The 114,576-nt window shown below is 60.4% G+C and carries 110 protein-coding genes (2 of these 110 cut by a window edge); 62 read left to right on the top strand and 48 right to left on the bottom strand.

The window, feature by feature from the left end; translation table 11 throughout:
- On the top strand, positions 1-358 hold the 3' end of the coding sequence (locus tag LVY75_27965; GenBank protein ID XAZ22615.1) for a GMC family oxidoreductase N-terminal domain-containing protein. The gene continues 1,256 nt to the left of window position 1, outside the view; 358 of the gene's 1,614 nt are visible here — the last part of the coding sequence; its start codon lies off the left edge, out of view; it ends in the stop codon at positions 356-358.
- A gap of 9 nt (positions 359-367) precedes the next feature.
- Here the strand turns inward: LVY75_27965 and LVY75_27960 are convergent, their stop codons facing one another.
- Both LVY75_27960 and LVY75_27955 read right to left on the bottom strand, forming a co-directional pair.
- Positions 368-844 carry a cupin domain-containing protein gene (locus tag LVY75_27960; protein ID XAZ22614.1) on the bottom strand — a complete coding sequence of 159 codons (477 nt, stop codon included), beginning with the start codon at positions 842-844 and terminating at the stop codon, positions 368-370.
- Between the two features lie 74 nt (positions 845-918).
- Positions 919-2,277 (bottom strand): Xaa-Pro aminopeptidase, encoded by a 1,359-nt coding sequence (locus LVY75_27955; protein ID XAZ22613.1) that lies wholly within the window; start codon positions 2,275-2,277, stop codon positions 919-921.
- A gap of 148 nt (positions 2,278-2,425) precedes the next feature.
- Between LVY75_27955 and LVY75_27950 the strand changes: the two genes are divergently transcribed.
- Positions 2,426-3,427, top strand: coding sequence for a LacI family transcriptional regulator (locus tag LVY75_27950; GenBank protein XAZ22612.1), 1,002 nt, complete (start codon positions 2,426-2,428; stop codon positions 3,425-3,427).
- 57 nt (positions 3,428-3,484) lie between these two features.
- Here the strand turns inward: LVY75_27950 and LVY75_27945 are convergent, their stop codons facing one another.
- The 5 genes from LVY75_27945 to LVY75_27925 are packed head-to-tail and all read right to left on the bottom strand — an operon-like array spanning position 3,485 to position 7,303.
- Positions 3,485-4,276, bottom strand: coding sequence for a transporter substrate-binding domain-containing protein (locus LVY75_27945; GenBank protein XAZ22611.1), 792 nt, complete (start codon positions 4,274-4,276; stop codon positions 3,485-3,487).
- A 22-nt stretch (positions 4,277-4,298) separates the two neighbouring features.
- On the bottom strand, positions 4,299-5,216 hold the full coding sequence (locus tag LVY75_27940) for an isoaspartyl peptidase/L-asparaginase (GenBank protein ID XAZ22610.1): 918 nt from the start codon (positions 5,214-5,216) through the stop codon (positions 4,299-4,301).
- A gap of 8 nt (positions 5,217-5,224) precedes the next feature.
- Entirely contained in the window at positions 5,225-5,959 is a 735-nt protein-coding gene (locus LVY75_27935) for an amino acid ABC transporter ATP-binding protein (GenBank protein ID XAZ22609.1), read from the bottom strand.
- Between the two features lies 1 nt (position 5,960).
- The gene (locus tag LVY75_27930; GenBank protein ID XAZ22608.1) at positions 5,961-6,632 is read right to left on the bottom strand and encodes an amino acid ABC transporter permease; all 672 of its coding nucleotides are present in this window, start codon (positions 6,630-6,632) and stop codon (positions 5,961-5,963) included.
- Complete coding sequence (locus tag LVY75_27925; protein XAZ22607.1) at positions 6,632-7,303, bottom strand: amino acid ABC transporter permease; 672 nt, start codon at positions 7,301-7,303, stop codon at positions 6,632-6,634. Before LVY75_27925 ends, LVY75_27930 begins: the two co-directional genes overlap by 1 nt.
- 230 nt (positions 7,304-7,533) lie before the next feature.
- Between LVY75_27925 and LVY75_27920 the strand changes: the two genes are divergently transcribed.
- From LVY75_27920 to LVY75_27895, 6 genes are read left to right on the top strand one after another with little or no spacing between them, the layout of a single operon-like run.
- Complete coding sequence (locus LVY75_27920) at positions 7,534-8,064, top strand: hypothetical protein (protein XAZ22606.1); 531 nt, start codon at positions 7,534-7,536, stop codon at positions 8,062-8,064.
- Between the two features lie 28 nt (positions 8,065-8,092).
- The gene (locus LVY75_27915) at positions 8,093-9,679 is read left to right on the top strand and encodes an ABC transporter substrate-binding protein (GenBank protein XAZ22605.1); all 1,587 of its coding nucleotides are present in this window, start codon (positions 8,093-8,095) and stop codon (positions 9,677-9,679) included.
- Positions 9,680-10,762: an ABC transporter permease gene (locus LVY75_27910; GenBank protein ID XAZ22604.1), complete on the top strand. Its 1,083-nt coding sequence runs from the start codon at positions 9,680-9,682 to the stop codon at positions 10,760-10,762.
- A complete protein-coding gene (locus tag LVY75_27905; protein ID XAZ22603.1) occupies positions 10,759-11,616 on the top strand; it encodes an ABC transporter permease in 858 nt (285 codons plus the stop codon). Before LVY75_27910 ends, LVY75_27905 begins: the two co-directional genes overlap by 4 nt.
- A complete protein-coding gene (locus tag LVY75_27900) occupies positions 11,609-12,433 on the top strand; it encodes an ABC transporter ATP-binding protein (protein ID XAZ22602.1) in 825 nt (274 codons plus the stop codon). Before LVY75_27905 ends, LVY75_27900 begins: the two co-directional genes overlap by 8 nt.
- Positions 12,430-13,158: an ABC transporter ATP-binding protein gene (locus tag LVY75_27895; protein XAZ22601.1), complete on the top strand. Its 729-nt coding sequence runs from the start codon at positions 12,430-12,432 to the stop codon at positions 13,156-13,158. Before LVY75_27900 ends, LVY75_27895 begins: the two co-directional genes overlap by 4 nt.
- Before the next feature lie 91 nt (positions 13,159-13,249).
- On the opposite strand, the gene LVY75_27890 is transcribed toward LVY75_27895, so the two are convergent.
- The 8 genes from LVY75_27890 to LVY75_27855 form a co-directional block, all read right to left on the bottom strand.
- A complete protein-coding gene (locus tag LVY75_27890) occupies positions 13,250-15,352 on the bottom strand; it encodes a beta-galactosidase (GenBank protein ID XAZ22600.1) in 2,103 nt (700 codons plus the stop codon).
- Between the two features lie 108 nt (positions 15,353-15,460).
- A complete protein-coding gene (locus LVY75_27885; GenBank protein XAZ22599.1) occupies positions 15,461-16,336 on the bottom strand; it encodes a 2-hydroxy-3-oxopropionate reductase in 876 nt (291 codons plus the stop codon).
- Between the two features lie 9 nt (positions 16,337-16,345).
- Positions 16,346-17,125, bottom strand: coding sequence for a hydroxypyruvate isomerase (gene hyi, locus LVY75_27880; protein ID XAZ22598.1), 780 nt, complete (start codon positions 17,123-17,125; stop codon positions 16,346-16,348).
- 10 nt (positions 17,126-17,135) lie between these two features.
- A complete protein-coding gene (locus tag LVY75_27875; protein ID XAZ22597.1) occupies positions 17,136-18,845 on the bottom strand; it encodes an ABC transporter ATP-binding protein in 1,710 nt (569 codons plus the stop codon).
- A 10-nt stretch (positions 18,846-18,855) separates the two neighbouring features.
- Complete coding sequence (locus LVY75_27870) at positions 18,856-20,043, bottom strand: ABC transporter permease (GenBank protein XAZ22596.1); 1,188 nt, start codon at positions 20,041-20,043, stop codon at positions 18,856-18,858.
- A gap of 10 nt (positions 20,044-20,053) precedes the next feature.
- On the bottom strand, positions 20,054-21,040 hold the full coding sequence (locus tag LVY75_27865) for an ABC transporter permease (GenBank protein XAZ22595.1): 987 nt from the start codon (positions 21,038-21,040) through the stop codon (positions 20,054-20,056).
- Positions 21,041-21,147: 107 nt separating this feature from the next.
- Entirely contained in the window at positions 21,148-23,256 is a 2,109-nt protein-coding gene (locus LVY75_27860; GenBank protein ID XAZ22594.1) for a family 10 glycosylhydrolase, read from the bottom strand.
- An 88-nt stretch (positions 23,257-23,344) separates the two neighbouring features.
- Positions 23,345-25,270, bottom strand: coding sequence for an ABC transporter substrate-binding protein (locus tag LVY75_27855; GenBank protein XAZ22593.1), 1,926 nt, complete (start codon positions 25,268-25,270; stop codon positions 23,345-23,347).
- Positions 25,271-25,454: 184 nt separating this feature from the next.
- On the opposite strand from LVY75_27855, the gene LVY75_27850 reads away from it, so the two are divergent.
- Positions 25,455-26,510, top strand: coding sequence for a LacI family transcriptional regulator (locus LVY75_27850; protein ID XAZ22592.1), 1,056 nt, complete (start codon positions 25,455-25,457; stop codon positions 26,508-26,510).
- A gap of 37 nt (positions 26,511-26,547) precedes the next feature.
- On the opposite strand, the gene LVY75_27845 is transcribed toward LVY75_27850, so the two are convergent.
- The gene (locus LVY75_27845) at positions 26,548-27,315 is read right to left on the bottom strand and encodes a TIM barrel protein (protein ID XAZ22591.1); all 768 of its coding nucleotides are present in this window, start codon (positions 27,313-27,315) and stop codon (positions 26,548-26,550) included.
- 163 nt (positions 27,316-27,478) lie between these two features.
- Between LVY75_27845 and LVY75_27840 the strand changes: the two genes are divergently transcribed.
- Positions 27,479-28,267 (top strand): SDR family oxidoreductase, encoded by a 789-nt coding sequence (locus LVY75_27840; protein ID XAZ22590.1) that lies wholly within the window; start codon positions 27,479-27,481, stop codon positions 28,265-28,267.
- A 211-nt stretch (positions 28,268-28,478) separates the two neighbouring features.
- Positions 28,479-28,940, top strand: coding sequence for an Rrf2 family transcriptional regulator (locus tag LVY75_27835; protein ID XAZ22589.1), 462 nt, complete (start codon positions 28,479-28,481; stop codon positions 28,938-28,940).
- Between the two features lie 66 nt (positions 28,941-29,006).
- On the opposite strand, the gene LVY75_27830 is transcribed toward LVY75_27835, so the two are convergent.
- Positions 29,007-30,131, bottom strand: a complete 1,125-nt coding sequence (locus LVY75_27830; GenBank protein ID XAZ22588.1) for an acyl-CoA dehydrogenase family protein — start codon at positions 30,129-30,131, stop codon at positions 29,007-29,009.
- 162 nt (positions 30,132-30,293) lie between these two features.
- Here LVY75_27830 and LVY75_27825 point away from each other — a divergent pair, with 162 nt between their 5' ends.
- The gene (locus LVY75_27825; protein ID XAZ22587.1) at positions 30,294-31,070 is read left to right on the top strand and encodes a metallophosphoesterase; all 777 of its coding nucleotides are present in this window, start codon (positions 30,294-30,296) and stop codon (positions 31,068-31,070) included.
- 7 nt (positions 31,071-31,077) lie between these two features.
- Here LVY75_27825 and LVY75_27820 read toward each other — a convergent pair whose 3' ends face one another.
- Together LVY75_27820 and LVY75_27815 are read right to left on the bottom strand one after the other, a co-directional pair.
- Positions 31,078-34,257, bottom strand: coding sequence for an efflux RND transporter permease subunit (locus LVY75_27820; GenBank protein XAZ22586.1), 3,180 nt, complete (start codon positions 34,255-34,257; stop codon positions 31,078-31,080).
- A complete protein-coding gene (locus LVY75_27815) occupies positions 34,254-35,429 on the bottom strand; it encodes an efflux RND transporter periplasmic adaptor subunit (protein ID XAZ22585.1) in 1,176 nt (391 codons plus the stop codon). Before LVY75_27815 ends, LVY75_27820 begins: the two co-directional genes overlap by 4 nt.
- A 495-nt stretch (positions 35,430-35,924) precedes the next feature.
- Here LVY75_27815 and LVY75_27810 point away from each other — a divergent pair, with 495 nt between their 5' ends.
- The 3 genes from LVY75_27810 to LVY75_27800 are packed head-to-tail and all read left to right on the top strand — an operon-like array spanning position 35,925 to position 39,146.
- Positions 35,925-36,389, top strand: a complete 465-nt coding sequence (locus LVY75_27810; GenBank protein ID XAZ22584.1) for a MarR family transcriptional regulator — start codon at positions 35,925-35,927, stop codon at positions 36,387-36,389.
- Complete coding sequence (locus LVY75_27805; GenBank protein ID XAZ22583.1) at positions 36,382-37,599, top strand: HlyD family secretion protein; 1,218 nt, start codon at positions 36,382-36,384, stop codon at positions 37,597-37,599. Before LVY75_27810 ends, LVY75_27805 begins: the two co-directional genes overlap by 8 nt.
- Before the next feature lie 5 nt (positions 37,600-37,604).
- Positions 37,605-39,146 (top strand): DHA2 family efflux MFS transporter permease subunit, encoded by a 1,542-nt coding sequence (locus LVY75_27800; GenBank protein ID XAZ22582.1) that lies wholly within the window; start codon positions 37,605-37,607, stop codon positions 39,144-39,146.
- A 16-nt stretch (positions 39,147-39,162) separates the two neighbouring features.
- Here LVY75_27800 and LVY75_27795 read toward each other — a convergent pair whose 3' ends face one another.
- From LVY75_27795 to LVY75_27785, 3 genes are all read right to left on the bottom strand, one after another.
- Entirely contained in the window at positions 39,163-39,777 is a 615-nt protein-coding gene (locus tag LVY75_27795; protein XAZ22581.1) for a DNA-3-methyladenine glycosylase, read from the bottom strand.
- A 69-nt stretch (positions 39,778-39,846) separates the two neighbouring features.
- Positions 39,847-40,161 (bottom strand): hypothetical protein, encoded by a 315-nt coding sequence (locus LVY75_27790; GenBank protein XAZ22580.1) that lies wholly within the window; start codon positions 40,159-40,161, stop codon positions 39,847-39,849.
- Between the two features lie 19 nt (positions 40,162-40,180).
- Positions 40,181-41,095, bottom strand: a complete 915-nt coding sequence (locus tag LVY75_27785; GenBank protein ID XAZ22579.1) for a LysR family transcriptional regulator — start codon at positions 41,093-41,095, stop codon at positions 40,181-40,183.
- Between the two features lie 120 nt (positions 41,096-41,215).
- Between LVY75_27785 and LVY75_27780 the strand changes: the two genes are divergently transcribed.
- Both LVY75_27780 and LVY75_27775 read left to right on the top strand, forming a co-directional pair.
- The gene (locus LVY75_27780; protein XAZ22578.1) at positions 41,216-41,956 is read left to right on the top strand and encodes an SDR family oxidoreductase; all 741 of its coding nucleotides are present in this window, start codon (positions 41,216-41,218) and stop codon (positions 41,954-41,956) included.
- A gap of 120 nt (positions 41,957-42,076) precedes the next feature.
- Complete coding sequence (locus LVY75_27775; GenBank protein ID XAZ22577.1) at positions 42,077-42,979, top strand: SDR family oxidoreductase; 903 nt, start codon at positions 42,077-42,079, stop codon at positions 42,977-42,979.
- A gap of 239 nt (positions 42,980-43,218) precedes the next feature.
- Here LVY75_27775 and LVY75_27770 read toward each other — a convergent pair whose 3' ends face one another.
- Positions 43,219-44,130: a LysR substrate-binding domain-containing protein gene (locus tag LVY75_27770; GenBank protein ID XAZ22576.1), complete on the bottom strand. Its 912-nt coding sequence runs from the start codon at positions 44,128-44,130 to the stop codon at positions 43,219-43,221.
- Between the two features lie 166 nt (positions 44,131-44,296).
- Here LVY75_27770 and LVY75_27765 point away from each other — a divergent pair, with 166 nt between their 5' ends.
- From LVY75_27765 to LVY75_27740, 6 genes are all read left to right on the top strand, one after another.
- Positions 44,297-45,109, top strand: coding sequence for an alpha/beta hydrolase (locus tag LVY75_27765; GenBank protein ID XAZ22575.1), 813 nt, complete (start codon positions 44,297-44,299; stop codon positions 45,107-45,109).
- 45 nt (positions 45,110-45,154) lie between these two features.
- Positions 45,155-46,345 (top strand): efflux RND transporter periplasmic adaptor subunit, encoded by a 1,191-nt coding sequence (locus LVY75_27760; protein XAZ22574.1) that lies wholly within the window; start codon positions 45,155-45,157, stop codon positions 46,343-46,345.
- A 121-nt stretch (positions 46,346-46,466) separates the two neighbouring features.
- Positions 46,467-49,664, top strand: coding sequence for an efflux RND transporter permease subunit (locus LVY75_27755; GenBank protein XAZ22573.1), 3,198 nt, complete (start codon positions 46,467-46,469; stop codon positions 49,662-49,664).
- A 150-nt stretch (positions 49,665-49,814) separates the two neighbouring features.
- A complete protein-coding gene (locus LVY75_27750) occupies positions 49,815-50,726 on the top strand; it encodes an NAD(P)-dependent oxidoreductase (GenBank protein XAZ22572.1) in 912 nt (303 codons plus the stop codon).
- Positions 50,723-52,507: a dihydroxy-acid dehydratase family protein gene (locus LVY75_27745; protein ID XAZ22571.1), complete on the top strand. Its 1,785-nt coding sequence runs from the start codon at positions 50,723-50,725 to the stop codon at positions 52,505-52,507. The genes LVY75_27750 and LVY75_27745 overlap by 4 nt, the downstream gene beginning before the upstream one ends.
- A 296-nt stretch (positions 52,508-52,803) precedes the next feature.
- Positions 52,804-54,450 (top strand): EAL domain-containing protein, encoded by a 1,647-nt coding sequence (locus LVY75_27740; protein XAZ22570.1) that lies wholly within the window; start codon positions 52,804-52,806, stop codon positions 54,448-54,450.
- A gap of 130 nt (positions 54,451-54,580) precedes the next feature.
- Here LVY75_27740 and LVY75_27735 read toward each other — a convergent pair whose 3' ends face one another.
- Complete coding sequence (locus tag LVY75_27735) at positions 54,581-54,781, bottom strand: KTSC domain-containing protein (GenBank protein ID XAZ22569.1); 201 nt, start codon at positions 54,779-54,781, stop codon at positions 54,581-54,583.
- 268 nt (positions 54,782-55,049) lie between these two features.
- On the opposite strand from LVY75_27735, the gene LVY75_27730 reads away from it, so the two are divergent.
- Positions 55,050-55,583: a hypothetical protein gene (locus LVY75_27730; protein XAZ22568.1), complete on the top strand. Its 534-nt coding sequence runs from the start codon at positions 55,050-55,052 to the stop codon at positions 55,581-55,583.
- On the opposite strand, the gene LVY75_27725 is transcribed toward LVY75_27730, so the two are convergent.
- Complete coding sequence (locus LVY75_27725) at positions 55,584-56,423, bottom strand: DUF6030 family protein (protein XAZ22567.1); 840 nt, start codon at positions 56,421-56,423, stop codon at positions 55,584-55,586.
- Positions 56,424-56,551: 128 nt separating this feature from the next.
- Complete coding sequence (locus LVY75_27720) at positions 56,552-56,761, bottom strand: KTSC domain-containing protein (protein ID XAZ22566.1); 210 nt, start codon at positions 56,759-56,761, stop codon at positions 56,552-56,554.
- 262 nt (positions 56,762-57,023) lie between these two features.
- On the opposite strand from LVY75_27720, the gene LVY75_27715 reads away from it, so the two are divergent.
- Positions 57,024-57,362: a hypothetical protein gene (locus tag LVY75_27715; protein ID XAZ22565.1), complete on the top strand. Its 339-nt coding sequence runs from the start codon at positions 57,024-57,026 to the stop codon at positions 57,360-57,362.
- Positions 57,363-57,630: 268 nt separating this feature from the next.
- Complete coding sequence (locus LVY75_27710; protein XAZ22564.1) at positions 57,631-58,479, top strand: GNAT family N-acetyltransferase; 849 nt, start codon at positions 57,631-57,633, stop codon at positions 58,477-58,479.
- Here LVY75_27710 and LVY75_27705 read toward each other — a convergent pair.
- Positions 58,476-59,393 (bottom strand): DMT family transporter, encoded by a 918-nt coding sequence (locus LVY75_27705; protein ID XAZ22563.1) that lies wholly within the window; start codon positions 59,391-59,393, stop codon positions 58,476-58,478. The genes LVY75_27710 and LVY75_27705 overlap by 4 nt on opposite strands.
- Before the next feature lie 188 nt (positions 59,394-59,581).
- On the opposite strand from LVY75_27705, the gene LVY75_27700 reads away from it, so the two are divergent.
- Both LVY75_27700 and LVY75_27695 read left to right on the top strand, forming a co-directional pair.
- Entirely contained in the window at positions 59,582-60,880 is a 1,299-nt protein-coding gene (locus LVY75_27700) for an adenylosuccinate synthase (GenBank protein XAZ22562.1), read from the top strand.
- Between the two features lie 60 nt (positions 60,881-60,940).
- The gene (locus LVY75_27695; protein XAZ22561.1) at positions 60,941-63,322 is read left to right on the top strand and encodes a hypothetical protein; all 2,382 of its coding nucleotides are present in this window, start codon (positions 60,941-60,943) and stop codon (positions 63,320-63,322) included.
- Between the two features lie 87 nt (positions 63,323-63,409).
- Here LVY75_27695 and rpoH read toward each other — a convergent pair whose 3' ends face one another.
- Positions 63,410-64,318, bottom strand: a complete 909-nt coding sequence (rpoH, locus tag LVY75_27690; protein XAZ22560.1) for an RNA polymerase sigma factor RpoH — start codon at positions 64,316-64,318, stop codon at positions 63,410-63,412.
- Positions 64,319-64,588: 270 nt separating this feature from the next.
- Here rpoH and LVY75_27685 point away from each other — a divergent pair, with 270 nt between their 5' ends.
- Positions 64,589-64,750: an entericidin gene (locus LVY75_27685; GenBank protein ID XAZ22559.1), complete on the top strand. Its 162-nt coding sequence runs from the start codon at positions 64,589-64,591 to the stop codon at positions 64,748-64,750.
- Positions 64,751-64,763: 13 nt separating this feature from the next.
- Here LVY75_27685 and LVY75_27680 read toward each other — a convergent pair whose 3' ends face one another.
- Positions 64,764-65,789 carry an RluA family pseudouridine synthase gene (locus tag LVY75_27680; protein ID XAZ22558.1) on the bottom strand — a complete coding sequence of 342 codons (1,026 nt, stop codon included), beginning with the start codon at positions 65,787-65,789 and terminating at the stop codon, positions 64,764-64,766.
- Between the two features lie 42 nt (positions 65,790-65,831).
- On the opposite strand from LVY75_27680, the gene LVY75_27675 reads away from it, so the two are divergent.
- Both LVY75_27675 and LVY75_27670 read left to right on the top strand, forming a co-directional pair.
- Positions 65,832-66,224: a hypothetical protein gene (locus tag LVY75_27675; protein ID XAZ22557.1), complete on the top strand. Its 393-nt coding sequence runs from the start codon at positions 65,832-65,834 to the stop codon at positions 66,222-66,224.
- Between the two features lie 7 nt (positions 66,225-66,231).
- Entirely contained in the window at positions 66,232-67,056 is an 825-nt protein-coding gene (locus LVY75_27670; GenBank protein XAZ22556.1) for an RNA methyltransferase, read from the top strand.
- A gap of 6 nt (positions 67,057-67,062) precedes the next feature.
- On the opposite strand, the gene LVY75_27665 is transcribed toward LVY75_27670, so the two are convergent.
- Entirely contained in the window at positions 67,063-68,223 is a 1,161-nt protein-coding gene (locus tag LVY75_27665) for a hypothetical protein (GenBank protein ID XAZ22555.1), read from the bottom strand.
- A 123-nt stretch (positions 68,224-68,346) separates the two neighbouring features.
- Positions 68,347-68,937 (bottom strand): EipA family protein, encoded by a 591-nt coding sequence (locus tag LVY75_27660; protein XAZ22554.1) that lies wholly within the window; start codon positions 68,935-68,937, stop codon positions 68,347-68,349.
- Between the two features lie 178 nt (positions 68,938-69,115).
- On the opposite strand from LVY75_27660, the gene LVY75_27655 reads away from it, so the two are divergent.
- Together LVY75_27655 and LVY75_27650 are read left to right on the top strand one after the other, a co-directional pair.
- The gene (locus LVY75_27655; GenBank protein XAZ22553.1) at positions 69,116-69,766 is read left to right on the top strand and encodes a histidine phosphotransferase family protein; all 651 of its coding nucleotides are present in this window, start codon (positions 69,116-69,118) and stop codon (positions 69,764-69,766) included.
- Between the two features lie 113 nt (positions 69,767-69,879).
- Entirely contained in the window at positions 69,880-70,242 is a 363-nt protein-coding gene (locus LVY75_27650; protein XAZ22552.1) for a response regulator, read from the top strand.
- Between the two features lie 124 nt (positions 70,243-70,366).
- Here LVY75_27650 and ctrA read toward each other — a convergent pair whose 3' ends face one another.
- Positions 70,367-71,068: a cell cycle two-component system response regulator CtrA gene (ctrA, locus tag LVY75_27645; GenBank protein ID XAZ22551.1), complete on the bottom strand. Its 702-nt coding sequence runs from the start codon at positions 71,066-71,068 to the stop codon at positions 70,367-70,369.
- Positions 71,069-71,504: 436 nt separating this feature from the next.
- On the opposite strand from ctrA, the gene LVY75_27640 reads away from it, so the two are divergent.
- On the top strand, positions 71,505-71,855 hold the full coding sequence (locus LVY75_27640; protein ID XAZ22550.1) for a flagellar export protein FliJ: 351 nt from the start codon (positions 71,505-71,507) through the stop codon (positions 71,853-71,855).
- Positions 71,856-71,972: 117 nt separating this feature from the next.
- Here LVY75_27640 and LVY75_27635 read toward each other — a convergent pair whose 3' ends face one another.
- Positions 71,973-72,251 (bottom strand): GNAT family N-acetyltransferase, encoded by a 279-nt coding sequence (locus tag LVY75_27635; GenBank protein XAZ22549.1) that lies wholly within the window; start codon positions 72,249-72,251, stop codon positions 71,973-71,975.
- A 105-nt stretch (positions 72,252-72,356) separates the two neighbouring features.
- Here LVY75_27635 and LVY75_27630 point away from each other — a divergent pair, with 105 nt between their 5' ends.
- Positions 72,357-72,821, top strand: a complete 465-nt coding sequence (locus LVY75_27630) for a paraquat-inducible protein A (GenBank protein ID XAZ22548.1) — start codon at positions 72,357-72,359, stop codon at positions 72,819-72,821.
- Positions 72,822-72,841: 20 nt separating this feature from the next.
- Here LVY75_27630 and LVY75_27625 read toward each other — a convergent pair whose 3' ends face one another.
- Positions 72,842-73,117 carry a DUF1153 domain-containing protein gene (locus tag LVY75_27625; protein XAZ22547.1) on the bottom strand — a complete coding sequence of 92 codons (276 nt, stop codon included), beginning with the start codon at positions 73,115-73,117 and terminating at the stop codon, positions 72,842-72,844.
- Positions 73,118-73,514: 397 nt separating this feature from the next.
- On the opposite strand from LVY75_27625, the gene LVY75_27620 reads away from it, so the two are divergent.
- The gene (locus tag LVY75_27620; protein ID XAZ22546.1) at positions 73,515-74,261 is read left to right on the top strand and encodes a LuxR C-terminal-related transcriptional regulator; all 747 of its coding nucleotides are present in this window, start codon (positions 73,515-73,517) and stop codon (positions 74,259-74,261) included.
- 23 nt (positions 74,262-74,284) lie between these two features.
- Here the strand turns inward: LVY75_27620 and LVY75_27615 are convergent, their stop codons facing one another.
- Together LVY75_27615 and cysQ are read right to left on the bottom strand one after the other, a co-directional pair.
- Positions 74,285-75,010 (bottom strand): sugar transferase, encoded by a 726-nt coding sequence (locus LVY75_27615; protein ID XAZ22545.1) that lies wholly within the window; start codon positions 75,008-75,010, stop codon positions 74,285-74,287.
- Positions 75,011-75,683: 673 nt separating this feature from the next.
- Entirely contained in the window at positions 75,684-76,481 is a 798-nt protein-coding gene (gene cysQ / locus LVY75_27610) for a 3'(2'),5'-bisphosphate nucleotidase CysQ (GenBank protein XAZ22544.1), read from the bottom strand.
- Between the two features lie 506 nt (positions 76,482-76,987).
- Here cysQ and LVY75_27605 point away from each other — a divergent pair.
- The 7 genes from LVY75_27605 (at position 76,988) to LVY75_27575 (ending at position 83,641) form a co-directional block, all read left to right on the top strand.
- Positions 76,988-77,890 (top strand): branched-chain amino acid ABC transporter permease, encoded by a 903-nt coding sequence (locus LVY75_27605; GenBank protein ID XAZ22543.1) that lies wholly within the window; start codon positions 76,988-76,990, stop codon positions 77,888-77,890.
- Between the two features lie 3 nt (positions 77,891-77,893).
- Positions 77,894-79,291, top strand: a complete 1,398-nt coding sequence (livM, locus tag LVY75_27600) for a high-affinity branched-chain amino acid ABC transporter permease LivM (GenBank protein ID XAZ22542.1) — start codon at positions 77,894-77,896, stop codon at positions 79,289-79,291.
- A complete protein-coding gene (locus LVY75_27595; GenBank protein XAZ22541.1) occupies positions 79,291-80,157 on the top strand; it encodes an ABC transporter ATP-binding protein in 867 nt (288 codons plus the stop codon). The genes livM and LVY75_27595 overlap by 1 nt, the downstream gene beginning before the upstream one ends.
- Complete coding sequence (locus LVY75_27590; GenBank protein ID XAZ22540.1) at positions 80,157-80,888, top strand: ABC transporter ATP-binding protein; 732 nt, start codon at positions 80,157-80,159, stop codon at positions 80,886-80,888. The genes LVY75_27595 and LVY75_27590 overlap by 1 nt, the downstream gene beginning before the upstream one ends.
- Before the next feature lie 25 nt (positions 80,889-80,913).
- On the top strand, positions 80,914-81,267 hold the full coding sequence (locus LVY75_27585) for a hypothetical protein (GenBank protein XAZ22539.1): 354 nt from the start codon (positions 80,914-80,916) through the stop codon (positions 81,265-81,267).
- 118 nt (positions 81,268-81,385) lie between these two features.
- The gene (locus tag LVY75_27580) at positions 81,386-82,507 is read left to right on the top strand and encodes a branched-chain amino acid ABC transporter substrate-binding protein (protein XAZ22538.1); all 1,122 of its coding nucleotides are present in this window, start codon (positions 81,386-81,388) and stop codon (positions 82,505-82,507) included.
- Positions 82,508-82,672: 165 nt separating this feature from the next.
- Entirely contained in the window at positions 82,673-83,641 is a 969-nt protein-coding gene (locus LVY75_27575; protein XAZ22537.1) for a D-glycerate dehydrogenase, read from the top strand.
- 19 nt (positions 83,642-83,660) lie between these two features.
- Here LVY75_27575 and LVY75_27570 read toward each other — a convergent pair whose 3' ends face one another.
- Positions 83,661-84,572 (bottom strand): response regulator transcription factor, encoded by a 912-nt coding sequence (locus tag LVY75_27570; GenBank protein ID XAZ22536.1) that lies wholly within the window; start codon positions 84,570-84,572, stop codon positions 83,661-83,663.
- Positions 84,565-87,948: an ATP-binding protein gene (locus LVY75_27565; GenBank protein XAZ22535.1), complete on the bottom strand. Its 3,384-nt coding sequence runs from the start codon at positions 87,946-87,948 to the stop codon at positions 84,565-84,567. Before LVY75_27565 ends, LVY75_27570 begins: the two co-directional genes overlap by 8 nt.
- A 218-nt stretch (positions 87,949-88,166) precedes the next feature.
- On the opposite strand from LVY75_27565, the gene urtA reads away from it, so the two are divergent.
- From urtA to ureG, 17 genes are all read left to right on the top strand, one after another.
- Positions 88,167-89,459 (top strand): urea ABC transporter substrate-binding protein, encoded by a 1,293-nt coding sequence (gene urtA / locus LVY75_27560; GenBank protein XAZ22534.1) that lies wholly within the window; start codon positions 88,167-88,169, stop codon positions 89,457-89,459.
- Positions 89,460-89,562: 103 nt separating this feature from the next.
- Positions 89,563-91,182, top strand: a complete 1,620-nt coding sequence (urtB, locus tag LVY75_27555) for an urea ABC transporter permease subunit UrtB (GenBank protein XAZ22533.1) — start codon at positions 89,563-89,565, stop codon at positions 91,180-91,182.
- The gene (gene urtC, locus LVY75_27550) at positions 91,179-92,342 is read left to right on the top strand and encodes an urea ABC transporter permease subunit UrtC (protein XAZ22532.1); all 1,164 of its coding nucleotides are present in this window, start codon (positions 91,179-91,181) and stop codon (positions 92,340-92,342) included. Before urtB ends, urtC begins: the two co-directional genes overlap by 4 nt.
- Before the next feature lie 4 nt (positions 92,343-92,346).
- Positions 92,347-93,102 carry an urea ABC transporter ATP-binding protein UrtD gene (gene urtD, locus LVY75_27545; GenBank protein XAZ22531.1) on the top strand — a complete coding sequence of 252 codons (756 nt, stop codon included), beginning with the start codon at positions 92,347-92,349 and terminating at the stop codon, positions 93,100-93,102.
- A gap of 1 nt (position 93,103) precedes the next feature.
- Positions 93,104-93,799 (top strand): urea ABC transporter ATP-binding subunit UrtE, encoded by a 696-nt coding sequence (gene urtE / locus LVY75_27540; protein ID XAZ22530.1) that lies wholly within the window; start codon positions 93,104-93,106, stop codon positions 93,797-93,799.
- A 176-nt stretch (positions 93,800-93,975) separates the two neighbouring features.
- Positions 93,976-94,800, top strand: a complete 825-nt coding sequence (locus LVY75_27535) for an urease accessory protein UreD (protein ID XAZ22529.1) — start codon at positions 93,976-93,978, stop codon at positions 94,798-94,800.
- Between the two features lie 20 nt (positions 94,801-94,820).
- A complete protein-coding gene (locus tag LVY75_27530; protein ID XAZ22528.1) occupies positions 94,821-95,123 on the top strand; it encodes an urease subunit gamma in 303 nt (100 codons plus the stop codon).
- 10 nt (positions 95,124-95,133) lie between these two features.
- A complete protein-coding gene (locus LVY75_27525) occupies positions 95,134-95,385 on the top strand; it encodes a DUF1272 domain-containing protein (protein XAZ22527.1) in 252 nt (83 codons plus the stop codon).
- Between the two features lie 10 nt (positions 95,386-95,395).
- Entirely contained in the window at positions 95,396-95,701 is a 306-nt protein-coding gene (locus LVY75_27520; GenBank protein XAZ22526.1) for an urease subunit beta, read from the top strand.
- A gap of 28 nt (positions 95,702-95,729) precedes the next feature.
- Positions 95,730-96,140, top strand: coding sequence for a lysozyme inhibitor LprI family protein (locus tag LVY75_27515; GenBank protein XAZ22525.1), 411 nt, complete (start codon positions 95,730-95,732; stop codon positions 96,138-96,140).
- Positions 96,141-96,156: 16 nt separating this feature from the next.
- Positions 96,157-96,780 (top strand): Urease operon accessory protein, encoded by a 624-nt coding sequence (locus LVY75_27510; protein XAZ22524.1) that lies wholly within the window; start codon positions 96,157-96,159, stop codon positions 96,778-96,780.
- 3 nt (positions 96,781-96,783) lie between these two features.
- Entirely contained in the window at positions 96,784-98,496 is a 1,713-nt protein-coding gene (gene ureC, locus LVY75_27505) for an urease subunit alpha (protein XAZ22523.1), read from the top strand.
- A gap of 9 nt (positions 98,497-98,505) precedes the next feature.
- Positions 98,506-99,189 carry a TIGR02117 family protein gene (locus tag LVY75_27500; GenBank protein XAZ22522.1) on the top strand — a complete coding sequence of 228 codons (684 nt, stop codon included), beginning with the start codon at positions 98,506-98,508 and terminating at the stop codon, positions 99,187-99,189.
- A 407-nt stretch (positions 99,190-99,596) separates the two neighbouring features.
- On the top strand, positions 99,597-100,460 hold the full coding sequence (locus tag LVY75_27495; GenBank protein XAZ22521.1) for a GGDEF domain-containing protein: 864 nt from the start codon (positions 99,597-99,599) through the stop codon (positions 100,458-100,460).
- Positions 100,461-100,545: 85 nt separating this feature from the next.
- Complete coding sequence (ureE, locus tag LVY75_27490; protein ID XAZ22520.1) at positions 100,546-101,142, top strand: urease accessory protein UreE; 597 nt, start codon at positions 100,546-100,548, stop codon at positions 101,140-101,142.
- Between the two features lie 6 nt (positions 101,143-101,148).
- Entirely contained in the window at positions 101,149-101,820 is a 672-nt protein-coding gene (locus tag LVY75_27485; GenBank protein XAZ22519.1) for an urease accessory protein UreF, read from the top strand.
- Positions 101,821-101,909: 89 nt separating this feature from the next.
- Positions 101,910-102,521 (top strand): urease accessory protein UreG, encoded by a 612-nt coding sequence (gene ureG, locus LVY75_27480; GenBank protein ID XAZ22518.1) that lies wholly within the window; start codon positions 101,910-101,912, stop codon positions 102,519-102,521.
- Positions 102,522-102,524: 3 nt separating this feature from the next.
- Here the strand turns inward: ureG and LVY75_27475 are convergent, their stop codons facing one another.
- Both LVY75_27475 and LVY75_27470 read right to left on the bottom strand, forming a co-directional pair.
- On the bottom strand, positions 102,525-103,211 hold the full coding sequence (locus tag LVY75_27475; GenBank protein ID XAZ22517.1) for a Crp/Fnr family transcriptional regulator: 687 nt from the start codon (positions 103,209-103,211) through the stop codon (positions 102,525-102,527).
- A gap of 112 nt (positions 103,212-103,323) precedes the next feature.
- Positions 103,324-103,521 (bottom strand): hypothetical protein, encoded by a 198-nt coding sequence (locus LVY75_27470; GenBank protein XAZ22516.1) that lies wholly within the window; start codon positions 103,519-103,521, stop codon positions 103,324-103,326.
- Between the two features lie 158 nt (positions 103,522-103,679).
- Between LVY75_27470 and LVY75_27465 the strand changes: the two genes are divergently transcribed.
- Entirely contained in the window at positions 103,680-104,741 is a 1,062-nt protein-coding gene (locus tag LVY75_27465) for a LacI family DNA-binding transcriptional regulator (protein XAZ22515.1), read from the top strand.
- Positions 104,742-104,797: 56 nt separating this feature from the next.
- On the opposite strand, the gene LVY75_27460 is transcribed toward LVY75_27465, so the two are convergent.
- The 6 genes from LVY75_27460 to LVY75_27435 all read right to left on the bottom strand — a co-directional run bounded on the left by LVY75_27460 (position 104,798) and on the right by LVY75_27435 (position 113,659).
- Complete coding sequence (locus tag LVY75_27460) at positions 104,798-108,118, bottom strand: efflux RND transporter permease subunit (protein ID XAZ22514.1); 3,321 nt, start codon at positions 108,116-108,118, stop codon at positions 104,798-104,800.
- A gap of 12 nt (positions 108,119-108,130) precedes the next feature.
- Positions 108,131-109,357, bottom strand: coding sequence for an efflux RND transporter periplasmic adaptor subunit (locus LVY75_27455; protein ID XAZ22513.1), 1,227 nt, complete (start codon positions 109,355-109,357; stop codon positions 108,131-108,133).
- Between the two features lie 411 nt (positions 109,358-109,768).
- Positions 109,769-110,740, bottom strand: coding sequence for an ABC transporter substrate-binding protein (locus LVY75_27450; protein ID XAZ22512.1), 972 nt, complete (start codon positions 110,738-110,740; stop codon positions 109,769-109,771).
- A 55-nt stretch (positions 110,741-110,795) separates the two neighbouring features.
- A complete protein-coding gene (locus LVY75_27445; protein ID XAZ22511.1) occupies positions 110,796-111,923 on the bottom strand; it encodes an ABC transporter permease in 1,128 nt (375 codons plus the stop codon).
- A complete protein-coding gene (locus LVY75_27440; protein XAZ22510.1) occupies positions 111,920-112,804 on the bottom strand; it encodes an ABC transporter permease in 885 nt (294 codons plus the stop codon). The genes LVY75_27445 and LVY75_27440 overlap by 4 nt, the downstream gene beginning before the upstream one ends.
- Before the next feature lie 69 nt (positions 112,805-112,873).
- The gene (locus LVY75_27435; GenBank protein XAZ22509.1) at positions 112,874-113,659 is read right to left on the bottom strand and encodes an ABC transporter ATP-binding protein; all 786 of its coding nucleotides are present in this window, start codon (positions 113,657-113,659) and stop codon (positions 112,874-112,876) included.
- A gap of 94 nt (positions 113,660-113,753) precedes the next feature.
- Between LVY75_27435 and LVY75_27430 the strand changes: the two genes are divergently transcribed.
- Positions 113,754-114,167, top strand: coding sequence for a cupin domain-containing protein (locus LVY75_27430; protein ID XAZ22508.1), 414 nt, complete (start codon positions 113,754-113,756; stop codon positions 114,165-114,167).
- A 2-nt stretch (positions 114,168-114,169) separates the two neighbouring features.
- Here the strand turns inward: LVY75_27430 and LVY75_27425 are convergent, their stop codons facing one another.
- Both LVY75_27425 and hydA read right to left on the bottom strand, forming a co-directional pair.
- Complete coding sequence (locus tag LVY75_27425; protein ID XAZ22507.1) at positions 114,170-114,547, bottom strand: hypothetical protein; 378 nt, start codon at positions 114,545-114,547, stop codon at positions 114,170-114,172.
- A 5-nt stretch (positions 114,548-114,552) separates the two neighbouring features.
- On the bottom strand, positions 114,553-114,576 hold the 3' portion of the coding sequence (hydA, locus tag LVY75_27420) for a dihydropyrimidinase (GenBank protein ID XAZ22506.1). It continues 1,431 nt past the right edge of the window; only the last 24 of its 1,455 coding nucleotides appear in the window; its start codon lies off the right edge, out of view; it ends in the stop codon at positions 114,553-114,555.

Raw genomic sequence — 114,576 nt, 5'->3', positions numbered from 1 at the left:
CCATGACGAGGAAGAGGTGATCCAGGGCAGCCGGCTCGTGCGGCGGATCATGGAAGCGCCGGCGCTGCGGGCGATTACCGAAATGGAGATGCCGCCTTCGGTAGAGGCGCGCACGGACGAGGAATTGCTCACCTATTTCCGCGGCAATTCCGGCTCGATCTATCACCTCTGCGGATCGGCAGCGATGGGGCCGGACGCCTCGTCGTCCGTGGTCGATGCATCGCTCAAGGTGCACGGCATTAACGGGCTCAGGATCGTCGATGCTTCGGTCTTCCCGAATATCACGGCTGGCAATATCAATGCGCCGACGATGATGGTGGCGGAGAGGGGCGCAGCGATGATCCTCGCCGCTGCCTGAAAACGGATCTCAGTGTCTGTGGATCGGATCGATCCACGGCACATTCTCCGGCTTCTCCACCGGCTCGATATCGAGATTGACCACGACGGGTTCCTGGCCTGAGCGGACGAGCACGCATTCCAGCGTCTCGTCGCGGCTGGCATTGATTTCCTGATGCGGCACGAAGGGCGGCACATAGATGAAATCGCCGGGGCCGGCTTCCGCGGTGAATTCGAGGTTCTCGCCCCAGCGCATGCGGGCCTTGCCCTTCACCACATAGATGATGCTTTCGAGATCGCCGTGATGATGGGCGCCGGTCTTGGCATTGGCATGGATCGTCACCGTGCCGGCCCAGATCTTCTCGGCGCCGGCGCGTGCATTGTTGATGGCGGTTGCGCGGTTCATGCCGGGCGTCTGGGCGGTGTTCGGATCGAGCGCATTGCCGGGAATGACCTTCACGCCATGTTCGCGCCAGTCGATATGCTTGTGGTCGTGATCGTCGCTCATGCCGCTCCTCCTGCTTTCAGGGTCAATCTAGGCAAGGCGGGACCGGCGGCCAAGGGCTGCCGGTCCTTTATCCATCATTCGCGGATCAGCACGTGATTGGCTTTCAACCAGAAGGGCGGCAGATAAAGCGGCGTATCCGAAAGCGGCAGGATGGTTTCTTTAAGGGCAACGCCCAGCTTGTCGGCGATGAAGGCGCGGCGCGCGGTGATGCGGGCATGCATTTCCGGATAGCGGCTGCGGATGGCGTCACGCAGATCCGCATCGGCAAAGGCAATCGCATCTTCCGAGTTCAGCGCCCACCCGGCCGGCATGGGCACGGGGATGACATCGACCTGGAAGGGCATGCCGGAGCGCAGGCGCTCGGTGGAGCCGGGGCGAACCGGCGAATGCAGCCACTCCTCGTGGCTGCCGAGGTGGCCAGGATTGAGAGCGGAGTTCAGGCCGGCGGATTTCAGCTTTTCGGTGACGGCAGTGAAGAGTTCGCCGCCGGTCGTGGCGATATCGGCGGTTTCGTACCAGGTGATCAGCGCCTCGAAATAGGCCTTGGCGGGCTTGAGGAAGGCCTCGTCATGATCGGTCAGCAGGCCGGCGCGCGAGGAGAGGGCGCCCCAGTAGCCGAGCGCAGTTGTGACGCCATCGCCCTGCTTCATGCGCCGCGCCGTCGGGCTGCGCAGGCCGACGATGTTTTCGCCCTTGCTGACGGAGGCGAACATGGTGTGGACGTTCAGCGGATCGCCTTCATAACCAAGCCGTCCGAGCGCTTCGAACTCGCTGTCGCCTTCACGAACCCCCGAGACGACGCGCCAGAGCGCGCGTGAGCAACGGGCCGAGGCCCATTCAAAAGCGGCGAGCTGATCGACATCGACGACAGAGCGCAGGCCGTTTTCCGGATGCATCAGGACGGTGGTCGCGTCGGTGACGCTGCCGGCGAGACGGCGCAGCACTGAGACGATGAAGTCGGGAACGAAAAAGCAGTTTGCGTGGTCTTCGTCCTCTTCCACCGAAAGGTATTTCCAGCCGACGAGCCCGATACTCTGGCCCTTGCCAATACCGGCGTCTTTCAGGCGATCGACAAGGCGCGGGTTTTGCGTGCGGTCCTGGCCCATCAGACTGAAGCTTTGCGCCCGCAGTACTTCGATACCGGGCAGCCCGGCAAGAACCGTATAGCTCTCGGATTCATTGCCGGTGATGATGACACGCTTGCCCTTGGGGCCGAGCAGCAGAAGCGCTTCCTCGAAGCGTGGTTCGAAACCGGAGAGGAACATGATGTTGCCGAAGTGCTCGCGGTCAGCATAGACGACGAGCCAGTCGGTGCCGGCGGCTTTTAGCGCGGCATCGGCACGGGCGGCATAGGTCCCGGCCGGGATCTGTGGCTGATCGGCGGTTACAGGTCCGAAATCCGGCAGGGTGACGGGTGCGAGGTTGATTGCCATGCGGTTCCTCCATTCAGGCTGGCATCGAGACGAAAAAGGGCTGTGGCACCGGTTTCAGTGCCATGAAAGTGGATGATTGCAAGTTTCCGATAGCGAAGATGCACGACTGTGCGCTATCACGCCATGACAGGTTGGAAAGTGCTCGAATATGACACAGAACAATGGCCGCGATGCCGCTCCGACGATTGCCGATGTTGCAAAGCTGGCCGGGGTGTCGCGAGCGGTCGCCAGCCGGGCGCTCTCCAACGAGCCGCGACCGGTTTCGGCGGACAAGCGTGAGAGAGTGGTCGAGGCGGCCGCCCGGCTCGGTTACAAACCGAACCTCTTGGCGCAGAGCCTGACGACCAAGACGGTCAACCTCATCGCGGTCGTCGTCAATCACATCCACGATCTTTCGGACCTCGATCTCTTCGACCGGCTGCTCGACCAGATCCAGTCGATCGGCAAGCAGGTCATCATGATCCGCATCGGCTCGGTCGCCCGCGTCGAGGAGTTCCTGCGCAACGGCGTTGCCTATCATGTCGATGCGGCACTGGTCTTTTCGGATTTTGCAGACGCGCCGACTGTCAGGCGCATGTTCCGCTCCGATCTCGTCGTCATGCTGAACGGTCTGCATGACGATCTCTCGCCCGTCGTCATGCCCGACGAGGGCAGCGGCATTGCCGAAGCCGTCGCTAATGCGGCGAAGAAGGGCGTGAAGCGGGCGGGTCTCGTCACCGGCCGTTCGTCCTCGCCGATGGAACAGGCGCGTATCGGCTTTTACAGACAGGCCTTCACGAAGAATGGCATAGAGCTGGTGCACACCGTGCAAGGCGACTATTCCTATGAGAGCGGACATGCGGCGGCAAAGGAACTGGCTGGCGCCGATTGTCCGGATGCGATCTTCTGCACGTCAGATGCGATGGCCATGGGCATTCTCGATGTCTGCCGCGCCGATTTTCCCGGCAACCGGCCGACACGTTTCCGGCTCTATGGTTTCGATAATCTCTCGCTCACCGATTTCGACGCCTATCCGATTTCCTCGATCGGTTACGACAAGAGTGTCTATGTCGAGCACATCGTGGATTTCATCGCAAATCCTGGCGATTTTCACCCCGGCCAGCCACCGGTCATCGTGCCGACGACCTATTTTCCGCGCCTGACCGCCTGATAGAAATGACCTCCTGACAGCAAACAGGCCGCCCGAAGGCGGCCTGTGAGGATCATCCTACCACTGCGGGTTCAGAGCCGGCGGGTTGGCTTCTGCGCCCCACCACTTCTTGTAATTGGCTTCATAAGCGCCCGACTGGATGTAGTCGGAAACGAACATGTCGAGCCAGCGGACGAATTCCGGATCGCCCTTGGCGACAGCCATGCCGATCGGGTCGTTGGAATAGAGGCCGGCGAGCGTAACCAGCGTCGGGTTCTTGGTGGCGAGATAGTCCAGCAGCGAGGAATCTTCGATCGCAGCATCGACGCGCTTCTGCTGGAGCTGCAACACGCCATCGGGAGCGAACTGGTCGACATAGACGAGCTGCGCATCCGGGACGGCGGACTTGAGGAATGTCTCGCCCGTCGTACCACGGCCGACGACAACCTTCTTGCCCGAGAGATCCTTCAGTTCCTTGATGCCGGCGTCCTTCTGGACGATAACGCGCAGGCCGGCGCGGTTATAGGGGATCGAGAAGTCGACGACCTTGGCGCGCTCGAGCGTGGCAGAGGTATTGGCGATCGCCACGTCGATCTGGCCGGAAACCAGCATAGAGATGCGCGCATCGCCCGAGACGTCGGTGAATTCGACCGGTACGCCGAGCTTTTCGGCCAGACGGTTGGCGACATCGACGTCGTAACCGACGGGGTTGTTCTGCGCGTCGCGGAAACCGATCGGCTCGCCGCCAAGCGATACGCCGATGCGCACGACGCCGCGTGAGCGGATGTCGTCGAGCATGCCGGCAAAGGACGGAAGCGCAGAGCCGGCAACGACGGCCAGCGCGGCAATGGCTGTGAGAATGCGTTTCATGGTTCCATTTCCCTCTTCTTGATTATGCCTGTTTCGCGGCCCGAAGTTCCGGTTCGGGCATCGAGTCCTCCCAGAGCCAGTAGCGGATTTCGCCCTCGCATCTGAAATTCACGACCTCATGGTTGCCCTTGGCATCGACAGCATGGATGACCACGCCGGCCAGGAAACCGGAGGACAGTTCATTGAGCTCCTCGACCGCCAGCTTGACGGCGTCGGAAAGCGAATAGCCGAATTTGAGCGCCAGCACGACAGTGCGCGCGGTCGAGCAGCGCATGGTCATTTCACCGGTATGGGTGCAGGCGGCCGCGCCGTAACGGCTGTCGGCATAGAAGCCGGCGCCGGGAATGGGGCTGTCGCCCAGACGGCCCGGATATTTCCAAGCCCAGCCGGATGTCGATGTCGCAGCATGGATGCCGCGCGCCGGGTCGGCAGACAGGAAGACGGTCGTGTCTCGCACACGTTCGGGGTCAGTGATGGCGCGGCTCAGCGGCGCCAGAGGGATATCGGGAAATTTCGCCAGCTCTTCCGGCGACAGTTCCTTTTCCAGCCGCTCCCACCACACGCGCTTGCTGTCTTCGAAGAGCACGTCGTCTTCGGAGAAACCGATTTCACTGGCAAAGCGGCGAGCGCCATCGCCGGTCAGCATCACATGCGGCAGGCGCTTCATTACTTCGTGGGCGAGGCGAGCGACCGGCAGCGTATTCGGCACGGCGCCGACAGTGCCGACATCGCGGGTGTTGCCATCCATGACGGCGCCGTCGAGTTCCATATTGCCGAGCATGTTCGGCCAGCCGCCGTAACCGACGCTGCGGACCTGGACTTCGCTTTCCACCTTGCTGATGCCGGCGACCATGGCGTCGAGGCTGATGGCGCCTTCGCGCAGCATCTGCACCGTCGTCGGGAAACCGGGCCAGGCTTCTTTATTGGCCAAGAGCAGCATGAATACCTCTAATCTTTACGCATTTTGGACAGGAACTGGGCGATACGCGGGTTGGTCATGCCGCCCTCGGCGGCGAAGAAATCCGCAGTCGGCAGATCGACGAGCAGCTTGCCCTTGTCGAGGAAGACTATGCGGTTGGAAATCTGCCGCGCGAATTCGATCTCGTGGGTGACGAAGAGCATGGTTGTGCCTTCGGCTGCGAGCTTGGCGAGGATAGCCAGCACTTCGGCCGTCATTTCCGGGTCGAGCGCGCTGGTGACTTCATCAAGCAGCAGGTAACGCGGCTGCATGGCAAGCGCCCGGCAAATGCCGACGCGCTGGCGCTGGCCGCCGGAAAGCTGGGCTGGATAGGCATCGGCGCGATCTCCGAGGCCGACGGATTGCAGCAGCGCACGGGCGGTGGCTTCGGCTTCGGCACGCGGCTTTTTCAGCACTTCGACTGGAGCCAGCGTCACGTTTCCGAGCACGGTCATATGCGGATAGAGATTGAAGAGCTGGAAAACGGTGGCCGAGCGCTTGCGGGCTTCGGCCAATTCCTTCGGCTTGCCGACGTCGAAATTATCGACCGTGATGCTGCCGCCGTTCAACTTTTCCAGGCCGTTGATGCAACGGATCAGCGTCGATTTGCCGGAGCCGGAGGAGCCGAGAATGGATACGACCTCGCCGGGATTGATGGTGAGGTTGACGCCATCGAGAACGGTTGTAGGACCAAAGGCCTTTTTGACGTTTTCTACTTTGAGCATATTAGAGCCCTCTCCAGGCGGCATGCGCCCTGAGGCGGTTTTCGAAGCGGGCGCCGAGCCATGCGAGCAGCTTGGCGCAGAGGTAATAGAGCAGGCCGACCACTGTCCAGACGATGAAGGGTTTCAGCGTGCGCAGGTTCAGGATGTTGCCGATCTTGGTGAGGTCGACGACGCCGATGACCGAGATCAGCGAGGTGACCTGCAGCTGGTTGACGAGAAGGGCGGTCAGCGGGCCGATGGCGAAGGCCATGGCCTGGGGAGCCACGACATGGCGCAGCACCTGCCAGCGGGTGAGGCCGAAGACGCGAGCAGCCTCGATCTGGTCGCGGCCGATGGATTCGATTGCCGAGACCGCGATGACGTAGACGAAGGCTGCGGAATTGGCCGAAAGCGTGATGGTGGCCGCAGTCGTCGGCGTGATCCGGATGTGTAGGAGGCCAGGCAGGCCGAAGAAGACGAGGAAGAGCTGCACCAGAACGGGCGAGTTCTTCAGGAGTTCTGCAATGAAGGTGATGACCGGGGTCAGCACCGGCACGCGGTAGAAGCGGCAGACCGCCCATGATGTGCCGATCAGGAGACCGATGAGGGACGTCGAGAGAAACAGACCGAGGCTGACGCCGAGGCCTTGTAAAAGCAGCCAGATATCGAAGGGGGTGAAATCGGAAAAACGCATCAGGCTACAGCCTCCATCATGTCGCGGTTCAGGCGGCGGTGGAGGAGGGCGATTCCGAGCGAGACGAGATAGGTCAGCAAGGCATAGACCACGAGCAGCACGACATACACCTCGAAGGGCCTGTAAGTCTGCGAGACGACGATCTGCGCCGAGCCGGTCAGCTCGTTCAGCGTGATCGTCGAGAGGATCGACGATGTCAGGATCATGTTGATCAGCACGGAGCCGAGCGGGCGAACGGAGGTTCTGAGCGCGATCGGCAGCACGATCTTGGTGAAGGTTACCCGGCGCGAAAGGCCGCTGACTTCAGCGGCTTCGATAATGCCGGGATCGATTGCCAGGATGCCGGCGCGGATCACGTCGGACGCATAGGCGCCGCCGGCAATCGACAGTGCCACGACACCCGTGGTGAAGGCATCGATATAGATGCCGATCTCGGGCAGGCCGTAATAGAAGAAGAACAGCTGCACGATGAAGGGCACGTTGCGGAAGATATCGACGTAGACGAAGGAGATCCTGCGCAGAAGAGCGGAGGAAGACGTGCGCGCAATGGCGACGAAAGCGCCCATGATGACGCTGCCAATCAGCGCCAGAGCACAGGCTTCCGCCGTCAGCAGTGCGCCTTGCGCCAGAAAGCCCAGATGGGGCAAGAGGATCGAAAGGTCGAACCGCACGATCACTCCCTTATGTACGATTGAAACCGGTTTCATCGTGTCGTTTGTGCGCGTTGATGTCAAGAACGCTTAATGTGAAATGCTGATATATCTGTGACGAAAAGTTCGTTTTTGCCGGTAACGTTCCGCGGAATAATTTTCGTCAAAAGGCGAAAAAGCTGGATGAATATGGACTGCACAATATCGCGCCACCTCGTTAGCCTTTATCGCACAAAGAAAGAGCAATCCGCATGAGCCAGCTTCCTCACATCGATTACGACACCGCTTCCGAAGAGATTCGCGCAGCGCATGACGAGGAGGTGCGGGTTCGCGGCAACATGACCAACATGAAGCGAACGCTGCTGCATTCGCCGGAAGCGCACCGCATCTATGCCGAATGGTTCACGCTCCGGGCTGAGCTCGACCCCGCCATCAGCGATCGCGAGATCTGGATCTTCTCGCATTCGATTTCCAAGGCGCTGAAGTCGGATATCGCCGTCACCTTCTTTCGCCGTGCGCTGATCAGGAATGGGTTCAACCCGGATGCTCTGGAACTCAGCGACATCGAATTTCTGCTTAAACGTTTTGGCACCGCAATTGTCGCCGATTCCAAGGCTATTCCTGCCGATATCTGGGTGGAGCTGAAGGCACGCTACGACACCAAGGTTCTCGTCGATCTCGTCGCCTTTGCCGGGATCATGATCGCCACTGCCGTCTACATCAACGTTGTCGAGGTCGATTTCGATCCCGAGCTTGAGGCCTTTGCCGAAGGCGCTAACTGATTTTTTCATCACCCAAGGGGAGTTTTCCATGTCCATCATTTCCAGCCGCGCCAAGCTGCTCGGCACCGTCTTCAGCCTGGCGCTCGCTTTCAGCGCCCCCGTTGTTCACGCCGAGACGCCGCCTGATGTGCTCGTCGTCGCTCAGTCGATCGACGATGCTGTCAGTTTCGACCCGGCTGAAGGTTTCGAGCTCACGACCGTCCAGTCCTTCAACAACATCTATCAGCGTCTCGTGCAGTCCAATCGCGATGACGGCACGAAGATCGAGGCGGGACTTGCCGCTTCCTGGGAAGCAGGTAGCGATGGCAAGAGCCTGACCTTTGCGCTCGCCGGCGCCAAGTTCGCCTCCGGCAATCCGGTTCGCCCCGAAGACGTGATCTTCTCGCTGACGCGCGCCGTGAAGCTCAACAAGTCGCCGGCCTTCATCCTCAACGAACTCGGCTGGAAGGCCGACAATGTCGATGCCGCGATCACCAAGGTTGACGACAAGCATGTCAAGCTCACCTGGACGGCGGATGTCGGCTCCGGCTTCGCGCTCTCGATCCTGACGGCGCCGATCGCCTCTATCGTCGACGAGCAGACAGTTTCGCCGCAGGCCAAGGACAATGATTTCGGCAATGGCTGGCTGAAGACCAATTCGGCCGGCAGCGGCGCTTATACGATCGCCACCTACACGCCGCATGAGGCGCTGGTGCTGCAGGCCAATGCCAATTCCTCCGACAAGCCGACGCTCGAAAGCGTCATTATCCGCAACGTGCCTGATGTTGGCGCCCGCCGCCTGCTCGTGGAGCAGGGCGATGCCGATATCGCACGCGGCCTGTCTGCCGACCAGATCGAGGCGCTGAAGGACAAGAGCGGCATCAAGGTGCTTTCCGTTCCCTCGGCCCGCCAGGACTATATCCTGCTGAACAGCAAGGCGAACCCGACGCTCGGCAACCCGGCTTTCTGGGAAGCGGCGCGTTATCTCGTCGATTATGACGGCATTACCAAGAACCTGCTGCGCGGCCAGAGCAGCGTTCACCAGGCCTTCCTGCCGAACGGCTTCCCAGGCGCACTCAGTGACACGCCCTTCAAGCTCGATGTCGAGAAGGCCAAGAAGATCCTTGCCGATGGCGGCATCAAGACGCCATTCAAGATCGAATTCATCGTCTTTAACGACCAGCCGTTCCTGTCGATTGCCCAGTCGCTGCAGTCCACCTTCGCCCAGGCTGGCATCACGCTTGATATCCAGCCGGGTGTTGCGAGCGACATCTATGCCCGCGGCCGCGCCGGCAAGTTCGAGATGACGCTGCGCTACTGGATCCCGGATTATTTCGACGCCCATTCCAACGCCAGCGCCTTTGCAATCAACAAGGACAACTCGGCCAATACCGTTGCCAAGCAGGCCGGCTGGGTGATCCCGGAACTGACCGACGAGACGCTTGCAGCCGTCAAGGAGCAGGATGCCGCCAAGCGCGCCGCGCTCTATCAGGATCTGCAGAAGAAGATCCAGGCAAGCTCGCCCTTCGTTTTCATGCTTCAAGGCAATGACCAGGTCGTGCTAAGCGACAAGGTGAAGAACTATGCCCAGGGTCTCAACGCAGACCAGGTCTATTACGACAAGGTAGCGAAATAAGTGCCGCAGACGGCAGTGCCTGATAATGCCGACATGACCAACTCCCGCCAGCGCAACAGCTGGCGGGAGTTGTCGTTCGTCTGGCCGCTTTCGAAGTGGCTGTGGTCATTTGCGCTGACACTCTTCGGGCTGGCGCTGGTAACCTTTGCGATGACGCGGTTGTCGCCGATCGATCCGGCGCTGCAGCTTGTCGGCGACCATGCCAGCCAGTCCACCTATGAGCAGGCGCGGCTGGAGCTTGGCCTGGATCAGCCGCTGCCGGTGCAATTTTTCCGCTATGTCGAGACGGCACTATCCGGCAATTTCGGGCAGTCGATCTCGACCGGCCAGCCGGTGGCGAAGGACATTGCCCGGACTTTTCCGGCGACGATAGAGCTTGCGACGGCGGCGATCATCCTTGGTGCCGGCGTAGGATTGGCGCTCGGCATAACCGCCGCCATGCGGCAGGGGACGTGGGTGGACGGGCTTGCTCGTTTCGTCTCGCTTTTCGGATACTCCGTGCCGATCTTCTGGCTCGGCCTGCTGATGCTGCTCCTGTTTTACGCGCGGCTGCACTGGGCGCCGGGGCCGGGCAGAGCCGATGTCGTCTTCCAATATACGGTCAAATCGGTCACCGGCTTTGCGCTTGTTGATACGTGGATATCGGGCAAGGCGGGCGCCTTTCGCGATGCGCTGGCGCATTTGGCGCTGCCGGCGATCGTGCTTGCCTTCCACGCTCTTGCTGCAATTTCGCGGCTGACGCGCGCTGCGATCCTCACCGAACTCGGGCAGGAATATGTGACGACCGCGCGGGCCAAGGGCGCAAGTCTCCGCCGCATTGTCTTCGTCCATATCCTGCCGAATGTCTCCGGCACGTTGTTGACCGTCATCGCCCTTTCCTACGCCAGCCTGCTGGAGGGTGCGGTGCTGACAGAGACCGTCTTTGCCTGGCCAGGCATCGGCCGTTACCTGACGACGGCGATGTTTGCCGGCGACATGCCGGCGATCCTCGGGGCGACGCTTGTGGTCGGCGCCTCCTTCGTGCTTCTCAACGCGCTGACCGATCTCGGCGTAGCGCGGCTGGAATCGGGGAGGAAGCGATGAGCGCGATCGTCCAGGCGCCATCAGGCGGTCCATCTTTCCTGCGGCGCGTGCTGCGTTCGCCTTCCGCAGCGACTGGCGGCGCGGTGGTGCTCTTCATTCTGGCGCTAGCGTTGCTGGCGCCGCTGATTGCGCCCTACGATCCGAACCTGCAGGAGACAGCCAATCGCCTGATGCCGCCTGATGCCGCGCACTGGCTCGGTACAGACGGTTTCGGTCGGGATATTCTGTCACGCATCATTTACGGTGCGCGGCCGACATTGCTGCTGGTGCTGGTCGTGGTGCTGCTGATGGCGCCACTCGGCATTCTCGTTGGTATCCTCTCCGGTTTCTTCGGTGGCATCACCGAGCGCGTGCTGATGCGGATCACCGATATCGTCATGTCCTTTCCACGACTGCTGCTCGCCTTCGCTTTCGTTGCCATCATGGGGCCGGGGCTGATCAACGGTGCGCTGGCGCTGGCGCTGACGAGCTGGCCCGCCTATGCGCGCCAGGCCCGCGTCGAAACGGCGGCGCTCAGACGCAGCGATTATCTGGCGGCGGCCGAAATGGTTGGTATCCGCGGCGTGCGGCTGCTCTGGGGGCATATCCTGCCGCTGGTGCTGCCTTCGGCGATCATTCGTCTGGCACTCGATCTCTCGGGTATCATTCTTGCTGCCGCCGGCCTTGGTTTCCTCGGTCTCGGTGTGCGTCCGCCAACAGCGGAATGGGGCTCGATGGTCTCGGAGGGCACGCAGGTGATCTTCGATCAATGGTGGGTTGCGGCCGTGCCTGGCTTTGCCATCCTGATCACCTCCTTCGCGTTCAACCTGCTGGCCGATGGTCTGCGCGATATTCTGGATCCGCGCCATGACTGAGCCGCTGCTTTCCGTCGAGGATCTGTCGATCGCCTTTCCATCGGAGGAGGGGCGGGTGCGCGTCGTCGATGGCATTTCGTTCTCGGTGGGTCGCGAGGTCGTGGCACTGGTCGGTGAGTCCGGCTCCGGCAAATCGATGACTGGCAGGGCGATCATGGGGTTATTGCCGCGCCGGGCGGAGGTCAGGGCAAAGCGTCTCGCCTTCGATGGGCACGAGCTGACGACATTGGCCCCATCCAGCTGGAACAGGCTGCGCGGCAGCGGTCTCGGGCTGATCCTGCAGGATCCGAAATATTCGCTGAATCCGGCCCATAAGGTTGGCCGACAGGTGGAAGAAGCGTCGCTTTTACACACCAACCTTTCTGCTGCCGAACGGCGCGAGCGAGCGCTCGACATGCTGGACAAGGTCGGTCTTCCCGATCCGCAGCGCGTCTATACGAGCTATCCGGCTGCTCTCTCGGGCGGCATGGGGCAGCGGGTGATGATTGCTGCCATGCTGATCAACCGGCCGAAACTCTTGATCGCCGACGAGCCTACCTCGGCGCTCGATCGCGGTCTGCAGGACCAGATCCTGACCTTGCTACGGTCGCTGACGGAAGAGCTCGGCATGGGGCTGCTGCTGATCAGCCACGACCTGCAGCAAGTATCGCGTTATGCCGATCGCGTCATGGTCATGCGGCATGGCAGGATCGAGGAGCAGATGGCGTCTGCCGATCTTGCCAATGCCAGATCGGATTATACGCGGGCGCTCTGGGCGGCGCGGCCTTCGGCTGCGACCTATGGGACACGGCTGCCGGTCTACGGAGGCGAGGCATGAGTGCGCTTTCCGTTTCCGATCTTTCCGTCACCTTTCAGGCTGGCGGCAAGGGTTTTACTGCTGTGCGAGGCATCAGTTTCGACGTCGCGCCGGGCGAGACATTCGGGCTGATCGGGCCGTCTGGCTGCGGCAAGACGACGGCGCTGCGTGCCGTTGCCGGGCTGAACACCCGTTGGCAGGGCTCCATTACGGTTTTCGACGAGGCGCTGCAGCCGGGTCAGAAGATTACCGGCGCGTTGCGATCCAACATCCAGATGGTGTTTCAGGATCCCTATTCCTCGCTGCATCCGCGCCATCGCGTCTCACGCATTCTCGGGGAGCCGCTAGCGTTGCGGGGTATGCGCAACGTCGAGGACGAGGTGCGTATCGCGCTCGATCAGGTCGGCCTGCCGGCTACTGCTGCCGGACGTTATCCGCACCAGCTTTCCGGCGGGCAGCGGCAGCGTGTGGCGATCGCCCGCGCGCTGCTCCTGAAGCCGAAGCTGCTGCTGCTCGATGAGCCGACCTCGGCGCTCGATGTCTCGGTACAGGCCGAGATCCTGAACCTGCTGAACGACCTGAAGGCTTCGCATGGCATGACCTTCGTGCTCGTCAGCCACGATCCCGGCGTCGTCGCGCATATGTGCGACCGGGCCGTGCTGATGCAGGCCGGTGGTATCGAGAGCGAACTCGACCGAGCCGCGCTTTCGCAAGGTGGCTGGGTCGAGCAGCTTGCCGTCCGCTAGTAGAGCATCCGGTTTTCTTCGAAATACCGGATGCTCTATCGCTTTGGCGCATTCCAGGCGCAAAACCGCTGCACAGTTTTGCTGGAATTGCTTAGCTGATCGGCAAGATCAGGACATCACGGGCCGGCACTTCGATACGCTCGGCATCATAGGCATGGTTGACAGGCCAAGCCGGCTTGCCGCCCGACAATTTTCCGGCTGCGAGCGTGACCGTCGTCGTCTGGGCCTTGCGCGTCGGATTGACCAGCCAGAGGAAGCTTCCATTTTCGCCCTTGTGGATGCGGGCGAAAAGCGCGTCGTTGGACAGGCTCGCATGACGCGTCCGGCCGCTCCATTTCACCAGTTCGGCGAAGAACGCGGCATTGGCCTTGCCGTTGGTGCGGTAGAAGGCGACGGAGGGATTGGTGCCGATCAGCAGGGTGCGACCCTTACCGAAGCGGTTTTCGACGACGGCAAGACGGCCGCCATCGAAAGCGCCGCGCCCGATGCCGTCGGTCAGGCGGTAGGACTGCAGGAGACCACCGCCATCAGCGGCCATATCATCGAACTTGAAGTGGATGCGATCGCCGATATCGGGCATGAATTCCACTTCTTCCTCGCGCGCACCGAAGACTTCGTCGAGCCCCATATTCGGCTGCACCTGGCCGACATGGCCGCGGTCACCGAAATAGCCGGGGCAGGCTTCTGATATCAGCGTGCCGCCCTTTTCGACCCAGGACTTGAGACGTGTCGCCTGTTCGGCGGTGAACATGATCGGGTAGGGGAAATAGAGGAAATCGTAGGCGTCGATATCGTCGATATGGACCCAATCCGGCTGCAGGCCCTGTCCGAGGAAGGCGCGGTAGGCGCCCCACATGGCTTCGGGATAGGGCTTTTCCTTGCGGTCGTAGTTCAGAAGGTAATCCCATTCCTGCGTTTCGGGGACGACGAGGATACCGACCTCGCCACGAACGGGCTTTGCGTCCCAGAGCGTCTTCTGAGCCGGGTCATTCGCCCATTTCGCCATGGCGCTCTGCATGTCGGAGCGCGGCGTGCGGCTGCCGTCCATGCCATAGGCACCGAAGGCACCGAAGAGCGGGCCGTCGAGCAGCGGGCGCCAGCGCAGGTTCAAGACGCCGCGAGCGCCGCCGGCAAAGGAGGTCATGCTCCAGATGCGGATATCCTCGGGCTCGGCGACGCGACCGTCTTCCTTGTCGCGGCCGATCACCTGCGGCTGCAGCCAGAGCGGGCCGCCCTGGCGCTCTGCGTGCCAGAAGGGTTTGCCGCGGGCGGCGGCACGATTGATATCGACGCCGTACCAGGTCTTCCACGGTTCGGTGCCCTTGCGAGCCTGAATCCAGGTGAAGCCGTAGATTTCCACCTTGGAGGCGGCGAGCCAGTCGTCGCAGCCATTGGCGGCCATGTTCGGGATCGCACCTGATATGCCGTGCGCGGCAATGACATTCTTCTGATCGACGGCGCGGATCGTGTCGATGCGCCACTGCATCTGGCCATAGAAATTGTCGCGCTTGAACTGCAGCCAGTCGATACATTCCGTGTAGGGAGCCATGTGAACCGGTGGCTCGACATCGTCCCATTCGGCATAGCTGTAGCGATGCCATGCCTTGGCCAGCACTTTCAGGCTGCCATATTTCTTTTCCAGCCATTCGCGGAAGGCGGCCTTGGCATAGCTACTGTAATCGACATCGGCGGAATAGTTGACCTCGTTCCAGACGTCATAGCCATAGATCGCCGGATGGTCCTTGTAACGCGTGGCAAGTGCCGTCAGGAACTTGCCGGCTGCTTCCTTCACTTCCGGGCAATTCAGCGTCAACGCGCCGGCGCCGCCGCCATTGTTGGAGAAGCCGCCAGTCGCTGCCGAGACGCCCATGTAAGAACCGAGCTTGGTGCCGTCGGCATTGACCTGCAGGGCATCAGCATATTTGCGCACCGCCCAATCCGGTACGGCGTGAATGAGTTCGGCAATGACCGTCTTGATCCCGTTCTTGGCGGCGAGATCGAGCTGGCGGTCATACTCCTCCCAGTCGTAGACACCGGGAGCGACTTCGATCGCACTCCACATGAACCAGTGGCGGAAGATGTTCAGGCCATCTTCGCCTGCCGTCGTGTAGTCGCGTTCCCAATCGTCGCGGGGCGGATTGGACTTGCGAAAATAGACGGCGCCGAAAGGGAATTGGATATCGTTTCTAAGCATTGTCCTGTCCTTCTCTATCGATGTCCGGACATGGCTTCGCCGTCCGGAGAAAAGGCTCCGGCAGGAGGCAATCGAAGATGTCGTCCGGGTGTTCTAGGTGGTCCTGATCTAGCGCGGCCCTCCGGCGAGGAGCTCGAGCGTGCGGATAAGGGCGGAATGGTCGCGTTCGCCGTCACCATTGGCAACAGCGGCATTCATGAGCTGCTGGGTGGCCGCCGTGTTCGGCAGCGACAGATCAAGCGCGCGGGCGGCATCGACGGCGAGCGTCATGTCCTTGCGGTGCAGGCGGATGCGGAAGCCGGGTTCGAAGGTTTCCTTGACCATGCGCTCGCCATGGACTTCGAGAATGCGGGAGGCGGCAAAACCGCCCATGAGCGCGGCGCGCACCTTGGCCGGATCGGCGCCGGCACGCTTGGCAAAGAGCAGGGCTTCGGAGACGGCTTCTATGGTGAGCCCGACGATGATCTGGTTGGCGACCTTCGCCGTCTGGCCGTCGCCGACACCACCGACCAGCGTGATGTTCTTGCCCATCTTTTCGAAGAGTGGCCGTGCACGCTCGAAAGCCTGCTCCTTGCCGCCGATCATGATCGTCAGCGAGGCGGCCTTGGCGCCGACCTCGCCGCCGGAGACGGGCGCATCGAGATAGTCGCAGTCAAGCGCTTCGATGCGTTTGGCAAAGCTCTTGGTGGCGACAGGCGAGATCGAGCTCATGTCGATGACGAGCTTGCCGGCAGACAGGCCGGAGGCAACACCGTTTTCGCCGAAGAGTACGGCTTCGACGTCAGGTGTATCCGGCAGCATCAGGATGATGATGTCGGAGGCTTCAGCAACAACCTTTGCGCTATGGGCAGCCTTGCCGCCCTTGGTGACGAGGTGCTGCGAGGATTCCTTCACGCGGCTCAGATGCAGCGTATGGCCGGCATCGATCAGGTGTTCCGCCATCGGGCGGCCCATGACGCCCAGTCCGATAAAACCGATATTCATGTTACGCGCTCACTTCCGATAGGGTTTCATCCAGCCAAGGCCCTCGCTGGTGCCGGTCTTCGGTTTGTATTCGCAGCCGACCCAGCCGTCGTAGCCGAGGCGGTCGAGTTCGGAGAGGATGAAGCCGTAGTTGATCTCGCCCGTGCCGGGTTCGTTGCGGCCGGGATTGTCGGCGATCTGCACATGGGCAATCCTGTCCTTCAGCCGGATGAAGGTCGGGATCAGGTCGCCCTGCATGATCTGCATGTGGTAGAAATCATACTGGATGTAGAGATTGTCGGAGCCGACCTTTTCGAGGATGCGCTCGGCGTGGTCCGTGTTCGACAGGAAGAAGCCGGGAATATCGCGCAGGTTGATCGGCTCGATCAGCAGCTTCACGCCGGCATCGGCCGTGCGTGCGGCGGCGTATTTCAAATTCTCGACCAGTACCTTTTCGAGGGTTTCGAGATCGGCGCCCTTTGGCACGAGGCCGGAGATGACGTTGACTTGCGGGCAATCGAGCGCCTTGGCATAGTCAAGCGCCAGCGAGATGCCGCTGCGGAATTCCTCGATACGATCAGGCAGGCAGGCAATGCCGCGCTCGCCTCCGGCCCAGTCACCCGAGGGAACGTTGAAGAGCGCCTGCTTCAGGCCGTTTGCCTTGAGCGCATCGGCGACCTTTTCCTTCGGTTCGGCATAGGGGCCGAGATATTCGAGCGCGCCGAACCCGTCTTTTGCGGCGGCGGCGAAACGATCGAGGAAGGCTAAGTCCTGATAGAGGAAGGAAAGATTGGCGGAAAATCTCGGCACGGGAATATCCTCAGGCATTGGCGGGAGCGATGAAGCGATGCCGGTGCAGCATGCGCTTGTCGCGTGGGTCGGGATTGGGAACGGCTGAAATGAGGCTCTTCGTATAGGCTTCCTGCGGCGCGGTGCAGATCTGCTCGGCCTCGCCAAGTTCGACGATCTTGCCGCGGTGCATGACGGCTACACGGTCGCAGAAATAGCGTACCACGGAAATATCGTGGGAGATGAAGATGAAGCTCAGGTTCAGCCGCTGGCGGATGTCGAGCAGCAGATCGAGGATCTGGCTGCGGATCGACACGTCGAGCGCCGAGGTCGCCTCATCGGCGATGATGATGCGGGGATCGAGGGCAAGGGCGCGAGCAATGCCGATGCGCTGGCGCTGGCCGCCCGAGAAGGCATGCGGGTAACGCTCCATGCCCATCGGATCGAGGCCGACGAGGCGCATCAGTTCGGCGACGCGATCTTCCAGCGCCTTGCCCTTGGCTAGGCCGTTGACGATCAAGGGATCGGCGATCACCTCCTTGACGGTCATGCGCGGGTTCAGTGAGGCGAATGGATCCTGGAAAACGAGACGGACTTCGCGATGGAAGTTGCGCAGTTCCTTCTTGCCGAGCTTGGTGACGTCGGTCTCACCGCCATCCTTGTCGCGATAGAGAACCGTGCCGGTTGTCGGTTCGACGGTGCGCAGGATCAGGCGGCCGAGCGTCGTCTTGCCGGAACCGCTTTCGCCGACGATGCCGAGATTTTCACCGGGATAGAGGTCGAAATTGGCGTCATCCACGGCACGCAGCGTGTTGGCGTTCCCATGCCAGCCGAAGGTCTTGCTGAGATTGCGCACCGAGAGGATCGGCTGCGGTGCTTGTGAAGAGATGGCGATGGCCGGCAATCTGCCTTCGACATGATGTGTCAGCTTCACCGTCGAGGCCAGCAGCTGGCGTGTATAGGGATGGGTGGCTGCATGATAGATCGCATCGACCGGGCCACGCTCGACGATGTGGCCGAAGCGCATGACGGCGACATCATCCGCCACCTCAGCCACCACGCCCATGTCGTGGGTGATAAGCAGCATCGCCATGCCGCGATCGACCTGCAGGCGTTTGATGAGGTCGAGGATTTCCGCCTGCGTCGTTACGTCGAGAGCGGTGGTCGGCTCGTCGGCGATCAGGATATCGGGATTGCCGGCGAGCGCCATGGCTATCATGGCGCGCTGGCGCATGCCGCCGGAGAATTCGAACGTGTAGCGGTCGGCCATCTTGTCGGGATTGGGGATTTCCACCTGTCGCAGCAGCTCGACCATGCGGGCGCGCGCCGCCTTCTTGTCGAGATTGCTGTGCAGACGGATCGCCTCGACGATCTGCGAGCCGATCGTGTGAACCGGCGAGAGCGAGCTCATCGGCTCCTGGAAGATGAGGCCGATGCGCCGGCCGCGGATCTCGCGCATGGCGCGGCTGCCGGGCTGAAGCGTGGCGATATCAGTGATCTCGCTGCCGTTGCGCAACAGGATGCGACCGCCGACGATCGTACCGGGCTTATCGACAATCTGCAGCAGCGAGCGAGCAGTTACACTCTTGCCCGAACCGCTTTCGCCGACGAGGCAGAGCGTCTGCCCTCGCTTGAGCTGAAAGCTGACATCTTCGACGGCATGCAGGATATGCGTGCGCAGCCGGAAATCGATCGAGAGGTTTTCAACCGAGAGAACGACGTCACCGGGAAGATCGGTCATGGCTTCCTCCTCAATTGTCATAGGGATCGGCTGCATCGCGCAGGCCGTCGCCGAAGAAGTTGAAGGACAGGACGGCAATGACGACTGCCAGAGACGGCCAGATCAGCAGCCAGGGCGCGGTCGCGACCGTGCGGATGTTCTGGGCGTCCTGCAGCAGCACGCCCCAGCTGACGACAGGCGGCTTGAGGCCGATGCCGAGGAAGGAGAGCGAGGTCTCGGCAACGATCATCGTCGGCACGGCCAATGTGACGACAGCGAGGATGTGGCTCGTCAGCGACGGCAGGATATGGCGGAAGATCAACCTTGCTTCGCTTGAGCCGTCGAGCTTGGCGGCGGTAACAAAATCCTCGCTGCGCAGCGCCAGAAAGCGGCCGCGCACCTCGCGGGCCAGGCTCGTCCAGCCAAGCAGAGAGACGATGATGGTGATGACGAAATAGACGTTGACGGGCGACCACGTGAGCGGAATTGCTGCTGCAAGCCCGAGCCAGAGCGGGATGGTTGGCATGGCGCTGACGACTTCGATGACTCGCTGGATCAGCGTATCCACCCAGCCGCCGTAGAAGCCGGAGATAGAGCCAAGCACGACACCGAGCACCAGCGACATGGCGACGCCGACGAGGCCGATCGACATGGAAATGCGGGTGCCGTAGATCAACCGCGTGAGAACGTCGCGGCCGAGGCGATCGGCGCCGAGCAGGTACATTGGGTCATTGGGGTTGATCGGGCCGAAGAAATGCGTGGTCATCGGGATCAAGCCCCAGAGCTGATAGGCCGGGCCTTTGACGAAGAAGCCGACCGGCACGACCTTGGTATCGTCAACGACAAAGGTGCGCCTCAAGGCCACCTTGTCGATCTCCACCTTGTAGCCCTTCACATGGAAATTGAATTCCGAGCTGCCATCCGGCTTGGTCACGAAGAAGCTCAGGCTCTGTGGCGGTGCGTAGGTATATTGCGGCTTCGAGGTCGCGGGCAAAGAGGGCGCCAGGAATTCGGCAAACAGGCCGATCAGATAAAGCAGCAGGATGATTACGCCGGCGACCATCGCCACTTTCTGGCGGATCAGTTTACCAGCAATCAGTCGCCAGGGACCGACAGCGGCGATCGAGACCGTCTTGCCCTGTTTCAGCGGGCTGATCGAGGGGCCGTCGGCGACGACATGCAGGGGGCCGGTATGGGTTCCGAATGTTTCGTGCGTCATCGGCACCTCCTCAATTGAACCGGATGCGCGGATCGAGCAGCGCAAGCAGCAGGTCCGACAGGAGCATGCCGACGAGGGTGAGCGCCGAGAGCAGCAGGATGAAGCTGCCGGCGAGATACATGTCCTGCGAGACCAGCGCACGGAAGAGCAGGGGGCCAGCGGTTGGCAGGTTCAGGACGATGGCGGTGATCGTCACGCCGGAAACGAGGTGCGGCAGCACCCAGCCGATCGCCGAGACGAAGGGGTTCAGCGCAATGCGCACCGGGTACTTCATGATCACTTTGTATTCCGGCAGGCCCTTGGCGCGGGCAGTGATGACATAGGGCTTATGCAGCTCGTCCGTCAGATTGGCGCGCAGGATGCGGATGAGGGCGGCCGTGCCCGAGGCGCCGATGATGATGATCGGAATCCAGAGATGGGCGAGGAAGTCGCCGATCTTGGCGAGGCTCCACGGCGCCTCGGCATATTCGGGTGAATTGAGACCGCCGACGCTCTGCCCGAGATAGCGGTAGGCGACATACATCAGTGTCAGCGCCAGGATGAAGTTCGGTACGGCGAGACCGATGAAGCCGAAGAAGGTGAAGACGTGATCGCTGATCGAATGGCGGCGGACAGCCGAGTAGATGCCGATTGGCAGGGCGACGATCCAGACGAAGAGGAGGCTCAGCAGTGAGATGACCAACGTCGAGCCCATGCGCGCCCAGATGAGGCCGGAGACGGGCTGGTTCCACTCGAACGACCAGCCGAAATCGCCGCGGCTGACGATGCCCCAGATCCACTTCAGATATTGAATGTAGAAAGGATCGTCGAAGCCGTAGATCTCTTTCAGCCGCTCGATCTGCGCGGGATCGACAGCCTGGCCGCTGTCGCTCATCGTGGCGATCATCGAGGTCAGGTAGTCACCCGGCGGCAGCTGGATGATCAGGAACGAGATCAGCGACATGCCGATCAGCGTCGGGATCATGTAGAGCACGCGCTTGAAAATATAGCCAAGCATCGGAATGTTTCTCCTCCCGTTGAGAGCGCCCGGTCAGGCGCTTCCTTCGGATCTCCATCCGCTTTCGGCCCCTTCAGGCCGAAAGCGCTCCTCCTTGCTTCAGCACCTCATTTCCAGGTGAGGTGCAGCACCTCCAGCCGTTCGATGCCGGGCACCTCCACCTGTGCACGGCCGTCCTTGACGCTGAAGTTTGCGGCGCGGTCGGTAACAACAAGCCATGCTTTGGCTACCGATTTGCCCGAGGGAATTTCCACTGAAACCGTCTGCGCCGCCAGAGGGTAATTTTCGCGTATCGGCCCCTTCATCATCATCGGGTTTGTGAGGTTGAAGAGGCTGAGCGCGACGCCTTCAGCATTTTCGCGCAACGCCATGTCGAGGACGCCGGGGCCTTCGACGGTGACGCGCGGCGTCTTGCCAAGTGCCCAGTGGACTGCATTAGCAATCAGCTTTCCGTGGTCGACAGCAAAGACTTCCCAGAAGATCTCGCCGATATTCCAGGGCATATAGACGGTGCGGCCACCCTTGCCGGTTTCACGGGCGATAACGCCAGCACCTTCGGGGGCCTTGCGCGGATAGACTTCCTCCATCGGCAGATCCGGGAAGTCGGGCACATAGAGGAAGGGTGTCGTCGCGTTGCCGATGGGATCGGCATGGATCAGGCGCGTGCCACCCATGATGCGCTCGGCACCGTCATAGCCTTGATTGACCGGATGATCGCCCGAGAGCGCCACGTAGGTGTTCTTGACGATGCCGCGCGGGCCGGAGACGAACTTGGCGCCGAGCACGTCTGAGAGGCCGAATTCGCTGCGTTTCTTGCCGAATTCGTCGCGCAGCGAGGTTTCGTAGGACGCGATGACGCTACCGCCGCGCTCGACATAGGCGCGGATCGCCGCGTTCTGCACATCTGAAAGGCAGGAGGCGTTGGCGAGGATGATCAGCTTGAAGCGGTCGAGGGTTTCCTTGGTCAGAACCTGATCCGAGAGAAGCTCGAAGGGCAGGCGGGCTTCGACGAGGGCATGATAGAAGCCAAGATCATGCTTCTCAGCGTTGTGGCGCTCTTCCGGCGCCCAATGGCGGAGCGTCGTCGAGGGGTCGATGACGGCGATTTCTGCCGTCGGATGCATGCTTTCCAGGACAGGCTCGACGGCCGCCTGAAGGGCAAAAGCGTCGGCGACCGGTTCGACCCAGCGCTTGTCGGGTACGACGCCGTTGAATTTGGTGAACCAGGCATAGAGGCCGTGGGCCGTGCCGTCATTGATCCAGAGCTGCATTTCCTCGCCAGAGGTGACGGCATCCTTCCAGCGATATTCCTCTTCCGGTCCGATCGAAGTGATGAGCACGACCGGACGATCCGGGAAAGTGGCGCGGATGCGCTTGCCGTTGCGGCCGGCCGACCAGCCGAGTTCCAGACCCTTGCGGCCCTGATGGTCGACGACGAGGAAGGGGCAGTGTTTGGCGATGACCGAAAGGTCGAATTCCATCAGCGAAGCGCCGCCCATGTTCGGGATGAAGCTCGCATGCGGGCGGATCGCTTTGACCGCATCGTCCCACTGGGCGATCATGTCGGTCAGAACCCGGCGGCGCCACTGTACCCAGGCCTGCCAGGCCGGGTCGTCGGCATCCGGCTTCTTCGGCAGGGCGTGGCCGAACATATCCTTGAAGCGGCGCGCGCTGTCTTCGCTGTAATCGACGCCGTGACCCTGCCAGCGATTGGCGAAGACGGCGTCGATATCGTATTTGCGGACGATCTCCTTGACCACTTCAGGCATGAAGACGGTGTTGTAATCGCCATAGGCGTTCGTGACCCAGACATCCGGATAGGCCCAGTGGCGTCGCGGTGTGCCGTCGGCATTGATCATCACCCATTCGGGATGCGCCTTGGCGGCATCGTCGTGAATGGCGTGCGGATCGACGCGGGCCATGACATGCATGTCGAGCTTGCGGGCGGCATCGACGAGCGCGCCGAAGATGTCCTTATCACCCAGATATTTGCTCACATAGTGATAGGGAACTTCACTCGGATAATAGGCGATGTAACCGCCGGCGCTGAGGCAGACGGCATTGGATTTCGTGCGCCTGAAGACATCGACCCAGAAGGCCGGATCGTATTTCTCCGGATCGTCTTCGACGAAAGTGAGCTGGGTCCAGCGCGTTGCGGTCTTGAACCAGTCCGGCGTGCGCAGCGTATCGGTATTCTGTCTTCTGGCGTCGAGCATCGTCTTCATCCAATCATTGGCAAAAGAAGGGCCGTGGCGCCGACCGGTAGTGCCGGCGCCCGTAATGGATCATTGCTGTCACAGGCCATCAGACCTTGTAGAACTGCTCTGGCATGGTGGGAGCAGGGGTCGGCCAGCCGAAGGAGTTCGGCATGGTCTTCGTGATGTTCTTCATGTTGTTCTTGACGACGCCGTAGCCATCCGGTGGCTGGGAAATGCCGAAGACATAGAAGTTCTCCGCAGCACCCTGCAGGATCTGTTTCATGATCTCCTGCTGGCCGGCAGGATCGGAGGTTGCCTTCAGCTTGTCGTAGAGCTCAAGCTGCTTCTTCGTTTCCTCCGGTGGCTCTTCCGCATTGGCGTTGTTGCGGTCGAGATACCAGAGCTGCCAGGCTGGAGCATACATGGCGTTCGAATCCGTCGGCACGTAGTAGCGCGGATCGAGCATGGCAGCGACGCCGCCATTGGCGCCGAACTGGTGAGCCGTCGCGTCGAAATCGCGGCCCTGACGGACACGGGTTTCCCAGAGCGAACGGTCCATGGTGCGCATCTGCGCATCGATGCCGACAGCCTGGAACATCGGAATGACCAGCTGGAAGAGATCGAGGAAGACGGCGCGCGCCTGGTCGATCTCGAAGATCACCGTCAGGCGGCGGCCCTTTTCATCGAGACGGAAGTTCTGATCGTCGCGCTTCGGGATCAACGTGTCGAGCATGGCATTCGCCTTGTCGACATCGTAGCTTGTGAACTGAGTGGCAAGCTGCTCGTTGTAGAGCGGATCGCCCTGCTTGATAGACGGCTGGGCAGGAGCGCCTTGGCCAACGAGCACGGCGTCGATCAGCGACTGGCGATCGAGCGCCATGGAGAGAGCTGCGCGGAAATCCTTGTTGCGGAAGAGCTTCCGCTTGGTTTCGTCATTGTGGTTCAGGTTGAAGATGAAATTCATCACATTGGCTTCGGTCGAAGTCAGCGTGTAGAAATCATATTTGCCCTGCTCGCGCGCATCGTAGAGCACCGACTTGTTGTTCGGTGTCGCGATATACTGGTCCATCAGGTCGACTTCACCCTGCATGGCCTTCAGCAGCAGCACCTGCGGATCGGCGACCATCTGGTAGACGATGCGATCCATATAGGGGAGTTGGTTACCCTCCGTATCCACCTTCCAATAGAAGGGGTTGCGTTCGGCAACAGCGCGTTCGGTATTTTCGCCCGGCGCGGTCGTGAACATCCAGGCGTGCAGGCAGGGCTTCTTCGAGGAATTCAGGAAGAAGGCGTTGTCGTCCTGGAAGCCGGAGGCGGACTGGAAGGCGGCGATCCAGCTTTCGAAACCGCGTTCCTTGGCAAGCTCATCGGCCTTTGGATTATAATCGATATGGAACTGCTCGAGGTAATGTTTGGGGCAACGGGTCGTATGGTCGCTGTTCGCCCAGGCAACCTGCAACGGGAACATACCGTTAGGTTTTGCGAAGATAACTTTAAACGTCTGCTCGTCAACGATTTCGAGCTTCGCCGGCTTGCCTGCCGTTTTCCAATGGCCCTGGCCGTTCACGGCGACGCGTTTGTCGGTCAGGATCGTATCGTACCAGAACTTCACGTCGGCGGTGGTATAGGGCTGGCCGTCCGACCACTTCATACCCTTGCGCAGGCGGATGGTGTATTCGGTGGAATCCGCATTGCCATCGAAGGCTTCAGCGACGTTCAGCGTCACGCCGGACCAGTCAGGGGTATAGCGCAGCAGCGGCTCATAGGCCTGATAGCGGAACAGCATAGACAGCGAACCGCCGCCGACGAGCGCCATATTCCAGTCGCCGCCGTATTTGCCGACGCCTTCGACCGGCTTGATAACGAGCGGATTTTCCGGCAGCCGGTCCTTCAGGGCTGGCAGCGCGCCGCTTGAAACTTTCTCCTTCAGAATATCCGCTTCCCTGAAGTCGGCGGCGAAAACCGGCAGGGACGGCAGGATCAGAACGGCCGAAGTTCCGGCCAGAAACGCACGACGTTTCAGCTTGATCATAGGGTTCTCCTCCAAAAATCCTCAGCCCTTATCGTTATTTTTGCTCTCGGGCTTGGATAACGGAAAGAATACATTTGGATATTGTTAGGTAAAGCGTTATGTTTTGTTAGTGCAAGAATTTGCAATTTTGGCAGAGAACGTGTAGCGAAGCGCTCCGAGCGCCAGGTGACTATCGAGGTGGAGAGTGGGAAGCAGGGGGCGGGTTACCTTACAGACGATCGCGCGGGAGGTCGGTCTCTCGAAATATGCGGTTTCGCGTTCACTTGCCGGCAAGAGCGGCGTCAGCGAGGAAACACGCATGCTGATCCGCGCGACGGCAGAGCGGCTGGGTTACACGCGTCCTGCGGGCCAATCCCAGACGAACGATATCGCTGTTGTTTTCCACGACCTCGATGCCGTCAACAGCGAACTCTACATGCAGATCCAGAATGGCGTGCAGCGTGAGGCACACAGGCTGGGCATGGCGCTCCGCGTCCGTTGGACACACAGCCCCGATCAGCTTGAGGAATTGGCGCGTTCCTGCGCCGGGCTGCTGCTTGTCGGCCCGCATGACCGGGAGGCAATCGCCGCAGCAACCGCAATCGGGGTGCCGATCGTGCGTTTCGGTTGGGTTGATCCGTTGGAGCAGGCTGACCAGATCACCGGTACGGATCATGAGGCGGGCCAGGCGGTGCTTCAATATCTGATCGGGCTTGGCCACCGGTCGATCTGTTATGTCAACGGCACGCCGGGTTTCCGGGGTCGGCGCGAGCGCTTCTATGGGGCGCGAGAGATTGCCGAACGCTGCGAGGATGTTTCGCTGCATGTGTTGCGGTTCGACGAGCAGGTCGGCTTCGGTGAAGCTTTCCGCGACCTCAAGGCAAAGGGCATTCACCCGACAGCCTTCTTCTGTGCCCATGACGGACTGGCGCTGACGGTGGTTTCGGAACTGCTGGGCCAGGGCTACCGCATTCCCGATGACGTCTCGGTCGTCGGCTTTGGCGATTTCTCGCCGGCTACGCAGATTTCGCCGCCATTGACGACGGTAAAAATGGAAGGACAGGAGGGTGGAGCTGTCGGTCTCCGGCTGCTTCTCGAGCGGATCGAAAATCCGCGCCTGCCCGGCATGCCAGCCCGCCGGGTCATGATCGCTTCGCGGATCGTCGAGCGCCGTTCAGCCGGTCCGTGCAAGGTCGCGGTAGCGACCGATCCAGCAAAGCCGCAATCGGAACTCGCTCGGAACAACGCGCTCGTTAAGTGATGAGGCCGTGCTGCCGGGTGGCGGCAGAAGCTGAGTGTCAGCCCAACGTCGCAATAGCCGCCTTCACCGCATCGGCACCCGGTACTATCGGCTTGTATTCCAGGCCGACAGCGCCGGTATAGCCATTGGCGAAGATCCAGTTGAGGCGGTGAGCGAGATCGATCGTGCCGGTACCAGGTTCGTTGCGGCCGGGGTGATCGGCCACATGGACGTGAAACACGCGGTCCATGCGGCCAGCCAGAACATCTTCCGTGCGTTCGTCCATGACGGCGGAATGATAGATATCATAGACGATGCCGATTTCCGGTCGGGCGACATCATCGACGATGTCCAGGCCCTCGCGGGTGGAATCGAGGAAATAACCGACATGGTCAATGCGGATGTTGAGCGGCTCGACTCCGAGGCGCACGCCGCTGCCGTCAAGAATATCGGCGCCGGCGCGCAGTGTTTCCGTCAGCGACTTGCGTTGTTCGTCCCGCGCGAAGCCCGCGAGGTCGTCGCCCGCCTGTGCGATCAGCACCGGCGCGCCGAGGCGCTTTGCAACGGCGACAGAATCGGCAAGACCCTTCAGCCAAATCTCGCGATTTGAGGCATTGGTCAGAGCGATCATAGGCTCGGCCACGAGGCTCGTTACCTTGAGACCGGTTTCCTTCACCGCGGCTTCGATCGCGCCGAGGTCCTTATCGGTCCACCGCCAGAACTCGATGGCCTCTAGGCCCGCGGCATGGGCACGACGGATCCGGTCCGCGAACACGTCGCCTTCCTCGGCAAACAGCCATTCGATGCAAGCTGAATAAAGTCGCATGAAAACTCCTCCACTATCGCTGCAGGCATGCGACAGATCCCCGCCTGCGACAAGAGGGATCGGCTCCCGGTGCAGATGATTTTTCGCCACGGCTTGACGGGCGGAGCCAATGCCGGAAGAGTTGGCGAATTGGCCGGACCGCCGGCCGGATTGGGAGGATTTCATGGATCTCGGATTGAAGGGTAAAACCGCCGTCATCACCGGCGGCTCGGTCGGCATCGGGCTTGCGATCGCCGAAGGGCTGGCAGCAGAAGGCGCCAACCTCATTTTGTCTGCGCGTGGACGCGAGCGACTGGATACAGAGGCGGTGCGCATCGCCGAAAAATACGGCGTCAGCGCCATTGCGGTCGAAAGCGATGTTGCGACCGTCGAAGGTACGGAGGCAATCATTGCTGCAGCTGCCGAGCGCGGCGGCGCGGACATTCTGATCAACAATGCCGGCACCGGCTCCAACGAGACGGTTATGGAAGCGCCCGATGAAAAATGGCAGGCCTATTTTGATCTGCATGTGATGGCAGCCGTGCGTCTCGCCCGTGGGATCGCCCCACAGATGAAGAGGCGCGGCGGCGGCGTGATCCTTCACAACGCCTCCATCTGCGCCGTGCAGCCGCTCTGGTACGAGCCGATCTACAACGTCACCAAGGCGGCGTTGATGATGTTTTCCAAGACGCTCTCGACGGAACTCGTGAAGGACAGGATTCGCGTCAACTGCGTCAATGCCGGCCTTATTCTGACGCCCGACTGGATCAAGACCGCCAAGCAGCTGACGGCCGAGACGGGCGGCGACTGGGAGGGATATCTGCAGAGCGTGGCGGATGAACATGCCTCGTCCAAGCGGTTCGGCACGCCGGAGGAGCTTGCAAATTTCTTCGTCTTCCTCTGCTCCGACCGGTCGAGCTACAGCATCGGCTCTACCTATTTCGTCGATGGCGGTATGCTGAAGACGGTATAGTTCGTGTTTCCGGTCCCGCTTAGACGTGTCCAGGGCGGGGCCGGCTCATCAATCTTGGCAGGTGCCAGGAGACTTGAATGCGCGGTTTTACGGCAACATAGATAGTCGAAATAACCTATAAAAACGGGTTATTTTGTTGTCTCTTCATGGTTTTGACTCTATTTCCCTGTTATTACGCAAGCATAATGCCGCAAAGTGCAGGGCGATCGAGATGTTGACGAAAAAGGGAAAATACGGATTGAAGGCGCTGGTTGATCTGGCGCGGCTGGCGCCGGGCGAGACCGCCTTCATCAATGATATCGCTTCGCGCAACAACATCCCGAAGAAATTCCTTGATACGATCCTCCTGGAATTGCGCAATGTCGGTATCCTTCGATCGAAGAAGGGACCGGGTGGTGGTTATTCGCTTTCGCGGCCAGCCTCTGAGATCCGCATCGGTCATGTCATCCGCACGCTGGATGGGCCGCTTGCGCCGATCCGCTGCGCAAGCCGAACAGCTTATGAGGCCTGCGACGACTGTTCTGATCCCGAGACCTGTCAGGTGCGGCGTTCGATGACCGAAGTGCGGGACGCGATCGCTGCCATTCTCGACAATATGACGCTCGAACAGTTCGTCCTTGGCGGTGGTGTCGAAACGGTCGAGGAAAAGCTTCCGGTTTCCGCCGCAAGCTGATCCGCACGCCTCTCATCTTCACGCAGTTCCGGACGCAAAAGCGCGGCACGGTTTGCCGGAATTGCGTCAGCCCTCTCTCATTTTCAGAACATATGCGCCCGCCGTGTTGAGCAGCGGGTCGCGCTGAATTGTCATGTCGTGGATGCGAGCGTTACGCCAGTGGCAGTCGAGGTTGAGCGCTATACTGCCGGTCGCACCACGGGCCAGTTCGAAAAGGGCATTCGCGGTGTCCAACGCCGCCTCTGTCGCGCCGAGGCAGGCGGAGGAGGCAGAGAAATAGGCGTCCGCCATGGCGGGCTCGGCGGGACTTACCTGGGCCATATCCAGTTTGCGGCCGGCCCGTTCCAACGCGCCAGTCGCTGTTTCGATACGAACAGCGCGCTTTCCGATTTTGCCGAAGAGGGCAGAGGGGTCCTTCGCCATGACGAGCAGGTCGGCAAAAGCCGCACGGGCGATGCCGAGGCTGACGGCTGCTTGCAGGAGAAGGCCCAAGGAACTTTCCGTCGTGTGACTGCCGGATGGGGCCAGGCTGACGGTATCGGCATTCACATGCAGCTTGCCGGCAATCATCGTTGCTGTGCCGTTGGTGCGCAGTCCGAACGCATCCCAGTCGTCCACGGTTTGCAACTCATCGCTGTCGCGCTGCAGATGCAGCGTCACCCGGCGGCCTGCGGGATCGATCGCTGCTGCGGCGATCCAGTCGGAGAAAAGGATGGCGGCTGCCTGCTCCGATCTGCCTGTCAGGCGAAAGCCGGAGCCCTCGGCAACGAGGCTTGCCTGATCGGCAAAACGGGTTGCTGCAAAACGGTCGCCGTCGAGCGCGCGGTAGAAGAGGGTGGTCTTCAGTTCTTCGGAGGGCTGGTTGCGCAGCCCTTCCAGCACGCGGAAGTGAGATGCCAGCACACTACCGATCGAGGCATCGCTCTCGGCGATGATGGCGACGATCTCGGCGAGCAAAGCGTTGGAAATATCGAGCCCTGTATATTCGGGCGGAACGGTGATTGCAGTGAGGCCGGATTGCGAGAGCGCGTCGAGTTCGGCGTTCGGCATGAGGCGGTTGATATCGCGCTCGTTGGCCCGCTGGCGGAAGACGACCGCAAGCTGGCGTGCCGCGGAAACAGCTTCTTCCTCGGTCTCGATACGGTGCGCGGGAGGGCGCACATTGTCATGCAGTTGCGATACGGTGCCCATCTGCCACTCTTTCCCAAAGCTAAAAAAGTGCGTGATTGCATCGGCTTGCGTAAGGCCGGTTTTTTCACAAAAGCGCTGCTGGTTGAATTTTCTTACCAGCTTGATCGCCTTGCCGTATGCTCTAGTTATGGTTAAGGGACGGCGAACTGATCAGGAATGATGATGAGTGATTCTCTTGCACGAAGCCGCGAGGGTTCGAAGGCTGGTCGTCAGCCGCGCCCGCGCGTGAGCATGGATATAGCAGAGATCCCGACCTATGCCATCGGCGACGTGCATGGTCGTCTCGACCTGCTGCAGAAAGCGGAAGAGGCGATCGTACGTGATGCAGAACATCTGCCGGGCAAGAAGCTCATCGTCATGCTCGGCGATTATATCGATCGCGGTCCGCAATCGGCACATGTCATCAGCCATCTCATGGACCCGGCGCCGGAAGGATTCGAGCGCATTTGCCTTGCCGGCAACCACGAGATCGTCATGCTCGACTATATTGACGGCTGGGCGTCCTACGACGACTGGATGACGATGGGGGCGGCTGAGCTTCTGCGCTCCTACGGTCTCGATCCCGATCACCTGCCGCTCGTCTTCCGCTCCGGTGCGCAACTTGACGCCTTCATCCGCCAGTCGCTGCCGCATACGCATATCGATTTCATCCGCACCCTGCCGATCATGCTCGATACGCCCAATGTCGCCTTCGTACATGCGGGCATCGACCCGCGGGTATCGCTCGAAGAACAGGCCGATGACGACATGGCCTTCATCCGCCAGCGTTTCCTGGAAAGCTCGCTGCCATTGCCGAAACTCATCGTGCATGGTCACACGCCCAGCGACCAGCCGGACGTGCAGCCGATGCGGCTCAACCTCGATACCCGTGCCTTCCGGAGCGGCAGGCTCTCCGTCGCCCGTTTCTGGCAGGGACAGGTTTACCTGTTTTCCACCTGAAACTAGCTCAGGCAGCATTCTCCTCAGCATCGACGTGAGCCGGCGCTTCTGCCGGCTTTTTGCGCCAGCGGCGCAGCACGACGTAGAAGACCGGCGTCAGGAACAGGCCGAAGATCGTCACGCCCAACATGCCCGAGAACACGGCCGTGCCGAGCGACTGGCGCATTTCAGCACCGGGGCCGGTGGCGATGGCAAGCGGCAGGACGCCAAAGATGAAGGCGAAGGCCGTCATCAGGATCGGGCGCAGGCGAAGATGGCTTGCCTCGATTGCGGCATCGACGACGCTTTTCCCCTCTTCTTCTGCCTGTCTTGCAAACTCGACGATCAGAATGGCGTTCTTGGCCGCAAGGCCGATCAGGACGATCAGACCGATCTGGGTGAGGACGTTGTTGTCCATTCCCCTCAGCCAGACGCCGATCAACGCGGCGAGCACTGCCAGCGGAACAATGAGGATGATCGCCAGAGGCAGGACCCAGCTTTCATATTGCGCGGCAAGCGCAAGGAAGACGAAAATGACAGACAGGGCGAAGATGTAGATCGCGGTATTGCCGGTGTGGGTTTCCTGATAGGCAAGCTCGGTCCATTCGAAGGTCGTCCCCGGCGGCAGGATCTGCGCAGCCAGACCCTCCATCTTCTTGATGGCGTCGCCCGTCGATGTACCGGGTGTCGGATTGCCCTGCAGCGGCACCGAGACATACATGTTGTAGCGCTGGACGAGTGCCGGACCGCTGGAATCCTGGATATCCATCAGGGTACCAAGCGGAACCAGCGCGCCGGTTGCCGAGCGAACCTTCAGGGCGAGAATATCGTCCCTGTCCATGCGGTATTGCCGGTCGGCCTGGGCGCGAACCTGGTAGACGCGTCCGAACGCGTTGAAATCGTTCACATAGGCAGTGCCGAGGTTGATGGAGAGAGCGTTGAAGATATTGGGGATCGGCACATTCAGGAACCGTGCCTTGTCGCGGTCGATCGCCAGGAAATATTGCGGGCTTGCATCCGAGAATGTCGTGAAGACGCCGGTCAGGCCGGGTGTGGTTGCAGCCGCACCCATCATCTGGCGGGCCAGACCAAGGACGCGCGTCATGTCCGCGTTTTCAAGATCCGAGATCTGCATCTTGAAGCCGCCGGAATTACCGACGCCGCGCACCGATGGCGGCGGGATGGCAATGATGAAGGCTTCCTGGATGCTCTGCAGCTTGCCGTACAGTTCGCCAATGATCTTGTTGGCGGTTTCGCCGCCCTCTTCACGTTCAGCAAAGGATTTGAAGGGGACGAAGACGACGCCGGAATTCGAAGCGTTCGTGAAGGTCGCTCCGCTGAAGCCGGCAAATTGCACGGCATTGCCGACACCGGGCACCGTACGGGCGATATCGCCCACCTGCTTGACGACGGCGTCGGTACGCGCCAGCGAGGCGCCGTCCGGAAGCTGGATGACGACGATTGCGTAACCCTGGTCCATTGTCGGGATGAAGCCCGAGGGAACCTTCTGTCCCATATACCATGTCGCTCCGAGCAGGCCGGCGAAGACAACAAGCGAAGCTGTCAATCCTACCCAACTGCTGACGAGGTGCCGGACGATCCAGGAATAGCCAGAGCTCATCCGATCGAATCCGCGATTGAAGCCATTCGCAAGCCCGCTTCCCAACTGGGAGAAGATGTTCTTGCGCTTGGTCTCGTGATCGTGGGTTTTCAGCAATATGCCTGCCAGTGCGGGCGAAAGCGTCAGCGAATTCAATGCGGAAATCGCCGTCGTGACTGAAATCGTCACCGCGAACTGTTTGTAGAACTGTCCGGAAATACCCGGAATGAAGGCCGTTGGCACGAATACGGCGATCAGCACCAGCGAGATGGCGACCACGGCGGTCCCGACTTCGTCCATCGTGACGTGCGCCGCCTGTTTCGGGGTCATGCCGCGCGCCAGGTTTCGCTCGACATTTTCCACTACCACGATCGCGTCGTCGACGACGATACCGATTGCCAGGACGAGGCCGAACAGCGTCAGCATATTGAGAGAGAAGCCGAAGGCGAGCAGGACGGCGAAGGTGCCGATCAGCGACACGGGAATGGCGATGATCGGAATGAGGGCGGTTCGCCAGGATTGCAGGAAGACGAGAACGACGATCGCCACGAGGATCGCAGCCTCGGCGATGGTCCTGTAGACCTCATTGATCGAATCCGAGATGAATTCGGTCGTATCGTAGACGATCCGATATTCCAGGCCCTGCGGGAAGTTCTGCGACAGATCCTTCATGATGCCCTGGATCTGATGGGCCGTATCCAGCGCATTGGTTCCCGGGCGGGCGAAGATGCCGAGGGCGACGGCCGGGTCATTGTTGAGATAACTGTTGGTGACGTAATCCTGTGCGCCGAGTTCAATGCGGGCGACATCCTGCAGCGACACGAGCCGGCCGCTGGCCGTCGATTTCACGATGACGTACCGGAACTGGCGTACATCCGAGAAACGTCCGTCCGTTCGCACCGTATATTCGAACGCATTCTTGCCGGTCACCGGCGGAGCGCCGATCTTGCCGCCCGATACCTGGACGTTCTGGTCTCTCAATGCGGCGACGACATCATCGGATGTCATTCCGTAGGCGGAGAGCTTTTCCGGATCCAGCCAGATTCGCATCGAATATTGGCGCTCACCGAAGAGCTGCACGTCACCGACACCATCAAGGCGTACAAGAACGTCGCGTATGCGGTTGCGGGCATAGTTCGAAACGTAGAGCTGGTCATAGCGATGCGACGGGGACAGGAGGTGCACGACCATCATCAGGTCAGGCGAGCTCTTGTCGGTGGTCACGCCAAGACGCTGGACTTCCTCGGGAAGTCGGGGCAGGGCGATGGAAACGCGGTTCTGCACAAGAACCTGGACCTTGTCGAGATCGGTACCGAGCTTGAAGGTGATCGTCAGCGACATGGCGCCATCGGCGCTGGAGTAGGAAGACATGTAGAGCATGTCTTCGACGCCGTTGATCTGCTGTTCGAGCGGGGTCGAAACCGTATCGGCAATCGTCTGCGGGTCGGCGCCCGGATAGGAGGTGCGCACGACGATGGTCGGCGGTGCAATCTCCGGATATTGGGAGACCGGCAATTGCGTGTAGGCAATGCTGCCGACAACAAGGAGAACAATGGAGATGACGGCCGCAAAGATCGGCCGGTCTACGAAGAAATGGGCAAATCTCATTGGCCGCTCTCCGCGCCGGCTGTTTCCGGCGGAGCATCCGTCCGCTGCTTGGGCAATTCGGTCATCTGAGGTGTTACCTTCGCACCCGGTCGGGCGCGTATCAGGCCGTTGACGATGATCGTCTCGGTGCCGTCGAGGCCTTCACGAATGACACGGTAACCGTAGAGCCGCGGACCGGGCCTCACGGACTTGGTCGACACGGTGCCATCGGCGCCGACGACGTAGACGACGCGCTCGTTCTGGTCAGAGCCGATTGCCTCGTCAGGGACGAGAATGGCCTGGTAGGTGTTGGAGGCTTCAACCTGAATGCGGCCGAAGAGGCCGGGCTGAAGAACGAGATCGGGATTGGGGAAGCGGGCACGCAGACGAATGGTGCCGCTCTCGTTGTCGATCCGGTTCTCGGCGAAATCGAGTTTCCCCTGGAACGGTTTTGCATTGGGATCCGAGATCGTCACGGTGACATCCAGTCCGCCGCCGCCCTGCTGGAGATCCTTGCCGAGCTTGCGTGCCGTATCTGCGAAGTTGAGCAGGCGGCGCTCATCGACATCGAAATAGAAATCGATCGGGTCGAGAGAAACAATCGTCGTTAGCACTGTCTGGTCGGTCTGTACGAGATTGCCGGCAGAGATCAGGCGCCGGTCGATGCGGCCGCTAAGGGGGGCGGCGATCTCGGTATATTCCATGTCGAGCGCAGCACGATCGGCTGCAGCCTGCGCGCCGCGGACATTGGCCTGCGCGGAATCGAACTCACGGCGGCGATCGTCCAGTGTCTGGGCCGATTGGCTGCCGCTCGAAGCCAGCGACTGGGCGCGCTTATATTGTGCGTCGGCAAAGACCAGAGCCGATTTCGACGCTTCAAGTGCGGCATTGGCCTGATTGAGTGCGGTGACGAACGGCCTCTGATCGATGACGAAGAGCCGGTCGCCCTTTTTCACCAGAGCGCCGTCGGTGAAGTCAACTTCCTGCAGGTAGCCGCCGACGCGCGAGCGGACCGAGACCTCGTCGACCGGTTCAAAACGGCCGATGAACTCGTCATTGTCGACCACATCGCGCACCACGGGCTTGGCAACGGTGACGGGCGGGGGGGCAGCCGCTTGCTGCGCTTCAGCGATAAGCGGCAGGAGGGCCGCAAAGCAGCCGAGCGCCAGTGTCTGTCGAAACGAATAAGCCATTCCGGTCCCCCTTGCGGGCGGCCGAATGCAGCCGCCTGAACCTATGCCTGAAAATTGCTGTTCATGTCTGCCGGGACGAAAGCATGAGCCTTCGTCCTAAGTCCGAATTCTACTCATGCGTGGCTGCCGGGAAGATGACAGGTGCAAGCCAGCACCTCGAAATCAACCGGAAGGAGAAAATCCTGATCTCCGTAACCCTATGAAGACAGACTATAAACGGGAGAAATCCAAAAATTGCAAACGCCAATTGTTCGCATTGATTTGGCGTTCCGCAAACCCCTGCATTTCTGCGGATGTGTCGCGTCATCACATTTGCGCGAGGCGTTTCGACGCCAGCTTGGGTCGCTCAAAACCAGATCGGAAGGCTCGCCGAACGGTGGGCTGCGGCATTTTGGCCGCAGCTGCGGAATCTTGAGGCTGCATGCTTGTGCATTGCACATGCTCAATATATCTACCATTATCATAAGGATGCTTATTACTAGCCGGCGAAGGTAAATGACCAACAATCCAACACTCGGTTTTCTTCTGCACGACGTCGCCCGCCTGTTGCGCAAGCGGTTCGAGCAGCGCGCAAAGGACCTTGGGCTGACGCGGTCTCAGTGGCAGACGCTGGCCTATCTCGCCAACAATGAGGGCATCCATCAGAGCGGGCTTGCCGAAATCCTCGAAATCGAGCCGATCACGCTGGTCCGCATCCTGGACAAGCTCGCCGAGCGCGGCCTGATCGAGCGCCGCCAGCACCCGACCGACCGGCGCATCTGGCTGCTTTACATGCGCGAGGCTGCCCATCCGATTCTCGCCGAAATGCGTGAGATCGGCGACGTGACTCGCGGCGAAGCGCTGGAAAGCATCGCGCCGGAACAGCGCGAGCAGCTTTTCCATATCCTATCCGTAATGAAGACGAACCTGGTGCAGGCGTGCCGGTCCCCGGTCGCCGAGAATGAGACGAATCATGGCTGATCAATCCTCCTTGCGCGTCGTGTCCGACGCCAATGCCAAAAAACCTGTCGAAGAAATTACCCAACAACCGGAAACGGTAGCTGAGGCGCCTTCATCCAATTCAGCGCCTGCGGCTGTCGCGGTGGCTGCGCCTGGCGGCAATAAGGTCCGCCGCCGGCGCAGCTTCACCCGTCCCGTTCTCTTTGCACTGCTGCCCGTGGCGCTCGCCGTCGGCGGCTACTATTACGTCAATGGCGGTCAGATCATGTCGACCGACAATGCCTATATCCAGGCGGACATGGTGGGCATCACCACCGACGTTTCGGGCATCGTCGACAAGATCAACGTGCATGAGAACGAGCAGGTCAAGGCAGGACAGGTGCTCTTCAGCCTGCAGTCGGATTCCTTCAAGATCGCGCTCGATGGCGCCAAGGCGCAGCTCGGCGCACAGCGCAACCAGATCATGAATATGCAGGCCAGCTACCGGCAGTCGCTGACCGAAATCACCCAGGCCGAAGCCGATCTGCCCTATTATCAGGACCAGTTCGACCGGCAGCAGAACCTCGTCAACAACGGCAGCGCCACGCAGTCGGCCTATGACGAAGCCAAGCACAATCTTGAGGTCGCACAGCAGAAGGTTTCCGTCGCCAAGGCGGAAGCCGCAACGACACTCGCCCAGCTCGGCGGCAATGCCGATCAACCGGTCGAGGAGAACCCGCTTTACCTGCAGGCCAAATCGCAGGTCGACAACGACCAGCGCGAACTCGACCACAGCATCGTCAAGGCACCGTTCGACGGTATCGTGACCAATGTGAACGCATTGCAGGTCGGTTCCTACCTGCAGGCTTCGCAGCAGGCCTTCTCACTGGTTTCGACCACCCATCTGTGGATCTCCGCCAGCCCGAAGGAAACCGAACTCACCTATGTCAAGCCGGGCCAGACGGCCGACATCTATGTCGATACCTATCCGGGCGTCGTTTGGAAGGGCAAGGTCGAGAGCATCAGCCCGGCTTCCGGCTCATCCTTCTCGCTGCTGCCGGCACAGAACACCACCGGCAACTGGGTGAAGGTCGTGCAGCGCATTCCGATGCGCGTCAGCATCGATGAGACCGAAGGCAAGCCGCCGCTTCGCGTCGGCATGAGCACGGTCGTCGATGTCGATACCGGTCATGCACGCGGCCTTCCCGATTTCATCAGCAACCTTCTGGGCCAGGCCAAGAGCCACGAGTAACGGCCATGAGCAATGCTCCTGCATCACCGGCAACCCCCGTTGCCAATCGCGGCGCGATCACGGCCTGCGTCATTCTGGCCGTCATCATGCAGGCGCTGGATACGACGATTGCCAACGTGGCGCTGCCCTATATCCAGGGCAGCGTTTCGGCTTCCGCCGACCAGATCAACTGGGTCTTGACCTCCTACATCGTCGCGGCCGCCATCATGACGCCGCCATCGGGCTTCCTTGCCGCCAAGTTCGGCCGCAAGCGCGTGCTTTTGACGGCGATCGTCGGCTTCGTCGTCGCCTCCATCCTGTGCGGTCTGGCGCAGTCGCTGCCGCAAATCGTTGCCTTCCGGCTGCTGCAGGGCCTGTTCGGCGCCTCGCTCGTTCCCCTTTCCCAAGGCATCCTCCTCGACATCTATTCCGTCGAGGAGCGCGGCTCGGCCATGGCCCTATTCGGCGTCTCGGTCATGGTCGGGCCGGTTCTGGGGCCTGTCATCGGCGGCTGGCTGACCGACAATATCAGCTGGCGCTGGGTCTTCTACATTAACATCCCAATCGGCGCACTTGCCTTTGCCGGCATCGTCATCTTCGTTTCAGAGACGAAGAGGGATGCGCTCGCCAAGCTCGACTGGTTCGGCTTCGGGATGATGAGCCTGTTCATCGCCGCGCTGCAGCTCTTCCTTGATCGCGGCGAGCAGCTTGACTGGTTCTCTTCGGGCGAAATCGTCGTCGAAGCGATCGTCTGCGCTGCGGCCTTCTATCTGCTTCTGGTGCATACGCTGACGGCGGAGAAATCCTTCGTCAATCCGCGGCTGTTCCTCGACCAGAATTTCACCGTCAGCATGATCTTCATCTTCGTGATCGGCATTACCTATCTCGCCTCGCTGGCGCTGATGACGCCCTATCTGCAGACGCTGATGGGGTATCCGGTCATCACGGCGGGCATCGTCATGGGGCCGCGCGGGCTCGGGACCATGCTCTGCATGTTCATCGTCGGCCGGCTGATCGGCAAGGTCGATACGCGCTGGCTGCTTTTGCTCGGCCTCGGTCTGACCGCCTGGGCAATGTACGACATGACCGGCTGGACGCCTGACGTTTCGCAATGGACGATCGTTTCGGTCGGCTTCATCCAGGGTGCCGGCCTCGGCTTCCTGTTCGTGCCGCTGACGACGATCGCCTTTGCGACGCTGCCGGCGCAGATGCGGGGCGACGGGACCGGCCTCTACAACCTGTCGCGTAACATCGGCTCCTCGGTCGGAATCTCGATCGTCTCGGCGCTGATCGTCGAGAATACGCAGAGCAATCACGAGTCGATCGCAGCCTACGTGACGCCGTTCAACCATGCATTCAATGCGACGGCTGCCCAGAGCCTCAGTCCGCTGACGGCAGTCGGCCGTGCCGCCCTCAACGACCTCATCACACTACAGTCGACCATCATCGCCTATATTGATGACTTCAAGCTCTTGATGCTGATGTCGCTGGCCGTCATGCCGCTGGTGCTGCTTTTGAGGAAGCCGAAGGCGCCGCCGGCCATGGACCATAGTGCCGTCATGGAATGACGTTGCAGCCTCCGCGTCAGCGGAACGGTTTGCTCAGGAATCGCGATCCCTGAATGCCGAAGCGCCACGGTGCTTCGGCATTTTTCGTAATGCCGATCCGCTTGCCCGAGACGATCGGAACAGGCGCGGATGGCGAGATCGCATAGGGCGGCTGGTCGAGCATCCGGTCGTTGATGGCGATATCGATGCCGAGCGCCCGGCAGAGTTTTCCCGGACCGCTGCAGAACTGTGTGAGCACATCTGTGCCGCGCCTTTCCGCCATGGCGGCCAGTCCGGTTTCCGGCTCCAAGGCACGGATCAGCGCTGCCGAGCCCGGCGTGCAGACGAAGTTCAGGCACCAGTACATGCCATAGATGCGGTAGATATAGACATTTCCCGGACGGCCATACATGGCGCCGTTGCGCTTGGTCGGTCCCCGGAAACTGTGAGACGCCTCGTCGTCCGGGTAATAGGCTTCGGTTTCGGTGATCCGTCCGCCCGCGTCATTGACCATGAGGTAGCAGCCGAGCAGATCGCGGGCGACCTCGATCGCATCGCGTTCGAAGAACTGGCGCAGGCTCTCCCCGGCAAGCGGGCCGGCGCCGATCGCGCCATTGATCGTCTCGATGCTCATGGAGACTGGCGATACCATCCCCTTCGATGATCCGCCAGCCGGAACGTCCTGGCCCTCACGGCATCGGCAATAGATACCGATGCAGATCTAGTGGCCGGTATTCGGATCGCGCATGGGAATGGAGGAAACGGTGACGGAAACCGGGTCGCTTGCCGGGAAGGAATCCTCCAGGCCTTCGTTCAGCTCTTCCTCCAGCAGGGCTGGATCCTTGCTGCGGGCGCTATCTCCGTGAACGGGCTCTAAAGCCAAGGTCATCAGTGCCCTGGCTTTGGCGATGGCATTGTCGGGGGTAAGATCGGGCGCTTCGCGCAGTGTCACCGCAATCCTGTCTTCCCCTTCGCCGCCGAATTCGACGATGAAGCCTTCGTCGGCCTGATAGACGATGATATCGCTGAGTGCCATATCTCTTTCTCCGAAAATGCTAATATGAGTGAACCGCGTTTTCGGCGGTTTGTCGAGCAAAGACCTTCACCAGCCAGTCGATGAAAACGCGCACGCGCGGCGAAAGCTGGCGGTTTCGCGGGTAGAGCAACGAGACAGGCGTCTGCGTCGGCGGAAAATTGGCGAGCACGTGAACGAGGCTACCAGCGGCCAGATCCTGTTCGGCGTGGTAGCGCGGGATCTGGATCATGCCGAGGCCCATGCGGGCAGCGGAAATATAGCTTTCGGCGGCATTGACGGTGACGGTCGCGGGAATGGTGATGTTGCGCACGCTGCCATCGACGATGAATTCCAGCGGCAGCGGGCCGGCGCTGCCCGTCGCGCGGAAGCCGACCATGCGGTGTGTATCCAGCCTCTCCGGGTGGTCAGGCTTGCCGAAAGCGGCGATATAAGAGGGAGAGGCCAGTGTGATCTCGTCCAGCATGGCGACGCGCCGGGCGACCATGTCGCTATCCTGCGGTACGCCAACGCGCAGCACGCAGTCGATGCCTTCGCGCACCAGGTCCACCAGCCGGTCGCCTTCGCTCATGTAGAATTCGATATCGGGATAGGTCTCCAGAAACGACGGCAGGCTCGGCAATACGAAATGGCGGGCCAGCGTGCCGTGCACGTCGACCCGCAGCAGGCCTTTCGGCTTGGCGCCGGCAAAGGCGCCTTCAGCCTCCTCGATATCGGCAAGGATCGACAGACAACGCTGGTAGTAGGCTTCGCCATCGAGCGTCGGGCTGACATGACGGGTGGTGCGCTGAAGCAGGCGCGCGCCGAGGCGCGCCTCAAGTTGCTTGACCGCGTCCGTCACGGTCGAGCGCGGGAGGCCGGTATCTTCTGCGGCAAGCGTGAAGCTGCGGCGCTCCACGACGCGGGAAAAGACCCGCATGGCATCAAATCTGTCCATCTAATTTGTTCGCGTTTCCCGGATAGTGATGCCGAATAATGGCTGATTATCCGCAAGACATAAAGGGGCATCCTCTCCTCATCGAAAGGGCGCTGAGGCGCCGAAGCAAAGGAGAAGAAAATGTCTGCCAATCAAAACAAGGTCGCTCTCGTAACCGGCGCCTCCCGCGGCATCGGTGCTTCGATTGCTGAACGTCTCGCCAAGGACGGCTTTACCGTCGTCATCAACTACGCCGGCAACGCTGCCCTTGCTGAAGACCTGGCCCAGAAGATCGAGAAGGCCGGCGGCAAGGCGCTGACGGCACAGGGCGATGTGGCCGATGCCGAGGCTGTGCGCCGCATGTTCGACGCGGCAGAGGCAGCCTTCGGCGGTGTCGACGTCCTCGTCAACAATGCCGGCATCATGCTGCTGTCGCGCCTTGCCGATGTCGACGATGCAAGCTTCGACCGCCAGATCAGCGTCAACCTCAAGGGCACGTTCAATACGCTGCGCGAGGCTGCCAAGCGCCTGCGTGACGGTGGCCGGGTCATCAACTTCTCGAGCTCGGTCGTCGGCCTGAAGCCGGAAACCTATAGCGTCTATGCCGCAACGAAGGCTGCCGTCGAGACCATGGGCGCCATCCTCTCCAAGGAGATGCGCGGCCGCCAGATCACCGTCAACACGGTCGCTCCCGGCCCGACGGGCACTGATCTCTTCCTCAATGGCAAGTCCGATGAGCTGATCGATCGCCTTGCAAAGGCAAACCCGCTCGAACGCCTCGGCACGCCTGAGGATATCGCCGTTGTGGTTGCCTTCCTCGCCGGCCCTGACGGCGCCTGGATCAACGGTCAGGTGCTGCGTGCCAATGGCGGCATGGTCTGACGCAGATTTCGTGGCGGCGAGGGCGCCGCCACGCTCCTCCCTCGCATTGTTTCAATCAACCCCATTCGAACAGCCAACCCACTCGAATAGCCAACCCACTCGAGTAGAAGGAACAGGATCATGAGCAAGCAAGTCATCGTCATCACCGGTGCTTCCAGCGGCTTCGGCTCTCTTACCGCCCGTGCGCTCGCCAAGGCCGGCCACACCGTCTATGCCTCGATGCGCGAAACAGAAGGCCGTAACCGGCCGCAGGTCGAGGCCGTCGAAGCCTTCTCGAAAGAGAACAGTGTCGATCTCAAGGCTGTCGAACTGGATGTCGCGTCCGATGCTTCCGTCGAAGCAGGCATTGCCAAGGTGATTTCCGCTGAGGGGCACATCGATACGATCATCCACAATGCGGGCCATATGTCCTTCGGTCCGGCCGAGGCCTTCACGCCTGAGCAATATGCCGAGCTTTTTGACATCAACGTGCTGTCGACCCAGCGTGTGAACCGCGCTGTGCTGCCGCACCTGCGCAACCGGGGCAGGGGTCTCGTCGTCTGGGTTTCCTCCTCGTCCACTCGCGGCGGCACACCTCCATACCTTGCTCCCTATTTCGCCGCCAAAGCCGCCATGGACTCGCTTGCCGTCTCCTATGCCAGTGAACTGACCCGCTGGGGCATCGAAACGGCAATCATCGTTCCCGGTGCCTTCACCAAGGGCACGAACCACTTCGCCCATTCCGGTTCGCCCGCCGATACGGCTCGAGCTGCAGAATATAATGACGGTCCCTATAAGGGCGTGCCGGACCAGGCGCTGAAGGGCCTTGCCTCGCTTGAACCTGCCGACGCGGATGCTGCTTCCGTTGCGACCGCGATCGTCGATGTGGTGAATATGCCCTTCGGCAAGCGCCCGTTCCGCACCCATATCGATCCGTCGGAAGACGGTGCGGAAATTGTCAACGGCGTTGCCGACCGCGTGCGTGCCGAGCTCTTCCGCCGCATCGGCATCGAGGATCTGCTGAAGCCCGTTGTCAACAGATAACCGCCTGTCGCAAAGTTGTGAACGGCCTCTTTGGTGCTGCCTCTTACTATCCGGCTAAGCGCACCTATATCAGATTGGACGGAGGAAGACGGCAAATCGTCGCCGGCCTCCCGACCTCCACTCCAGGGCCTGCCGCGCCTTTCCTGCGGTGCGACAGGCCTTCAGTTTCAGACATCAGATTAAGGCCCGTGACGGTTATCCCTCCCATCACGGGCCGTTTTCTTTTGTGGCGGCGTTTGTCAGCGAGCGTTGAGCTTGGCGTCCGCCAGCAGTTTCACCAGCCAATCAACGAAGACACGGACCTTGTTGCTGAGATGCCGGTTCGGGGGATAGACAACGTAGAGCGGCAGCGACTCGCGCGTCCATTCCGTCAGGGTCTGCACCAGTTCTCCCTTCGCCAGCGGCTCACGGGCCATGAAGATCGGGATCTGGGCGAGACCGAGGCCGGCGAGTGCTGCGGTCATGTAGGTGCGGCTGTCGTTAACGGAGACGATATAGCGCGGATTGACCTCGATGGTCTCATTGCCCTTGCGGAATTCGAAAGGCACCGTGCGATTGTTCTGAGCGCGGAAGTAATTGACCGAATAGTGTTCCGTTTCAAGCTCTTCCGGCCGCTGCGGCAGGCCGAATTTCTCCACATAGAGCGGTGCGGCGCAGGTGATCATTTCGATTTCCGAGACGCGCCTGGCGATCAGCGACTGATCAGCCGGCGTGCCGGCGCGCAACGCGCAGTCAACGTTTTCGGCGAGATAGTCGACGGTGCGGTCGCCGACGCCGAGGTCGATGCGGATATCGGGATAACGCTCGTAGAAATCACAGAGCGCGGGCACCAGGATGGAATCGGCAAAGGCGCCGGCCATCTCGACGCGCAGCCTGCCCGTCGGCAGGCTCTGTGAGTTTGAGAGACTGCCGTCCAGCTCCTCGAGCTCGGAAATGATCTGCGCAGCGCGTTCGTAGTAAAGCGCGCCGTCCGTCGTCACCATCACGCGGCGGGTGGTGCGGTTGAGGAGCTTGGTACGCAGGTGCGCCTCCAGCCCCTGAATGAGATTGGTCACCGTCGCCTTGGGCATGGCGAGCATGTCGGCGGCGCGGGTGAAATTGCCCGTCTCCACCACGCGGATGAAGACGCGCATTGCCGAGAGCTGATCCATCGGTTCAATTCCGCAGTTTGCGTTGCAACATTGTTCAGGATTCGGAATAGTGTTATCGCGATATCGCTTCTTATTCCCCGATTTGAATAACAATATCTTTTTGGTGCAAAATGCAAGAGACAGGCGTTGTCTGTCGAGGTGTGGTAGGCAGCAAGAGATAGTGACGATGGTGCCCGAGATCAAAGACATGGTGTTGGAAAAGGTGGCCGCTGGCCCCGTTTCTGCGCGCGTCTACATGGGTGCCGACTTCGGCAAGGGGCCGCCAATCGTGCTATATCTGCACGGCGGGGCGTTTCTCGACAAGGACCCGAATGCCGATCGCCCGATTGCAAGCAGCCTCGCAAAAGCCGGCGCGATCGTCGTTTCTGCCGATTACAGCACGCTTTCGGGCAATGTTTTTCCGAAGGCGCTCGAAGTTTCCTTCTCGATCTTTTCCTATCTCGCACTCAAGAAAGCCGGTCTCGGCGACCGTAAGTCGCTGCTTTTCGTTGCCGGCGAAGAGGCGGGTGGTAACGTCGCTGCCGGTGTCGCGCTGAAGGCGCGTGACCAGATGCCGGATGCGCTCGACGGCCAGATCCTGCTTTCTCCTCTTCTCGATCCCTTCATGGGAACATCCTCCATTCGCAAGGCGGACAAGATCGGCATGCGCCAGCGCTGGACGGAAGGCTGGAGCCATTACCTGAGCGGCGGCGGCTGCCATCCCTATGCTGCGCCCTGCCTGTGCTCACGGATATCAGGTGTTGCGCCAGCTCTGATTTTTACGGCGGAGGATGATCCGCTGCACGACGAGACTATCGGTTACGCCGCTCGCCTGAAGAAGGCAGGCGTTGCCGTGCGCCAGCATGTTCTCCCCGCCGGGACAGGTTGGCCATCCATTTACGGCGGAAAATCTGAGGGGACTTCCACGTGGCAGGGCAACGTCAGCCGCCACTTTGGAGATTTTCTTCAGGACGTGAGCGTTCAGCCACAATTGCATTGAAAACGAACTGATTTTTACGGCCGTTCGGCCGCAAGGAGAGTACCAATGACGTCCAGAAGTAAACGCTGGGCCCTGGTGGGCGCCGGTCTGGGTGTTGCTGCGTCCATTTCGGCCGCTGCCATCTTTTTCGAACTGCCGATGAGCGCAACCGCCACGGCCGCCTCTGAACCTGCGCAGCCTCCCGCTGTGCCGGTGACGGTTGCTGTCGTCGCCAGCCGCGACGTGACGAACTGGGAGAATTTCTCCGGTCGTCTCGAGGCTATCGACCGCGTGCAGATTCGCCCCCGTGTCGGAGGCGCCATCCAGTCCGTGCATTTCCGTGAAGGTGCCTTGGTCAAGCAGGGCGATCTGCTGTTTGCCATCGACCCGGCTCCCTATCAGGCGGCCGTCTCCCAGGCGCAAGGCCAGGTCGCTTCGGCGGAAGCCAAGGTCAGCCTGGCGCAGACGGAACTCGACCGCGGCCGCCGTCTTTCGGACAACCGGACGATCTCGCAGAGCGATCTCGACCAGCGCCAGAGCACGCTGGCTGAAGCCCAGGCAAGCCTGCGTTCGGCACAGGCAGCCCTTCAATCCGCGCAGCTGGATCTCGACTACACGCAGGTCAAGGCGCCGGTTTCCGGCCGTATCGGCAAGATCGAGGTGACGGTCGGCAACATTGTTGCGGCCGGTTCGGCCTCGCCCGAGCTGACGACGCTCGTCTCGGTCGAACCGATCTATGCGAGCTTCAATGCAAGCGAAGAGATGGTCACCAAGGCTCTTTCGGAGCTTCCGGCAACCGACGCGGCGCTGCCTGCCGTCGAGCAGATCCCGGTCGAAATCGGTACGCTTGCCGATGAAGGAACGCCGATCAAGGGCAAGCTGCAGCTCGTCGATAATGAGGTGGATGCGGCCAGCGGCACGATTGCAGTGCGAGCTGTCTTCGACAATCCGGGCGGCAAGCTGATCCCCGGCCAGTTTGTGCGGGTGCGCATGGGCCAGCCGAAGGCCGAAAACAAGATCGTCATCAGTGATCGTGCCATCGGCACCGACCAGGACAAGAAGTTCGTCTTCGTCGTCGACGACCAGAACAAGGTCAACTACCGGCAGATTCAGCTCGGCTCGCTGTTCGATGGTCAGCGCGTGATCGAAGGCGGCTTGAATGTCGGCGACAAGATTGTCGTCAACGGACTGCAGCGCATCCGTCCGGGCGCCGTCGTAGCGCCCCAGATGGAAGAGAAGGTCGCGACCGCTCAGTAAGATCTGAGCCTCCTTCCCTCGGGGAGGCGGCCGTTTCCCTAGATAACATGACCTGCCGGTGTGCCTTCAAGCCACCGGCGAGGGACTTTGCATCCATGTTCACCCCGGAGAGGGCGTTAAAATGAACATATCCAGATTCTTTATCGACCGTCCGGTCTTTGCCGGTGTTCTTTCGGTCCTCATCGTGGTCGCCGGCCTTATCGGCCTTCGGGCGCTGCCGATCTCCGAATATCCCGAGGTCGTGCCGCCGTCGATCGTCGTGCACGCCACCTATCCCGGCGCAAACCCGTCCGTTATTGCCGAAACGGTGGCCACACCGCTCGAAGAACAGATCAATGGCGTCGAGGGCATGCTCTACATGTCCAGCCAGGCAACGTCTGACGGCGCCTTGAACGTCACGGTCACCTTCAAGCTCGGCACTGATGCGGACAAGGCACAGCAGCTCGTGCAGAACCGCGTATCGCAGGCCGAACCGCGCCTGCCTGCGGAAGTTCGTGCGCTCGGCATCACCACGGTCAAGAGCTCGCCTGACTTCATCATGGTCGTCAACCTCGTCTCCGATGGAGACAGCCATGACATCACCTATCTGCGCAATTACGCGACACTGAACGTCAAGGACCGTCTGGCCCGCATCGCCGGTGTCGGCCAGGTGCAGGTTTTCGGCGCCGGCGACTATTCGATGCGTGTGTGGATCGATCCGCAGAAGGCTGCCGAGCACAATCTTGCCGCAAGCGACATCAGCAATGCGATCAGCTCGCAGAACGTCCAGGCCGCTGCTGGCATCATCGGCGCTTCGCCGAGCCAGAAGGGCGTCGACCTGCAGCTCAACGTGAATGCACAGGGTCGCCTGCGCACGCCTGAGGAATTCGGCAATATCATCGTCAAGACAGGCGCCAATGGCGAGATCACCCGTCTGCGCGATGTTGCCCGCATCGAACTTGGTGCTGCCGACTATACGCTGCGCTCGCTGCTCGACGGCAAACCTGCTGTGGCTGTTGCCGTTCTCCAGGCACCGGGTTCGAATGCGATCGAGATCGCCGATAATGTTCGCGCCACCATGGACGAACTGCAGCTCGCCATGCCGACAGGCGTGAAGTACGAGATCGTCTACGATACGACGAAGTTCGTGCGCGCCTCGATCGAGAAGGTTATCGACACGCTGCTCGAAGCCATCGCGCTCGTCGTTCTCGTCGTCATCCTCTTCCTGCAGACATGGCGTGCCTCGATCATTCCGCTGATTGCCGTTCCGGTATCGATCATCGGTACATTCGCGGTCATGTACATGTTCGGCTTCTCGATCAACGCGCTCAGCCTCTTCGGCCTGGTGCTGGCGATCGGTATCGTCGTCGACGACGCGATCGTCGTCGTCGAAAACGTCGAGCGCAACATCGAGGCCGGGCTCAGTCCGCGTCAGGCGACCTACAAGGCCATGAAGGAAGTATCCGGTCCGATCATCGCGATCGCTCTGGTGCTTGTCGCGGTCTTCGTGCCGCTCGCCTTCATCTCCGGTCTGTCGGGTCAGTTCTACCGCCAGTTCGCGCTGACGATTGCGATCTCGACCGTTATTTCTGCCTTCAATTCGCTGACGCTGTCTCCGGCTCTGGCTGCTCTTCTCCTGAAGGGTCACCATGCGCCGAAGGACTGGCTGACGCGTTTCATGGACGCGATCTTCGGCTGGTTCTTCCGTGGCTTCAACCGCGCCTTCGGTGCCGGCTCGAATGCCTACGGCAAGGGTGTCGGCGGCCTCGTCTCGCGCAAGAGCATCGTCATGGTGATCTATCTTGCGCTGGTCGGTGCGACCTACAGCATCTTCAATACGGTTCCCGGCGGCTTCGTGCCGTCGCAGGACAAGCAGTATCTGATCGGCTTTGCCCAGTTGCCGGATGCTGCAAGTCTCGACCGTACGGAAGACGTCATCAAGCGCATGACGGACATCGCCTTGAAGCAGCCGGGCGTTGCCAACGCCATCGCCTTCCCGGGACTGTCGATCAACGGTTTCACCAACTCTTCGAATGCCGGCATCGTATTCGTGACGCTGAAGGATTTTGATGAGCGCAAGACGCCTGACCTCTCGGGCGGGGCGATCGCCATGGCTCTGAACCAGAAGTTCGGCGCCATCCAGGATGCCTTCATCGCCATGTTCCCGCCGCCGCCGGTCAACGGCCTCGGCACGACGGGCGGTTTCAAGCTGCAGATCGAGGATCGCGCGGGTCTGGGCAACCAGGCGCTCGACGAAGCAACCAAGGCCGTTCTTGCCAAGGCCTATCAGACGCCTGAACTTGCCGGCCTGTTCTCCAGCTTCCAGATCAACGTGCCGCAGCTCTATGCTGACCTCGACCGTGCCAAGGCCGAACAGCTCGGAGTCTCCGTCACCGATGTTTTCCAGACGCTGCAGATCTATCTCGGCTCGCTCTATGTGAACGACTTCAATGCCTTCGGCCGCACCTACAGCGTCCGTGTGCAGGCCGATGCCAAGTTCCGCGCCCAGCCGGAAGATATCGGCCAGTTGAAGGTTCGCTCGGCATCGGGCCAGATGATCCCCCTTGCAGCCCTGCTGAAGGTGGATGCAAGTACCGGTCCTGAGCGTGCGAACCGTTACAACGGCTTCCTCGCTGCCGATATCAACGGCGGTCCGGCTCCGGGCTTCTCCTCCGGCCAGGCCCAGGCGGCAATCGAGAAGATCCTGCACGAGACCCTGCCTGCGGGTATCGACTTCGAGTGGACGGACCTGACCTACCAGCAAATCCTTGCCGGTAACTCCAGCGTCGTCGTCTTCCCGTTGGCGTTGCTGCTCGTCTTCCTTGTGCTGGCTGCCCAGTATGAAAGCCTGACGCTGCCGCTTGCGATCATCATGATCGTGCCGATGGGTGTTCTCGCCGCCTTGACCGGCGTCTGGCTCACCGGTGGAGACAACAACATCTTCACGCAGATCGGCCTCGTCGTCCTTGTCGGTCTATCGGCCAAGAACGCGATCCTGATCGTGGAATTTGCCCGCGAACTGGAGTTTGAAGGCAGGACGCCGCGTGAAGCCGCAATCGAGGCCAGCCGCTTGCGCCTACGCCCGATCCTGATGACCTCCATGGCCTTCATCATGGGTGTCGTGCCGCTCGTCACCTCGACGGGCGCCGGTGCCGAGATGCGCGCGGCCATGGGTGTCGCGGTCTTCTCGGGCATGATCGGCGTGACCTTCTTCGGCATCTTCATGACGCCGGTATTCTACGTGCTCCTGCGCCGGATGACGGGCAACCGTCCTCTCGTCCAGCACAACGACAATCATCCGCAGGATGAGGAAGACCACATCCGGGTCGCTGCGGAATAATCTCTCCTTTGTCGGGTAAATCGGGCGGGGACCTTGGTCCTCGCCCGTTTCGTTTTGAGGGATGCGACAAAAATGCGTTACGTTCATCAAAACGGTTGCATGCTGAGGTGAGGGGGGTATCAAGGGCAGGCAACAGTTCGGGAAGGCTGGGTGACACACGCATCGGAAGACAGTGGAAAGCGGAAGATCGCTTTCCTCGGTACGGGGCTTATGGGTGCGCCGATGGTACGGCGGCTGCTTGGCGCCGGTTTTTCCGTCACCGTCTGGAACCGTGATCGTACCAAGGCCGAGGCGCTCTCCGGCGACGGCGCCGTGATCGCGTCCACCCCCTCGCAGGCTGCTGCTACAGCCAACATCGTCATCTGCATGTTGACCAACGCCCAGGCTGTCGGACAGGTGTTGTTCGACATGGGCGCCGTCGATGTTATGCGACCGGGCGCCGTTATCATCGACATGAGTTCCATCGCCCCGTCATTTGCACGCGAGCATGCCGGGAAGCTGGCCGAACGCGGGATCGGCCATATCGACGCCCCGGTCTCCGGCGGCGTGGTCGGCGCTTCGGCCGGAACACTTGCCATCATGGCGGGAGGGGATGCGTCCGTCATCGCCGAACTCACCGATATCTTCGCGCCGATGGGACGCGTCACCCATGTCGGGCCAGCTGGCGCCGGGCAGCTTGCCAAGCTCGCCAATCAGCAGATCGTGGCCGTGACCATCGGTGCCGTTGCCGAGGCGATGATGCTGATCGAGGCGGGCGGAGGTTCGCCGGCGGCTTTCCGGGACGCCGTGCGCGGAGGCTTTGCAGACAGCCGCATTCTGGACATCCACGGCAAACGTATGATTGACCGGCAGTTCGCACCAGGAGGCTCTTCCGCCAACCAGTTGAAGGACCTCGATGCCGTCATGGCGAGGGCAAAAGCGTTGTCTCTGACATTGCCGTTGACGGAAGCGGTTCACGCCGAGTTCACCGAATTTGTTGCCAAAGGCAACGGCGAGATGGATCACAGCGCCTTGCTGCTCCATCTCGAAGACAGGAATGCCTCACGGGGAGGAAAGAAATGACAGACAGAAAGACCGAAAAGCGCCGCCTGCGTTCACAGGACTGGTTCGATAATCCCGATCATATCGACATGACGGCGCTCTATCTGGAGCGCTTCATGAATTACGGGGTGACGCCGGAAGAGCTGCGGTCCGGCAAGCCGATCATCGGCATTGCCCAGAGCGGCAGCGATCTGACACCGTGCAATCGCGTCCATATCGAGCTGGCAAAGCGCGTGCGCGATGGCATCCGCGATGCAGGCGGCATTCCGATCGAGTTTCCGACACACCCGATCTTCGAGAACTGCAAGCGGCCGACGGCAGCACTTGATCGCAATCTCGCCTATCTCGGCCTTGTCGAAATTCTTTACGGCTATCCGCTCGACGGCGTCGTGCTGACGACAGGCTGTGACAAGACCACGCCTTCTGCGATCATGGCGGCTTCAACGGTCGATATTCCGGCGATCGTTCTGTCGGGCGGACCGATGCTCGACGGCTGGCACGAAGGAAAACTCGCAGGCTCGGGCATGGCCATCTGGCAGTCGCGCCGCAAGCTCGCAGCAGGCGAGATCGACGAAGAGGAATTCCTGCAGACGGCGCTCGATTCGGCCCCCTCCGTCGGGCATTGCAACACGATGGGCACGGCCTCGACCATGAATGCGCTGGCCGAGGCGCTTGGCCTGTCGCTGACAGGCTGCGGCAATATTCCGGCTGCCTATCGCGAGCGCGGCCAGATGGCTTATCGCACTGGCCGCCGTGCCGTCGAGATCGTGTTCGAAGACCTGAAGCCGTCGGATATCCTGACACGCGAAGCCTTCCTCAACGCCATCAAGACCAATTCGGCAATCGGCGGCTCGACGAACGCCCAGCCGCATCTTGCCGCCATGGCAAAGCATGCAGGTGTGGAGCTGTATCCCGAGGATTGGCAGGTGCATGGGTTCGACATTCCGCTATTGGCGAATGTGCAGCCTGCGGGCGCCTATCTCGGCGAGAAATTCCACCGTGCCGGCGGCACGCCTGCCGTCATGTGGGAATTGCTGCAGGCCGGCAAGCTCGACGGCGACTGTCGCACGGTCACCGGCAAGACCATGGCGGAGAACCTTAAGGGCCGTGAATCGCGCGATCGCGACGTCATCAAGTCCTACGACGAGCCTCTGAAGGAGCGTGCGGGTTTCCTCGTACTCAAGGGCAATCTCTTCGATTTCGCCATCATGAAGATGAGCGTGGTGTCAGAGGATTTCCGCAAGCGTTACCTGCAGGAGCCCGGCCGCGAAGGCGTGTTCGAAGGCAAGGCGGTCGTCTTCGACGGTTCTGAGGACTATCACAAGCGCATCAACGATCCGGAACTCGGCATCGACGAGAACACGATCCTCGCCATCCGCGGCGCCGGTCCGCTCGGCTGGCCGGGTTCTGCCGAGGTGGTCAATATGCAGCCGCCGGATCATATCCTCAAACGCGGCATCAAGAGCTTGCCGACGATCGGCGACGGGCGCCAGTCCGGCACTTCGGACAGCCCTTCGATCCTCAATGCCTCGCCGGAGAGTGCGGCGGGTGGCGGGCTTGCATGGCTGAGGACCGGCGACATCATTCGCATCGATTTCAATCAGGGGCGTTGCGATATGCTGGTCGACGAGGCTGAAATCGAGCGGCGCAAGGGCGATGGAATTCCGCCGGTGCCGGCTGATGCCACGCCATGGCAGCGCATTTACCGCAATACGGTGACGCAACTTTCTGATGGTGCGGTCATCGAAGGCGCGGCTGACTTCCGGCAGATTGCCAAGAATCCACCGCGGCACAATCACTGATTGAGCGGGGGTTCCGGGCAAAACAATATTGGTCGAAAAGAAGGCAGTCGTAACGAACAGTTCACCTAGTAACTAGTTCGGTACTTACGAAAAGGCTTCATTAATGGGGGCTTGGGACTATATTATAAGTTTTTGCAGGCTTCGAAGGCTGAAACCAATTGCCCGAGAATAAACCAACGCGATCAGAGCGAGAGTTCCAGGATCTTCTTCGGCGACTGGAGCTGGCGCTTGATGCTTCGCAAATTGGTGTGTGGGAACACAGCATCAACGAGGATGCTATTCTCTGGGATGCACAGATGCATCGTCTCTACGGCACCGGTCAGACAGTCCGAGAAGTGCCGACCCTTATCTGGGCGAACGCCATACATCCTGACGACAGGGAACGGGCCGAGCGGGATTTCGAAAAAGCGATTGCTACTCGCGGTGCCTACAATTCTCAGTTTCGTATCATTCTGCCGAGTGGCGAGATCAGGCACATCAGATCGCGTGCACATTTCTACGTCGATGAGGAAGGCATGCCATCCTTCATCGGTGCCGAATGGGACGTAACGGCCGACGTTCTGCTCAATGCCGAACTCGGCAAGCAGAAGATGGTGGCCGAAGCGCGAGCGCTGGCGCTCGAGGAAAGCAATGCCCGCATCGAGCACGTCGCCGATCATGACTACCTGACGGGAATGCCGAACCGACGGCTGCTGGACAAGCGACTTGCCGAATTGCCCGGTGACAAGAGCATATCCACGCTCGCCGTCCTGCATCTCGATCTCGACCAGTTCAAACAGATCAATGACAGCCACGGCCACACGGCGGGTGACGCAGTGTTGCGATCGGCATCACTCAGAATTGCTGCCGCCATTCCCGCCAATGGTATGGCCGCACGTGTCGGTGGAGACGAATTCGTTATTGTCCTGATGAATTTCGCCGGGCTAGAGGAGCTCACGGCGATAGTCGAGGATGTGCAGCGGCGGTTGCGGAAGAAAATTCGCTTCGGGAAGGAAATGCTGCAGTCCGGTGCATCGATCGGCGTGTCGTGGAGCAGCGACAGGCGGGCGCGCAACTTGCTCGCCGAGTCCGATCTGGCGCTCTACCAGGCAAAAAAGCTCGGCCGCAATCGCATCGAATTCTTCAGCCGGCAGCTTCAGGACGACCTGCGCGGCAAGCGCCGCCTTGCTGAGGGTCTTGCCCAAGCCCTGGAAAAGGGAGAGGTCATTCCTTACTACCAGGTTCAGCTCGATGCGCGCACCCGCGAGATCACCGGGCTGGAAGCGCTGGCACGCTGGGATCATCCGGAAAAGGGGGTGCTTGCGCCGGGCGTCTTCCTGCGCATTGCGGACGAGTACGGGCTTTCGGCCGACATCGATGCCGCGGTCCTGCAGCGTGCGCTTGAAGATCGCGCCACCTGGCAAGCCATGGGCTACCATGTGCCGCGCATCGCGGTGAACATCTCACCCGGACGTCTTGCCGATCCTGCCCTGCTGGAGAAGCTGCGCCGGCTGGCCATTCCGCCCGGCGCCATTGTCTTCGAACTGGTGGAGACGATCTTCCTTGACGATTGCGATGAGAAATTCCTCGCCAATATCGATCTCATCAAGGAGATGGGCATCGACATCGAGATCGATGACTTCGGCTCCGGCCATGCCTCGCTCATCGGTCTCGTGCGGCTGAAGCCGAAGCGGCTGAAGATCGACCGCCAGCTCGTGACCGATGTGGTGGAATCGGCCGAGCAGAGGCGGGTGATCGGATCGATCGTCGAGATCGCCAAGGCTCTCGATGTGGAAGTGATTGCCGAAGGCGTGGAGACCGAGGCCCATGCCGTAACGCTGTCATGGCTCGGCTGCGACAGTTTGCAGGGTTTTGCGCTCGGCTACCCTGCCAGCGCCGCCGATACGGGGCGCCTTCTTGCGTCAACCGGCCATGACGGCAAATCGCGAAGCGTGGCCCGCTGAAATCGGGCTCTGAAACCCAGTCGATGAATGCAAGATAAGCCGGTTTCGGTTCGAACGGTCCGGTTGGCGGGCTCTTCAGTTTGCTTCCGGGGACGCCGACACGGCACGCCTTGGGTGCGTGCCGTATTTTTCAGGTGGTGCGGAAGCGGCCCCGGATCTGGCTCATGTAGAAGTCGCCAGGAGAAGCTGCTGCTGTCAGTCCGACGACGATGCCTTCGGGGACATCTTCGTAATGGCGGCGTTGGCCGTTGGTCAGGTAGAGCGTGAGGTGTCGAGTCTCGCGCTTGTAATCGATTGCCTCAATGAGTTTGGACTGCAGTCTAGTTTCCATGCGGTACTCCCCGATGTATTTCGCGCGAGAGAGGTGGCTGCTGGATCCGACGAGCGGTTCAAGACAGCGTCAAAGCTAATCTCTGGTCGATTCAAGTCAAGGATCGAAAGAGCTGAGCCGCACCTATTTTGAGTTAAATGCGTCTGAAGTTTGACGCGCCAAATTAGGGCGCGATCGCTATGAAAATGAAGCACGCCCCACAACGGAACAATCATCCGCCAACGCGCGTTCAAAAACGTTCTATCCAGCTTCAACCATGGTGACTTCGTTGCGGGTGATTGCAGAGCTGCTCATTCTTTTCGGCCGTGTCTGCAGTGTGCTCGCGGCCGTTGTCGGCGCAATGGCTTTCTCCTCCCATCTGGTTGCTTCTCCTGTCGATGCGACGCCGCGGATGGATGCGGAAAGTGGAGCAATCTGGACTTCCGTGCCGGTTCATATCGACCCGAGCCATCAGCCCTATGAACGCGAGCCCGATCGCTATCCATTCAAGTTTTCTGCCGGTCAGTCGCTGAAGGTCATCGACAATGCAACCTTCTCCTTGAAGGGCGATACTTTCGTCATTGCCGGCGTCACGCGGGTCGCTTCGCGGGCGCTTTGTGCAGATCTGCAGGGTCGACGCCTTGCCTGCGGCCAGAACGCGGCAGGCCTGCTGCGGACTGCCTTGCGCCGCAGCTTCATCGAATGCAGCCGCAAGGCGCTGGCGCCGAAACTGTTCATGGTGAGTTGCCGACGGGACGGCCAGGATCTCGCCGGTCTGCTCAATGACACGCCCCGGTCGCACCTCGTTGCCAGCGTAAGGTGATTACGCGCGTCGCCAGAAAATGAGTTCCGGCACCTGCCAGGAAGGATCGGGCGCGGGCAGCCAGGTCTTGGGGGAGAAGTAATCCTTCGTGCGGCGCTGTTGGGGGGAGGTCTCCTGAAGCAGGAGCGTGAAGTTGAAGGCGCCCGGCCGCGAAAATTCCTGGGTGAAGTTGATGAGCGCGCCGAAGCCTTCCTCCTTCACATCCTTGAGATTGCGGATTGCCGCGAGCGTATCATGAAAATCGAGCCAGGCCGGCTGCGTCAGCATGGTTTCGAAGATGCGCATGGTTCCGGCATCGAGCTGTCCGTCGCTGTTGGTCGCCGGGCCAACCAGTTTCACGCGCATGCTCGATATCGCGCCATTGCCGTTGCCCCGAACGACAAGAAAAAGCGAGCTGACGATGTGATCCTTATCTTTCTTGAAAATCTGTTCGTGGGAGCATTCGAACGTGTCGGAATTGAAGGCTGTTTCCTTCCATTCGCTGGTTTCGATACCGGCCGAACGCAGCGCTTCGCACATGGCCGGGCCGGAAATCCGCCAGGTGCGCAGGAAAACACTCGCAAGTGCCGGCTGCGGCAGATCGAACATGCGCGGTGCGATCTTGATGCTGACGGGTTCCGCACGGCGGAAGACCTTGGGTGGCGGGGGAGGCGGAGGTGGCGCGGGCGGGAAAAGCTCTATGCCGAAATAGTGGGCCAGCGATTTAAGGTGCCGCATGTCGTTCGACAGCAGCACCGTTGCGCCAACAATGGAAAGGGACAGAACAATCAGCAGCCACATGACGGCGCGGCCCTTTTTCGGCTGCGGCGCCAGTTTCATGTTCTGATCGGACGATGGCATCGTCAGTTCGCGAGACCTCGGACAATGGAAGTCATCATTTATAAGGCTCGCGCTGATGTGGCAATCGATCTCGACCGGAGCGTGACACAATCGATTTAAGGCCGCTCCGGTGAAGCGATCGAAGCCTGTCAGGCTGCGATACGGCGATACCGCGTTCTGATCCGGTCAATATAATACTGGCCCGGCGAAGGCGCCTTCACCATGGTGCTCACATCGGCGGCCGGCACGCCTTCGAAGAGACGCTCTTCGCCGTTGCGAAAGCAGATGCGCAGTCGCCCGTCTTCCTGGCTGAAATAGACGTTCTGGATAATCCTGGATTTGACTGGAACTTCGTGCATCGTTTTTGCCCCTGTTTCGTTTTGAGGCACCTTAAAAGTAAGGATGCGAAGATACCGTCAAGGCGTATGGTAAAGATTGTTTCCTGCCCGAACAGGCGCAGTCTAAAAAGTCGCGTTTCAATAAAATTGTACGGATCTGCTTAAAAAGCCTGCAAATACTGGCATGTAGAGTGACCCTCATGAAAGCGGCCGGGCATGGACAGATGCGACCGGCGCTGCGGCCAGGCAGAAATTGCCGGCCGGCTGTAAACGGGGACTTGAGATGAGCAGACTTCTTCTTGCCGCAACGCTCGCAATCACGATATCGGCTGCAGGCCAGCCGGCTTTCGCCTTTGGCCCGGGCGGTTTCGGCCGTGATCTGATGTACACTTCAGCCATCGGCCACCTGCCGGAGGAGCCGTTGACGACGAGTGCCGGTTTCGTCCGCCCGAACATGCCTTTTGCCCTCAGCGCGCCGGCACAGGTCGAAGGCGAGGGCTATCAGCTCAAGGCCTATTCGCAGCAGCTGACCATCGTCGTCGGCTTCGTTTTCGACAGCGTTCTCAGCCACGCTGCCCAGACCATCGGCACTGCCGAAGCGCTGGGTCCGTTTCTGCGCTAAGGCCTGAAAACCGGATCCTGGCGTCATTTGGTCTGCACCCGCCGGAAGGATCCTGCGGGTGTAGTAATTTTCTTGAGATTGCAATTACATTGTTTCATGGTAAGGCGAGATCGAAGTTCTTTTGCATTGCATTTCAAAACGACGACACGCATCGTTCAAGCCGTGAACGTGAGTTCATCATGACCGGTCTGAGCGCAGGGACAATCGACTTGACGGTTGCTTGGCGCATGACTGAATGGACTTGCGGGTTTCAATCTGGGAAGGTTGCATGAATTCGGAATTTGCCGTTCGTTCCATGCGGCCCGGCGAACTGGAGCTTGCGCTGGAATGGGCACGTCAGGAGGGCTGGAATCCCGGCCTCGACGATGCGATCGCATTCCACGAGGCTGATCCCTCCGGATTTTTCGTGGGCGCCATCGGTGAGGTGCCGGTCGGCTCCATCTCGGTCGTCAAATATGGCGACAATTTCGCCTTCCTCGGTCTCTACATCGTGCATCCCGATTTCCGCGGCCGGGGCTTCGGCAAGGCGATCTGGAACGCCGGCATCGCTTCGGCCGAAGACCGTACGATTGGCCTCGATGGCGTTGCGGCCCAGCAGGCAGCCTATCGCAAGGCCGGTTTCGAGGTCGCCTACAACACGATTCGTTATGGCGGCGTCCCGACATCGGTGCCGGATTCGTCACTCGTCGCGCAGCCGGTACCGGATGCACGGCTCGAAGGCCTGCTACGCTACGACAGCGGCATTTTCCCGCAGCCCCGTGCGGCTTTCCTTGCCGCCTGGTGCCCGGCGCGAAAGGGACGCGGCTCGGTCGTCGTGCGCAAGAGCGGCAAGATCCGCGGTTACGGCACGATCCGCCGCTGTTACGAGGGCTACAAGATCGGTCCGCTTTTTGCCAATGATACGGATAGCGCCGCCGCCCTTCTGGCAGGCCTCATTCCCCAGGCACATGGTGCGTCGATCTATATCGATATACCCGCCGTCAATTCCGAGGCGATTGCGCTTGCCGAAAGCGTAGGGCTCGAACCCGTCATGGAAACCGCGCGCATGTATCGCGGCCCGGCGCCGGGAATCCAGCTGAAGAATGTCTATGGTGTGACGACGCTGGAGCTCGGTTAGTCGACCGGCGAAGCCGGTACGGTGGGCGCGGCCGTTTTCGGGCGGCCCTTTTCGGCGATGGCGATGCCGCCGAGTGTCAGTACCAGCGCAATCATGTGGAAAAGCTGCAGCGTTTCGCCGAGCAGGGCGACAGAGAGCAGCGTGCCGAAAACCGGGACCAGATTGATGAACAGGCCGGCGCGATTGGCGCCTATTTCCTCGACACCCCTGATATAAAGTATCTGCGCGAGCAGCGAGGCGAAGATTGCCGTGTAGACGGCGATCGCCCAGCCCTCACCGTCAGGCCACTGGACGGTGCCGCGCGAAGTCTCCCACAAAAGGAGAGGCAATGCGGTCAGCGCTGCGCCGAGAGCCGGGACCGCCATCAGTGTGCGCCAGTCAACGACAGGCTTCCATCTCAGGAAAATCGTATAGACGGCATAGGCGGCGACGGCGATCAGCATCAAGCCATCGCCGCGGTTCAGACTAAGCTGCAGCAGAGTTTCAAGATTGCCATGTGCTGCCGTCAGCGCCACGCCGATAAGCGTCATGCCGAAGCCAACAACCTGTGCCAGCGAAACGCCGGTGCGGAAAAAGACGAAATTCAGCAGGAAGATCAGCATGGGAATGCCGGCCTGCTCGATCGCGACATTGATTGCCGTCGTGTACTGCACGGCCGAATAGAGCATGGCATTGAAGGTCGTGTAGCCGATCACGCCGTAGAAGAAGAGGAGAGGCAGGTTCTTGCGCACCACCGGCCAGTCCTTCCGCAACTGCGGCAATGAAATGGCGGCGATCAGCACGACAGCCAGGAACCAGCGCAGGAAGGTCAGCATCATCGGGCTGACGTGGCCGAGCGCCAGCTTGCCCGCGACCGCATTGCCGCCCCAGCAGAGAGTTGCAATGACGAGGCAGATATAGGCTGTTGCTTGCAAGGGTGCTCTTTCCGTCTTTGTCGTCGCTGGCGGGCTTTTGTGAGCGGGCTTAGCCTGCCGGCGGCTGATTTGTCACGTAAAAAGCCGAATCTGCGGTGATAACAGGGTCGCTTTCCCAAAAACAAAGCTTTATAGATGCGCGGGTTTGAGCAGGTGTGCGGTTCTCCGCCGGTAACAGGAAGAGTTTGATGACGAACGTAGTCGTGGTCGGTTCGCAGTGGGGTGACGAAGGCAAGGGCAAGATTGTCGATTGGCTTTCGGAACGTGCTGACATCGTTGTGCGCTATCAGGGCGGACATAATGCCGGACATACGCTCGTGATCGACGGCACGAGCTACAAGCTCTCGCTGCTGCCCTCCGGCGTCGTGCGCCCCGGCAAGATGGCCGTCATTGGCAATGGTGTCGTCGTCGATCCGCATGCGCTGATCGCCGAGATCGGCCGGCTGGAAGCGCAGGGGGTGAAGGTCACGCCCGAGAACCTGCGCATTGCCGACAATGCCACCCTCATCCTTTCCTTGCACCGCGAGCTTGATGCCTATCGCGAAGATGCCGCCTCCAACAGCGGTACCAAGATCGGCACGACCCGCCGCGGCATCGGCCCTGCCTATGAAGACAAGGTCGGCCGCCGCGCTATCCGCGTTATGGATCTTGCGGATCTCGAAGCCCTGCCTGGCAAGGTCGACCGCATTCTGACGCACCACAACGCACTTCGCCGCGGTCTCGGCGTTGCCGAGGTCAGCCATCAGACGATCATGGACGAACTGACCTCGATCGCCGACCGCGTGCTGCCTTTCCGGGATACGGTCTGGCTGTTCCTCGACAAAGAGCGCCGCAAGGGCGCTCGTATCCTCTTCGAAGGGGCGCAAGGCAGCCTGCTCGATATCGATCACGGCACCTATCCCTTCGTGACATCGTCGAACACGGTGGCCGGTCAGGCCGCTGCCGGTTCGGGCATGGGTCCGGGTTCGCTCGGCTATATCCTCGGCATCACCAAGGCCTATACGACGCGCGTCGGCGAAGGCCCGTTCCCGACCGAACTGACGGACGAGATCGGTCAGTTCCTCGGCGAGAAGGGCCATGAATTCGGCACGGTGACGGGCCGCAAGCGCCGTTGCGGCTGGTTCGACGCTGCACTCGTGCGCCAGTCGGTCGCCACCAACGGCATCAGCGGCATCGCACTCACCAAGCTCGACGTGCTCGATGGCCTTGATGAACTGAAGATATGCGTCGGCTACATGCTCGACGGCGAGCAGATCGACCATCTTCCGGCAAGCCAGGCGGCTCAGGCTCGTGTCGAGCCGATCTACGTCACGCTGGAAGGCTGGAAGGAATCGACGGTCGGCGCTCGCAGCTGGGCGGATCTGCCGGCGCAGGCGATCAAGTATGTTCGCCAGGTCGAAGAGCTTATCGGTGCGCCGGTCGCGCTTCTTTCCACCAGCCCCGAGCGCGACGACACCATACTTGTGACCGATCCGTTTGAGGATTAATGTCGCGGGTCACTTAAGGCGACCGTTCGGGAGTATGCCGGACTTCTTGAGAAAGTACTGATGGCGGATTTTATTGCAGTTATTCGGCGGGCGGTCGACGGCCTGTCTGAAAATACCCCCGAGATGCGGGTGAAGGTCTACGAGCGTGCGCGCGGCGCGGTGCAGCGGCAGCTCGAGAACATGAAGCCGCGTCCGCCGGAAGCCATGCTGCAGCGCCAGCTTGAAAAGCTCGAGGCCGCAATCCGCGAAGTCGAGGGTGAACATTCAGAAGCGGGGCCGATCGACGAACCGATTGCAGCCGCTCCGGAACCCGAAATCCACGAAGAGCCTGCGCCAGAGCATGAGCCTGTCGCAGAGGCGGCTCCCGTTGCCGAGACACCTGTCTACGAGAGCGATGAGCAGCAGGGTGTAGAACATACCGCCAGTGAGCAGCCTGCCGAGCCGGAAGAGGTCGTTCAGGCGGCCGCTCCCGCCGACGAGGTGGTGCCCGAGCATGCTGAATGGCATCCGCCTCATGAGGAAGAAGCGCCTGCAGAAGAATGGCGTGCCCCGGAGCAGGCAGAGGTTCATGCCGAGCCCGAGAGCCGGCATGAGCCGGCGGAGGAATATTATCCAGCGGAAGGCCGGCCTGAAGAGGTTGCTGCCGAGCCGGTGGCCGAAACCACCCATGAGGTGGAAGAGGAGCTGCAGCGCGAGGACGATCAACAGCCGGCTCCGCGTGGCCTAGATCGTGCGTCCAATCGGCTCGTTGAGCCGATGGCCGATTTCGAGCCGCAATCGCAGGCGCAAACCAGCGACTTCATCGAGCACGCGCGCGAAGAACCTGTTGCGGTGGATGCAGCAGCACATTTCGATCGCATGTGGTCCGAGCCGGCTGCCGACACGCCCGCGCCTTTGCCGCAGGAGGCCGAGACCGAATGGGCGCGCGAAGAGCTCCATTCCTATGCCGAGACCACGCCTGCCGTTCCCGCCGATGCTTCGGCACGCGCTTTTGATGAAATCTCGACGCTCGGAAATGGCGGTTCGCCGGCCGTCATGCCGGCAGCCAAGGAAAACTTCTCCTGGGAAGCTGCCGCTTTCGACGACTTGCCGCCGATCGAGGCAGGCACGGACAAGAAGACACCAGCTTCCGCGCATTTCGACGACGTCGATATCTTTGCGGAAGTGCATGCCGGCAATGGTTCCGCTTCTGCAGCTCCCGCACCGGCCGCGACGCCGAGCGAAGACTGGCGCGAGGCGCGTGCGCTGCGTGGTTACGACCGCCGCAATGCTGCCGCCGATGACGATGACAGCAATCCGCCGATGGATCTGGACCAGATCGTCGCTTCCAAGCTGCAGGGCAAGAGCTTCCGCATGGAGCCCAAGCGCCGCCGCTTCGGCATCGGCACGATCCTGGCCATCCTTGTGACGCTGGGCATCCTTGGCGGCGGCGCCTATGCCGGCTGGATGAACCGCCAGGCGGTGATGGAAATGGTCGATGGTCTCGTCAGTTCCGCACCGTCACAGGCGGCGCGTGATGATACGGCAACGCCGGCGACGACACCTCCGGCGCAGCAAAACAGCGCGCCGGCCACGACCCAGTCGCCAGATCACAGTGCTACAACACCGCCGGCGCGACCCAACCAGGAGGTTGCCTCGCTGGACGGTTCGGCTGCCAATAGCAAGTTCACCCAGCGGCTGCTCGCCGATGGTACCGAAGTCGATAACGGTCCGGCAGCAGTACCGGGAACGCCGACGGCGGAAGGCAAGTCGGTTGCCGAGCAGAACGTCGCCGCAGCCGATACCAGCTCGCCGAGCGTCCAGTCCGATGCTGCGCCTGCGGAAAACCTGACGCCGAATGGCCCTGCGGCTGCACCTGCTGCGCAGAACACGCCGATCGGCGCTACGGAAAAGATGTTCCTCTATGAAGAGCGGATCGGTGAAAGTTCGCCGACGGCGATCCAGGGTTCGGTCGTCTGGACCGTGCAGCATGAAGCAGGACAGGATGGCCGCCAGGAAGCGACCGTGCAGGGCAACGTCACCGTGCCGGAGCGCAATCTTTCGGCGCTCGTGACCTTCAAGCGCAATTCCGACCCGTCGCTGCCCGCAAGCCATCTTGTCGAGATCGTCTTCTCCGTTCCCCCGAATTTCGAAGGCGGCAGCATCGACAGCGTTCAGCGCATCTCGATGAAGCGTACGGAGCAGGATCGCGGCGATCCGTTGATCGCAGTGCCGGCCAAGATCACCGACGATTTCCACATGATCGCGCTGAATGACTATCCGGATGCGCGCAAGGCCAACCTGGACCTGCTTGCCACACGTGACTGGATCGACATTCCGATCACCTATCGCAACGGCCGCCGTGCGCTTTTGACCATGCAGAAGGGCGCCACAGGCGGAGATGCGTTCAACACGGCAATCAAGGAATGGACGGCGCTCGGAGACCTCTCGACAAGCCAGTAAGGCCAATCGCCCCGAACCTCGGAAATCACGCAAAATAAAAGGCGGGCCGCAAGGACCCGCCTTTCTGATTTCGAATGACGAACCAGCTTATGCGGTGGCTTCGACCACACGCACTGCCTTGGCACGCTCCAGCGCTTCCTTGCGGACCGCATCCTGCACCTTTTCAAAGGCACGGACTTCGATCTGGCGGACGCGCTCGCGGCTGATGTCGAACTCGGCCGAAAGGTCTTCCAGCGTCACCGGATCTTCGGCGAGGCGGCGGGCCTCGAAGATGCGGCGTTCGCGGTCGTTCAGCACGCTCATGGCCTTCGACAGCATGCGGCGACGGGTATCGAGCTCATCCTGCTCGATCAGCACGTCTTCCTGGCTGTCGTGGTCGTCCACGAGCCAATCCTGCCACTGGCCGCTATCACCTTCGGAGGCCTTGATGGGAGCGTTCAGCGATGCGTCGCCAGAAAGGCGGCGGTTCATCGAAACGACCTCTTCCTCGGAGACGTTCAGCTTTGTCGCGATCTCGGTCACATGCTCCGGCTTCAGGTCGCCGTCATCGATGGCCTGGATACGGCCCTTCAGGCGGCGCAGGTTGAAGAACAGACGCTTCTGGTTCGCTGTCGTACCCATCTTCACCAGAGACCATGAGCGCAGGATATATTCCTGGATCGAGGCCTTGATCCACCACATTGCATAGGTGGCAAGACGGAAACCACGTTCCGGATCGAACTTCTTGACGGCCTGCATGAGGCCGACGTTACCTTCGGACACGACTTCACCGATCGGCAGGCCGTAGCCGCGATAGCCCATGGCGATCTTCGCAACAAGGCGAAGGTGGCTGGTGACGAGCCTGTGTGCTGCATCGCGATCGCCGTGTTCTGAGTAACGCTTGGCGAGCATGTACTCTTCCTGCGGCTCCAGCATCGGAAATTTACGGATTTCGTCGAGGTAACGATTGAGACCGGCTTCGCCGGCGGTAATGGACGGCAAGTTATTTCGGGCCATGATGCACCCTCCTTATATGGATTCCGGTTCCCGATGGAACGCGCCCTCGCGCTAAAGGCAAACCGGGACATGCGGCTCTCTCCAAGCCCGCAATAAGTCTATGTACAGATAAGTATGGCGAAACAGGGATTCAAGGTCGCCCCGGCGTTCACGAGGGCGTTATCCGGGCTCGGCCAGAGTGAGCCGGAGGCATTGATTTTATTGGCTGCTGCCGCATTTTTCCGGTGGCGTCGGCACTCTTGCGCCGGGCGCTTTCATGAGGGGAACCAGATGATCAGACCAGCCTTTGCCGCCATACTGCTGCTTTCGCTTTCCGCTGCTCTTACATCCTGCGGCAACACTGCAAGGGGACTTGCACAGGACGGGCGCGACACCAGCCACGCCCTCGATAACGCCACGCATCGGGTTCTGGGCGCCGGCTCCAAAAAGTAACAGCGACTATCGCTCATCCGCGCAAGGCGTCAGCGAGCTCCACCATGTCATCCGGCAGCGCTACTTCGAAATGCATCACCTTGCCTGTGCGCGGATGCTCGAATTGCAGCATGTAGGCATGCAGCGCCTGGCGGTCGAACTCTTTGACGATCTTGCGGGCCTCGTCGGGCAGAAGATTGGCCTTGGTCCTGAAGCCGGCGCCGTAGACGGCATCGCCCAGCAACGGATGGCCGATGTGTGCCATGTGGACGCGGATCTGGTGCGTGCGGCCGGTTTCCAGGTGGCATTCGACGAGGGAGGCAAGCGCGCTCGCATCCGGGCTTTCATGGAAGCGCTCGAGCACTTCGTAATGGGTGATCGCTTCGTCGGCGCTCTCGTTTTCGGGGCGCTTGACGGCGCGGCGGGTGCGATCGCCGGTGGCACGGCCGAGCGGCGCGTCGATCGTTCCCGAGAGCGAGCGCGGACGCCCCCAGACGATCGCCTGATAGGCGCGTTCCAGTGGCATGGTGCGGCCGTGATCGGCAAACTGCAGCGAAAGATGGCGATGTGCCATATCGTTCTTGGCGACAACCATGACGCCGGTCGTATCCTTGTCGAGGCGGTGAACGATGCCGGGGCGCCGCACGCCGCCGATGCCTGAGAGGGTGTCGCCGCAATGGTGGATCAGCGCGTTGACGAGCGTGCCTGTCCAGTTGCCGGGGCCGGGATGGACGACGAGGCCGGCCGGCTTGGAAATGACGATCACGTCTTCATCCTCATAGAGGATATCGAGCGGGATATTCTCGCCCTTTGGCGCCGGATCTTCGGGCTCCGGCAAGGTGATCTCGTAGCTGTCGCCGGCCCGCACCTTTCGTTGCGGATCGGTAACCGGTGCGCCCTTCAAAAGAACCTGGCCATCCTTGATCAGCGCCTTGATGCGGCTGCGAGAAAACTCCTCGCCGACCTGTGCTGTCAGCCAGGCGTCCAGGCGGCCTTCGGCGGTCTCGTCAGCGGTCAGGACTTTTCTATTGTCATCTGCTTGTTTAAAGGGGTCGCTCAAGACGCTTCTTCTCCGACGTATTTTTAGAACGGGACGCCATAGATGACGAAATTCGAGCCAGCTGACGATGAGCAGGAAGAAAAGCCCCTTGACCCGGCTATGGAAAATGTCCGGCGCAAGATGGTTCGCCTGCAGATCGTCTCGGGCGCCATCATGTTCGTGAGCCTTATGGCGGTCTTCGGTGCCGTTGTCTACAAGGTGACGCGCACGGAGCCATCCCAGGCCACAGCATCGACGAACTCTTCGGGCGTGCCTTCGGACGCGCCGGTGTCGGTAACGGCTTCGCTGCCGCTTGGCTTCAAGATCGAGCAGACGTCGCTTTCGGGCGGGCAGATCCTGTTTTACGGCACTGATGTCAACGGCAAGCGCAAGGCGCTGGTCTTCGACATCAAGGCGAGCCGCATCGTGGCCGACATCACGCTGTCGGGCAACTGAGGCCGGTATGGCCGCGATACCGCACACGATCGAAAGTCCCGAGGATCCGCGGATTGCGGAATTTCGCGATATTCGCGAACGCGACCTGACTGGCCGACAGAACCGCTTCATCGCCGAAGGCACGGTCGTGCTGCGCATGCTTGCCGAAGCGCATGCGGCGGGCAGGGGATTTTCGGCCGAGAAGATCCTGCTGCTGCGCAATCGGCTCGACGGAGTGTCCGAGATTCTCGAACGCTTTCCCGATGACGTGCCGGTCTATGTGGCGGATGGCGACGTTCTTGATGGTATCGTCGGCTTCAACATGCATCGCGGCGTGCTCGCCCTTGGCCGCCGGGAGCAGGCAGCGGAAAGTGTCCTTCTCGACGCGCTGCCTGAGCGGGCGCTTGTCCTCGTCGGCTGCGGCATTTCCAACCACGACAATGCCGGCTCGATGTTTCGCAACGCCGCTGCCTTCAAAGCGGATGCGATCCTGTTTGATGAGACCTGCTGCGATCCGCTCTACCGCAAGGCGTTGCGCGTTTCGGTCGGCTCGGTCCTCAGCACGCCCTATCATCGCGGCGGTAATGCGCTTGATCTTCTCTCAAGCCTCGCCGGGCGCGGCTTTGCAATCTGGACGCTATCGCCACGCGGCGAGACGGATATCCGGCAGATACCGGCGTCCGATCGCATGGCGCTCGTCGTCGGCACCGAGGGTGAGGGACTGCCGGAGGCCGTGCTTTCCCGTTTTCGCACTGCGCACATTCCGCAATCTGAAGGGCTGGACAGTCTCAACGTGGCGACAGCGACCGGCATTGGTCTCTTTGCCATATCTTCGGCTATGGCCCGAATCTGACAGGGGTCAGCGCTGCGGATCGGCGATGATCGCAGCTGCGCGGTCAGCGAGATTCACGCGGTCGTTTGCTCCCTTCTTCTCTCCGCTGTCAGGCAGGAGGGAGAGGATCGGAGAGGACGGACCTTCGTTGAGCGCCGTAAGCGCCACCATGCTGGCGGCGATCGAGGTGATTTCCTCGCGAAGCGCACCATCGCGACTGGTATTGTTTCTTGCCTTCTGCAGGTGATCGGCCAGTGCCGCGCTGCGCCTGCGGACATTGTCGCTCATCTGCGCCGTGATAGATGTGAGATCGAGCTCCGAGGTTTCGGCTTCGCTGCTCGCTTCGGCGGGAAGATCGGCAACAGCGTTGGCAAGACCGGCATCGCGCAGCAGCTTGGTGACCTTGCGCAGCTCGGCATTGGCCGCCTTCAGCTGGTCCTTCAACTTGGCGATTTCCTGCTGCCGGCGGCCGAGCAGGGCTTCCTTGTCCGCGGCGGAGGCGGTTTCTCGGGCGGCCTTGTCCTCGAGGCGAATGACCATGTGCTGCTGCTGGCTGAGCTTCTGCTCGGCATCCTTGGCGCGCTTCTGCAGAACGGTCACGTCCTTGCGCATCGTATCGCGTTCGTCGCGCATGGCATTGGCGCGAAACTTCAGGTTCTCAGCTTCAGTCTCGCGGGCGGCAAGGTCGATCTTCAGACTGTCGGCCTGTTCCGCAAGCTTGGAAAGCCGCGCACGCAGCGTCTCCAGCTCGCTATCCTTGTTGGAGCCTGCCTGTTCGGCAATATGCAGGCTCGTCTTCAGCTGGCTGATATAGTTTTCGTCCTTGCGAAGATGGGAGCGCTGCTCGGCGGCCTCCACCTGCATTTCGCCGATCTGCGCGCGTGCCTCGTTGACTTCGGAGGCCAGCCTGCCGGCATCGACGGCGAGCGCGTCATGGCGCAGCTGCAGGGAGAGCGACTTCTCGCGTTCGCGCTGCAGATCCTGCGCAGTACGGGCATTTTCAGCGGCGTAGAGCGCGCGCACCATGTCCTTCTGCGCCCGCACTTCCTGCGGGCTCAACGGCATCGTCGCCTTGAGGCGGTTCTCGGTGTACCAGACGATGCGGCGATGGACAGCAGGCGAGACCAGAAAGACGAGGAAGGCCGCGGTCAGGAAACCCAATCCGAACAAAAGAGCATATTCGATCACGGCGCGGCCATCGCTTCGAAGGTTGATACAGTCCGTTGATTAAGCACGCAGGGGGCACATCGGCAAGGCTGCGGGCGCCGGCAGGACCATATTCCCAGGAATATTAGCGCTGATCTGAGCTTTTCAGAAGGGGTTCCACGTCGGGTTCGGGGTGACCTTCAGGTAGCCGACATTGATGCCGAGACGGGCGCCGACACCGGTGCGGATCGGTACGACCAGAACGTTGTTGTTCTTGAGAAGCGTCATGCCGAAGCCGGCGATGACATAGGCCGAGCCGCTGACGCCGCCGAAGCGGGCATAGATGGAATCGATGGACGGCAGGTCGTAGACCAGCATCATGACGCGCGAGCCCTGGCCGCCATAGTCAAGACCGAGGGACGGACCCTGCCAGTAGAGCGGGTGTTCGCCTGCATTCTTGGTGTTGAGCTGGCCTTCGCCGTAGGTCAGGCCGGCGATGAAGGCGCCGCCGCCTTCCTGGCCGAGAATATAGCCGTTCGGCAGGCCATATTTCTGGAAGGCGCTTTCAACGACCTTGGCAAGGCCGCCGCTGGTCTCGCCGAAGAAGGAATGACCGGCATCGACGATTTCCTGCACTGTATACTGGCCGTTGCTCTGCTGCGCTGCGGCCTGCCCTGTAATCATCATCGACGAGATCACGATTGCGGTCAGCAACTTGCAGAAGCCGATAAATCTTCCGAGAAATTGGAGGCGCATGATGTCATCCATTCGTCATTGTCAGGAGTATTAGCATTTGATGCATTTTGCGCCGATCGTCTTAACAATCGGTTTACCAAATATGGTGTCATTATGGCGGTGAGTACGGTCGCAAACTTCGCGCAATTTTGATCAGGCACACTACCGGGTGGAATGACACTGCCGCCCTCAGGAGACGATGATGTCCAAGAACCCCAATCTCACTCTGTCCGGTCCGGACCTGGCAGCACTTCTGTGCAGCCGCGTGTGCCATGACGTGATCTCACCCGTCGGCGCCATCAACAACGGCCTGGAGCTTCTGGACGAAGGCGGAGCAGATTCGGATGCGATGGATCTCATCCGCACCAGCGCACTGAATGCCTCGGTCCGTCTCAAATTCGCACGCCTTGCCTTTGGTGCTTCCGGTTCCGTCGGCGCCTCGATCGATACCGGTGAGGCCGAACGTGCGGCCAAGGATTTCGCTGTGGCCGAAAAGAAGACCGAGGTGACCTGGAGCGGTCCGCGCGCGATCGTCGCCAAGAACAGGGTCAAACTCCTCCTGAACCTTTTCCTCGTCGCATATTCTTCCATACCGCGCGGCGGCAATCTGGATATCACTCTGGAAAATCCCGAATTCGATGCAAGCTTCAAGCTCGTCGCCAAGGGCAAGCTGATGCGCATGCCGCCGAAGTTCATCGAAATCGCTACCGGCACTGTCGAAGAAGCGATCGATGCGCATTCGATCCAGCCCTACTATACCGTACTTCTGGCTGAAGAATGCGGCATGGTTCTGGGTCACGAAGTCAGCGCCGAAGAGATCATCTTCACTGCCAAGATCGCTGCAGCGTAGTTTACCAATTGCTGATCGAAGCAACGGCGGTAACGATTCCTTAGCCTGATCAACCTATCCTCGAAGGTCAGGAAGGCCCTCGATGGAGACAGCGCGAGGGATAAGGAGCCGCCATGCAGAGATTCATGATCACCGACAGTTCGGACATTGTTCGCAAGGTCGGCAAGCGAATCCTTTCCGAACTCGATTTCCTGGTCAGCGAAGCGTCGAATGCCGAAGAGGCGCTGCAACGCTGCCAGGCCGAGCTTCCCGAATATCTGATCGTTGATTCAGGTATGGAGGGGGCGCTCGAGCTCATCGCCGCCATCCGCGCCCTGGACGGCGGCAAAGAGGTGAAGATCTACTATTGCGTCATCGAAGCCGACCTGAAGAAGCTTATGGCCGGCAAGCGGGCAGGGGCAACCGACTTCCTGCTGAAGCCATTCGACCGCAAGATCCTCACCGCCGTGTTCGGAAATCGCGCAATCGCCGCCTGAGCAGGTTGCGCAAATCGTTAACGCAAGCCGTCCTTCCGGGCGGCTTTTTCATTTCGGGATAGAGCACCAAAACAAAAATCCCGCCACAAGGGCGGGATTTTTAGGGATAAGCGGATTTGGCGGATCAGGCGGTTTCGGCGTATTCGGCGCCATCGGGCTCGCGCAGCACATAGCCGCGACCCCAGACGGTTTCGATGTAGTTGGCGCCGCCGGCGGCATTTGCAAGCTTCTTGCGCAGCTTGCAGATGAAGACGTCGATGATCTTCAGTTCGGGCTCGTCCATACCGCCATAAAGGTGGTTCAGGAACATTTCCTTGGTGAGCGTGGTGCCCTTGCGGAGCGAGAGAAGCTCCAGCATCTGGTATTCCTTGCCCGTCAGGTGAACGCGCTGGCCGCCGACTTCGACGGTTTTTGCATCGAGGTTGACGATCAGTTCGCCGGTCATGATAACCGACTGTGCATGGCCCTTGGACCGGCGCACGATCGCATGGATGCGGGCAACGAGCTCATCCTTGTGGAAGGGCTTGGTCATGTAGTCGTCGGCACCGAAGCCGAGACCGCGAACCTTGTCTTCGATACCGGCCATGCCCGAGAGGATCAGGATCGGAGTCTTGACCTTCGACAGACGGAGAGTGCGCAGCACTTCGTATCCGGACATGTCGGGAAGGTTCAGATCGAGAAGGATGATATCGTAATCATACAACTTGCCCAGATCCACGCCTTCTTCGCCGAGATCTGTCGTATAAACATTAAAACTCTCAGATTTGAGCATCAGTTCGATGCTCTGCGCCGTAGCGCTATCATCCTCGATGAGAAGTACCCGCATAATTATCCCCTTTACCGCCGCCGAAAGGTGGCATGGCCCCCTACGCGATACCGAATAAGCTACGTGATTTGGAAGCTGCCACGAAATGGTTAACAAATTCTAATTCACTCTGGCAAGGAGTATCGAATTTATTAAATAATTTTTCCATTTCTCTGTTTTCCAATGGGAATCTCGAAACCCAGTTCTCAACTTTGACATTAAGAAATCGAGCTAAGTGATTCATCCGACTCGCTAATGAAAAGGTTCGGTTTTCCTGTCCTGGTGTTTACCGAGCCTTAAATCATCTCACCTATCATTAACGATGCCCGTAAACGAAAGGTTACCAGCGGTAGGTTTTTGTTAATATCGCAGGAAATTTTTCGGCAAACCGTGTCAAAGCGGCGCGCAAGGGCGGTTTCAAGTTGAGCCGGGGTCTCGCATCACGGGAGTAATGCGTATGAAGTCGCGAGAGAGCCTCGTTCGCCTGAAAGAGTTTCAGGTTAACGAAAAGCGTCGTCAGCTGCAGCAGTTGCAGATGATGATGTCCGAGTTTGAACGGATGACGAAGGATCTGGAGAGCCAGATCGTCGTCGAGGAAAAGAAGTCCGGTATTTCCGACCCGAATCACTTTGCATATCCGACCTTCGCCAAGGCCGCACGTCAGCGCGCCGACAATCTTCAGGTCTCGATCAAGGAACTGAAGGTTCAGGAGGAGGCGCTGGAACTGGCGCTTGAGGAAATGCAGGCGGAATATGCCAGGGCAACGGCGCTCGAAGAGCGCGACGGCGCAGTTCGCGCCCGGGCCTGACGAATATTGCAGGCGCCGGTACCGGCGCCCTGGGGGATAACCACAGAAGCCATGCATGACGGGCCAAGTGTCCGTCATGCATGGCTTTTGGTGTTTCTGTCGTGTGAGGTGGCCTCTTCAGTTTACCACGTCGTTCCATTCCGGATGGCGCTGCGCCTGTGATTTGAAGAAGGGGCAGAGCGGAATGATCTTCCAGCCGCCCTGGCGGGCTGCCTCGACCGCGTGGAGGGCGAGTGCCTGGCCGACGCCTTTGCCACGCAAAGCGTCGGGCACGCCGGTATGATCGATGATAATGAGTTTCGGCGATGTCCGGGAATAGGTCATTTCCGCTTCATGGCCTTCCAGCACCGCAACGTAGCGGCCGCCGGAGGTGTTTTCCTCAATCCTGATATCCATGTCCATGTCTCCTGACGAATTGTGTGGTCGGGAACGTGACACGACGGCATCGGCATGCCAAGCCGTGGCGGTGGGAGACAGTGTGTTCAAAAGGGGAGGCGGGAATTGAACAGGCTTTTGGTGATTCGGCCGGTTCTATTGGTGACGGCGCCGTTTCTTCTGGCGCTCGGCCTCGTGCTTCCGCTCATCCGTTTCGAGAAGCTCTGGTTCTTCGACGAGACGCCGTCGCTCCTGCAAATCGTGGCTTCGCTCTGGAATGGCGGCGACGTTGCGCTTGCAGCGCTGGTGGGGCTCGTCTCGATCGTACTGCCGGTCTTGAAAATGATCGGGATCGCGGCAGAATTGACGGCTGCCGGCAGCACCGGCAGCCTGTTTTATCGCAACGTCGTGCCGCATCTGTCCAAGTGGTCCATGATGGATGTGCTGCTCGTTGCGATCGTCATTGCGGCGGCGAAGACGACAGGACTTGCGAATGCGTTCACGCAGCCCGGCCTCTGGTGTTACGCGGCCTCGGCAATGATTTCGGGCCTTCTTCATTCCCTCAAGGGAAATGCGTCCGGCCCGAAATGATCAAATCGAAGGGAGTGGGGTCAGTGGCGGTACTGCTGGATGCGCGTGGTGCGCAGGCCGGCAAGGCCATGGCTGTTGATGGAGGACTGCCAGGAAAGGAATTCTTCGACAGTTAGCGTGTAACGCTCGCAGGCTTCTTCCAAGCTCAACAGGCCACCGCGCACAGCCGCGACAACCTCTGCCTTCCGGCGGATGACCCAGCGCCGCGTATTGGGCGGCGGAAGATCCGCAATCGTCAGGGGGCTGCCATCGGGGCCGATGACATATTTTACTCGGGGACGTATCATTTCGGTCATTGGACTCTCTACACAACGCAAGACCACGGGTGCCACTCTAACTTGCCACATTTAAAAATTGCCTAAACGCATCGTAAGACTTTGATAACAACTTTAGACGCGCGTCCGAGGCTGATTTGCCGGCTCCTGCCGTTGCGTCAGTTTGACCCGGCTGCATGGGAGCCATGCGGAATAAATGTTACATATTATTTTCCGGACAATTTATAAGCGCTGCAACATAAGCATGAGCGCAAAGACTTCGTCTCCGTTCTTCTCGCAGTATCATTGAAGATTGCCGTTTGAATGCTTCGTATCCTTCGGATGCGGGGCAATCGCGTCTTTCGTGATCGTCCGGCGCGTCCAACCCGCGGCCGGCTGCGAGACCGAGCCGAAGCCAGGCCCGTGAAGGAACAAGAGAATGAAGAGACGTGAACGCGCAGTCCGCGACTGCGCCGATGATGCTGCATTTTCGCCTTTTGGAGCCCGTTCTGCGGGCGTTTCCGCCGTCGACGGCGCAAACCGCCTAGACGAGTTGGCGAAGGCTGCGGGGTTCGAATTCTACCTGTTTTCCGTATTCCCGCGTGGGGACAGGACGGCCTTTCTCGAAAACAAGCTGATCAGCAACTGGCCTCAGAGCCTCGTCAACTTTTACGAGGAGGCGGACCTCTTCTATTGCAGCAAGCTGGTCGCTGTCATGAAACAAACCATCATGCCTGTCTTCTGTGAGGAAGGCCCTTTTGGTGGCAATGCAGCGAATCAGGAAAATCGCCGTCTGAACACGATGTTTCAGATGCACGGGCTGAAGCATACCTTTGCCTTCGCACTGCACGACGCTGACCTGAAACAATACATTTTTGCTTTTTCAGGCGCGCAGGCGATGCCCTCTCGCGAAGAAGCAATGGCGCTGCTTTATGGCTGCATGGAGCTTCTGGACACGCTACCAAGCGACGAGAAGCCGGAAGACCAGCCATCGGAAAGCCTGACCCGGCGGGAGATCGAATGTCTGCGCTGGTCGGCTGCCGGCAAGAGCAGCGATGAGATCGCAATCATTCTCGATCTCTCGTCTCATACGGTGGTGGGATATCTGAAGAGCGCGATGCGCAAGCTGGATTCGGTCAACCGGATGCAGGCCGTTGCCCGGGCATTTCGGTATCGGCTGCTGTAACAGCCGATACCTTTCTTTTCCAATCAGAAGCCTTTGCCGCCATTCAATTCGGAAATCAGCGTTCCGAAGATGATGCGGATGTCCATCAATACCGAGAAGTTCTCGACATAGTGGAGATCGCTGGCGATGCGGGCGCGCGCCTTGGCCGGGCGGTCCGTCGGGCCGCGCAGGCCGCGCATCTGCGCCAGGCCGGTAATGCCCGGACGCATGGCATGGCGGTGATGATATTCCGGAACCAGCTCTTCATAGAGCATGCCGCCGGCACGCATGCCGATTGCATGGCAGCGCGGTCCAACAACGGACATGTCACCCTTCAGTACGTTGAGAAGCTGCGGGAGCTCATCAATGTTAGAGCGACGCAGGAAGGCGCCGACGCGGGTGACACGGGGGTCATTCTTGACCGTCTGTGCAACGCCGCTGACATCCTGCATGTCCGTGCGCATGGAACGGAACTTGTAGACCTTGATGGCCCGGCAGTTCTTGCCCCAGCGGGTCTGCTTGAAGAGGACTGGACCGGGGCTGTCCATCTTGATCAGGGCTGCGACGGCGAGAAGCAGTGGAGCAAGCACGACGAGCGCGCTGATCGAGGCAAAAATATCGAAGGCGCGCTTCATCAAGAACTGCACGGAGGCAGGTGGCGGAACGATGCTGTCGAGTGCGGTAACTGGGAACCTCGCGTTGCCCTGTCGAACAGGCGTAACGCGAAAGCTCTCTTCAGAAATACTCTTGTTAAGGTCCATGACGCTCAAGGATCTACCCTTTGTATTTTGAAGCTTTCGGCGGTGTGATTAGATGGCTTGGTTAGCGCCACATTAAGGCGCCAGAATGTTAGGCGACGTTTAACCCTACTACATCCTAAATTTGCGACATTTGTTTAACCGAGTCCAGAGAAATTTCGCATCGCAGCAAACTTCGCAGTTGCGTTAAGTTTATGCAAAATCAGGAGTTTTATTTTTCAACCGGGATTTTTATTAGGAATCTTAGGTGTTTGACCGGATTCGGGACGGCAGACGACGGTTGTAATGGTTGAGGGCTACACCGTACCAAAACGCTCCATTGCCCACGGCGCCTGAGAGATCATGGTCCGGCCGGGATCGAATTTGCCGTCCAGCGTGAGGGGATAAGAGCGGGAAAAGTTATCGGCGACGCTATTCTGTAATTAAGATATTCATTCCATAATTGCGTCTTTGTATGCCAAGATGTTACCGAAGTCACATCACGGCGGCGGCGTCAATTATGGCGAGAACGTGGCAAGAAAACATGCCATCGGAAAGCCGAAGGGCGCACCCCTCGAATCAAGGGGACGACCGATTTCGGAAAGTACCCAGGGATTTTTCGGCCGGAGACATCGAAGAACCGATCGCCGATGACGGCAACGATATTTCCGCAAAAAAGTTGGAAGACACCGACTTTCTGTGGTCACTATGCCTGTGCGAGTGCAGGTTTCGTACCGCCCCAAGAGACGAAATGGGGATTTGCGAAGTCGAAATCGGCAGCCGCACCGGTTTTGCCGTAGAGAAGCGGTTGGCCGTCCATAGTGACAGTCGATCCGCCGGCTGCGCGCAGCACCGCATCGCCAGCCGCTGTATCCCACTCCATGGTGCGGGTGAACCGCGGGTAGACGTCGGCCTTGCCTTCAGCCAGCAGACAGAATTTCAGGGACGAGCCGATGTTGGTGCATTTGGAGATGGCATGCCTGGCCAGGAAAAGGCCAGTCTCGGGACTATCGTGGCGAAAGCTTGCAAGAGCCATGCTCTCTGCCGGCTGCTTGCGCACCTTGATAAGGCTTCGCTCCGTTACTGCAAAGTTTTCGTCGATTACCAGTTTTTCCGCGCTTCCGCGTTCGCCGGAAAAAGCGATGCCCAGCGCCGGGGCGTAGACGATACCGGCGACCGGAATGCCATTTTCCACATAGGCGATATTGACGGTAAACTCCCGGCGCTTATCCAGGAATTCGCGGGTGCCATCGAGAGGGTCGACGAGAAAGAAGGACTTTCCGGCGATGTCGGGCACCTTGCCGGCAGCCACTGATTCTTCGGCGATGACGGGGATCTCGGGGAAATCGCGTTGCAGATGCGCCAGTATGATGCGCTCGGCCTCCTGGTCGGCGATCGTCACCGGACTTTCGTCGGCCTTCATTTCCACCGGGCAGCCGTCGCAGAAGACCTCTATGATGGCCTTGCCGGCTTCGAGTGCCGCCCGTTCGAATGTCTTCAGCATATTCCTGCCGTTCGCCCGTAAATCCGTCTTGAGACTACTGCGCTATATATAGTCTATCGGAGGTGTTGCCGCACCCCTTGCCGGAATCCCGTAACATTAACACAGGCCCGCAGGATTTGCATGAACCCGTCAGCGGCAATGGTCGGTGAAATGGCATTTGCAATTAACAGCATCTTCGAGTTTGAAATTTCGTCAACTTCCTTACTTGTGGAACAGTTTACGCGTGACGCGAGCGTTTCTGGCTTGGTCCAGTGCACAAAGATTAATTGACAAAGCCGGATCTGGCTAAAAAATTGCCAAACGATGCCGCTTTTGTGTGGATTTTGGTTTGAATTGCGCCATTTATCGCTGTTTGCCCAAGATTCTGGCGCAGTAAATCCTTTTTGTCTTCACATTTCCAACGAAACCGCTATGCAATGCGAGCTAGAGGCTCATGTGAAAGCATGAGCGATAAAACCAATAAGAGATGCAACTTAAATTTGGTTCGCATCCAGGGGAAATGACATATGGAGTATTTCGTCCAGCAGCTCTTCAATGGGCTGACTCTCGGATCCATCTATGGCCTTGTGGCTATTGGCTATACGATGGTTTACGGCATTATCGGCATGATCAACTTCGCCCATGGCGATATTTTCATGCTTGGTGGTTTCGCTGCTCTTATCGTCTTTCTCGTTCTCACATCCATCTTTGCAGGTCTTCCGGTAGCCGTGCTGCTATTGGCGATGCTTGTGGTCGCGATGCTGATGACGAGTTTGTGGAACTGGACGATCGAGCGCGTCGCCTACCGCCCGCTGCGCGGTTCATTCCGCCTGGCGCCGCTGATTACCGCGATCGGCATGTCGATCACGCTGTCCAACTTTATCCAGGTGACGCAGGGTCCGCGCAACAAGCCGATCCCGCCGCTCGTCGGCACGGTATATAATGTTGGTGGTCTCTCGATCTCGCTGAAGCAGATCATCATCATTGTCGTGACCGTCGTCCTGCTTGCTGCCTTCTGGTATCTTGTCAACAAGACGGCACTCGGACGTGCTCAGCGCGCCACCGAACAGGACCGCAAGATGGCCGCCCTTTTGGGCGTCAATGTTGACCAGACCATCTCCATCACCTTCATCATGGGTGCGGCACTCGCGGCCGTCGCCGGCACGATGTATCTGATGTACTATGGTGTCGCATCGTTCAACGATGGCTTCATCCCGGGCGTCAAGGCCTTCACTGCAGCCGTTCTCGGCGGCATCGGCTCACTGCCGGGCGCTGTTCTCGGCGGGCTGATGATCGGCCTCATCGAATCCCTATGGTCGGCCTATTTCACCATCGCGTACAAGGATGTCGCTACCTTCGCCATTCTTGCATTCGTGCTGATCTTCAAGCCGACGGGCATTCTCGGCCGGCCGGAAGTCGAGAAGGTATAAGTCATGGCAAACATCGACACTTCCGCTGGCAAGTCCGACGCCGGGCTTGTCCAGAAGGGGCTTAGGGAAGCCTTCTTCTCCGGCCTCATCGCACTTGGTCTGTTCGTTCTCTATGTCGGTCTCGGCACGCAGCAGAACATCAACAACGAGCTGATTGTCGTTCAGCGTTGGGGACTGCTGGCCATTTTCGTGCTGGTCGCCGCCATCGGCCGTTTCATCGTGGTTGTTTTCGTCAGGCCGCATCTTGATCAGCGCAAGCTTTTGAAGGCGCGTCATGGCGATCTGGAGATTTCGACGGAAAAAGGCTTCTTCCGGACGCATTTCCTGAAGTTCGCCCTGCTTTTCCTGGTGGTTTATCCGCTGCTGACAGCCTATTTCCTCGGTCCGCAGGGCGCGCTGAAGTGGGTGGACAATTTCGGCATCCAGATCCTGATCTACGTGATGCTCGCCTGGGGTCTGAATATCGTCGTTGGTCTCGCCGGTCTGCTCGACCTCGGCTATGTCGCCTTCTACGCAGTCGGCGCCTATTCCTATGCGCTGCTGTCGGCCCATTTCGGCTTTTCCTTCTGGGTGCTGCTGCCGCTCGCCGGTATTTTTGCCGCTCTCTGGGGCGTCATTCTCGGCTTCCCCGTGCTGCGCCTGCGCGGCGACTATCTGGCGATCGTGACGCTTGCCTTCGGTGAAATCATTCGTCTCGTCATCATCAACTGGACGGAAGTCACCAAGGGCACCTTCGGTATCTCCGGCATCGCCAAGGCTTCGGTCTTCGGCATCTGGAGCTTCGATGTCGGCAAGGCGAACAATTTCGCCAAGGTCTTCGGCCTGCCGTCGTCTTCGGCCTATTACAAGATCTTCCTGTTCTACGTCATCCTGGCTCTCTGCATGCTGACCGCCTATGTGACGATCCGGCTGCGCCGCATGCCGATCGGCCGTGCGTGGGAAGCGCTTCGCGAAGATGAAATCGCCTGCCGTTCGCTCGGTATCAACACGGTGACGACGAAGCTGACCGCTTTCGCCACCGGCGCGATGTTCGGCGGCTTCGCCGGTTCCTTCTTCGCCGCCCGTCAGGGCTTCGTCTCGCCGGAATCCTTCGTGTTCCTGGAATCGGCCGTCATTCTCGCCATCGTCGTCCTTGGCGGCATGGGCTCGCTGACGGGCATCGCTATCGCCGCTGTCGTCATGGTCGGCGGTACGGAAGTGCTGCGCGAAATGGACTTCCTCAAGATGGTCTTCGGACCGGATTTCACCCCGGAACTCTACCGCATGCTGCTCTTCGGCCTTGCGATGGTCATCGTCATGCTGTTCAAGCCGCGCGGTTTTGTCGGCTCGCGTGAGCCGACCGCCTTCCTCAAGGAGCGCAAAGCGGTCTCCGGAAGCTTTACCAAGGAGGGCCATGGTTGATGAGCCCTGTCGAGAACACGATGTCGAATGACACTTTGCTCAAGGTCGAGCACCTGTCGATGAAGTTCGGCGGCCTGATGGCCATCAACGACTTCTCCTTCGAGGCCAAGCGCGGTGAAATCACCGCGCTGATCGGCCCGAACGGTGCGGGCAAGACGACCGTCTTCAACTGCATCACCGGTTTCTATAAGCCGACGATGGGCATGATTACGCTGACTCAGAACAGCGGCAAGCAGTACCTTCTCGAGCGCCTGCCGGACTTCCGTATCACCAAGGAAGCCAGGGTTGCCCGTACCTTCCAGAACATCCGCCTGTTCTCGGGCCTCACCGTTCTGGAAAACCTGCTGGTCGCCCAGCATAACAAACTGATGAAGGCTTCGGGCTTCACGGTGCTTGGTCTGCTCGGTATCGGTCCCTACAAGCGCGAAGCGGCTGCTGCCATCGAGCTTGCGCGCCACTGGCTTGAGAAGGCCGACCTTATCGACCGCGCCGACGATCCGGCCGGCGACCTGCCTTACGGCGCCCAGCGTCGTCTGGAAATCGCTCGCGCCATGTGCACCGGTCCGGAGCTGCTGTGCCTCGACGAGCCGGCTGCCGGTCTCAATCCGCGAGAATCGGCAGCGCTCAATGCCTTGCTGAAAGGCATTCGCACCGAAACCGGCACCTCGATCCTGCTCATCGAGCACGACATGTCGGTCGTCATGGAAATTTCCGACCACGTCATCGTTTTGGAATACGGCCAGAAGATTTCCGACGGAAGCCCCGACCACGTGAAGAACGACCCGAGGGTTATTGCAGCCTATCTTGGTGTCGAGGATGAAGAAGTCGAAGAGGTCATTGCGACCGTAGAAGGGGGCGCAATCTGATGGCGGCCGGTGAACAGCTTCTCAAGGTTCAGGGCGTCGAGACCTATTACGGCAATATTCGCGCGCTCGCCGGCATCGATGTCGAGGTGAAGAAGGGCGAAATCGTCAGCCTGATCGGCGCCAACGGCGCCGGCAAGTCGACGCTGATGATGACGATCTGCGGGAGCCCGCAGGCCCGTACCGGCTCGATCGTCTTCGACGGCCAGGATATCACCAAGCTGCCGACGCATGAGATCGCGCGGTTGCGTATCGCGCAGTCGCCCGAAGGACGACGCATCTTTCCGCGAATGACCGTGCTGGAAAATCTCCAGATGGGCGCCGGTCTCGATAATCTCAAATACTTCCATGAGGATGTAGAAAAGATTTTCGTTATGTTCCCGCGTCTTAAGGAGCGTCAGTCGCAGCGTGGCGGCACGCTTTCGGGTGGCGAACAGCAGATGCTTTCGATCGGCCGTGCGTTGATGGCGCGCCCGAAGCTGCTGCTGCTCGACGAACCGTCGCTCGGCCTCGCTCCGCTGATCGTGAAGGGCATCTTCGAAGCCATCAAGATGCTGAACGAGAAGGAGGGGCTGACCGTCTTCCTCGTGGAGCAGAACGCATTCGCAGCGCTCAAGCTGTCTCACCGGGCCTATGTGCTGGTCAACGGCAAGGTAACGATGAGCGGCAGCGGCAAGGAACTGCTTGCGAATCCCGAGGTGCGTGCTGCCTATCTCGAAGGCGGGCGGCATTGATCGCGGCAGAAGGGAGAGTTTGATTATGCAGGGACTTTTCTTCGAAAGCGACAACGGCGTGAAGCTCGTCATCCGAGCGCTCGTTGTGCTCATCGGTTTCTGGACGGCGTGGCGCGCCGGCAGGGCGGTTGCGGACGGCTGGAACAACTACTCCTTGGTTGTCGTCTACACCTTCCTGCTCGCCTGGGCGATGCAGTTCCTGCATCATGCGCTGTTTGACGGCCCGATGCTCAGCGCCCTCTTCTACATCATCGATTTCGTAACTCTGCTGGTCTTCTCGACAGCCGGGTTCCGCTATCGCCGTACCAATCAAATGGTCAACAACTATTACTGGCTGTACGAAAAAACTTCCGCGTTTTCGTGGAAGGAGAAACATTGACAGCCCGTTGAAACTAGGCATGAATTGCCTTCAGAGCGGAACAGCTTTCCCGGCGCAGTCAAAGGTGGGGTTTGCGTCGGGCCTTGGAAGAACCCGCCCAAAAATTGGGAGTAACAATATGAAGAAGTCTCTCTTGTCAGCGGTGGCACTGACGGCGATCGTCGCGTTCGGCGGCGTCGCACGAGCTGACATCGTGATCGGCGTTGGCGGCCCGCTGACGGGTCCAAACGCTGCGTTCGGCGCACAGCTTCAGAAGGGTGCCGAGCAGGCAGCCGCCGACATCAACGCTGCTGGCGGTATCAACGGCGAGCAGATCAAGATCGAGCTCGGCGACGACGTTTCCGACCCGAAGCAGGGCATCTCCGTCGCGAACAAGTTCGTTGCTGACGGCGTGAAGTTCGTTATCGGCCACTTCAACTCGGGCGTTTCCATTCCGGCTTCCGAAGTTTACGCCGAAAACGGCATCCTCGAAATCACCCCGGCTGCTACGAACCCGGTTTTCACCGAGCGTGGCCTGTGGAACACCTTCCGCACCTGCGGTCGTGACGACCAGCAGGGCGCCATTGCCGGCAAGTATCTGGCCGACCACTTCAAGGACGCCAAGATCGCCGTCATTCACGACAAGACACCTTACGGCCAGGGTCTCGCTGACGAAACCAAGAAGGCTCTGAATGCCGCTGGCGTCACCGAAGCCATGTACGAAGGCGTCAACGTCGGCGACAAGGACTTCTCGGCTCTCATCGCAAAGATGAAGGAAGCCGGCGTTTCGATCATCTACTGGGGCGGTCTGCACACCGAAGCCGGTCTCATCATCCGCCAGTCGGCCGACCAGGGCCTGAAGGCAGCGCTCGTTTCGGGTGACGGTATCGTCTCGAACGAACTCGCCTCCATCGCTGGTGACGCCGTTGCCGGTACGCTGAACACCTTCGGCCCGGATCCGACTGTCAACCCGGCCAACAAGGACCTCGTAGCGAAGTTCAAGGCCGCCGGCTTCAACCCGGAAGCTTACACGCTCTATTCCTACGCTGCGCTGCAGACGATCGCTGCTGCTGCCAAGGCGGCCGGTTCTACCGACGCTGAAGCCGTTGCCGCGGCCATGAAGGAAAAGGGTCCGTTCCCGACCGTTCTCGGCGAGATCTCCTTCGACGAAAAGGGCGACCCGAAGCTTCCGGGCTACGTCATGTACGAATGGAAGAAGGGCGACGACGGCAAGTACAGCTACTTCCAGAAGGCCGACTGATTTCAGTCTCTGGCAGATATGCCTTTCATGGAAGCCCGGTCAGCGACCGGGCTTCTTTCGTTTGGCCTGCGCAGTTCGAGATCGCAGTCTTTGCGGGTTTGAAGGCCATTCCATTCCTGGCCTTCTTGGCCTAAGCCAAAGGTAAAGGATGGAGGACCCAGATTCATGCCAAAACCCCGCATTCTCGTCACCCGGCGCTGGCCCGCCTCGGTAGAGGCCGTGCTCGCAGAGCGTTTCGATGTCTCGCTCAACAGAGATGATGTGCCGCTCGGTGAAAGCGAGCTTCGCCAGGCGCTGGCGGACCATGACGCGGTGCTGCCGACCGTTTCCGACAAGCTGCCGGCAGCGGTGTTTGCCGGCGATATCCGTACGAAGATCCTCGGCAATTTCGGGGTGGGATTCAATCACATCGATATCTCCGCCGCAAAGGCCAAAGGCATTGCGGTGACGAATACGCCTGGGGTACTGACCGATTGCACCGCCGATATCGCCATGCTGCTTCTGCTTTCCGTGGCCCGTCGCGGCGGCGAGGGCGAGCGCCAGGTGCGTGCCGGCGAATGGAAGGGCTGGTGTCCGACGCATATGATCGGCACGAAGGTGACCGGCAAGACTGTGGGTATTATCGGCTTCGGGCGAATCGGCAAGGCTTTTGCGCAGCGCTGCCATTTTGGCTTCGGCATGGACATCGTGTTCTATAACCGTTCCCAGGTCGACCCGGGGGAGGCGGCACGTTACGGCGCGCGTCAGCTTGGTTCGGTGGAAGAGGTGCTCGCGGCTTCCGATTTCGTTTCGCTCCATTGCCCTGGAGGAGCGGAGAACCGGCATCTGATGAATGCAGAGCGGTTTGCAGCAATGAAGCGGGGCGCTTTCCTCATCAATACGGCGCGAGGCGATGTCGTCGATGAGACGGCGCTGACAGCGGCGCTTGCGAACGGCACGATCCGCGGCGTCGGGCTCGATGTCTACGAGGCGGAGCCGCAAGTGCCGGAAGCGCTGCGACGGATGGAGAATGTCGTTCTGCTGCCGCATCTCGGCAGCGCGACGGAAGAGACGCGCACGGCGATGGGGATGAAGGTCGTGGAGAATGTGACGGCGTTTTTCGAAGGCCGCGAGGCGCCGGACCGCGTCATCTGAGGGCGCTGCTTGCTATCCCTCACATCTCATGCAGGGCATGCGCCGCCTTGACGGCGGCGGATGCCCTGTTTTCGACCCCGAGCTTCACATAGATCTGTTCGAGGTGCTTGTTCACCGTTCGCGCAGAAAGTCCGAGGATCTCGCCGATATCGCGGTTGGCCTTGCCCTTGGCGATCCACATCAGCACCTCGGATTCGCGCTGTGTCAGCGCAAAATGCTGGCGCAGTACTTCGTCGTCGTTGCGCTGATTGGCGGCGGTCAAGCGGAAGAGATATTCGTCCGGGCCGATGGCGCCGAGGAAGGCGAGCTGCAGGGCAGCCTGGCCGGCATGGGCGATGGAAATCAGGGCATCGCGCGCGGCTGCGGCGCGTTCCTTCATCCAGTTGCCGATCGTGCGGGAGACGACTTCCATACCGTCGTCGCTCCCCATCGCGGCGTTGACGAGGCGGGTTGCCTGCGGCGTCGACCAATGGATCCCGCCGTTGCCTTTCACAGCCAGCAAATGGCGGCCAGCGGCATCGAGGGCGACGCGGGCGCTTTGCGCCGAGCGGGCATTGCGCAGGTGAACGCGGATGCGGGCACGCAGCTCGTCGATGTTGATGGGCTTCGACAGGTAATCGACGCCACCGGATTCCAGCGCATGGACCACATGCTCGGTTTCGGTGAGCCCGGTCATGAAGATGACGGGCACCTGGGCGACGGCGGCATTGGCCTTTAGCCTGCGGCAGGTCTCGAAACCATCCATCGCCGGCATGACAGCATCGAGCAGGATGAGATCGGGCGTGATGCGCTCGACGATACTGAGAGCCGCCGAGCCCGATGTGGCGATCAGAACGGAAAAACCAGACTGTTCCAGCGCATCCGTCAGGAAACCAAGCGCTTCTGGCGAATCGTCGACCAGCAGAACGATATCGCGCGGAAGCTCAGCCAACGGGTTCACCCTTTTCTTCGAACTTGTGCAGGAAATCCAGGAAGCCGGCGAGATCGAAGGCGCCAACATAGGAACGGAGTTCCTCGGTGAATGGCTGATTTGCCTCTACCTTGGCAAGGTCTGCGAGCTTGGCTTCTATGCCCCTGATGTAGCCTATTTCGCCGAGGCGCAGGAGTTCCTGCACATGTGCAGCACCGGGGCTCCTGAGCGGCAAGCTGGCTGCTGCCGGCGCCGGTGTGTGGTCGTCGGCATAAAGCCATTTCAGGCCGAGATGCAGGGCAAGCTTGTCGCGCAGTTGTTTGAGGTCGACCGGCTTGCCGATCGAATCATTATGGCTGTCGTCGCTGTCGCTGTGAGCGGCGGCATCGCCGATATTGGCTGAGAGCATCACAATCGGTGCAGTGCGCCCCGTTTCTCGCAGCCGGGAAACGAGCTGCCAGCCGTTCATGCCGGGCATGGAAATGTCGACGAGGAAGAGATCCGGCTCGATGCCCTCGACAAGGGTCAGGCAGTCGGGACCGCTCGCTGCCGTCAGCACGATGAAATCGAGCGGGACAAGAATTTCGCGCATCATCTCGCGATGGTCCTCGTTGTCATCGACGACGACGATAGTACGACGCGGGCCGTCATAACTGACGATCTTCTTTTCCTGCGGCGGGGCAGCGGGGCGCATGACCGCCGACAGCATGAGGCGGACACGGAAGGTCGACCCCTTGTCTTTTTCGCTCGCCACGGAGATTTCGCCGCCGAGCGTGTTGGTCAAAAGTCTCGTGATGGTGAGGCCAAGTCCGAGGCCGGGCATCGGGCGCACGCTCTCCGCCTCGCCGCGCTGGAAGGGCTCATAGATGCGCGTGAGATCCTTCTCGGCAATGCCGCGGCCTGTGTCGGAGACAGTGAAGGTGGCGACCTGGCTGCGATAGGCGACATCGAAAGTGACGCTGCCTTCATCGGTGAACTTGACGGCGTTCGAGAGCAGGTTGACGAGGATCTGGCGAAGCCGCTTCTCGTCGGTACGCACGAATTGCGGCAGTGCCTGAGAGCGGTCGTGGATGAAGGTGAGGCCCTTTGCCTGCGCCTGCGGGCGGAACATATCAATGATCTGATCGAGGAAGTCCTGGATGTTGATCTCGTTCGAATAGACCTGCAGGCGGCCGGCCTCGATCTTGGAAATATCCAGAAGGCCATCGATCAGGCCGGAGAGATGTTCGGCGCTGCGGCGGATGACCTTGATAGAAGACTGGCGCGGCGGCGGGATCGTCTCGTCGCGCTCGAGGATCTGCGCGTAGCCGAGAACGGCATTCAACGGGGTGCGAAGCTCGTGGCTGAGGCCCACAACGTAGCGGCTTTTGGCGCGGTTGGCGGCTTCCGCCGTCTCCTTGGCGGTCTGCAGGGCCGCGTCGGTCTTCTTGTGGGCGGCGATTTCCTTGAGGAGCAGCGTGTTCTGGCGCGAGGATTCCTCCTCGGCAACGACGCGGCTGTCATGGGCAAGCACATAGAACCAGCAGGCGATGCCTGCGATGACCGAGAAGACGAAGAAGACGATCAGGATCGTACGGTTGACGACTTCGGCTGTCTCCGGCGAGGCGGAACTCACCTGATGGGCAATCATCGCAAGGATTGCCCCGACGGCCGTCAGCGCCAATGCCACAGCGATGCCGTAGCGGCCGAGCCGGGTCGTCAGTTTCTGGACGATGGTTTCCGGCAGCAGGGTCTTTGCGACGGCGCCGACCTGCGCGTTGAAGCGGGCGTTCGGCTTGCACATGTCGTGGCAACGGCTGTCGAGCGAGCAGCAGAGCGAGCAGATCGGCGCGGCATAGGCGGGGCACCAGGCCATGTCCTCGGGCTCGAACGGATGTTCGCAGACAGAGCAGGTGATGGTTGTCAGGTTCTTCCAGGCATGGCGCGGCTTGCGGGCGAGATAGAATTTGCCCTTCGTTATAAAGGCGATGGCAGGTGAGGCGATGAGCGCGATCACCAGCGTGATGTAGGGGGCAAGCGAGGCGGCGACCGGCCCGAAAACACCGAAATGGGCAATCAGCGCGACGCCTGCCGACAGTGTCATGGCGCCGAGGCCGACCGGGTTGATATCGTAGAGATGGGCGCGCTTGAATTCGATGCCGGGAGGGGCGAGACCGAGCGGCTTGTTGATGAAGAGGTCGGCGGAGATGGTGCAAAGCCAGGCCATGGCGATGATCGAGAAGATGCCGAGCGTTTCCTCGAGCAGCCGGTAGATGCCGAGTTCCATCAGGAGCAGGGCGATCGCCACGTTGAAGACCAGCCAGATGACGCGGCCGGGATGGCTGTGCGTCAGGCGCGAGAAGAAGTTCGACCAGGCAAGCGACCCGGCATAGGCATTCATCACATTGATCTTCAGCTGTGAGACCACGACGAAGGCGGCCATCAGCAGCAGGGCGGCATTGTGCCAGGGGATCATGTAGCCGAAGGCGGTGAGGTACATCTGCGCCGGGTCGGCGGCACGGTCCACCGGCACACCAGAGGTGAAGGTCAGTACCACGAGGAAGGAACCGGCAAGCAGTTTCGGAGCGCCGATGATGACCCAGCCGGGACCGGCGAGGAAGATGGCGAGGCGATGGCGCCATTTGCGCTGCGGGTCGGGCGGCAGGAAGCGCAGGAAGTCCGCCTGTTCGCCGATCTGTGACATCAGCGCTAGGATGACCGCCGATGCCGCGCCGAATTCGACGAGGTTGAAATCGGCTGTTGTGCCGGGCGGGCCGGAGGCGTGGCGAATGCCGGCAAAAGCGCGCCAGGCATCGAATTGCTGCCAGTCCATCAGGGCGATGAAGATGAAGGGCAGGATGTTGAGGATGATCCAAAAGGGCTGGGTCATCAGCTGGAACTTGCTGATGAGGCGCACGCCATGAGTGACGAGCGGGATCACCATGACGGCGCTGATGATGTAGCCGATCCATAGGGGTATGCCGAGCGTCAGCTCCAGCGCGCCGGACATGATCGAGGCCTCTATGGCAAAGAGCATGAAGGTGAAGCTGGCATAGATCAGCGAGGTGATGGTCGAGCCGATATAGCCGAAGCCGGCGCCGCGGGTCAAAAGGTCGATGTCGACGCCGTGGCGGATGGCGTAGCGGCTGATCGGCAGGCCGATCGCCAGCATCGCGATGGAGGCGACGATAATGGCGAAGAAGGCATTGGTGGTACCGTAAGAGAGCGTGATGGCGCCGCCGATCGCCTCCAGCGCCAGGAAGGAGATGGCGCCGATCGCCGTCTGCGAGATGCGCTGGGAGGAGAAACGCCGGGCGCTCTTGGCGGTGAAGCGCAGCGCGTAGTCTTCAAGCGTCTGGTTGGCGACCCAGCGATTGTATTCGCGGCGCACAGGAATGATGCGTTGGCGCGCTGCCATACGGCTCCTTCAGGCTTTCGTTCCCCTTATGACGCTTTCGTAACACGGATCATTCCGGGGCTTAAGAGTGCGATGCAGCGCAAAGCTGCACATTTCGCCCCGTCGACTACGTCAATCGACGTATACGGTTTTGCGGTGCAGCACCCGATAGTTCTTTAAGCAACAGTTAATCACCGTTTCCGGCCTGTTGCGGAACAAGAAGAGGGGAGTTCAACCAGATGAATCTCAGATCCACAATTACGGGCGCAGCACTCGGCGCGGTCATGGCCGCATCGGCTGCCTTCCATGGCGCAGTTGCTGCAGACGATACGATCAAGGTCGGCGTTCTGCACTCGCTTTCCGGCACGATGGCGATTTCCGAAACGACGCTGAAAGACGCCATGCTGATGCTCATCGACGAGCAGAACAAGAAGGGCGGCCTTCTCGGCAAGAAGCTTGAAGCCGTTGTCGTCGACCCGGCTTCCGACTGGCCGCTCTTTGCCGAAAAGGCGCGCGAGCTGATCGAAAAGGACAAGGTCGCGGCCGTCTTCGGTTGCTGGACCTCCTCTTCGCGCAAGTCGGTTCTGCCTGTTTTCGAAGAGCTGAATTCGCTACTCTTCTATCCGGTCCAGTACGAGGGTGAAGAATCTTCGCGCAACATCTTCTACACGGGTGCTGCTCCGAACCAGCAGGCGATCCCGGCCGTCGACTACCTGATGAATACCGAAGGCGTGAAGCGCTTCGTGCTCGAAGGCACCGACTATGTCTATCCGCGCACGACCAACAAGATCCTGGAAGCCTATCTCGAATCCAAGGGCATTCCGAAGGAAGACATCCTGATCAACTACACGCCGTTCGGCTTCTCCGACTGGCAGACGGAAGTTTCCAAGATCAAGGAATTCGGTTCGGCCGGCAAGAAGACTGCCGTCGTCTCCACCATCAACGGCGACGCCAACGTTCCCTTCTACAAGGAACTCGGCAACCAGGGCGTCAAGGCTACCGACATCCCTGTCGTCGCCTTCTCGGTCGGCGAAGAAGAGCTCGCCGGTCTCGACACCAAGCCGCTCGTCGGCCATCTCGCCGCCTGGAACTACTTCGAATCGGTCGATACGCCGATCAACAAGAAGTTCATCAAGGAGTGGCATGCCTATACCAAGAACGACAAGCGCGTGACCAACGACCCGATGGAAGCTGCCTATATCGGCTTCAATGCCTGGGTTAAGGCCGTTCAGGCTGCCGGGACGACAGATACGGATGCAGTTCTCGACCATATCATCGGTGTCTCCGTTCCGAACCTCTCCGGCGGTACCGCAACCGTCATGCCGAACCACCACATCACCAAGCCGGTGCTGATCGGTGAAATCCAGGCCAACGGCCAGTTCGAAATCGTCCAGCAGACCCCCGAGGTCGTCGGTGACGAATGGTCCGACTTCCTGCCGGACTCCAAGGACCTGATCTCCGATTGGCGCAAGCCGATGAACTGCGGCAACTTCAACGTTGCCACCGGCAAGTGCGGCGGCAAGGGTTCCTGAGTTAGCCCGTCCGGCATGAGCCACAAGACTTCCGTCCGGATTTCAGATCCGGGCGGAAGCTTCGTCCCCAGCGGTTGCCATGATAATTTAGGCGGGAAAGTCGATGTATCGCGCCATCAAGATCTTTCTTTTGACTGTTTGCCTGACACTGACAGGACTGACGGCTGGTCTGAAGGCCCAGGATGATGTCCACGCTCTTGTCGATGCGCTTGGCGTTGGCGGCTTTCCGGAGCGTGAAGCGGCCATCAAGGCGCTCGTCGCTTCCAAGGATGCACATGTCAGCCAGATATTGCAGCAACTGAGCGACGGCCTGCTCTATGTGAATTCCGACGAGGGCGGTCCTGTGCTCGTTCAGGGCGGCACGGATGACGAGCCGACCTATTCCGATCCACTCACTGGCGAAGCCGTTGCCGACATCGATCCCGATACGATGTCGAAGGTGAAGATCAACAATTCGCTGCGCACGCTCATCGGCACGATGACGAGCCAGATGACGCTCCTGAGCCCCGATCGCGGCGCCCGCCTTGCGGCTGCCCAGGGGCTTTTGAAGGATGCCGATCCGGCCAATCTCGACCTCTTGAATTCCGCTTTGGCTGGTGAAAAGGACGCCGAGATCAAGAGCACGATGGAAGCGGCCCGCGCCGTCATGGTGCTGAAGAGCGATATGAGCGCCGATGAAAAGCGACAGGCGATCGATACGGTTGCCGCCCGCGGCGGCCGTGATGCGCTGACTATCCTGACCACGGCGCTGGCGACGGCTCCCGATGATCTCAAGCCTGCCATCCAGGCGCATATCAGCACCATCAACCGCAGCCTGGCCCTCTGGAATATCGTCCAAAACGTCTGGTACGGGCTGTCGCTCGGCTCGGTGCTGCTTCTTGCGGCCATCGGCCTTGCCATCACCTTCGGCGTCATGGGCGTCATCAACATGGCGCATGGCGAGATGGTGATGATCGGCGCCTACACGACCTATGTCGTGCAGGAATATATCGCTGCGAGTTTTCCCGGCATGGCCGACTATTCGCTGGCCTTCGCCGTGCCTGTCGCATTCATCTTCACCGGTTTCGTCGGTCTCATCATCGAGCGCGTCGTCATCCGCTACCTCTATGGCCGACCGCTGGAGACGCTGCTCGCCACCTGGGGCGTCTCGCTGATCCTGCAGCAGGCAGTGCGGACCGTCTTCGGCCCGACCAACCGCGAAGTACGCAATCCGAGCTGGATGTCGGGTGCTTTCGAATTCGGTGGCTTGTCGATCACCTGGAACCGTCTCTGGATCATCGTCTTCTCTATGGCCGTCTTCGTGGCGCTGCTGATGCTGCTTAAGCGCTCCGCCTTCGGCCTGCAGATGCGTGCCGTCACCCAGAACCGGCGCATGGCCTCATCCATGGGTATCCGCACCGGCTGGGTCGATGCCTTCACCTTCGCACTCGGTTCCGGCATTGCCGGCATGGCGGGTGTGGCGCTCTCGCAGATCGACAACGTCTCGCCGAACCTCGGCCAGAGTTACATCATCGACAGTTTCATGGTCGTGGTCTTCGGCGGTGTCGGCAATCTCTGGGGCACACTGGTCGGCGCACTGTCGCTCGGTGTCGTCAACAAATTCCTCGAGCCCTTTGCCGGCGCCGTGCTCGGCAAGATCCTGGTGCTCGTCCTCATCATCCTCTTCATCCAGAAGCGTCCGCGCGGGCTCTTCGCACTCAAAGGAAGGGCGGTGGAAGCATGATTACGGCCTTCCTTCTCCGGTCTCTCGATCGCCGGATTTCCATTGCCATCGCCATCCTGCTGGTGGTCGCAGTTCTCGTGCCGGTGCTCAACCTGGCGACGTCGGCGGACAATCCGCTGCATGTGCCGACCTACATCATGGCCCTGTTCGGCAAGTACCTGACCTATGCGCTGCTGGCGCTGGCGCTCGATCTTGTCTGGGGCTTCTGCGGCATTCTCTCGCTCGGGCATGGCGCGTTCTTCGCGCTCGGCGGTTATGCGATGGGCATGTATCTGATGCGGCAGATCGGCCCGCGCGGCGTCTATGGCGATCCTGTCCTCCCCGACTTCATGGTGTTCCTGAACTGGAAGGAGCTGCCCTGGTTCTGGCACGGCTTCGACCAGTTCTGGTTTGCGGCGCTGATGGTGCTGCTCGTACCCGGCCTGCTTGCCTTCGTCTTCGGTTGGTTTGCCTTCCGCAGCAGGGTCAACGGCGTCTACCTCTCGATCATCACCCAGGCCATGACCTACGCGCTGCTGCTTGCCTTCTTCCGCAACGACATGGGCTTCGGCGGCAATAACGGCATGACCGATTTCAAGGAAATCCTCGGCTTCAATGTGCAGGCGGATAGCACGCGTGCCACGCTCTTTGCGGCGACCGCGATCTTCCTTGCCCTCTCGCTGATGATTGCCTCGGCGATCGTGCGCTCGAAATTCGGCAAGGTGCTGGTCGGCGTGCGTGATGCGGAAAGCCGCACCCGCTTCCTCGGGTATCGCGTCGAGCATTTCAAGCTCTTCACCTTCGTCGTCTCGGCGATGATGGCAGGCATTGCCGGCGCGCTCTATGTGCCGCAGGTCGGCATCATCAATCCCGGCGAATTCGCGCCAGCCAACTCCATCGAAGTCGTCATCTGGACGGCTGTCGGCGGGCGGGCGACATTGATCGGGCCGATCATCGGCGCCATCCTCGTCAACGGCGGCAAGACGATCTTCACCGGCCTCTTCCCCGATTACTGGCTTTTTGCGCTCGGCGGCCTCTTCGTGCTTGTCACGCTGTTCCTGCCGAAGGGCATCGTCGGCACGATCGCCCAGTATCTCGGCAAGCGGAAGCCGGTCTCGAACGGCGTGACACCTGTCGCCGCCGAAGAGGGCGTCGAAGTAAAAATCCAGGCTGCGGAGTAGACCCATGATCCCCGACGTCAAACCCAACAGCGTACTCTATCTCAACGGCGTCTCGGTCTCGTTCGACGGCTTCAAGGCACTCAACTCGCTCTCCATCGTCATCGAACCCGGCGAACTCCGTGCGATCATCGGCCCGAACGGCGCCGGCAAGACGACGATGATGGATATCATCACCGGCAAGACCCGGCCGGATGAGGGTGAGGTGTTCTTCAACGGCACGATCGATCTCACCAAGAAGGACGAGGCCGATATCGCCCAGCTTGGCATCGGCCGGAAATTCCAGAAGCCGACGGTCTTCGAAAGCCATACGGTCTGGGACAATCTGGAACTGGCGCTCAACCGCCGGCGCACGGTGTTTTCGACGCTCTTCTATCGCCTGTCCGGTGAAGACAAGAATCGTATCGATGAGATCCTGGAAACGGTGCGCCTGACGCATCGCCGAGATGAGCTTGCGGCCAACCTGTCGCATGGTCAGAAGCAGTGGCTGGAGATCGGCATGCTCTTAGCCCAGGAGCCGAAGCTTCTGCTAGTCGATGAGCCTGTGGCTGGCATGACCGATGCCGAGACGGCGGAAACGGCGATCCTGCTCAAGGACATTGCCAAGACGCGGTCGGTCGTCGTCGTGGAGCACGACATGGGTTTCATCCGCGATCTCGGCGTGAAAGTCACATGTCTTGCGGAAGGTTCGGTGCTGGCGGAAGGATCGATCGATTTCGTCAGCAATGATCCGAAGGTTATCGAGAACTATCTGGGGCGCTGAGATGCTGATAGTCGAAAACGCAAATCTTCATTATGGCGCAGCCCAGGCGTTGCGCGGCATCTCGATCAAGGCCGAGATGGGCAAGATCACCTGCGTGCTCGGGCGCAACGGTGTCGGCAAGAGTTCGCTCTTGCGTGCCGTTACTGGCCAGCATCCGCTTTCTGCCGGAACGATTACCTTCAACGATGCGAAGCTGAACGGGTTGCCGCCCTTTGCCCGCGCCAAGCAGGGTATCGGCTATGTGCCGCAGGGGCGTGAAATCTTCCCGCTGCTGACGGTGAAGGAAAACCTCGAAACCGGCTTTGCTCCGCTTGGCCGCCGCGACCGCAACATCCCCGACGATATCTTCAGTCTCTTCCCGGTGCTGAAGTCGATGTTGTCGCGTCGCGGCGGCGATCTCTCGGGCGGGCAACAGCAGCAGCTGGCGATCGGACGTGCCATGGTCACGCGGCCGAAGATCCTGGTGCTCGACGAGCCGACCGAGGGCATCCAGCCATCGATCATCAAGGATATCGGCCGGGCGATCCGTTATCTCCGCGATTCCACCGGCATGGCGATCCTGCTCGTCGAGCAGTATCTCGACTTCTGCCGCGAGCTTGCCGACTACGTCTACATCATGGACCGCGGCGAGATCGTGCATGAGGGTCTTGCCGAAACGCTGGATACGCCGGAAGCGCGCCGCCATCTCACTGTATGACCTCTCTGGCGATCGCGCTGGCAGATGCCGCATTTTGCGGCAGATGCCTTGCGCGTCATCCTTATGGGCCGTGGGGGCATGGGCTTTCGGAAAGCGGCACGGGACTTGCTTTGTTGCAATCAACAGAGACATTCAACGCAAGTTGCCAGACAGGATGGCTTCTGCACGGGGGTGGCATGACAGGTGCGGCGGCGGGCATCACGAGACCGCAAAGAGCGGAAGGACGCGGGCATCTCGCCGCCAAGGTCCAAGGCGGGCGTACGCGGATTCAGGAACTCTATCAGGAAGGTGCGGCAAAGATCCGCCTGCCGGATACGTTCGATGCCTCGATGGAGGCCGTGATCATCAATACGGCCGGCGGGCTGACCGGCGGCGACCGGATGAACTGGAGCATATCGGCTGGAGCGGGTACGCGCATCGATGTGACGACGCAAGCCTGCGAGAAGATCTACAAGGCATCGGCCGGAACGGCAGAGGTGACGACGCAGATCGCGGTCGGACCGGGCGCCCGCGTCGACTGGCTGCCGCAGGAGACCATTCTTTTCGATCGTGCCTCGCTGTTTCGCCGGCTGGATGTCGATCTCGATGACAGCGCGGAGTTCCTTGCTGTCGAAGCCATCCTGCTTGGCCGCACCGCCATGGGCGAAACGATGGAGATGGGGCTGTTTCGCGACCGCTGGCGCATCCGCCGCTCGGGCCAGCTTGTTCATGCCGAGGAACTGCGCCTTTCCGATGCGGTGGCGCTGCTTGCTGCAGAGCAGGCGGTGCTCGGCGGGCAGGTGGCCTTTGCGACGGTGCTTTACGCAGGGCCGATGTCCGAACCCTATCTCGCCAAGGTGCGGCCGCTGCTGGACGGGCATATGGGTGGAGCGAGTGCCTGGAGCGACAAGATCGTCGTGCGCCTTGCGGCAGCCGATGGTTTTGCGCTGAGAAAAATCCTGATCCCGGTCATTTCCGCCTTGCGCAACGGAGCGCCTGTGCCGAAAGTCTGGAATCTGTAAGTTCAACAAGCGGGTAGACGATGAACCTCACTCCGAGAGAAAAAGACAAGCTGTTGATTTCCATGGCCGCCATGGTGGCGCGCAAGCGGCTGGAGCGCGGCGTCAAGCTGAACCATCCGGAAGCCATCGCCCTCATTAGCGACTTCGTCGTCGAAGGCGCACGTGATGGCCGCCCGGTCGCCGAACTGATGGAGGCCGGAGCCCATGTGATCACCCGCGACCAGGTAATGGAAGGCATTGCCGAGATGATCCACGACGTGCAGGTCGAGGCGACTTTCCCCGACGGCACGAAGCTGGTGACCGTTCACGAGCCGATCCGCTGAGGAGTAAGCCATGCTGGAGCTTCGACCCAATTGCGAATGCTGCGACAAGGATCTGCCGCCCGACAGTGCCGAAGCGATGATCTGCACGTTCGAGTGCACGTTCTGTGCGGATTGCGTTGACAATGTCCTCAAGGGCGTATGCCCGAATTGCGGCGGTAACCTCGTAGCCAGACCGATCCGGCCTGCGGCGAAGCTCCTGAATAATCCTGCATCCACGAAGCGTGTTCTGAAGGCCGAGGGCTGCGCGCCCAAGGTGGCTTAAGGAGAGACAGATGATCCCTGGCGAAATCATTGCTGCAAGCGGCGAGATCGAGCTCAATGCCGGCGCACCGACCGTGACGCTTGAGGTCTCCAATACCGGCGATCGTCCCGTACAGGTCGGTAGCCACTATCATTTTGCCGAGACCAATGCCGGCCTGTCCTTCGATCGCGACAAGGCCCATGGCATGCGGCTCGACATTCCCGCCGGCACGGCCGTGCGCTTCGAGCCGGGCCAGACCCGTTCGGTGACGCTCATACCGGTCTCCGGCAAGCGTGAAGTCTATGGCTTCCGCCAGCTGGTCATGGGCCGACTCTGATCAAAAAGAAAATGACAGGAGGAAATACATGCGCTTGAAGATCGGGTTCATCGGTGCGGCGCTGATGTTGCTGGCCGCAGGTGGCGCCCATGCCGAGGACGTGGATTGCGACAATGCGCAGACACAGTCCGATATGACCAGTTGCGCGCAGGCGCGCTATGACGAGGCCGACAAGGGGCTCAACGCCCAGTACAAGCTGACGCGCGCCGCCATGGTGGCGATCGACAAGGATCTCGACGATGACATGAAGGGTGCCGAGCAGGCGCTGCTCAAGGCACAGCGTGCCTGGATCAACTATCGCGACGCGCAATGCGAGAATTACGGTTTCCAGGCCCGCGGCGGCACGATGGAGCCGATGCTGGTGGCGGGCTGCCTGGCCGACCTCACGGATGCCAGGACCAAGGAGCTCAAGGAGCTTGCCGAAGGGATGGGCCAGTAAGGTGGGCAGGGCAATCATGATCGTGGGCAATGGCGACGTGGGAGAAGGCGGGGCAGAGGTCATCGATGCCGCCGACTTCGTCATCCGCTTCAACGAGTGCCGTTCCTATGGCAGCGGCGGCACGCGCACCGATGCGATTGCGGTGTGCAATACCGGTCGGCCCGCCAAGGCGATGCTCGCCTCGGAAAGCTGGCGCATCCATCCGGCAACACTCGAAGCCGCGGAAATCTGGAGCGTGCGCGATCCCGAAAAATTTGCAGCAATGCGCTTGCCGCTTGCCGTCTCGCATCCCGAGCTTGATGATTTCTGCGATGACTACACAAGCCAATTCAACGACTTCTGCGTGCAAGCTGGCAAGCTGCATCGGGTCGTTGACATCAAGATTCATGAAAGCATCGATCAGGCGCTTTCTGCCTTCTCGCCGGCACCTTATGTCGTGCCGAGCAGCGGCATGATCGTGATCGGCGACGTGCTCGACAGATTTCCCGACGATGATGTGACGCTTGCCGGCTTCGGCCATGTGGGCTGGGAGTGGCATCCCTTTGCCGCAGAAAAGCAGCTCGTCGATTCCTATGTTGCGGCCGGCCGCCTGACGCGGCTTTCCGGAAAGCCGCTCGCCTCTTCCTCCCAAGGAGCCTGATAGATGCCATACAAGATCTCCCGCGCGGCTTATGCCGGCATGTTCGGTCCGACCACCGGCGACAAGGTCCGCCTTGCCGATACGGAGCTATTCATCGAGATCGAAAACGACTTCACCACCTATGGCGAAGAGGTGAAGTTCGGCGGCGGGAAGGTTATCCGTGACGGCATGGGCCAGAGCCAGGTGACGCGGGCAGGCGGGGCTGTCGACACCGTCATCACCAACGCCGTCATTATCGACCATACCGGCATCTACAAGGCCGATATCGGCCTGAGGGATGGTCGCATTGCCGCGATCGGCAAGGCTGGCAATCCGGACATGCAGCCTGGTGTCAACATCATCGTCGGCCCGGGTACGGAAGCGATCGCCGGCGAGGGCAAGATCCTCACTGCCGGCGGCATGGACAGCCATATCCATTTCATCGCTCCGCAGCAGATCGAGGAAGCGCTGATGAGCGGGCTCACCTGCATGCTCGGCGGCGGCACCGGGCCGGCGCACGGCACGCTTGCAACGACCTGCACGCCCGGCCCCTGGCATATCGCCCGCATGATCGAGGCGGCCGATGCCTTCCCGATGAACCTTGCCTTTGCAGGCAAGGGCAACGCGTCGCTGCCCGGCGCATTGCAGGAAATGGTGCTCGCCGGCGCGACCTCGCTGAAGCTGCATGAGGATTGGGGCACGACACCCGGCGCCATTGACTGCTGCCTTTCGGTTGCCGACGAATATGACGTGCAGGTGATGATCCATACGGATACGCTGAACGAAAGCGGCTTCGTCGAAGATACGATCGGAGCCATCAAGGGCCGTACCATCCATGCCTTCCATACGGAGGGTGCGGGTGGCGGTCATGCGCCCGACATCATCAAGATCTGCGGCCAGCCGAACGTCATTCCCTCGTCCACCAACCCGACGCGGCCCTATACGGTCAATACGATTGCCGAGCATCTGGACATGCTGATGGTCTGCCATCACCTGTCACCATCGATCCCGGAGGATATCGCCTTTGCCGAAAGCCGTATCCGCAAGGAGACGATCGCGGCGGAAGACATCCTGCACGATATCGGCGCCTTCTCGATCATTTCCTCGGACAGCCAGGCCATGGGCCGAGTTGGCGAAGTGCTGATCCGCACCTGGCAAACGGCAGACAAGATGAAGCGCCAGCGCGGCCGTCTGAAAGAAGAAAAGGGCGATAACGACAATTTCCGTGTTCGCCGTTACGTCGCCAAATACACGATCAATCCGGCGATTGCGCACGGCCTGTCGCATGAGATCGGCTCGATCGAAGTCGGCAAGCGCGCCGACCTCGTCCTCTGGAATCCGGCCTTCTTCGGCGTGAAGCCGGATATGGTGCTGCTTGGCGGCTCCATTGCGGCAGCCCCCATGGGCGATCCGAATGCCTCGATCCCAACGCCGCAGCCGGTGCATTACCGCCCGATGTTTGCTTCTTTCGGCAAGAGCCTGACGAATTCTTCCGTCACCTTCGTCTCCCAGGCTTCGCTCGATGCCGGGCTCAAGGGTCGCCTCGGCGTCGCCAAGAATCTGGTTGCCGTAAAGAACACACGCGGCGGCATCTCCAAGGCGTCGATGGTCCACAACGACCTGACCCCCGATATCGAGGTCGATCCGGAAACCTACGAAGTACGGGCGAATGGCGAGCTGCTGACCTGCGAACCGGCGACAGTGTTGCCGATGGCGCAGCGTTATTTCCTGTTCTGAGTTTCTTTCATGATCGGTGCGAAGCTGGCAGTGCGATGGCTGATACGGGCAGTCGCGCTGCTTTTGTTATTGATGGCCGGCGGCACCTTCATCCCAAGACCGCTGCTCGTGGCAGCCGAAGCATCTTCGGCGGCAGCGCCTTCAAAACGTATTCTGCTGCTTTCCGGGCCGATCCACACGGATATAGCGATCCCGCTCGATGATCGACTGCGGGTTTCCTATCTATTCCTCGAAGATGCCGGCATTCCGGTGAGCGATCCTGCCGCACAATGGCTGGTCTTCGGGTGGGGCGGGCGCTCATTCTATCTGGAGACGCCGACCTGGGCCGATCTGAAGCCGATGCCGGTGTTTCGCGCCCTGACGATCGACAACTCGGTGATGCATGTCGATGTTGCCGGAGGTATTTCCGAAACCCATCCAGCCGTGACAGTTCTCGATGTCGATGGCGAACGGTTCGAGAAGCTGCTCGGCTTCATCAATGACAGTTTCATCCGGGAAAACGGAGCTGTCGTGTCGGTCGGCGACAGGGGATATGGCGACTACGACAGGTTTTTCGAGGCGAGGGGCTATTTCAATGCGCTATTTGGTTGCAATACATGGACCGCCGCTGCGCTACGGACAGGCGGCTTGCGAACGGGTTTCTGGAACCCGTTGCCGCAGACGCTGGTGCTTTCGCTTAGCCTCTATAATTGAAGTATAGAGGATCTCCTGCAACCTGGCGCCGCTGACGGCGCGGCGTTATTTTTCGTTTTAACCCTTGTGTTTTCGACGCACTGTCCCCCGTTGTTACCCTTAAAGTGAATTCTGAGCATCATTCCCCGATTAGTTGTGAAAATCAGTGGATAGACTGTGGTTTTTAAGCCATAGGTCATTCTGAAACAGGCGCCGATTATGCTCCGTAAAATCCCTTTGAAATCAAGTTTTTAGATGTATTTCCCATAGTGGTCAGGCCTGTGCCGAAAAGTTGCACTTCCTGCTAGAAAAAACAGAACGGTTGAATCCCCCGAAATCACTCGAATTTTAGCGATTGAATTAAGACCTCCGCAGCAACTGCGACCCTATCAATGGCCTGAAGACGCTGGGCAGGAAGGCCGATTCTCATGGAAAACTGGATATCGCTTCAGGCTGAGCTAGGCAGTTTCGAGCATCGTAAAACCGTTTATACTTTTGCGCTGAAGATGAGTTTTCTGGCAGTAATACTGTCCGGCTTCATCATCGTGATCACGCTGCCGCCGCTCAACTTCATGGGTGTGCTGCCGATTACCCTCGGGCATGCCATGATCTTTGCCATCATCCTCTCCTGGCTGATCGGCGGAATGGTGTCCGGCGTGCTGTCGCTCGTGGCAGGCTTTGCCATCCATGACCTGACTGTCTCCCGTGCCAAATTCGAAAAGCTCAGCCGCACCGACACGCTCTCCGGGCTCCTGAACCGGCGCGCTTTCACCGATGCCCTCGAGAGGGTGGAGGGAGACGCTTGCCTCGCCATTTTCGATGTCGACCGCTTTAAAGCGATCAACGACCGCTTCGGCCATGGCTGCGGTGATGCCGTCATTACGGCCGTCTCAGCCATGCTTTCTGCGGCTTTCGATGGCGCTTCGGTCGTGGCGCGGCTCGGCGGGGAGGAATTCGGTGTCGTCGTTCAGGGCGGGACGCCGGAGGAGCGGGTAGCGCGCATCGAAGGGGTGAGGGCGCAGATTGCAGCGCAGCCCATTCCGGCGGATGGGCACGACGTCACGATCACGATATCAGGCGGCATCGCCGATCTCCATGAGGGGCGCGACAAAGAGGCGGTCTATGCCTCCGCCGACAAGGCGCTCTATCTCGCCAAGGCACTCGGCCGCAATCGTGTCGTCCACGAGAGGGAAGGGCTGAATCACGCCTGGCACGGGCTCGTCGAAAATGGCCTCGGCGTTCAGGGTATTGCGCCTGACGAGGCGGGCCTGCTGCAGGCGTCGGGAATCTAGAGCTGCCAGTTACGAAACGTGCATTGGTGCTTGCATCGCGAAGGGCTATTTTGCATGGTCTAGGTCCCAGTTTAACGGATATCTCATGCAGCGCGTTACATCTTATCTGCCCGCCGGCACCCCTTCTTCCCACCCGACCTCACAGGTCAAGCTGCCGCACGATCTGCGGCACCTGCGCCGCAAGCTCCTGCATCTGGAGAACGGCGAGATGGTGATGCTCGATCTCAAGGAGCCGGTGCTTTTTGCCAATGGTGACATGCTGGTGCGCGAGGATGGTGAACTGATCGAAATCCTTGCCGCAAACGAAAAGCTGTTCGAGGTGCGCGGCCGCGACCGCGCGCATCTGATCGAACTTGCCTGGCATCTCGGCAACCGTCATCTCTCTGCGCAGATCGAGGAGGATCGCATCGTGATCCTGCGCGATCATGTCATCCGCACCATGCTGCAGGGGTTGGGCGCGATGGTGCTCGACATCGAAGAGCCCTTCCAGCCGGCGCGTGGCGCCTATCATTCCCATGGCGGACATTCGCATGGTCATGGTCATGGTCATGATCATCACGATCACGGCCATGACCATGGTCACGATCACCACGACCACGATCACCACGACCATCCCGACCATGATCATCATGACCACGAGCATGGGCATGACCACGGCCACCACAATCATAAACACGATTGACGCTTGATGGCCGAGGATCGTGAGCTGCAGGCCTTGTTGCGCCTGACGGCGTGGCTTTCGCCGGCTTTTCCCGTTGGTTCATTCGCCTATTCCGGCGGGCTGGAGCGGGCCGTGGCGGATGGGCTGGTGCGCGATGCCGACATGTTGCGGCGCTGGCTGCAGACGCTGACCGGCAACGGCTCCGTCTGGAACGACGCCGTGCTCTTTGCCGGGAGCCATCGGGGTTACCGCGATGGCGATCGTCTTGCGGAGCTCGCCGGGCTTGCTGCAGCGCTTGCCGGTTCGCGCGAGCGGCATCAGGAGACGATGCTGCTTGGCGAAGCCTTTCTGACGGCTGCACAGGCCTGGCCTGACGACGTGTTCAGCCGATTGCCGAAGAGGGTCGCCTATCCGGTGGCTGTCGGTGCGGTGACGGGCGCGCATGGGATAGCGCTCGAACAGGCGCTCGCAGCTTTTCTTCATGCCTATCTTTCCCAGGCGGTATCTGCCGGCATCCGGCTTGGTGTCGCAGGACAGAAGGATGGCGTTGCCATTCTCGCCGGGCTTGAAGCGCATGTGATGGATATTGCCGCGCGCGCTGCCCGCTCCAGCCTCGACGATCTGGGTTCGGCAACTGTCCAGGCCGACATTGCCGGGCTTCGCCACGAGACGCAGCAGACCCGGTTGTTCCGCTCCTGAGCAGGGAGATCATCCGTGCATCTGCGTCATTTGACGGTGGCGGGAAATTGGCGCTTCGCTATCATCCGACTTCGATTGGAGTAAGACACATGAAATCAAGAAACGGACCCTTGCGGGTCGGCATCGGCGGACCGGTGGGCTCGGGCAAGACGGCGCTGACGGAAAAGCTCTGCAAGGCGATGCGCGACGATTATTCGGTCGCCGTCGTGACGAACGACATCTACACGACCGAGGATGCCGAAGCGCTGGTGCGCATGCAGGCGCTGCCATCAGACCGGATCGTCGGCGTTGAGACCGGCGGCTGCCCGCATACGGCTATCCGCGAGGATGCGACGATCAACCTGCAGGCCATTGCCAATCTTAATGAGCGTATTCCCGATCTCGATGTCGTCTTCATCGAATCCGGCGGCGACAATCTGGCGGCGACCTTCTCGCCTGATCTCGCCGATATCACCATCTATGTGATTTCCGTCTGCCAGGGTGAGGAAATTCCGCGCAAGGGCGGGCCGGGCATTACCCGATCGGATCTTCTCGTCATCAACAAGAAGGATCTGGCGCCTTATGTCGGGGCTGACCTCGAAGTGATGGACCGGGATGCAACGCGCATGCGCGCGACGCGTCCGTTCGTCTTTTCCGACATGAAGCGCGGTGATGGCATCAGTTCGATTGTCGACTTTCTGCGCGTGCAGGGCGGTCTTTAAGGGCTAGATACGCCTGAGCGTATTGACGTCACTGATGGCGATGACGCGGCCGCGCACGGTCACGCCTGCGGATTTGAGCGTCGAAAAGGCGCGCGAGAGCGCCTCGGGGGCGAGCCCCAGCTTTCGGGCGAGCAGGTTCTTCGGGAATGGCAGCCGTAGCGAAGCCGCCGCGGCGCTCTCCTCTACGCAATGAGAGAGAATGTAATGCGCGACGCGTTGCGGTGCAGTCTGCATGCGGTCGTTGGCCAGGCATTCCATAGTTGCCAGCAGATGCAGCGACAGGCTGTGCATGATCGCGGTGCCGATCTGCGGGTATTCCGCCAAAAGAGCGCGTACCTTGCCGATGTGGAAGCGGGCAAGCACCGTGCTGTCCATCGACTGGGCTCCGTAACGATAGGTGCCGCCGGCCTGGATCAGGCATTCGGCGAAGCTGTCGCCTGGCTCGCAGATACGGATATCTGCCTCGCGACCTTCGCCGTTGAGGCGAAAGAGCCGGACGTAGCCCTCCAGCACGCTATAGAAATAAACGCCGGGTTCGCCTTCCTGGAAGAGAATGTCATGTGAAGCGGAAGAGATCACCGTGGAGCAGGCACGTAAGGCCTCGGCCTCAGCACCATTCAGCTCCGCGAAAATTCCGGCCCTTGAGAGCAGCGCCCGCTCGCGGCTGCCTGGCATCAGCATCCTGTTCATGTTCCGACCTCCGGCGGCGATCTACGCCACCAATTTTCCCCTGATGATGCCAGAATAGGGGAAGCAAGGCGCGAGGAAATTGATTTTGATCAAACGCCGGCGTTGCGCACCTCTATCGAGGTCTGTGATCGGTTGGAATGGTGAAGGACCAGGCGTTTGGGTGTTTGCGGCCGCTCATCAACCGGCGCATGAACGGCAGGAGGACAAACAGGCGTTTGCCGTGCTCGGTTTCTTCAGCGGGCTTGTTGTCGCGCGGGTTGCCCCAGCGATCCTCATAGAGATCCTTGAAAAGCGAACTGACCGGAATCATCGCTTCATTCTCCTAGTTGTTGAATCGATTCAAAACTCAGATGGAGTTTTTGAACCGATTCAATTCTGTTCCTCGACCGCCGTCCTGTCAAGTTTATTTTGAACCGATACAATCTTTTGCTAGAGTGGATCGGATTTTGGCGCCAGCTAGGAGCAGCTTTGGGCAAAGGGCATGTGAGATTGGCTGATGTCGCCAAGGCAGCAGGCGTATCGCAGGGCACGGCATCGAATGTTTTCAGCCGTCCGGACGTGGTGCGGGAGGAAGTACGCGAGCGGGTGCTCAAGGTCGCCCGGGAGCTCGGTTACAGCGGGCCTGATGTCAAGGGCAGGCTGCTGAGGGCAGGGCGGGTGAACGCGATCGGTGTCGCCGCCGTTGAGCCGCTCACCTATTTTTTCGATGACCCCTGGGCGCGTTCACTGATGACCGCGATCGGTGAAGTCTGTGATTCCAGCGGCACTGGCATCGCCGTCGTATCGGCGATGAACGAGGAGCGGCTTGCCTGGAACATCAACAGCGCGCTCGTCGACGGCTTCATTCTGCTTTGCGTGGAAGGCGGAGAGAGGCTCGTGGAACTCACCCGTCAGCGCCAGCTGCCGTTCATCGCGCTGGCGCTCGGCATCGAGGATGAGACGATCCCGGCAATCGGCATCGACAATGTGGCGGGTGGAGCGGCGGCTGCACGGCATCTGCTGGAGCTCGGGCACCGTGACATCGCGATCCTGTCGATCGGCGATGTCGATGGCCTTGTCGGCCCGGTGGCGCCTGAGCGTGTCGATCCCGAGATGGAGGCGACCCCGCGTGACCGCATGCATGGCTACTGGCAGGCGCTGGCCGAATACGGCATTCCTCGCGAAGCCGTTCCGATCCAGGGGACGCTGCATGACAGGCCAAGCACCATCATGGCCATGGAGACCCTGTTCTCTTCCGCCAGTCCGCCGACGGCCATTCTGGCAATGTCGGACAAGGTTGCGCTGTTTGCCATGCAGTGGCTCGCCGAGCGCGGGCTGAAAGTGCCGAAAGACGTATCCATCATCGGCTTCGACGGTGTGCCGGAAGCCGCAACCTCGCTTCCGCGCCTGACCACCGTCGCCCAGCCCTTTGCCGAAATCGCCCGCCGCTCGGTGACTGCGATCCTCGAAAATGCGTTGCCTGAGAACCACGAGGCACTCGATCTCGAGCTTGTCGTAAGAGACAGCACGGCGCCGCCGCGAGCGCACTGATTCGGAAATAGAAAAGGCCGGGTCGATGCCCGGCCTTTCGCGTTATGATTTCTGTCCTATTCAGCCGCGAAGGGTGGCAGGCGCAGCACGTTGGTGTCGTTGCCCGTCTTGCGCTTGCTTTCCGGTCTTTCGATCGCGGTCAGGCGCTCCTCCAGCGAGTCGATGTCGCTGCGGCTCTCGCGCGCGGCGCGGGTGAGGTCTTCGCTCGACATCGGCAGGTCCTCCTTGTCTTTCTTGCCGACCAGGCGACCGAAGATCCAGCCGAGGAGGCGGGAAAGATCGTCCATGATCAGGAAGAAGGAGGGCACGACGACAAGCGAGAGCACCGTCGAAACGATGATGCCGCCGATCACCGCGATCGCCATCGGTGCGCGGAACGAGCCGCCTTCGCCAACGCCGAGCGCGGAAGGCAGCATGCCTGCCGACATGGCGATCGAGGTCATGATGATCGGGCGGGCGCGTTTGCGGCCGGCTTCGACCATGGCCTCGACACGAGCCATGCCCTGGTGGCGCATCTCGATCGCGAAATCGACGAGCAGGATGGCGTTCTTGGTGACGATACCCATCAGCATCAGGATGCCGATCATGACCGGCATGGACAGCGGGTTGCTGGTGACGATCAGGCCTGCGGCCACGCCGCCGATGGCGAGTGGCAGCGAGAACAGGATGGTGAACGGCTGGATGATATCCTTGAAGAGCAGGATCAGCACCGTCAGCACCAGGAGGAGGCCCATCAGCATGGCGTTGACGAAGCTCTGCTGCATCTCCGTCTGCACCTTGGTGTCTCCGCTTTCAGCAAGGTGCACGGTGGCGGGAAGCTTGGCGTCGTTGACGATCTGGCGGAAGCGGGCCGAAGCCGTGTCGAGCGCCACGCCCTGCGGCAGGTCAGAGCCGATCGAGACGACGCGGTAACGGTTGTTGCGCTTGATGGAGCTCACACCTTCCGAATAGTCGATATTGGCGACGGTCGCGAGCGGCACGGTGCCGCCACTGGCCGTCTGGATCTTCAATGCCCGGATGGCGGCGAGATCGCGGCGCATGTCGAGTGATGCCTGAACCCGGATCGGAATCTGGCGATCGTCGAGCGAGATCTTGGCAAGGGCCGCATCGACGTCGCCGATGGTGGCGACGCGGATCGTCTCGGAGATCTGCTGCGGCGTGATGCCGAGGCGGGCGGCCTCGTCCTTGCGCGGACGGACCTGCAGTTCCGGACGGGGAAGGGCGCCATCGGCGCTGACATTGGCCAGCAGCGGATCGGCGCGCAGCTTGGATTCCAGAATGCCGACCGCGTTATTCAGGTCCTCCTCGTTCTTGGAAAGGAAGTTGAACGAGAGGTCGCGTTCGCCGCGGTCGTTGAGCTTCAGGATATGGACGTCGGGAATGTCGCGCAGCTTGGCGAAGACTTCCTTTTCGATATCCCATTGCGGACGCTCGCGGCCGTGGACCTCCACTTTCGGCAGCATCGGGCCGATAACGGGGAGATGGCCGAGCACGTCATTGACCACCTTCTTGACCAGCGACTGGTCGAGCTTGTCGAGTGCGAGCGTGATGGTCGCTCGGCGCAGTTCGAGTTCGCCCTTCGGAGAAGCGCCTCCGAGGACGAAGACGCTGTCGACGCCGTTGATGTCCTTGACCCGGTCATAGATCGCATCCGTCGTCTTCTCCGTGTCGTCAAGCCGTGCGTTGGGCGGCAGCTCGACCGAGAGAACGATGCGCGAGGCATCTTCCGGCGGCAGGAAGCTGCCGGGCACCTGCATGAGCAACATGACAGAACCGACCAGAAAGCCGATCGCCACAAGCAATGTCGCATAACGCGTGTACCAGTGGCCGGTCGTGCCGCGTATGAGACGCGTGTATCCACGCATCAGCAGACCGTCATTGTCGTGATGGTCTTCCATGCCGTCTTCGGCACGCATCAGATAGGCGGCCATCATCGGGGTGATGAGGCGCGCCACCATCAGCGAGAAGAAGACGGAGAAAGCGACGGTCAGGCCGAACTGTATGAAGTACTGACCCGGGATGCCCGGCATGAAGGAAACGGGCACGAAGACGGCGATGATCGTGAAGGTGGTGGCGATGACGGCAAGGCCGATTTCGTCCGCCGCTTCGATCGCCGCCCGATAGGGCGTCTTGCCCATCTTGATATGGCGGGCAATGTTTTCGATTTCCACGATCGCGTCGTCGACGAGAATACCTGTCGCGAGCGTCAGAGCCAGGAAGCTGACGAGGTTCAGCGAGAAGCCCATCATGTCCATGACCCAGAAGGTCGGGATCGCAGAGAGCGGCAACGCGATGGCCGAGATCAGGGTCGCGCGCCAATTCCTGAGGAACAGAAGGACGACGATGACGGCGAGCAGCGCGCCTTCGAGCAGCGTATGAATGGCGGCTTCATAGTTGCCGTACGTGAAATAGACCGAATCGTCGATCATCTCGATCTTCACGTTCGGGTTTTCGCTTCGCACCTTGTCGAGGCTCTGCGCCACGGTTTCGGCGACGCTGACTTCGCTGGCGCCCTTCGAGCGGAAGACGCCGAAGGTGACGACAGGCGTATCGTTGAAGCGCGAGAAGGATTTCGGCTCCTCGTATGTGTCCTTGATGACGCCGAGATCGGATAGTTTGACGAAACGACCGCTCGGCAGCGCTATCGTCGTGTCTGCAAGCTCGGCGACATTGCGGGCGTCGCCGAGAACGCGGATCGCCTGCTCGCTGCCTGCCACCTGGCCGCGGCCGGAGCCGAGATCGACGTTGGTGCCGCGCAGTTGCTGGTTCACGCTTGCAGCAGTGATGCCATAGGCATCGAGCTTGCCGGGGGTGAGCTCGATGCGCACCTCGCGTTCGGCACCGCCATAACGATCGACGCGGCCGATGCCGGCCTGGCCCTGCAGCGCACGCTTGATCGAATCGTCGACGAACCAGGAGAGTTCTTCGAGCGACATATCCGGCGAGGAAACGGCGAAGGTCTGGATCGCCTGGCCCTCGACATCGACCTTGGTGACGATCGGCGTCTCGGCCGTTGCCGGCAGATCGCTGCGAATGCGGTCGATCGCGTCCTTGACGTCCTGTACAGCCTGTTCCGTCGGCACTTCCATCCGGAACATGACGTTGGTCTGCGAGCTGCCGTCGGTCACTGTCGACTGGATTTCGTCGATACCGGTGATCGAGGCGATCGCGTCTTCGATCTCCTTCGTCACCTGCATTTCGAGTTCGGCCGGCGAAGCGCCGCTCTGCGTCACGCTGATCGAAACGAGCGGCACGTCGATATTCGGGAAGCGCGTGATCGGCAGCTTGTTGAAGGACTGCATGCCGATGAATATCAACAGGCAGAAGGCCAGAAGCGGTGCGATCGGATTTCGAATGGACCAGGCTGAAAAATTCATCGGATGGTCTCTTTAGTTGGAAGCCGAAGGCTGTTCGCGCACCGGAGTGATGTGGTCGCCGTCGCGGACATAGGCGCCCGCCTTGGCCACGACTTCGTCGCCGGTCTTCAATCCACTTGTGATTTCGACATAGGCTCCATCCTGGATGCCGGTCTCGACCTTGGCGAATTTCACCACGCCATTCTCGACCCTGCGGGCGGAGGAGCCTTCACTGCCGGTGAGCACTGCCGTCAGCGGAAGGGACACGCCCTCGGTCTCGCGGACGATGATCTCGGCGCTGCCATACATGCCGGAACGCGCCTTGCTGTCATCGTCGATGGAGATATGGACGAGGCCGAGGCGGGTGACCGGATCGACGGTCGGCGACACCAGGCGCACTGCGCCGGAAAGCTTCTCGCGGCTGCCGGAAAGCGCGATCGTCGCCTTCTGGCCGGCCATGATCCTGACGATGTCACTCTCGGCGACTTCGGCGACAAGCTCGATATCGCCGTCGCGGATAAGCGTAAATAGCGGATCGCCGTTGCCGGCGGCAATGGCGCCGACCTTGGCGTTCTTTGCCGAGACCGTGCCGGCGACCGGCGTCTTCACGTCGGTTCGAGCGAGCTTCAGATCCGCATCGGCAATCTGGCTGTCGAAGACCTTGAGGTCGGCTTCGGCGACTTCGATCGCCTGCTCGGCGGAAGCGACGCGCGCGTTGGCGGCGGCGGCGGTCGCATCGGCCTGTTCGACCTGGGCGGTCGAAACCGTGCCCTTCTTGCCCATTTCCTGGGCGCGAGCCTGCTGCTGCCTTGCCTGTTCGGCATTGGCCTGCGCCTCGATGAGCTGGGCGCGCAGCTGAGCGAGGCTTGCCTCGCCCTTGGCTTTCGTCGCCATCATCTGGCTCTTGGTCAGGACCAGAGCGTCATCGTTCAACGTTGCCAGCGTGCTGTCGGCCTGAACCTTGTCGCCGACATCGGCCTTCAGACTGCGAATGGAGAGGCCTTCCACCTGCGGTTGGATATAGACTTCCTCGACGGGCTTGACCGTTCCGGTACCGATGACCCGGTCGACGAGGGTGCGGTTCGCCGCTGTGGTGACGACGATTGCAGGCAGGTTCTGGGAGGCCTGGGCCTGCGTGGCCTGGGGTTCCTCGGCAAATACAGCCGGGGCCGCAAAAGTAGCGGCAATAACAGCCGAGGCCGCAAAAGCGGCGATGGGAAAAGTGGAGGCGCGTAGTAATGCGTGCGGCTTGAGTGCCATGCGTCGTCGTCCAATCTCTTGACGGGATCGGCCGAACTCGCGCGTTCTCAAACAGGCTCGCGGTCGGGCGAATGCCGTCTTCCAAATCTCAGAGGTATTTACCCGCATCCCGTTTGCCGGAACTTATGGTCCCAATCCGGCAAATCCGGCTAGTACGTGGTATTGATTTGCTCCACGTGCAAGCCCGGCAGAAAATAATTCCCCATGAGATACCATTAATTACCATTGCGATGCCCATCAATCACCTAAGGGTTATGTGAACATGACGATGATTGATCGGCTCGCACAAGGTTTGACGTTTGACGCCTGACAAATGCGACAGTTGCAAGGCGATTTTTTCGATCGAGTGCAAAAAACAGAAACGCGCGGGAGATTCTCCCGCGCGCGTTGCATTTCGGCACCGATATGCTGCTACTTGGCGGCAGCGTCCGTGATGTCGTGGGTCCAGGCGCCCGAGGGCTCCTTGTTGACGATTTTCTGGTCGAGCAGGGCCTTTGCCGTGCGGTCATAGAGCGTGGTGTCCAGCTTGCCGGTGCCATCCCCGATCAGCTTGGCGACTTCGCCCATCATCCGCTTCTGGTGGTTTTCGTCCTGGCCGCCGGCGTCGACGACGATCCCGGCTGCATCGTCAGGATTTTCCATCGCGTATTTCCAGCCCTTCATGGAAGCGCGGACGAACTTGACCATCTTTTCCTTGAAGGCCGGATCCTTCAGCTTGTCTTCCATTGCATAGAGGCCGTCCTCAAGAAGGTCATTGCCCATGGCGGTATAGTTGAAGACCACAAGGTCTTCCGGCTTCAGGCCAGCATCGATTGCCTGCCAGTATTCGTTATAGGTCATGACGGAGATGCAATCGGCCTGCTTCTGCAGCAGCGGCTGCACGTCGAAGCTCTGCTTCAGCACGGTCACGCCGTCAGCACCGCCATCGGTCTTGAGGCCAAGCTTGTTCATCCAGGCGAAGAAGGGATATTCGTTGCCGAAGAACCAGACGCCGAGCGTGTGGCCCTTGAAGTCGGCTTCGGTCTTGATCGGACCATCCTTGCGGCAGATCATTTCCATGCCTGATTTCTGATAGGGCTGGGCGATATTGACGAGCGGAACGCCCTTTTCGCGGGCAACCAGCGCGCCGCCCATCCAGTCGACGATCACATCGGCGCCGCCGCCGGCAATCACCTGTTCCGGCGCGATGTCGGGGCCGCCCGGCTTGATATCGACGTCGAGGCCTTCTTCTTCGTAATAACCCTTGTCCTTGGCGACGTAATAACCGGCGAACTGCGACTGGGTGACCCATTTCAGCTGCAGCGTCACCTTGTCGGCGGCCATCGCGTGGGCCGCGGCAAGCGACATCGCGCTCGCCATCATTGCAACCATCAACTTTTTCATTTTCTTTTTTCCCTCTGAAGTTATGCCCAAGCCGCTATGCGAGGCCGGGGCGCGCCTAACCACCACGGATAGACGGATGCCAGAACGTCACCGCCCTCTCGGCAAGGGCGACGACACCATAGAAGATCGAGCCTGCAAGCGCCGCGACGGCGATCTCGGCCCAGACCATGTCGACATTCATGCGGCCCATCTCGGTGGAGATGCGAAAGCCCATGCCGACGATCGGCGTCCCGAAGAATTCCGCAACGATGGCACCAATCATCGCCAGCGTCGAGTTGATCTTCAGTGCGTTGAAAATGAAGGGCATTGCGGCGGGAAGCCGGAGCTTCAGCAGCGTCTGCCAATAGTTGGATGCGTAGGTGCGCATCAGGTCGCGCTCCATGTTGCCGGAGGCGGCGAGGCCGGCGACCGTGTTCACCAGCATGGGGAAGAAGGTCATGATGATGACGACGGCGGCCTTTGACTGCCAGTCGAAGCCGAACCACATGACCATGATGGGTGCGACGCCGATGATCGGCAGCGCGGACACCATATTGCCGATCGGCAGCAGGCCGCGACGCAGGAAAGCGAAGCGGTCAGCGAGGATGGCAACCACGAAGCCGCTCGTGCAGCCGATGACGTATCCGATGAGGACCGCTTTGAAGATCGTCTGCCTGATATCTTCGCCAAGGGTTGGCAGCGAGCCTGATATGCGCGCCCAGATCGCGCCTGGCGGCGGCAGGATGACGAAGGGAATGCCGAGGCCGCGTGTGGCCGCTTCCCAGATGATGAGGATCCAGGCGCCGAAAATGGCGGGAATCAGCAGACGCAACAACCATTTGCCGACAGGCGTTGGCGGCTGGAGTTCGGACAGTTCCGTGACGCAGCGCGAGGCAAGCAGCCAGCCTGCGGCAAGCAGCAGGAAGAAGGAGAGGGTGGCAAAGCGCTCGTTGCCCGAGAGCGTGTTGAGCAACAGCCAGGCTGCGCCATGGGCGCCAATGAAGAGGACCGTGGCGGTGAGCGCTCTGGATATGGGCGCGAAGGAAATCAGCGCCGCGACGACGACGAACAGGGTGATCAGCGCGGTCGTCATGGATGATGGAGGCTCGGAGGCTCCGGCCGCATAGAGAGGCAGCGTGAACATGGCCGCTATGGCGCAGAGGAGGGCGACCAGGCCCTGCCAGGAAAGCGTCATCTGTTTCATGCCGGTCTCCCGCCCATGGCGCGATCGACGATCTTCGCAACGAGGCCGACGATCGTGACGAGGATCGCCGCGAGGACCGAACCCGCGACCAGTGCCGCCCATATGTCGATGGTCTGGCTGTAATAGGAGCCGGCAAGCAGTTTCGAGCCGATGCCTGCAACAGCGCCGGTCGGTAGTTCGCCGACGATGGTACCGACCAGGCTTGCGGCGATCGCCACCTTCATCGACGTGAAGAGGAAGGGAATGGAGGCGGGCACGCGCAGCTTCCAGAAGGTTTGTGCGGCGGTGGCATTATACGTGCGCATCAAATCCAGATGCATGACCTCGGGCGACCGCAAGCCCTTCACCATGCCGACGGCGACCGGGAAGAAGGAGAGATAGGTCGATATCAGCGCTTTGGGGATCAGGCCGGTGATGTTGATCGAGCCGAGAACGACGATGATCATGGGCGCAACCGCCAGGATGGGCACGGTCTGCGAGGCAATGATCCAGGGCATCAGGCTGCGGTCCAGCGCCTTGATGTGGATGATGGCAACGGCAATGACGATACCGAGCAGCGTGCCGAAGGCAAAGCCGAGTGCGGTGGACGAGAGGGTGACGCCTGCGTGATAGACGAGGCTGCGATTGCTCGAGAGCTTTCTGAGGAAGGTGTTTTCGAACACATTCTGCGCCACCTGATGCGGCGCCGGCAGGACGGGTTTCGGCTGGGAGAGCGTCTTGCCGACAAATTCCATCGTGGTCGAGGTGATGCTGTTGCGCGTATCCATGTCGCGCTGAAACGGCGTGTTCAGGATGACGGCTGCGACATACCAGATCGCGACCAGCACCAGCAGGATTGTGAGGACGGGGACGATCTTGTCCTTGAAGGTGTCGGGTTTCATGCGGCGTCCCTCCACTTGGGGAGGTTGAGGTTGCCCCACCCTGTTCCGTCGGCAACCGAACGCAAAGCCTTACTGCTCATAACTATGCCCCGCCCTCAGCCCTTCGCGCACACGATGGGCGATTTCCAGGAATTCCGGGGTTTCACGGATATCGAGCGGACGCTCGCTTGGCAGGGTCGAGTCGATCACGTCCGTCACGCGGCCGGGGCGGGGCGACATGACCACGATCTTGGTGGAGAGATAGACCGCCTCCGGAATGGAATGGGTGACGAAGCAGATCGTCTTGTTGGTGCGCGCCCACAGTTTCAGAAGGGCTGCGTTCAGGTGGTCGCGGACGATTTCGTCCAGCGCCCCGAAGGGCTCATCCATCAGCAACAGATCTGCATCGAAGGCAAGCGCGCGGGCGATCGAGGCGCGCTGCTGCATACCGCCCGAGAGTTGCCAGGGGAATTTCTTGTTGAAGCCTGAGAGTTCGACGAGATCGAGCGCATCGGCAATGCGCTTCTTCCGGTCGGACCTCGAATAGCCCATGATCTCCAGAGGCAGGGCGATGTTCTTTTCGATCGTGCGCCAGGGATATAGCGCCGGCGCCTGGAAGACGTAGCCATAGGCGCGCGCCTTGCGCGCCTCTTCCGGCGTCATGCCGTTGATGGCGATCTCGCCCGATGTGGTTCGTTCGAGATCGGCGATGACGCGCAGGAAGGTCGTCTTGCCGCAGCCGGAGGGACCGATGAAGGAGACGAATTCGCCCTTGCGGATATCGAGATTGACATTGCTCAGCGCATGCACCGGCCCGTCATTCGTCTGGTAGGTGAGACAGAGATCCTTGGCGGATACGACGGAGGGTGCTTGCATCAATAAACCAGTCTTGTTTTCGCCGCGCCTGCGCGGTTTTCCATGATATCATCGCCGCCGGCCTTTCCGGCAGCACAGTCCTTGGAGGATGAGGATGGACGCAAAATCAGAGCCCACCTGCCATATTGTTCGCCCCAACCACACCTATGACGGCAAGCAGGGGCTCAGCTATTTCGAGGGTATTGCGGCCGAAACCGTGGGCGCGAAGGGCATCTGCATGCATCTTCTGACGATCCCGCCCGGCGTGCGCGCCAAGGCGCATCTGCATGAGGCGCATGAAACGGCGATCTACATGCTCTCCGGCGAGGCCCATACCTGGTACGGCGACAAGCTTGAAAACCATGTGATCGTGCGCGCCGGCGAGCTTTTTTATATTCCGGCCGGCGTGCCGCATCTTCCGGCAAACCTCAGCAGTACGCCGTGCACGGCGATCATTGCGCGCACCGATCCGAACGAGCAGGAGAGTGTCGTCCTGCTGCCCGAGCTCGATCAACTGGTGCCTGCGTGAGGCTATTTGCATAGCGGCAGCGGCCCCCACTTGATATTGGCATCCGAGGCAAGCCCGATCGTATAGCCTTTCGGGCCAGACGTGATCCTGGCGGTATCGTCGGAGCTGCTTTCCTCGCCTTCTGCCTGGCAGGCAACGGTTGCGGAGAAGTTCTTGCCCTTGACCTTCAAGATCTTCTTGACCTCGCAATAGGACGCAGCCGTGGTGATGGCCTCCGATGTCAGCAGGAAAAAGTTGTCGGAGCCGGTGCTTTCGCCGGTCTTGGCATAGGCGCAGCCATCCTTGTTGCCGTAGCTGCCCTTGATGGGCAGCTTATCGGCATTTGCCGCAGTGGAAAGAGCGGCCAGGCAGACGATTGTCAGAAGCAGATGGCCGCGCATCAATATCATACCCCGCTTGCCGGGATGCC

Origin of the sequence: Sinorhizobium sp. B11 (assembly GCA_039725955.1) — a bacterium.
In the GTDB taxonomy this organism is placed as follows: domain Bacteria; phylum Pseudomonadota; class Alphaproteobacteria; order Rhizobiales; family Rhizobiaceae; genus Rhizobium.
The sequence above is the reverse complement of the archived record's forward strand: the minus strand, read 5'-3'. Positions and strand labels throughout refer to the sequence as shown.

Bases quoted from the DNA above. Each gene is read 5' to 3' on its own strand.
- LVY75_27770 (XAZ22576.1), bottom strand. From the start codon at position 44,130: ATGGATCAGCTCTCGGCAATGCGCGTCTTCATCCGCGTGGTGGAGACG.
- LVY75_27940 (XAZ22610.1), bottom strand. From the start codon at position 5,216: ATGCTGCTCTTGGCCAATAAAGAAGCCTGGCCCGGTTTCCCGACGACG.
- ureC (XAZ22523.1), top strand. From the start codon at position 96,784: ATGCCATACAAGATCTCCCGCGCGGCTTATGCCGGCATGTTCGGTCCG.
- LVY75_27660 (XAZ22554.1), bottom strand. From the start codon at position 68,937: ATGCGCCTCCAATTTCTCGGAAGATTTATCGGCTTCTGCAAGTTGCTG.
- LVY75_27720 (XAZ22566.1), bottom strand. From the start codon at position 56,761: ATGCACGAAGTTCCAGTCAAATCCAGGATTATCCAGAACGTCTATTTC.
- LVY75_27655 (XAZ22553.1), top strand. From the start codon at position 69,116: ATGATGTCCAAGAACCCCAATCTCACTCTGTCCGGTCCGGACCTGGCA.
- LVY75_27725 (XAZ22567.1), bottom strand. From the start codon at position 56,423: ATGCCATCGTCCGATCAGAACATGAAACTGGCGCCGCAGCCGAAAAAG.
- LVY75_27955 (XAZ22613.1), bottom strand. From the start codon at position 2,277: ATGGCAATCAACCTCGCACCCGTCACCCTGCCGGATTTCGGACCTGTA.
- rpoH (XAZ22560.1), bottom strand. From the start codon at position 64,318: ATGGCCCGAAATAACTTGCCGTCCATTACCGCCGGCGAAGCCGGTCTC.
- LVY75_27895 (XAZ22601.1), top strand. From the start codon at position 12,430: ATGAGTGCGCTTTCCGTTTCCGATCTTTCCGTCACCTTTCAGGCTGGC.
- LVY75_27695 (XAZ22561.1), top strand. From the start codon at position 60,941: ATGGCGGATTTTATTGCAGTTATTCGGCGGGCGGTCGACGGCCTGTCT.
- LVY75_27885 (XAZ22599.1), bottom strand. From the start codon at position 16,336: ATGAATATCGGTTTTATCGGACTGGGCGTCATGGGCCGCCCGATGGCG.
- LVY75_27765 (XAZ22575.1), top strand. From the start codon at position 44,297: ATGGTGCCCGAGATCAAAGACATGGTGTTGGAAAAGGTGGCCGCTGGC.
- LVY75_27580 (XAZ22538.1), top strand. From the start codon at position 81,386: ATGAAGAAGTCTCTCTTGTCAGCGGTGGCACTGACGGCGATCGTCGCG.
- LVY75_27745 (XAZ22571.1), top strand. From the start codon at position 50,723: ATGACAGACAGAAAGACCGAAAAGCGCCGCCTGCGTTCACAGGACTGG.
- LVY75_27575 (XAZ22537.1), top strand. From the start codon at position 82,673: ATGCCAAAACCCCGCATTCTCGTCACCCGGCGCTGGCCCGCCTCGGTA.
- LVY75_27515 (XAZ22525.1), top strand. From the start codon at position 95,730: ATGCGCTTGAAGATCGGGTTCATCGGTGCGGCGCTGATGTTGCTGGCC.
- LVY75_27760 (XAZ22574.1), top strand. From the start codon at position 45,155: ATGACGTCCAGAAGTAAACGCTGGGCCCTGGTGGGCGCCGGTCTGGGT.
- LVY75_27790 (XAZ22580.1), bottom strand. From the start codon at position 40,161: ATGGCACTCAGCGATATCATCGTCTATCAGGCCGACGAAGGCTTCATC.
- LVY75_27440 (XAZ22510.1), bottom strand. From the start codon at position 112,804: ATGAAACCCGACACCTTCAAGGACAAGATCGTCCCCGTCCTCACAATC.
- ureE (XAZ22520.1), top strand. From the start codon at position 100,546: ATGCAGCGCGTTACATCTTATCTGCCCGCCGGCACCCCTTCTTCCCAC.
- LVY75_27855 (XAZ22593.1), bottom strand. From the start codon at position 25,270: ATGATCAAGCTGAAACGTCGTGCGTTTCTGGCCGGAACTTCGGCCGTT.
- livM (XAZ22542.1), top strand. From the start codon at position 77,894: ATGGCAAACATCGACACTTCCGCTGGCAAGTCCGACGCCGGGCTTGTC.
- LVY75_27605 (XAZ22543.1), top strand. From the start codon at position 76,988: ATGGAGTATTTCGTCCAGCAGCTCTTCAATGGGCTGACTCTCGGATCC.
- LVY75_27865 (XAZ22595.1), bottom strand. From the start codon at position 21,040: ATGCTTGGCTATATTTTCAAGCGCGTGCTCTACATGATCCCGACGCTG.
- ctrA (XAZ22551.1), bottom strand. From the start codon at position 71,068: ATGCGGGTACTTCTCATCGAGGATGATAGCGCTACGGCGCAGAGCATC.
- LVY75_27810 (XAZ22584.1), top strand. From the start codon at position 35,925: ATGACCAACAATCCAACACTCGGTTTTCTTCTGCACGACGTCGCCCGC.
- urtA (XAZ22534.1), top strand. From the start codon at position 88,167: ATGAATCTCAGATCCACAATTACGGGCGCAGCACTCGGCGCGGTCATG.
- LVY75_27445 (XAZ22511.1), bottom strand. From the start codon at position 111,923: ATGAAACAGATGACGCTTTCCTGGCAGGGCCTGGTCGCCCTCCTCTGC.
- LVY75_27525 (XAZ22527.1), top strand. From the start codon at position 95,134: ATGCTGGAGCTTCGACCCAATTGCGAATGCTGCGACAAGGATCTGCCG.
- LVY75_27780 (XAZ22578.1), top strand. From the start codon at position 41,216: ATGTCTGCCAATCAAAACAAGGTCGCTCTCGTAACCGGCGCCTCCCGC.
- urtE (XAZ22530.1), top strand. From the start codon at position 93,104: ATGCTGATAGTCGAAAACGCAAATCTTCATTATGGCGCAGCCCAGGCG.
- LVY75_27870 (XAZ22596.1), bottom strand. From the start codon at position 20,043: ATGACGCACGAAACATTCGGAACCCATACCGGCCCCCTGCATGTCGTC.
- LVY75_27805 (XAZ22583.1), top strand. From the start codon at position 36,382: ATGGCTGATCAATCCTCCTTGCGCGTCGTGTCCGACGCCAATGCCAAA.
- LVY75_27960 (XAZ22614.1), bottom strand. From the start codon at position 844: ATGAGCGACGATCACGACCACAAGCATATCGACTGGCGCGAACATGGC.
- LVY75_27920 (XAZ22606.1), top strand. From the start codon at position 7,534: ATGAGCCAGCTTCCTCACATCGATTACGACACCGCTTCCGAAGAGATT.
- LVY75_27715 (XAZ22565.1), top strand. From the start codon at position 57,024: ATGAGCAGACTTCTTCTTGCCGCAACGCTCGCAATCACGATATCGGCT.
- LVY75_27905 (XAZ22603.1), top strand. From the start codon at position 10,759: ATGAGCGCGATCGTCCAGGCGCCATCAGGCGGTCCATCTTTCCTGCGG.
- LVY75_27825 (XAZ22587.1), top strand. From the start codon at position 30,294: ATGAGTGATTCTCTTGCACGAAGCCGCGAGGGTTCGAAGGCTGGTCGT.
- cysQ (XAZ22544.1), bottom strand. From the start codon at position 76,481: ATGCTGAAGACATTCGAACGGGCGGCACTCGAAGCCGGCAAGGCCATC.
- LVY75_27650 (XAZ22552.1), top strand. From the start codon at position 69,880: ATGCAGAGATTCATGATCACCGACAGTTCGGACATTGTTCGCAAGGTC.
- urtD (XAZ22531.1), top strand. From the start codon at position 92,347: ATGATCCCCGACGTCAAACCCAACAGCGTACTCTATCTCAACGGCGTC.
- LVY75_27455 (XAZ22513.1), bottom strand. From the start codon at position 109,357: ATGGCACTCAAGCCGCACGCATTACTACGCGCCTCCACTTTTCCCATC.
- LVY75_27900 (XAZ22602.1), top strand. From the start codon at position 11,609: ATGACTGAGCCGCTGCTTTCCGTCGAGGATCTGTCGATCGCCTTTCCA.
- LVY75_27425 (XAZ22507.1), bottom strand. From the start codon at position 114,547: ATGCGCGGCCATCTGCTTCTGACAATCGTCTGCCTGGCCGCTCTTTCC.
- LVY75_27945 (XAZ22611.1), bottom strand. From the start codon at position 4,276: ATGAAACGCATTCTCACAGCCATTGCCGCGCTGGCCGTCGTTGCCGGC.
- LVY75_27640 (XAZ22550.1), top strand. From the start codon at position 71,505: ATGAAGTCGCGAGAGAGCCTCGTTCGCCTGAAAGAGTTTCAGGTTAAC.
- LVY75_27450 (XAZ22512.1), bottom strand. From the start codon at position 110,740: ATGAAAAAGTTGATGGTTGCAATGATGGCGAGCGCGATGTCGCTTGCC.
- LVY75_27735 (XAZ22569.1), bottom strand. From the start codon at position 54,781: ATGGAAACTAGACTGCAGTCCAAACTCATTGAGGCAATCGATTACAAG.
- LVY75_27795 (XAZ22581.1), bottom strand. From the start codon at position 39,777: ATGGTATCGCCAGTCTCCATGAGCATCGAGACGATCAATGGCGCGATC.
- LVY75_27785 (XAZ22579.1), bottom strand. From the start codon at position 41,095: ATGGACAGATTTGATGCCATGCGGGTCTTTTCCCGCGTCGTGGAGCGC.
- LVY75_27840 (XAZ22590.1), top strand. From the start codon at position 27,479: ATGGATCTCGGATTGAAGGGTAAAACCGCCGTCATCACCGGCGGCTCG.
- LVY75_27935 (XAZ22609.1), bottom strand. From the start codon at position 5,959: ATGCTCAAAGTAGAAAACGTCAAAAAGGCCTTTGGTCCTACAACCGTT.
- LVY75_27565 (XAZ22535.1), bottom strand. From the start codon at position 87,948: ATGGCAGCGCGCCAACGCATCATTCCTGTGCGCCGCGAATACAATCGC.
- LVY75_27820 (XAZ22586.1), bottom strand. From the start codon at position 34,257: ATGAGATTTGCCCATTTCTTCGTAGACCGGCCGATCTTTGCGGCCGTC.
- LVY75_27430 (XAZ22508.1), top strand. From the start codon at position 113,754: ATGGACGCAAAATCAGAGCCCACCTGCCATATTGTTCGCCCCAACCAC.
- LVY75_27950 (XAZ22612.1), top strand. From the start codon at position 2,426: ATGACACAGAACAATGGCCGCGATGCCGCTCCGACGATTGCCGATGTT.
- LVY75_27535 (XAZ22529.1), top strand. From the start codon at position 93,976: ATGACAGGTGCGGCGGCGGGCATCACGAGACCGCAAAGAGCGGAAGGA.
- urtC (XAZ22532.1), top strand. From the start codon at position 91,179: ATGATTACGGCCTTCCTTCTCCGGTCTCTCGATCGCCGGATTTCCATT.
- LVY75_27670 (XAZ22556.1), top strand. From the start codon at position 66,232: ATGGCCGCGATACCGCACACGATCGAAAGTCCCGAGGATCCGCGGATT.
- LVY75_27710 (XAZ22564.1), top strand. From the start codon at position 57,631: ATGAATTCGGAATTTGCCGTTCGTTCCATGCGGCCCGGCGAACTGGAG.
- LVY75_27585 (XAZ22539.1), top strand. From the start codon at position 80,914: ATGCAGGGACTTTTCTTCGAAAGCGACAACGGCGTGAAGCTCGTCATC.
- LVY75_27800 (XAZ22582.1), top strand. From the start codon at position 37,605: ATGAGCAATGCTCCTGCATCACCGGCAACCCCCGTTGCCAATCGCGGC.
- LVY75_27510 (XAZ22524.1), top strand. From the start codon at position 96,157: ATGATCGTGGGCAATGGCGACGTGGGAGAAGGCGGGGCAGAGGTCATC.
- LVY75_27500 (XAZ22522.1), top strand. From the start codon at position 98,506: ATGATCGGTGCGAAGCTGGCAGTGCGATGGCTGATACGGGCAGTCGCG.
- LVY75_27685 (XAZ22559.1), top strand. From the start codon at position 64,589: ATGATCAGACCAGCCTTTGCCGCCATACTGCTGCTTTCGCTTTCCGCT.
- LVY75_27830 (XAZ22588.1), bottom strand. From the start codon at position 30,131: ATGGGCACCGTATCGCAACTGCATGACAATGTGCGCCCTCCCGCGCAC.
- ureG (XAZ22518.1), top strand. From the start codon at position 101,910: ATGAAATCAAGAAACGGACCCTTGCGGGTCGGCATCGGCGGACCGGTG.
- LVY75_27485 (XAZ22519.1), top strand. From the start codon at position 101,149: ATGGCCGAGGATCGTGAGCTGCAGGCCTTGTTGCGCCTGACGGCGTGG.
- LVY75_27435 (XAZ22509.1), bottom strand. From the start codon at position 113,659: ATGCAAGCACCCTCCGTCGTATCCGCCAAGGATCTCTGTCTCACCTAC.
- LVY75_27845 (XAZ22591.1), bottom strand. From the start codon at position 27,315: ATGCGACTTTATTCAGCTTGCATCGAATGGCTGTTTGCCGAGGAAGGC.
- LVY75_27520 (XAZ22526.1), top strand. From the start codon at position 95,396: ATGATCCCTGGCGAAATCATTGCTGCAAGCGGCGAGATCGAGCTCAAT.
- LVY75_27675 (XAZ22557.1), top strand. From the start codon at position 65,832: ATGACGAAATTCGAGCCAGCTGACGATGAGCAGGAAGAAAAGCCCCTT.
- LVY75_27595 (XAZ22541.1), top strand. From the start codon at position 79,291: ATGAGCCCTGTCGAGAACACGATGTCGAATGACACTTTGCTCAAGGTC.
- LVY75_27620 (XAZ22546.1), top strand. From the start codon at position 73,515: ATGAAGAGACGTGAACGCGCAGTCCGCGACTGCGCCGATGATGCTGCA.
- LVY75_27930 (XAZ22608.1), bottom strand. From the start codon at position 6,632: ATGCGTTTTTCCGATTTCACCCCCTTCGATATCTGGCTGCTTTTACAA.
- LVY75_27460 (XAZ22514.1), bottom strand. From the start codon at position 108,118: ATGAATTTTTCAGCCTGGTCCATTCGAAATCCGATCGCACCGCTTCTG.
- LVY75_27775 (XAZ22577.1), top strand. From the start codon at position 42,077: ATGAGCAAGCAAGTCATCGTCATCACCGGTGCTTCCAGCGGCTTCGGC.
- LVY75_27475 (XAZ22517.1), bottom strand. From the start codon at position 103,211: ATGAACAGGATGCTGATGCCAGGCAGCCGCGAGCGGGCGCTGCTCTCA.
- LVY75_27470 (XAZ22516.1), bottom strand. From the start codon at position 103,521: ATGATTCCGGTCAGTTCGCTTTTCAAGGATCTCTATGAGGATCGCTGG.
- LVY75_27635 (XAZ22549.1), bottom strand. From the start codon at position 72,251: ATGGATATCAGGATTGAGGAAAACACCTCCGGCGGCCGCTACGTTGCG.
- LVY75_27530 (XAZ22528.1), top strand. From the start codon at position 94,821: ATGAACCTCACTCCGAGAGAAAAAGACAAGCTGTTGATTTCCATGGCC.
- LVY75_27815 (XAZ22585.1), bottom strand. From the start codon at position 35,429: ATGGCTTATTCGTTTCGACAGACACTGGCGCTCGGCTGCTTTGCGGCC.
- LVY75_27495 (XAZ22521.1), top strand. From the start codon at position 99,597: ATGGAAAACTGGATATCGCTTCAGGCTGAGCTAGGCAGTTTCGAGCAT.
- urtB (XAZ22533.1), top strand. From the start codon at position 89,563: ATGTATCGCGCCATCAAGATCTTTCTTTTGACTGTTTGCCTGACACTG.
- LVY75_27890 (XAZ22600.1), bottom strand. From the start codon at position 15,352: ATGCTTAGAAACGATATCCAATTCCCTTTCGGCGCCGTCTATTTTCGC.
- LVY75_27835 (XAZ22589.1), top strand. From the start codon at position 28,479: ATGTTGACGAAAAAGGGAAAATACGGATTGAAGGCGCTGGTTGATCTG.
- LVY75_27700 (XAZ22562.1), top strand. From the start codon at position 59,582: ATGACGAACGTAGTCGTGGTCGGTTCGCAGTGGGGTGACGAAGGCAAG.
- LVY75_27915 (XAZ22605.1), top strand. From the start codon at position 8,093: ATGTCCATCATTTCCAGCCGCGCCAAGCTGCTCGGCACCGTCTTCAGC.
- LVY75_27625 (XAZ22547.1), bottom strand. From the start codon at position 73,117: ATGACCGAAATGATACGTCCCCGAGTAAAATATGTCATCGGCCCCGAT.
- LVY75_27740 (XAZ22570.1), top strand. From the start codon at position 52,804: ATGCATCGTCTCTACGGCACCGGTCAGACAGTCCGAGAAGTGCCGACC.
- LVY75_27860 (XAZ22594.1), bottom strand. From the start codon at position 23,256: ATGCTCGACGCCAGAAGACAGAATACCGATACGCTGCGCACGCCGGAC.
- LVY75_27590 (XAZ22540.1), top strand. From the start codon at position 80,157: ATGGCGGCCGGTGAACAGCTTCTCAAGGTTCAGGGCGTCGAGACCTAT.
- LVY75_27875 (XAZ22597.1), bottom strand. From the start codon at position 18,845: ATGACCGATCTTCCCGGTGACGTCGTTCTCTCGGTTGAAAACCTCTCG.
- LVY75_27755 (XAZ22573.1), top strand. From the start codon at position 46,467: ATGAACATATCCAGATTCTTTATCGACCGTCCGGTCTTTGCCGGTGTT.